Source organism: Mycobacterium neumannii, assembly GCF_002245615.1.
Classification (GTDB): domain Bacteria; phylum Actinomycetota; class Actinomycetes; order Mycobacteriales; family Mycobacteriaceae; genus Mycobacterium; species Mycobacterium neumannii_A.
On record NZ_NKCO01000010.1, the window covers coordinates 1 to 113,144 of the forward strand.

Here is a 113,144-nt window from a genome sequence, read left to right on the forward strand (position 1 = left end):
CTGGTGGTGCCACCGGTGGTGGGTCGACTGGTGGCGCCGCGATCGGCGACGCCGGCGGTGGCGGTGGCGGTGGCGGTGGCGGTGGCGTTGGCAGCCCGTACGGACCGCCCGCGCATATCGGATTCGCAGGCTGACTGATGCATGCGGGATCAGCCGGGCCAGTGGGGATTCCCCCTGTGGGTGGCGGAGCCGCAGGGCCCTGCGGAGCAGGCGCATACGGGCCGCCCTGGCACACCGCGTTCGCGGGCTGGGTTATGCATCTGGGATCGTCCGGCCCAGTCGGCGGCCCAGACGGCTGGAGGGGCACCGGCGCAATGGAGGTTCCGCCGGAGGCGGGCATCGCGATTGCCGGACCGGCCGCACCCGTCGCGGCCACGATCGCGAGAGCGCCGGCCAGAGCACCTTTCGTCAGAGCGTTGCGGACTGCAGAGGCTCTGATCCAACTCATCTCTCGCTCCTCTGCGCGGCTAAAAGGAGTGACATGACGGCCAACGTTATTGACGCACCGGCATATTCGCCCATGCCTGCCTCCTCGATGGATTGACCAGGTCGCACGCTAACTCATCGAACTAGCTTCGACAGCAAATCAGGCAAACTTGCTTTACGAGCTGCTGATCCCGCTACCGAGAGTGGGCCCGTGATCGGTCGGTGCAGGGCAACATAGCGTTTGGCGTGAGCCTTGCTGTTGAGCGCGAAATGGCATTCCGGCAGCGAAAGTGCGAGTGGACGCTTGCTGGAATGCAATTCGCGGATAAGGGGGCCGGTTAGGTGGCGCGGATCCGGATGGGTCCGCGCCACACCGCGTTCGGGTCGAGCACCTCACCTTTCTGGGTGATCTCAACGTCACCGTCGCGGGCAAGGTCGCGAGCGGTTTCGCGGGCGTCGTCCATCAGGTCGCGCCAGTCGTCACCACCGACAACGCGGGCCGCATCCGAGGGGCAGATCGTCTTGTCCGGGCCGCGTTCACGGGAGAGCTTCAGGATCGTCTCGCGCAGCCGCTGCCTGGCGTCGGTGCTCACCGGCCGAACCCTACGCGTTACGCGCCCGCGCAGACCCCGGAGTCGCGGATCACCCCTCCATAGACGTTGGCGGTCGCGATGTTGGCGTTGATCTGCCTAGACGGCATCCGCTTCTTGATCTTGTCGCTGATCTGAGTGAACTGGTACCACAACCGGTAGATCGAATCCCCGTGGAACAGCGGCGAATACTCGCTCTGGTCCGGGTAATTGATGATGAACAACGTGTGCGCGCGGGGGTCGAGGAACGCGGCCGACTGGTCGAGATTGGCGGCGACGGTGTCGCCCGCCTGGGTGACCCCGGGACGCGACCAGTCGTCGCCCTGGTCGGCGAGGAAGCGCTGAAATCCGAACACCTGGCTCATCAGCTGCTCGTACTGCGCGTTGATCCACTGACATGATTCGCGTTGCGCGGTGATCTGCTCGGGGGTGACGCGGATCTGCCACAGGTTGTACGGGAACACGGTGTAGTCGGGCTGCCAATCCGAGGGGTACGGAGTGAGGACCGGCAGTGTCGGGGCGGCGGGTTCGGCGCTTGCCGCCGGCGCGAACAACAGCAGGCCGGTCACCAGTGCGGCAAGCGCCCGAATCATGCTCAGTTACCGCCGAATTCGGGGCGCAGAATCGGTGCGAGCGCCGACAGCGGGATGTGGGCCTGCACGGTGCCGCCGTCCATCGCCCACTGCGGGAGCCCCGGGCTGAAGTTGATCGGTCGATCGCGGCCCACCGGGTAGTCAGGCATGAAGAGGATCAGCTCATCTGGAGTGAGCGCCCATGCTTTGTACGCACCGGAAAACACCTTGTCGGGGGTCCAGCGGTCCGGGGTGAACGGATAAGTGCCAGGTTGGTGCGGCGGGGGTGCGGCGTCGAGTGCGGCGACGATGAACGGCGCACCCAGGCGCGGGATCTCGCCCATGTGGTCGACACCCGATTTGAACAGGTCTCCCAGTTGCAGCCGCCGGCCATCGGCGAAGGTGAAGGTGCGGTAGGCGTCGCTGATGATCGGCGCGTTCGGATGTGAGAGGGCGTCGGTACCGACCGTCCCCGAGTACATCTCGTGAAAGACGATCGTCATCGCGCCGCCATGCTGGAAGATCTGGAAGTGCTCCTCGCCGAAGCTGTCGTGCGCCGTCATCCTCGCGGCGTTGCGCCAGTTGTTCATCAGGTTGGTCAGATACTCGCGGATCGTCGGGTTGTCCACGAGATCGCCGGGCAACGCCATCTTGATGTTGCGCGTCGCCTTGCGCTCCGAGACCACCGACGTGCTGCAGAACTGGCCGTCCCACTGACCGCCCAGCTCGCCGCAGAATGAGGGCGCCGACGCAGACGCGGCGGGCGCGACGGCCACCATCGCGGTCACCATGGCCACCGCTGCCAGTGCCGGGCTCAGCAATCGCATCTCACGTCTCCTCACGGTCTTACGGCAGTTCGACTTTGCTTGCCCGCCAACGTCCGTCGACGTTCTCCATCGTCATCTTGATGCGGCTTCGATCGATGCGTGGATCGGGCACGTTGGTGTTGGAGACGGACTGGTCGACGAACAGCAGCACGACCACCCTGTCCTTGGCGGCGGACTGGACCGCCGATTCGAGCACCACCCCGTGAGCAGATGCTTTGTTGTCGATCAGCAATTGGCGCAGCTGGCTGCTGGATTGTGAGTACATATCCTTGAACTCGCCGGTCGCCCCATCGAGCACCGCATCGAAGTTCTCGTCGACCTTCGCCGAATCGATGCTCGTCAAGACCTGTGCGTAGGTCACCGCTGCCGCCCGGGCCTGTTCGCCGGCCTGCGCGACCTGACGCTCCTGCCACAGTTGCCAACCGAGGAATCCGGTTGTCCCGAGCAGTGTCACGAACGCCAGGACCAGGGCCCCGCGCAGTGCCGGGCGGCGCCAGTTGCGTGCGGCGGTTTCGTCGTCGCCGGAGTCGTTGCCGGAGTCGTCGTCGGCACGGATCTCGTTAGTGTCATCGGCCGGGGCGGTTTCGGACTCCGCCGTCTGGTCCCCGGCGCCGGGCTTGTCGGTCTCGTGGTCTCGGTCGGTACTCACGGGCATCGTCATCTCCTCACGGATAGGCGTCGATCAGCGCGGCGGCTCGATGGGAAGCGTCGGGCCGCCGTAGGGCGTCGGAATCGTGTAGCGCCCCTTCGGGGTTGGGTCCATCTGTCGGCCGAGGTCGGCACCCGGGGGCGGCCCAGCGGTGTCGTCTCCGGCGGGTCGTGGCGCGTTCTTGGCCCCGCGCACCAGGACTCCGGGGTGGTCGTCGCGGCAGTAGGTGTACATGAACGGTTCGGGGTAGTCCGCGTTCGACGGGGGCAGCTTGGGCGTGCCGTAGTCGCAGGTGTAACGGGGATAGATCTCGGCGGTCCCCCACAATCCGCCGCTGTGCATCGCGGCGCCGAGCGCGTCGAGCACCGATGTGCGATGTTTCGGGAACAGCGCGTTCAGCGCCGGCACCCGCAGGTAGAGCAACCGGGACGTGGTGCTCAGATTGCCCAGCAACTGCACCATGGTGTCGGAGTTGTCGATGAACAGGTTGTCGACGTGGTTCAGGACGCCTGGCGTCTGGTCGGTGAGCCGGCGATAGCCGTCGCGCATCTTGTTGATGCCGACGAAGCTCTCGCTGAGATTGTCTGAGGCAACCTCGATTCCGGGGTTCTTGTCGGCGACGAGCGTGAACACCACCTGGCTGGTGCGCAACAGGGAACTCGTCTCGGGCAGGACCGAATCGAGGGTGGACAACAAGAAGGTGCCGCCGTCGACGATGTCGGCCAGTTTCTGCGGACCGGCTTCGCTGAGGCTCAGTTCTCTTCTGATGAGTTCGAGTTTCTCGGTGTCCGCCTGGGCCAGCGCGCCGTCGGCGTTGGCGAGCAGCTCGGCCAGGCTGACCGGAATCGTGGCCCTGCCCTGCCCGACCACTGCGCCGTCCGCAAGGAACGGACCCGTCTGCTCCTCGGGAACGAAGTCGATGTACTGCTCACCGGCCGGTGAGAGCCCCGAGACCCGCACGTCGGACGATTTCGGTATCTGCGTCGTCGAGTCGACGGTCACGACCGCGTTGACGCCGCTGGGTGTGAGGTCGAGCCTTTCGACCCGCCCGATCCGCACCCCCCGCAGCGTCACGTCCTGATTGGGCAACAACCCCGCGGACGCCGGCAGTTCGACGGTGAGCCGGTAAGTCGACGCGAGCGGATTCACCTGCAGCGCACCGAACAACAGATACGCGGTGGCCACCACGAGCGTCATGACCAATGCCAGCGCCGACAACCAGGCACGGCGGCGGTAGCCGAGCCGGACGAGACCGACGATGCGGTCGGCGGCCCCGGCGATCATCGTGGAGCCTCGGCGGGTAGCGGGGCAGGCGACGGCGGTGTCGCCTGGGGCGCGGCCGGCGGCGCTTGCCCAGGAGCGGCGGCCGGCGGCGCCTGCCCAGGAGCGGCGGCCGGCTGGGGTCCATGCTGGGGAGCCACGATGATCTCACCGGGTTCCGTCGGGCTGGGGATCACCGGGACCTGCGGCACCCCTGGCCCCCTGCCCACGATTCGTTCCTGCAGCCGGAACAACGTGTATTGCAGTGTGCCCACCAGCTGATGCCAGTCGTGGCGTTTGGGCCCGTGCAGGCCTGGGTCACCGGCGTATCCGATATCGGGGATGGACCCGAGGACCAACCGGTCGACGCTGGCGTCCAGCGCGATCGAGCTACTGGTCAACGTCTTGAGGAACGGCGGCATCAGCCGGTTGAGCGCGTAGAGGGTGGCACCGGGAGCCAGTGCGACGTCGTTCCACGCGCGCGCAACGGTATTGGCGTCCGCGATGACGCTGCGGCCGCTGGTATCGGTACCCGCAATCGACGGGAACTTACGCATCTGGTTCGAGACATCGCCGAGTTGTTGTACGAGATCGGCGATCTGGGTGGTGTGGGCCGCCAACGTGTCGGTGGCCGGGCGGGCTTCGGCCATCACGTCGGCGATCACCTGGTTCTTGGCGGCGATCGAGTTGGCCAACCGCGAGGTCTCGGTCATCGCGGTCGAAATCTCGTCCGAACGCGCGTTGAGCGTGCCGAGCGTGTCGTTGGTCTTGCGGATGAGGGCGCCGAACGCCTGGCCCTCGTCACCGGTCGCCTTGCCCAGGCCGTTGATGATGTTGGTGAAGTTCCGCACCGCACCGCCGTTGACCAGGATCGCGGCCGAACCCAACACCGATTCGACCGTCGCCGCGGCCGTCGTCGACTCCAGGGGGATGGTGTCCCCGTCCGTGAGCAGCGGCGTGCCGGGTTCGACGGGGCTCGGTGGCTTGATCGCCACAAACACGTCCCCAAGCGGTGTGGCAGAACGCAATTCAGCGGTGCTGCCCTGCGGCAATTGCACCCCGTCCATGATTCGCAACGTGGTGACCGCGGTGTAGTTGCGGGCCACCATCGACTCCATCTCACCGACATCGGCGCCGGCCAACTTGACCTTGGCGTTCGCCGGCAGGTTCAGTGCGTTGGAGAACACCGCGGTCACCCGGTATCCGCCTGAGCCCACACTGGGTGCCGGCAGCGGCAGACTCGCCAAACCTTCGGTGGCGCAGCCGGAGACGACAAGGCACGCGCTCGTGGCAAGGGCCGCTGCCAGGCGGCGGTTCCGGACGGCGCCCATCACTTCTGCCCCATCGCGGCAAGCCCGTCGAGCATGTACGTCAACCCGAAATCCGGCCCGAAGTCCTGTAATGTCCCCGTGCTGCAACCCAACTGGCGCAGGCCCATCATGTTGCAGACCTCCTTGATCAACTGGTTGTCGAACAAGACCTTGTCAGTGACCACCTTCACCCGCAGGGCGCCGTTCTTCTGGTCGGCGACGTTGTACAGGTTGTCCAGGGTCATCGGCGCGAGGTCGAGGAACTCCATCAGATCGCGTTCATGGTCAGTGGTGGCGTTCAACACAATGTCGCCGTTGGCGACGAGATCCTTGATGGATTCCCGGTGCTTTTCCAACACTTCGCCGGTGTTGGTCAGCACCTCGTTGATCTTCTTACCGGTGGTGCCACTGCCGAGATCCTCGTCGGCCAGGATCTGACTCAGGGCCCGCACGGAAGAACCGAACTCCCGCATCATCGAGTCGTTGCGCGCCGCCGCCTCCGACAACGAACTCACGTTGCGCACTATGGTGGTGAGCTGATCCTTCGTCACGGTGCCGCGATCGGCGCTGAGCCGCAACGCGTGCGACAACTCGCCCAGTGCGTCCTTCATCTGCTGGCCGTTGCCGTCGACGATCGCGGCGCTGGCGTCGACTACGTCGGCGATCGGGCCGTCACCCTTCCCATCACCACGCAGTGACAGCGCAAGCTTGTCGAGAACGTCGAGTACCCTGGCGAATTCAACCGGTGTGCGGGTGCGGTTCAAACCGATGGTGTCGTGATTCTGCAGGGTGGGGCCGTCGCGGTAGGGCGGCGTCAACTCGATCTGGCGATCGGTGAGGATCGAGTTCGAGATGGTGGCGGCCTGGACGTCCGCGGGCACTTTGACATCCTTGTCGACGGTGAAATCGACCTCGACGTAACCACCCTTCGTGGTGATCTTGGTGACCTTGCCCACCGGCATCCCGAGGACGGCGACCACATTGCCCTCGTAAAGCCCGGCGGCGCTGTCGAATTGGGCGGTGACGGTGATGGTATCGAGCTGATCCATGGCGAACTTGACCACGACGACGGCCGCGGCCAGGGCCACGACGAGGCCAACGGCGACGGCCGCGATGATCTTGGACCTGGTGCTTTTCACACTCGCTCCTCGGATACCTGGCTCATTTGCAGTCCTGGTAGTACTCGAGCATGCCGAACTGTTTGGCTCGGCCGCTGATAGCGCACATCCAGGAGTCGACCAGCAGGCCGCTGGAGGCGTTGAAATCGATCGCATTGCCGGTGCCGGTGATGTTGGTCATGTTGCGTAATGCGACCGCTCCGGACTGCAGAATGCTGCGCACCATGCCGTCGTTTCGGCCCAGCAGAGTGGAAAGCTCCTGAAGATTGTCGAGCAGCTCCTCGAGCTCGGGCCGATCGTCGATCACGATGCCGCTCAACGTCTGAACCAGATTTGTCAGCCCGTCCATCATCGCCTGGAACGTGGCACGCCGCGCGACGAACTCCCCCAGCAACGAGTTGCCCTGATCCATCAGGCTGCCGATAGTCGACTGCTGGCGCCGCAGCGTGGAGCTGACCAGCTCCGTCGTCTTGAGTAGCTCGCCCAACTGGTCTCGGCGTTTCGCGATGATCGTCGACAGCGTCTGAGTGTTCTCCAACGCCTGCGGAACCACAGGGGGCAGGGTCTCGAGCTGGCGGCCGAGAATAGCCAGGGTTTCGGCGAACGCATCGGAGTCGACCTGCTCGTAGGTGGTGGTGACGTCGGCCAGTGCCTCCTGCAGGTCGTAGGGCACCTCGGTGTGCGTCAGGTCGAATGTGTCGTCGGGCAACGAACCTGGGCCATCGGGATACAGCGCGAGGTACCGCGATCCCAGGATCGTCGTGATCTTGATCGAGGCGCGCGAGTCCTCGCCGAGTACGACATCGTTGCGCACCTTCAGGCCGGCCTCGACATGGTCGCCCTTGAGTTCCATGCTCGACACCTCGCCCACCGGGATGCCGGCCACGGTGATCGGATTGCCCGGTTGCAGCGCCGCGGCCTGCAGGAAGCGTGCGGTGTAGTGGCGGTAGCCGAAGTCGGCCACTCTCACCAGCATCAGCGCCGCGATGAGAACCGAAACCACCGCGACGGCAACGACTCCCAGCCAGATCTTGCTGTAGTTCTCCAGTGGGCGCCGCCTGCGACGGACGGCAGTTGTTCGATCAGCCATTGGCCATATTCCTGCACTTCGGGGTGTATCGGGCTTTGTTGCCGGGGGTGGCCGCGTCGACGACGATCGGGGTCACGTCGTTGAGACCGGGGAAGAACGCGGTGCCGTCGAGGTTGCACGCGTAGGCGCTGGCATAGGTGCCCTCGCCGGTGATGCGCGCGAATCCCTTCAGCATCAGGGGCAGATTGGCGCCGACGAACGCCAATTGCGGTTCGATTTTGACCATGTGCGCGGCGAAACCCGGTTCGCGCTCGACGAGTTCGTTCAGCGAGGGGTAGACCTCGTCGGAGATCGTCGACAGCTGACGCACCACTTTCGCGATCGAGCCCATCGAATCCACCAGCTGGGGCCGCCGCGCGTCGAAGGTCGAGACCACCGACCGCGCTTGGCCGATGATGTGGTCGAGGTCGTCGTTGTGTCGGGCGAGGTTGGCAACCACGACGTTGAGGTCGGTGATCACCCCCCCGAGCTCCTCGTCGCGACCGGCGAAAGCGTCGGTCAGCTGCGCCGTCTGGTCGATCAGCGCCGTTATCGACCCCTCGTCGCCCTGCAGCGACTGGATGACACCTTTGGTGAGATTGTCGGCATGCCGCGGGTCGAGCACGCTGAACAGCGGTTCGTACCCGTTGAGCAGCCGGCCCACGTCGAACGACGGATCGGTCTGTTCGACCGGGATGACACTGCCTGCCGGCAGCGGATCGGGCGACCCCAGGTTGCCCAGCGACAGGCCGAGATATCGCTGTCCGACGATGTTCTGGTAGGTCACCGAGGCGACGGTGGTGCCGAGCAGCTGCTGCTCGCGCTGCACGACGAACGACACCTTGGCGTGTTTGCCCTGCAGGTCAATGCTTTCCACCCGGCCCACCCGGACGCCGGCCATTCGGACGTCGTCACCCTCGCGCAGGCCGAAGACATCGGTGAACACGGCGGAGTAGGGCACCGTCGACCCGGCCACGTCCCGGCGCAGCGTGACATAGACCAGCCAGGTCAAGGTCAACGCCACCACCATGAACAGCGACAGCCCGACCAGTGCGGCGCGATACTTCATCGAGCTCCCCCGATCACGGCTTCGGCGGGCAGCGGCGGCGCCGGTGCGGATGCGGCCGGTGGCGGCGCCTGCGACCGGGGCGGATCACCGGGTTTGGGAGCAACCGGCGCCACAGGTGACTGGTTCGCCGGCGGTGGCGGTATCGGCACCAGCGCGTCGTTCGCCGTTCCCGGCACCGGTGGTGCGGGCGACATCCACGGCGGCAGTGGCGGATTCGGATCGGCCAGACTCGGATTCGGGTTCACCAGCGGCGGACCCACGGCGATCAGGTTCCCGTTCTCGCCGAGCACCGTGCCCGGCGGCGGCGCCAGATCCTTGGGCGGTTGATAGTTCTGCGGCAGCAGGACGTCGGGCAACTCCGGCCGGGTCACTACCAGGGGTGCGGTGTAACAGCTGGGACCCTTCAGTTCCCCGTATCTCGGGCAGTCTGCCCGGGTGTAGGTGTAGCTCGGGGTCAGCGAAAAGTTCATCCGCATGTTGCCGACATCGCGCTCGGGTCGCCAGACCTCTTCGAAGAACTTGTCGGACAAGCCATTCAGCTTGATGAAGGCCGGCAGCCAGTGATGAGAGGTGTCGGCCAGGATCCCCATCACCGGGGTCAGCTCCGTGGTGGTCGTGACCAGCCGGTCGGTGTGGTTGTTCAGAGCTGTGTGCGTGGTTCCCATGGTGTGCATTCCGCCACTGATGAGGGCGTCGAGTTGAGCACGCTGCTGCACCAGGGTCTGCATCGGTTCGACGGCCATGTGCAGCGCGTCGATCAGCTCGGGCGCGGTGGCCTGCAGTCCCCGCGTGGCATCGACGAGCGCCGAGACCGTGGTCGGTCCCGGATCGGTGGCCACGATCGCGTTGAGCTGATCGAGCAGCCGATTCAGTTGCGCGCCGCTGGTGAGCAGTTCGGTGCGGCGATCCTCGGTGGCCTCGTTCACCGCCGCCAGGACGCCCACCGTCTTGTCCTCGCGGCCACGCCCGGTGGCGGCCAGGATGTCACGCAACTTGCTGATCGTTGTCTGGAACAGCACGGTGGGCAGCTCGGTGTCTTCCGCTATGTGCGCCCCCGCACTGATCGGCGGTCCGGGGTTCGCACCGGGATCCACCAGCTGCACCGACGACACCGCGAACACGTTGCTGGGCACGACCCGCGCCGTGACATTGGCAGGTATGGAGCGGGCGTAGTGGGGATCGAGATTGATGTGGACGTAGTTCGGGTTTCCGTGCGCAGCCGGGGTGACACCGTCGACGGCTCCGACCAGCACCCCGTGGTACTTCACGTCTGAACGTTGCGGCAGTCCGTCGCCGACATTGACGAGATTCGCCACGACCCGCACGAACGGATCGAGGCGTCCTGTCGCCTTGACCAACAGGGTCACCGAAACCAACGCCAGCACAACGGCCACCGCGATGCCGGCTCCGATCAACTGGCGATCGGTGGGCCCCGGCCCGTCCAGATCAAAGGAATTCGCCACCTACCCCCCAAACCTCGCTCCGGAGTCGACGTTCCACAACGCCATGGTGAGAAGCATGTTGACGATGATCACCACGGTGATGCTGGCCCGCATGGCATGTCCTGCGGCAACCCCGACACCCTCGGGCCCGCCGCTGGCATAGAAGCCGTAGTAACACTGGATCGTCGTGGCGATCCACACGAAGATGATCGCTTTGAGTAGCGAATACAGGATGTCCTGACCCGACAGCATCAGCGTGAAGTAGTGCAGATAGGAGCCGGTCGATCCGCCGCTGATGACATACACGACGACCTGGGTGGTCAGGTAGCTGACCGCCAGGCAGACGACGTAGAGCGGGATGACCGCGACCACCGACGCCATCAGGCGGGTGGTGACGAGGTACGGGATGGGGCGGATCGCCAGCGAGTCGAGGGCGTCGATCTCTTCGGCGATACGCATCGAGCCCAGCTGCGCGGTGAACCGGCAGCCTGCCTGGGTGGCGAACGCCAGCGACAATGCGATCGGGGCGAGTTCGCGAGTGTTGACCAGTGAGGAGATGATTCCCGTCGCGGGCCCCAGCCCGAGCAGGTCGAGGAAGTTGTAGCCCTCGATGCCCACGAGTGCGCCGACCGTGACACCGAGGACGATCGCCACTCCGGCGGTTCCGCCGCCCACCACCAAAGAGCCGTTGCCCCAGGCGATATCGGATAGCAGGCGGACGAACTCCGAACGATAGTGCCGCAGCGCCAACGGGATCGCGGCAATGGCCCGGACGAAGAAGACCAGCATGTGGCCGAGCCGCCCGATCGGGGGGCCGACCTTGCCGAAGAAGCGGACGAAGGGCGCCAGCAGCGGAGGTACGAACGTCGACGCCATGTCACAAACCGACCCGGGGGAACAGCATGATGTAGAGCTGACTGATCGCGACGTTGACGACCATCAGAATCAGAATCGATTCGACGACGGCGGCGTTGACCGAGTTCGCGACGCCGGTGGGGCCGCCCTGTGTGGACAACCCCTTCTGGCAGGACACCACCGCGACGATGGCCCCGAAGATGACTGCCTTCACCATCGCCACGATCATGTCGCCGGTGGTCGTGAACGAGGCGAACGTGGCGACGAAGCTGCCGGGCGCGCCGTTCTGAAAGTAGACGTTGAACAGATAGCTGGCGAGGAATCCGACGAAGCACACCATTCCGGTGAGCGCCACGCCGATCATGATCGCCGCGACGAACCGCGGAACGACCAGGCGCCGGATCACCGACACGCCCATCACTTCCATCGCGTCGGTCTCCTCGCGCATCTTGCGCGAACCGAGGTCGGCGGTGATGGCCGAGCCGACGGCGGCCGCCATCAGAATCGCGGCGGTCAGGGATGCCGCCTGGCGGATCACAGCCAGGCCGCTGGCCGCTCCGGCAAGTGACGTGGCCCCGACCTGCCCGGCCAGAAGTGCGAACTGAATCGACAGAGTGACGCCGATGGGAAGGGCCACCAGGACCGTCGGCAAGACCGCGGTGCCCGCCATGAAGGCTGCCTGGCGGATGAACTCCCACCCCTGGAAACGTCCGGTGAACAGGTCGATGAACATGTACTGCACCGTGCGCACGCCGAGCACGAACTGATCCCCGGCCGTCGCGAGCGCGGCCAGGGGATGGCGTCTGACGTAGCCGCCGGCCCAGTTGCCGATGACTTCGATTCCGTCACCACGTGCCGTCATGCTGAATCGCCGTTCACTTAATGCTCAAACCCCCTGCCGGCAGCATTCACCATGCCTCGAGACTGCCGCAGCAAAATTCAGTATTTTCCGCTGGGTCCTCCATGGCTGTCGCGTCTGCTTACACGACGAGACCCGTGACCTCACACATGGCTCGATGAGGATGGACATTAACTTATGCCGCCCCGGGGTGGGTCCGGTACCGCACCTTTGCAGCGTCCGGGATGCTGACACGAGCGTGAGCTCGCGTTCATTTCGCGTTTGGCGGCTGGGCGTGGCCAGGCAGCGGCGGGAAACAGTCCTGGGGCGGGGTCGGCCAGGGCCGCAGGTAGTTGAGCGCCATCAGCGTGAGCTCGTCGATGAACCTGTCCCGGTCGATCGACGGCTGGTCGAGGTTGTAGCGAACACAGAGGTGCTCGACCATCCGCACCAGCATCCAGGCCGAGGCGTCCAACGATGCATCGGCCCTGACCTGCCGGTTGTTGATCGCAGATAAGCGATCGCCAGCTCACCGATGCGCTGCTCGAACGCGACCAGCTTGCTCTCGGTCCCCAACCGCGGCGTGTGTTCCATCACCGACGTTCAAGTGGTACCCGGCCGCACGTAGCGGGTGGTTACGCGACCGCGGGCACCTGCCGTCGCGGTTCTAGCGTTTCCGGGGACCTGGTGACTGGAACTGGAACACGTTCTAGTCTGATGGTCATGAGTGCTGACCTCTTGCGCCATCCCATCCACTCCGGGCATCTCACCGTCGGGGCACTGAAGCGGAACAAGGACAAGCCGGTGCTGTTCCTCGGGGACACCACGCTCACCGGTGGACAGCTTGCCGAGCGGATCAGCCAGTACATTCAGGCGTTCGAGGCGCTGGGCGCGGGTTCGGGAACGGCCACCGGCCTGCTGTCGCTGAACCGGCCGGAAGTGCTGATGATCATCGGCGCCGGGCAGACCCAGGGCTACCGCCGCACCGCACTACACCCTCTCGGCTCTCTGGACGACCACGCCTATGTGTTGAACGACGCGGGGGTCACGTCACTGATCATCGACCCGAACCCGATGTTCGTCGAGCGGGCGCAGGGACTGTTGGAGAAGGTGCCCGCGCTCAAGCAGGTGCTGACGATCGGTCCGGTGCCTGCCGAGTTGGAGGGCGTCGGCGTCGACCTGACCGCCGAGGCCGCCAAGTACTCGCCGCAGCCCTTGGTGGCGGCGGACCTGCCGCCCGATCACATCGGCGGCATGGCCTACACCGGCGGGACGACCGGTAAGCCCAAGGGCGTGATCGGCACCGTGCAGTCGATCACGACGATGACGACGATCCAGTTGGCCGAGTGGGAGTGGCCGGAACGCCCGAAGTTCTTGATGTGCACCCCGCTGTCGCATGCGGGTGCGGCGTTCTTCGTGCCGACGATCATCAAGGGCGGCGAGCTGGTCGTGCTGACCAAGTTCGACCCGGCCGAGGTGCTGCGGGTGATCGAGGAGCAGAAGATCACCGCGACGATGCTCGTGCCGTCGATGATCTATGCGTTGATGGACCACCCGGATTCGCGCACCCGCGACCTGTCGTCGCTGGAGACGGTGTACTACGGCGCCTCGGCGATGAACCCGGTGCGGCTGCGCGAGGCGATCGACCGGTTCGGCCCGATCTTCGCCCAGTATTACGGCCAGTCCGAGGCGCCGATGGTGATCACGTACCTGGCCAAGGGCGATCACGACGAGAAGCGGTTGACGTCCTGCGGGCGGCCGACGGTGTTCGCGCGGGTGGCGCTGTTGGACGGTGACGGTAACCCGGTGCCCCAGGGCGAGGTCGGCGAGATCTGCGTGTCCGGGCCGCTGGTGTCCGGTGGCTACTGGAACAAGCCGGAGGCGACGGCCGAGACGTTTCGCGACGGTTGGATGCACACGGGTGATCTGGCCCGCGAGGACGAGGACGGCTTCTACTACATCGTCGACCGGACCAAGGACATGATTGTGACCGGTGGGTTCAATGTGTTCCCCCGCGAGGTGGAAGATGTTGTGGCCGAGCACCCTTCGGTAGCCCAGGTTTGTGTGATCGGAACGCCCGACGAGAAGTGGGGCGAGGCGGTGACCGCGGTCGTCGTGCTGCGCCCCGACGCCGACCGCTCCGAGGTGGCCGTCGCGCAGATGACCTCCGAGATCCAGGCGGCGGTCAAGGAGCGCAAGGGATCGGTGCAGTCACCCAAGCAGGTGATCGTCGTGGACTCGGTGCCGGTGACCGCGCTGGGCAAGCCGGACAAGAAGGCCGTGCGCGCGCAGTTCTGGGAGGGCAGCGAACGCGCGGTCGGCTAGCTTTCCTGCTGCGAGCGACCCCTTTTGCACGCGGGTTCGCGGCGTGTCGGCGGGCAGACACGGTCGCTCGCGGGGGTTTGCTACGGAGTGACCACGAAATCTGCTCTGTCCCACACGGCTTCGATGCGCGCGGCGTTGGGGTCGTCGACGGCGCGCACCCACGCCTCGGCCTGTTCAGGTGACTTACCGAACTCGACGTGGCGGGCGATGAGGCGACGACGGCGAACGTCGGGCGGGGCGTCGACGAACCACACCTCGTCGAGCAGGGCGCGGACCGTCGGCCATGGGGGCTCGTCGTCGAGAAGGTAGTTGCCCTCCGTCACGATCAGGCGATGGTCGGGCATCACCGCGATGCTGCCGGCGATGGGCTGTTCGAGATCGCGGTGGAACGCCGGCGCGTAGACGGTCTCGTCGCCCTGGGCCCTGATGCGTTGCAACAGAGCGAGATACCCGTAGGCGTCGAACGTGTCGATGGCGCCTTTGCGGTCGAGGCGACCGAGCCGCTGCAGCTCGACGTCGGCGAGATGGTAGCCGTCCATCGGCACGTACGCCGCATCGTCGGCCGCGGTCGCGACCGCCTCGGCCAGTGTCGACTTGCCCGCGCCCGGCGCACCCGTGACGCCGAGAACGACGCGGGGCTGTCGGCGCCGCAGCGCGTCGAGGCGACTAGCCCAGGAGGGCATCGATTTCCGCGGCGAAGCGAGCAAGTCGCTCCTCTTCGCTCGGAATGCCCCGCTGCTCGTCGGCGGCGCGCTGCCAGCCCAGCCGCCACATCCGCGCGATCGCCCGATCCCCCAGTCCCGCGTACGGGTTGACGAGCGTGTGCGGGAATGCCTTGCGGCCTTCCCAATACGCTGTGACCAACCTGTGGGTCATACCTTCTAACTTTCCGTCGCGAGCTCGGCGAAAGCACTGCGACACGCCGCAGGAAAACGTAGATTACGCGTCCCGAAACTCCGGCGTGAGGCCCGCGTCGGCACAATGAACGCGTGAGCGACGTGCAGGCGACCGTCGACGCGGTGTGGCGCATGGAAGCGGCGAAAATCGTCGCGACTCTGACGCGCTCGGTCGGCGATGTCGGGGTCGCCGAAGACCTGGCCGCCGACGCGCTCGTCGACGCGCTCGAGCAGTGGCCGACGACGGGTGTACCGCGCAACGCCGGCGCATGGTTGACCACGGTTGCCAAACGCAAGGCCATCGACTTGTGGCGCCGTCAGGACAATCTCGACAGCAAATACGCCGCGATGGCTCGCGAGCTCGAAAGCCATGTCGAGGAATCGTGGGACCCCGACCGCATCGACGACGACGTGCTCCGGCTGATCTTCATCTCTGCGCATCCGGTGCTGCCGCGCGAAGGCCGTATCGCGTTGACATTGCGGGTCGTCGGCGGGCTTACGACAGAGGAGATCGCCCGCGCCTTCCTGACGTCCACCGCGACGGTCGCCGCGCGGATCACCCGCGCCAAGAAGGCCCTCGCGGCCGCGAACGTGCCGTTCGAGGTGCCGGACCGCTCGGAGTATCCGGAGCGGCTGTCGGCGGTGCTGAGCGTGATCTACCTGATCTACAACGAGGGTTATTCGGCGTCGTTCGGTCAGCGCTGGATCCGCGACGAGTTGTGCACCGAGGCGCTTCGCCTCGGCCGGGTGCTGGCCGCGCTGGTTCCCGACGAACCGGAAGTCCACGGCCTGGTGGCGCTGATGGAGCTGCAGTCGTCGCGCTTCGCCGCCCGCACCGACAGCGAGGGCAGACCGATCCTGCTGGAGGACCAGAACCGGGCGAAATGGGATCGAGCGCAGATCCAACGCGGGGTGGCCGCACTCGAGCGCGCCGCGAACACGTTGCGGCGCAAGGGCACTGGATGGGGCCCCTATACGCTGCAGGCGGCGATCGCCGAGTGCCATGTCACCGCGCCCACCGCCGCCGACACCGACTGGCACCGCATCGTCGCGCTGTACGACGGGTTGGCTCGCGCGGCGCCGTCGCCGGTCGTCGATTTGAACAGGGCGGTGGCGGTGGCGATGGCCGACGGCCCCGAGGCAGGGCTGGAGATCGTCGACTCGTTGACTGGGTTAGAGGGCTCGTATCTGTTGCCGAGCGTGCGCGGCGAACTGCTCGCCCGGCTGGGCCGCGGCGCAGAGGCCGCCGGCGAGTTCGACCGGGCGGCCGCCATGACCGACAACGAGCGGGAACGGGAAGTGCTGCGCGACAAGGCAAGTCGAGTTGGTCGGTAGCATCGGTGCCATGAGTGAGATCAACGCCGTCCTGTTCGACTTTTCGGGTACGTTGTTCCGACTCGAGGAGGACGAGAGCTGGTTTCACGGGATGGAGGTCGACGACCGCAAGGTCGACGGCCACGTCCAGGCCGAGTTGATGCGCCGGATGACCGCGCCGACGGGCGAGCACGTCGAGATGACTCCGGAGGCTCACCGCGTATGGGTGAACCGCGATCTGGCGCCGCATCTCCATCGCGAGGCGTATCTGCACGTGCTGCGCGAGTCCGGGTTGGCCGACGAGCACGCCGAGTCGCTGTACGGGCTGCTGATCGACCCGATGAACTGGACTCCGTATCCGGACACCGCCGAGGTGCTGCAGGGTTTGCATCGCAGGCACATCAGGACGGCGGTGGTGTCGAACATCGCCTTCGCCGTGCGACCGGCGTTCGTCTCCCTCGGTGCGGCCGAATTCGTCGACGAGTTCGTGTTGTCCTTCGAAGTCGGCGCGGTCAAACCCGACCCGGCGATCTTCGAGATCGCGCTGGACCGGCTGGGCGTGGAAGCCGTGTCCGCGTTGATGATCGGGGACAGCGACGAGGCCGACGGCGGCGCCCGCGCGGTGGGCTGCCGGTTCGCCCTTGTCGATCCGCTGCCGACCACCGAGCGCCCGGACGGTCTGCGAACAGCGCTGTCCGGCCACGGCGTCGCGATCTGAGCGATAGCCTCACGGCATGGGCGATCGGATGACGCCCCCGCGGTGGCTCAAATACGCCAACAAGTTGGTGATGGTGCTGCTGCGCCTCGGGCTGCCGATCTCGCGGCACGAGTCGCCCGTGGTGTTGACGGTGCCGGGCCGTAGGACGGGCAAGCCGCGGTCGACGCCGATCACGCCGATGTTCGTCGACGGCGCCCGCTACGTCATCAACGGCTACCCGGGCGGGGACTGGGTGCGCAACGCTCGTGCGGCGAACCATGTCACGCTGCGGCAGGGCCGGCGTTCGGAGCGGGTGCGCCTCGTCGAGCTGAGCCCTGACGAGGCGCGCCCGGTGCTGCGGCAGTTCCCGGCGCAGGTGCCCGTCGGTGTCGACCTGATGACGCGGGCGGGGGTTTTGGAGACCGGGACACCCGACGAGCTCGAGGGGATGGCGGGCCGCCTGCCGGTGTTCCGCGTCGATCCGATCACGTAGCGTTTGCGCCATGTCCGACATTCGCCTGCCGTGGTGGCTGAAGTACGTCAACAAGGTGATGATCGGCCTGCAGAAGCTCGGCATCCTCGGGGAGAAAGGACCCGTCGTGCTGTCCGTACCGGGACGCAAGACCGGCAAGATGCGGTCCACCCCGGTCACGCCGATGGAGGTCGACGGTCAGCGCTATGTGGTCGGCGGGGTACCCGGCTCCGACTGGGCCGCCAATGTCAGGGCGGCCGGTGAGGTCACGCTGCACATCGGCCGCCGCAGCGAACGTGTGCGGATGGTGGAGATGCCCGTCGACGAGGCGCGACCATTGTTGCGGGAGTTCCCGTCGAAGGTGCCCACCGGGGTGGACTTCATCAAGAGCGCCGGACTGGTCACCGGACCCAACCCCGACGAGTTCGAGGCGCTCGCCGGTCGCTGCCCGGTTTTCCGCATCGATAAGGTAACCCCGTGAGTGACAACCCCTTTGACCCGTCGTTGTGGCAGCCCATCGAGGGCTTCGAACTGACCGACATCACCTATCACCGCCACGTCGTCGACGGCGTTCCGCGGCCCACGGTGCGCGTCGCGTTCGACCGGCCCGAGGTGCGCAACGCGTTTCGGCCGCACACGGTCGACGAGCTGTACCGCGTCCTCGACCACGCGCGGATGTCATCGGACGTCGGTGTCGTGCTGCTGACCGGCAACGGGCCCTCGCCCAAGGACGGCGGCTGGGCGTTCTGCTCCGGCGGGGATCAGCGGATCCGCGGCCGCAGCGGGTACCAGTACGCGTCGGGCGAGACCGCCGAGACCGTCGACCCGGCGCGCGCCGGGCGCCTGCACATCCTGGAGGCGCAGCGGCTGATCCGGTTCATGCCCAAACCGGTGATCTGTCTGGTCAACGGGTGGGCCGCCGGCGGCGGACACAGTTTGCACGCGGTGTGTGACCTGACGCTGGCCAGCCGCGAGCACGCCCGGTTCAAGCAGACCGACGCCGACGTCGGCAGCTTCGACGGCGGATACGGCAGCGCATATCTGGCCAAACAGGTCGGCCAGAAGTTCGCCCGCGAGATCTTCTTCCTGGGCCGCCCCTACACCGCCGAGCAGATGCACGCGATGGGTGCGGTCAACGCCGTTGTCGACCACGCCGAACTGGAGACCGTCGCTCTGCAGTGGGCTTCGGAGATCAACGGCAAGTCACCGCAGGCGATCCGGATGCTCAAGTACGCGTTCAACCTCACCGACGACGGTCTGGTCGGTCAGCAGCTGTTCGCCGGTGAGGCAACACGATTGGCGTACATGACCGACGAAGCAGTCGAGGGCCGCGACGCGTTCCTGGAGAAGCGCGACCCCGACTGGAGCGGCTTCCCGCGCTACTTTTAGGCGGCGGTTTGGGTGCACTAGCAATCGCTGAGCGACTGGTAGCGCACCGGAATCGCTACTCAGGTGCGACGGCGCCCGGCACCCGGTAGGCCCACGACTTCTTCTGCCGCTCGGCCATCTTCTCCAGGCACTGGTGATGCTTGCGGGCGTGGTAGGCCAGCGGAAAGTACGTCAGCCGGTCGGGAAGTACGCGGTAGGCGATGCGGATGGCCTTGTAGATGCGGTTGAGCTGGCGCTCCTCTTCGGGGCTCCAACTCACGCCGAGCTTGGTGCGCAGACGCGGGTCGAGCAACCCGACGATCGACAGGTAATTGAAGCGGAATGCGGGCCGCAGCATGGCTTTGATCAGCGGATAGAACACCTTCGGCACCGACGGGGGCAGCTCCATCGTGCCGGTGATCAAGTCGTCCATCAGCTTGCGGGCCTGCGGCGTGGCCTCGAGTTTGTCGATCATCGACTCGAAGTAGTCGGTCATCTCCTGATCGGTCTCGGGATAGTCGCGCATCGGCACATGCAACAGGCGCGCCAGTCGGCGGTTGTCGCGCAGCAGTTGGGTCTTCTCGTCGTCGGTGAAGTCCCGCCCGATCAACAAGCGAGCACCGTGGACGTTGACGATGTAGCCGGTGCAGATGACCCACTGGTACGCCTCGGGATTCAGGGCGCTGATCTGTTTGCCGGTCGACGCGCTCTTCATCGTCATCGGCCGGTGCATGGCGCGGACCCGATTTCCTTCGGCCACGGCTTCGGTGCCGCCGTAGGTCCACCGCAGCACCGAGTCAATGGACCGGATCGCCCGTCCGCCCGGATCGCCGTGGAACGACGCGGAATAGCGGCCGGTGACCTCGGCGATGACGGGATGCATCGCCTGCATCATGAACGCCGCGCCCTCGAAGATCAGGAACGTCCAACGGCCCGTGTGCTCGGCGGTCAGCGAATCCGGCGGTACCAGTTCGATCGGTTCGTCGTCGACAGACAGATCGATGTCCGAAGTGGCGGTCATGGGCGGCGTCCACCTCCATTCCAGGTCGTTCGGCGAGGCTAATATGACCGACAGGTCGCATTCAAGTCGCATAAGGGGCGTCGGTGAGCACGGATAGGCGCAGGTCAGCGCGGAGAAAGACACCGCAGCAGCAGCGCTCTCGTGAGATGGTCGCAAAAATCGTCGAGACGACGGCCGGTCTGCTCCTCACCACCGATCCCACCCAGGTGACGACGAACCTGATCGCCGACCGGGCGGGCGTCAGTAAAGGATCGATCTACCAGTACTTCGCCGATAAGGACGAGATCCTCGAGGCGGCCATCGAGCATCTCGCCCTCTCGCAGGCCCCGGCCATCGAGGAACGCCTGCGGGCCGTGACGCTCGCCCAGCCCGCCGAGGCGATGGCGGCCTCCATCGACTTCCTCATCGACGTCACGATCGCCAACCGCGGCCTGCTTCGGTACCTCGCCGAACGTCCGGACCACGTGCGCGCTTTCGAGAGCATTTCGGGTTTGAATGCGACGCTCGTGGCGATGTCGACGCTGCACATGAACCACTACCGCGACCAGTATCGCAACGAGCTGAGCCCAAAAGCGTTGGCGTGGTTGTTCTTCAACATGGCGGTGGCGACGACCCTGCGGTACATCGAGTCCGACGACCCGATCCGCCTGGACGAACTGCGCGCGGGGCTGAAGTTCGCGTCGTCGGGTCTGCTGGCCGCCGGCCGCAACTGAGCGATTTGTGCACGTTCTGGAGCGGTGAGCGCGCGTTTTCGTGCACAAGCCGCTCGCCTAGACTCACCGCTCGTGAGCAAGAGCCCGTTGCGGCGGTTGGCCGACCAACTCGTCCTGACCACCATGCGCCCGCCCGTGGTCCCCGAGTTGCTGCAGTACCAGCCCGGCCGCGACATCGTTGACCTGCGGGGTAAGCGCATCCTGCTCACGGGCGCGTCATCGGGGATCGGCGAGGCGGCCGCGGAGAAGTTCGCCCGCCGCGGCGCCACCGTCGTGGTGGCGGCACGCCGACAGGAGCTGCTGGACGCGCTGGTCGACCGGATCGCCGACGACGGCGGGGACGCCAGGGCACACGCCTGCGACCTGTCGGATCTCGACGCGGTCGACGGGCTGGTTGAACGTATCGTCACTGAGCTCGGGGGCGTCGACATCCTGATCAACAATGCCGGCCGGTCGATCCGCAGACCGCTGGCCGAGTCGCTGGACCGTTGGCACGACGTCGAACGCACCATGGCGATCAACTACTACGGGCCGTTGCGACTGATCCGCGGCCTGGCGCCGGGCATGCGCGAGCGGCGCGACGGCCACATCATCAACGTGTCCACCTGGGGCGTGCTCAGCGAGTCGTCGCCGTTGTTCTCGGTGTACAACGCGTCGAAGGCGGCGCTGACCGCGGTGAGCCGAGTCATCGAAACCGAGTGGAGCGCTGACGGAGTGCACTCGACCACGCTGTTCTATCCGCTGGTGCGCACGCCCATGATCGCCCCCACTCGCGCCTACGACGGATTGCCGGGGCTGTCCTCCGACGAGGCCGCCGAGTGGATGGTCACGGCCGCCAAGACCCGGCCCGTGCGGATCGCGCCGCGGATGGCTGTCAGCGCCCAGGTGCTCAACAGCTTCGCACCCGCGGTCGTCGACGCCGTGATGAAACGGCAACGCCTACAACCGAACAAGTAAATGCCCCACCCCGACATCGCGACCGTCGCCGACATCGCACGCGTCTTCGGCGCCGAACGTCCGGACGCGGTCGCATTGATCGCCGGTGATCGCACCACGACGTTCGGCGACCTCGATACCCGGTCCAGCCGGGTAGCTCAGGCGCTGCGCGCCGCGGGTGTGGGGTTCGGCGACCGGGTCGCGTTCATCGAGAAGAACGGCATCGAGTTCTTCGAAGTCGCCTGTGCGCTGTCCAAACTCGGCGCGGTCGTGGTGCCGGTCAACTGGCGACTGGCACCACCCGAGATGCTGCACATCATCGACGACGCCGACGCAAAGGTGGTGATCGTCGGCGCCGACTTCTTCTGTCACGTCGAGGCGATCGAGGACCGGCTGACGGCACAGGTCGTCGCCGTCGGCGAGCACCCCCGGTGGCCGGAGTTCGATCGCTGGATGGGCGCCTATCCCGCCGACGACCCCTGCGTCGCAACGCAACCAGACGATGTCGCATTTCTGATGTACACCTCCGGCACCACCGGAGCGCCCAAGGGCGTGATGCTGACCAACGACAACTACTTCTGCAAGGCCACCGGGATCGCCGACAAATGGCGCTTCGACGCCGACAGTGTGAGCCTGGCCGTGATGCCGATGTTCCACATGGCGGGCTCCGGCTGGGCACTGGTGGGTCTCTGCGAGGGCGCGCGCACGGTCGTGCTGCGCGACCTCGACCCGACCGCCATCCTCGAAGCCGTTGCGCAGCACGGTATTACGAACATGCTGCTGGTGCCGGTGGTGATCCAGCGCCTACTGGAAACCCCGGGCGTCGAGCAGACGGACTTCTCGGCTCTGCGCGCCATCGTCTACGGCGCATCGCCGATCACCGACGACGTCCTGGTCCGGGCTCTCGAACGGTTCAACTGCGATCTGCTGCAGGTGTACGGGCAGACCGAAACCACCGGATCCATCACGCAACTCGACCGTCACGACCCCGAACTGCTGCGCTCCTGCGGTAAGCCGTTCGGGTGGGTCGAGGTGCGCATCGTCGACGACGCGGGCCGCGACGTCCCCACCGGGACTGTCGGCGAGCTGTGGACGCGCTCGCGCCAGAACATGCGCGGCTACTGGAACAACCCCGCTGCTACGGCCGCCACCGTCACCCCGGACGGCTGGTTGAAGACCGGCGACGCCGGTTACGTCGACGCCGAGGGTTATGTGTACCTGCACGACCGGGTCAAGGACATGATCGTGTCCGGCGGCGAGAACGTGTACCCGACCGAGATCGAGAACGTTCTGATGACCCATCCGGACGTCGCCGACGTCGCGGTGATCGGCGTTCCGGACCCGACGTGGGGTGAGGCGGTGAAGGCGGTCGTGGTGCCCGCGGCGGGCTGCTTCCCCGGCGAGGCAGACCTCATCGCGTACGCCCGCGAGCGGCTGGCCGGGTTCAAGCTACCCAAGTCGGTGTCGTTCGCAGAAGACCTGCCCCGCACCCCCAGCGGCAAGATCCTCAAGCGTGCGCTGCGGGAACCCTATTGGGAAGGTGTCGGGCGGCGGATCGGCTGAGCGTGATAGACACGATGTCATGGAGATTCTGGCCAGCCGGATGCTCATTCGGCCGGCGGATTATCAGCGTTCCCTGACGTTCTACCGCGATGAGTTGGGGCTGGCGATCGCCCGCGACTACGGTGCGGGCACGGTTTTCTACGCCGGCCAGTCGTTGATCGAACTCGCCGGCCACGGTGGCCCGCGGGCGGGCGGCACGATGTGGCTTCAGGTGCGCGACGTGTACGCCACCGAGAAGGAACTGTCGGGCCGGGGCGTACCGATCGCGCGGGAGGCACGTGAGGAACCGTGGGGCCTGCATGAGATGCACGTCGAGGATCCCGACGGCGTGCTGCTGATCTTCGTTCAGGTGCCCGAGACGCACCCGCTGCGCCGCGACACCCGGCGGTGACGCCCTAGAGTTCAGCGCGCGGGGGCCAGCGGCCAGCCGACCGAGGCCAACCGCGACGCAACCTGGTGCATCTCTTCGGGATTCGGCTCCTGCGCGGTGACCTGGTGGATCGCCGCGCGGATGTCGGCTTCGGTGACGATGTCCGAGTTCGCGCTCCTGAGCACCGCCTGCGCGGCGCTGACCACTTCGTCCTCGGCGAGCGAGCGCTTCAGCAGCGCGAGCAGCGGGAAGTAATCCGTGGGCGGCACGCCCTCCGGATACCCGCGGCGCAGCCAGTTGAGCACGCTGTCCAGCACGGTGCGGTTCTCGGTCATGGTGTGGCGCAACTCATTTCTGCGGCATGAAGGGGAACAGGTCGATCCCCGTGTGGTGGATGATCGTGCCCCTGGTGATCCACAGCACCGCGGTGACGATCACCCATCCGACGAACACGAACAAACCGATGCCGAGGTATTTGCGGACCCGGTTGGGTGCGGTCACGGTGCCGTCGGCCGACTCGTCCCCGGCGCCGCTCGAAAAGGCCATCAAGCCGGTGGCGAACAACGCGGGCAGTCCCGCGCCCAGGACGAGCCCGACCACCAGTACCTTCAGAATGCTCTCGAGATAGGTCATCGATGTTCCTCCGCTACACCGTCGCGGGCGGCCTGACGGTTTCGGGCATTGCTTCCTCGATGGCGGCCCGCAGTTCGGCGGGGACCACGGAGTTGGTCGCACCGTCCCACTCGGCGTTGACGTTGGTGTGGTCGACCTTCTGTTGCTGAGCGCGCCACCACATGTAGAACGACAGGCCCACCAATACCAGGAAGATGAACCCGTCGCCCGCGAGGCCCGATCCCGTGAGCGCCTCGACGCCATGGGCCAGCCAGAAGGACAGTGCGCCAACGAGTCCCGCAGCCGGCAGGGTGATCAGCCAGGCCACAGCCATCCGGCCCGCCACCGCCCAGCGGACTTCGGCGGCCGGCTTGCCGACGCCGCTGCCCAGGATCGAACCGGTGGCGACGTGGGTGGTGGACAACGCCATACCAGCGGCGCTCGAGCTGAGAATGATTGCGGCCGAGGAAGCTTCGGCAGCGAAGCCCTGCGGTGACTGGATCTCCACCAGACCCTTGCCCAGGGTGCGGATCACGCGCCAGCCACCGAGGTAGGTGCCGAGCCCGATCGCGACCGCACAGCTGAAGATGACCCAGAACGGCAGGCCGTTCTCCTTGACGTCGCCGCTCAGGTGCCCGGTGGTGATGAGCGCGAGCGCGATGACACCCATCGTCTTCTGCGCGTCGTTGGTGCCGTGCGACAGCGCGACCAGCGAGGCCGTCGCGACCTGGCCCCAGCGGAAGCCCTCCCGGCGGCGGCGCTCTGTCACCTTGCGGGTGATCCGGTACACCAGCCAGGTGCCGCAGGCGGCGACCAGGCACGCGATGAGCGGCGCGGCGATCGCGGGAATGAGCACCTTCTGGCTGATGCCGCTCCAGTTGACGCCTGCGGTGCCCATGGCGGCCAGGCCTGCGCCGATGAGCCCGCCGAACAGTGCGTGCGAGGAACTCGACGGGATGCCGAACAACCACGTCAGCAGGTTCCACAGGATGCCGCCGATCAACCCGGCGAAGATGATCGTCAGACCGGTCGACGCGTCGATCGACGGCAGCAGGGCGCCGGTCTGGCCGTCCTGGACGTTGAGCACCGAGGTGGTCACCGTGACCGCGACCTCGACCGACAGGAACGCGCCGACCAGGTTGAGAATGCCCGCCAACAGGACCGCGGTCTTGGGCTTGAGCGCACCGGTGGCGATCGATGTGGCCATCGCGTTGCCGGTGTCGTGGAAGCCGTTGGTGAAGTCGAAGGCCAGTGCGGTTGTGATCAACAGCACGAGGACGATCAACTCAGCGCTCACGGCGTTAATTCTGCGGCCATAGACTTCGTTTCACCTAATCTGCGACGCTCTTGGACCGGCGTGTCATCTGGCATTTCGCCTTCTCGGGCAATGTGTTCATCCATTGTTCACCCGCCGGCGGTCGAGCGTTTGCCGGCGACGCCGAACTCGTCTTGTTCGGTCGCGCACTAGCATCATCCAATCGGGAGTGGGTAGACCCGATGCGACACGCGGGAGGGCACAGTGACGAAGTTTCTGGCCAAAATTGTCGCGTGGATCACAGCGGGTTACCCCGAAGGGGTGCCCGGTCCGGACCGGGTGCCGTTGTTCTCGCTCCTGCGGCGGCGCCTCACCGAGGACGAGGTGCGAACCGTCGCCATGGAGCTCAAGCGGAACGGCGACTTCGACGACGCCGATATCGGAGTCCTCATCACCCAGATCACCGATGCGCTGCCGACGTCTGAGGATGTGGAGCGAGTTCGCCAACGGTTGGCGGTCCGCGGCTGGCCCCTCGATGATCCACGCGACGGGGAGGGTGACCCATAGCCGTCCTGCGCGCGGTCTCGGTCGGGTCCGGTGCCGCGGCGTTGTCATTGCTGCCCGTCGTGCACGACATGCTGGCCGGTCGTGCCACGGTGCTGCCGGTGCCTGCCGGGGATGATCGCGAATCATCTTTTCTGTCAGGGGCGTTGCGGTGCGGCGCGGAGATCGACGACGACGTGGCGGTGGTGGTGCCGACATCGGGCACCACCGGGACGCCCAAGGGTGCGATGCTGACCGCCGCCGCATTGACCGCCAGCGCCGAGGCGACACATCACCGGCTCGGCGGGCCGGGGCGCTGGCTGCTGGCTTTGGCAGCGCATCACATCGCGGGGCTTCAGGTGCTGGTCCGCAGCGTCGTTGCAGGTACCACACCGGTGGCCTTGGCGCCTACGTTCGATCCGGACGAATTGCCCTCTGCCGTCGACGCTTTGGGTCCAGGACGGCGTTACGCCTCGCTGGTGGCCGTGCAACTCGACAAAGCTCTGCGGGACGAGGGGGCGGCCGACGCATTGGCCACGCTGGACGCCGTCCTGATCGGCGGGGGGCCGATGCCGACTGGCCTGGCCGAACGTGCTGCCGCGGCGGGGATTTCGGTCGTCCGCACCTACGGGATGAGCGAGACCGCAGGCGGATGCGTGTACGACGGCGTGCCGTTGGACGGTGTGCGGGTTCGGATTCGCGACAGCGCGCGGCCGGCGACATCAGACGGGGGTCGGATTGTGTTGGGCGGCCGGACGCTTGCGAAGGGCTACCGCAACCCGGTGGACCCCGATCCCTTCGCCGATGCGGGTTGGTTCCGCACGGACGACGTGGGAGTCGTCGACCCCGAGGGCCGGTTGACGGTGCTCGGCCGGGTCGACGACGCGATCGGCAGCGGCGGATTGACGATCATGCCGCAGATCGTGGAGGCCGCCCTTGCAACCCACGAGGCGGTGGCCGAATGCGCGGTGTTCGGGGTGCCCGATGAGCGGCTGGGCCAGCGGGTGGCCGCGGCCGTCGTGCTCGCCGCCGGTCACGACGCCCCCACGCCCGCCGAGCTACGCGAGCACGTCACCGCGACCCTGGATGCCACCGCGGCACCGCGCGAGTTCCACATCGTGGACGAAATACCGCGGCGCGGCATCGGCAAAATCGACCGGCGCGCGCTGGCGGCCAGGTTCCCTGGTCAGATCACAGGCTTGAGCGGGTCGTGACCGAGCGTCATGAGCCTGTGCCGCCAGTTATCCTGACCGGCCGTGGGCTCGAGGTCGACGCCGCGTTCGGCGTGAACGCGGTCGACGACCTTGCGCATCACGCGCTCGTCCTCGTCGGTGAGGTCGACCGAGCGCTTCTGCAGGATCTCGAGCACGGCGCGGCCGGTCTCGGTGCCCGCCTGGTCGGGCATTTCTTCGGAGTCTTCGGCGGCGGACCGGGTGCGCAGCCAGTCCAGTAGTTCGCGGGACGTCATGTTGACCACGCGGTGAAATTCGTCCCACAGCGCGGCGTCGACCTCGACGTGGTGTGCCATTGCACTCACCTCCGCCCGTTCGGCTACCCGGCGACCGACGGGGTTAACCCATTGCGCGGTCGAGCATGATGGACCCATGCGTCGCGAAGTCAATACGGTCGACGAATTGCGGGCCATCGTCGGGCGACCGGACCACTACGTCGCCAACAAGGTCAGGGACCGCCTGTCGCCGGTACAGCGCGACTGGCTCGCCCACACGCCGCTGGCTTTCGTCGCGACGACAGATGCGCGGGGTCGCGTCGACGTGTCGCCCAAGGGCGATCCGCCCGGATTCGTGCACGTCATCGACGACACCACGATCGCGATACCGGAGCGGCCGGGCAACAAACGGGTCGACGGCTATCTCAACGTCCTGCAGAACCCGCATGTCGGTACCGTGTTCCTGATCCCCGGCCGCGGCGACACCCTGCGCATCAACGGGACCGCCAAGATCCTCTCGGACGCTGACTATTTCGACGCGCTGACGGTCAAGGACAAGCGTCCGATCCTCGCGCTGGAGGTTGCAGTCGAAGAGGTGTTCTTCCACTGCGCCAAGGCTTTTCTGCGTTCGGAGACCTGGGACCCGTCGACGTGGAACCCATCGGCGCTGCCGAGCGTCGCGCAGCTACTCAAGGCGATCCGGCCCGAATGGACCCAGGCCCAGCTCGACGAGTACTACAGCGAGGCCAACACCCGCACCCGGCTGTACTGATTTCGGTGTAGTCCGTCGCGGTGAACGCGACGAACTACACCGAAATCACTCAGAGCTGGGTGCTGCTGGCGAATAGGGTGACGGAATGCCGACCAGTCGCAAGGAGATCGTGGCGGTCGCCGTCGGTGTGTTGCTGGTGGTCACCGCGTTCGTGGTGCCGCGTCTCGACCTGGGGATCGTCACGCCACTGATCAATGCGACGCCAGGGCGCCTACGCCAGTTCGCCGACACCGCGCCGATCTTCGGATGGTGGAACGCACACGTCGGGTTGGGCACGGTCCCCGCGGTCGTGATCGGCGCCGCAGTGGTGTGGTGGGGGCCGAAGGTCGCGCAACGGCTGTCGTGGCGTGCGTTGCCCTGGGCTACATGGGCGACGGCGTGCGCATGGGCGTTCTCGCTGGCCATGATCGACGGGTGGCAGCGTGGTTTCGCGGGCAGGCTGGTCGCCCGCCACGAGTATCTGCGTCAGGTCCCGACCGTCACCGACATCCCGCATGCGCTGCGAACATTCTCCGACAGAATCCTTGATTACCAACCGGATTCGTGGATCACCCATGTGTCGGGCCATCCCCCTGGGGCTCTGCTCACCTTCGTCTGGCTCGACCGCGTCGGCCTCGGTGGCGGCGCGTGGGCCGGCCTGCTGTGCCTGCTGGTCGGATCCAGCGCGGCAGCCGCCATCCTCGTCGCAGTGCGGGCACTGTCGGGGGAAGCGACTGCGCGGCTGGCGGCCCCTTTCGTCGCCGTTGCGCCCACGGCGATCTGGATCGCGGTGTCGGCCGACGGCGACTTCGCGGGAGTCGCGGCGTGGGGTATCGCGCTGCTGGCGATCGCCGTCGGGGGCACCGCGAGATGGCCCGTCCTCGCCGCCGCAGGGGCCGGTCTGCTACTGGGCTGGGGCCTGTTCCTCAACTACGGCCTGGTTCTGATGGCGTTACCCGCGCTCGCGGTGCTGATGTGCGCGGCCGACTGGCGGGCCGCTGCCCGTGCCGCGGTACCGGCGGTCGGGGTCGTCCTCGCCGTGGTGGCGGCCTTCGCGGTGCTGGGGTTCTGGTGGTTCGACGGCTATCAGCTGGTGCAGGAACGCTATTGGCAGGGCATCGCCAATGACCGGCCGTTCCAGTACTGGGGGTGGGCGAACCTCGCCTCCGTCGTGTGCGCGATCGGCCTCGGCAGTGTGGCCGGTCTCGGCAGGGTGTTCGACATCGCGGCGATCCGGCGTCGGCCCGGCCTGCCCATGCTTCTTCTCGGCGCGCTGCTGGCGATCCTGTTCGCCGACCTGTCGATGCTGAGCAAGGCCGAGACCGAACGCATCTGGCTGCCGTTCACCGTCTGGCTGACCGCCGCCGGGGCACTGCTACCGCCGCGGTCGCATCGCAGGTGGCTCGCCGTCAACGTGGTGGGCGCCCTGCTGCTCAACCACTTCATTCTGACGAATTGGTAACGGTCGCGGGTCACCACGCACATCCGTAGGACATTGCCGGGACCCTGTAACCGTGCAACCCGGCGACCGGCCCCGGGTACAGCGGGTGATCCGCTGGCGTAGCCCGCTGCGCGGATTGTGGCTGACATCGGTGTTCGGCTCGGTGCTGCTGATCGGGCTGCCGGTGGTGATCCTCACCGGCCTGCTGTCCTACATCGCCTACGGGCCGCAGTTCGGTCAGGCCATACCGGGCGATGTGGGCTGGCTGAAGCTTCCGACGTTCGACTGGCCCACCGACCCGTCCTGGCTGTACCGGCTGACGCAGGGGTTGCACGTCGGGCTCGGCCTGGTGCTCGTGCCGGTGGTGCTCGCCAAGTTGTGGTCGGTGATTCCCCGGCTGTTCGCCTGGCCGCCTGCGCGTTCCATCGCCCAACTGGTGGAACGGATCTCGTTGCTGATGCTGGTCGGTGGGGCGCTGTTCGAGATCGTCACCGGCGTGCTGAACATCCAGTACGACTACATCTTCGGCTTCAGCTTCTACACCGCCCACTACTTCGGCGCCTGGGTGTTCATCGCCGGGTTCGTCGTGCACGTCGCCATCAAGTTCCCCCGCCTGCGGGAGGGTTTGCGGTCACGGTCGATGCGTTCCGTGCTGCGCACGTCGCGCGAGGACACCGTCGCCGACCCGTATGAGCCCGACGGGTTGGCTCCCGCCGATCCCGAGCCCCCCACGATGAGTCGCCGCGGCGCGCTCGCTCTGGTCGGTGGCGGGGCCGCGTTGCTCGCGGTTCTCACCGCCGGGCAGTCGATCGGCGGATGGACCAGGCACGCCGCTCTCCTCCTGCCCCGCGGCCGAACCCGCGGCGACGGCCCGAATGACTTCCAGGTCAACAGGACTGCCGCCGCGGCCCGGATCACACCGGAGATGACGGGCGAGCGCTGGCGACTCACCATGACCGGAGGGGCATCCCCGGTGGTGCTCGACCGCGCCGCGCTGACCGCGATGCCCCAGCACACCGCCCGCTTGCCGATCGCCTGTGTCGAAGGCTGGTCGACGACCGAGACGTGGACCGGCGTGCCGCTGCGGGATCTGGCCCGGTTGGCCGGTGTGCCCTCGCCGGTATCGGCGTTCGTCCGGTCCGTGGAGCGGCGCGGGGCTTTCAATCGCACGACGCTGCAACGCAATCAGCTTCTGCATCCCGACGCGCTGCTGGCGCTGAGGGTCAACGGCGTCGACCTGTCACCCGATCACGGTTTCCCGGCCCGCGTCATCGTGCCTGCGCTGCCGGGCGTGCACAACACCAAATGGGTGGGCTCGATCGACTTCCGGGCCGGTGATTGACGTGGGGCGATTCCGCGCCGTCTACGGATCACATCCGCTGCACCTGCTGACGCTGGTCGCCGGCTTCGCGCTATTCGGTTATGTGTTGGCCACTCTCACACCGCCGGCGTTGTGGAACACCCGCACGTGGTGGCAATCCATCGCGGTGTGGTTCGCCGCGGCGATCGTCGTCCATGATCTCGTGCTGTTTCCGCTCTACGCGCTGGTGGACCGGGTCCTGTTGTGGGGCACGCGAATTCCCCGGTTACGGGTTCCGCTACTGAACTATGTGCGGGTACCGGCGCTCGGCTCGGCGTTGACCCTGCTGTTGTTTCTGCCCGGCATCATCAAACAGGGGGCGCCGGTCGTGCTGGCCGCGACGGGACAGACCCAGGATCCGTACCTGGGCAGGTGGTTGCTCTTGACGTCCGCGATGTTCGGGATCAGCGCGGTGGTCTACGCCGTGCGGCTGGCGACGACCAGGACCTAAGCCAGCGTCAGGCTGGCGACCACCCGGTTGCCGATCGGATGGACGCGGGTCATCGCCAGGCCCGCGGTCTCGGCGACCTCGGCGGCGCAGTCGATGCCCACCGACGCCCACGGGAACCACGGCCCGACCACGCGCGACGACTCGAGCCGGACCCAGCGGTTGCGCACACCCTGTGTCAGAGCCTCGAACTCGGCGATGCACCGCCCGCCTCGGCGCAACAACTCCGCGGCCCTGTGCAGCATCCGGAACGGGTCGCCGCCGAGGCCGACGTTGCCGTCGGCCAGCAGCACGGTCTGCCACCGCCCGGTTGCGGGCAGCTGTCCGAACACGTCGCGGCGCAGCACGGGCGCACCGTTGCGCCGCGCGAGCCCGACCGCGGTCGCGGACTGGTCGACACCGAGCGCAGGTATGCCCCGGCGGATCAGCTCGATCACCAATCGTCCTGGACCGCAGCCCAAATCGATCGTCGGCCCTTCGCACAGCCCGACGACGGCGCGGTCGAAGCGGCAATCGGCGTGTGCGCCTCCGATCCAGCGATGCACAGGAAGGGCGCGAACCTGACCGTCGTCGCTTCGGATCCAGCACCGCTCCCCGTCGAGCGCGCAGTCGTAGAGGTTGCCCAGCATCAGGCGAGCACCGCCTCGGCGGCCTGGACGAACCGGCTGTCCGGCGCGCATCCCCGGCGCACCGCGTCGATGTCGGCGATGGTGTCGAAGTCGGCGAGCTCGTCGAGCAAACCGACGTCTATGCCTTTGCCGCGCAACGCCGCCAGGGTCAAAGCGCCGGTGTCGGACCGCGACATCGGCACGCTCCGCAGGCATTCGGCCATGGACGGGCGCGAGACACCCAACACCCACCACCCGCCGTCGGTGGCGGGTCCGAGGACCGCGTCGCTTCCTATCAGCGCTCGCCCGCATTCGACGAGTAGGCCGGCGGTGACCTGCGGGGTATCCATGCCGATCTGCAGTACCGGGTCGCCGGCGGAAGCGTCGGCGTGCGCGTTGGCCAGTCGCTGGGCGAAGTCCGCGCCGCGTTGGGGTATCACCGTGAATCCGTCTAAGCTGTGGGCGATTTCGTCACCTCGGCTCGCCTGCCTGAGATCGCCGGTCAGCGCGACGACCCTGCGTCCGACCGGCGCGGCGGTGACGGCATCGAGGGTGTCGAGCAGCGCGGCGGCGGCGAGGTCGGCCGCGGCGGCGTCGCCGATCGTCGCGGCGAGCCGGGTCTTCGCCAGACCGGCCACCGGCGCCTTGGCCACCACCAACACCGTCACCGCCAGCACCGTCACGAGATCACCCGCCAGAAGTCGAAGGCGGCCACAGCGCTACCCCGCACCGATCCGCTGACCTTGGACTTGCCGCCGGTGCGCGCGCGGTAGTCGACATCGCGCTCGACGACGCACCACCCGGCGGCCGCCGCCCGGACCAGCATTTCGAGGGGGTACCCGCAGCGGCGGTCGCGAACGTCGAGGTCGAGCAGAGCGTCGCGGCGGGTGACCCGCATCGGGGCGATGTCGTGTACCGCCAGGCCGTGGCGCTGCCGCAGCCGCCAGCACACCGCCGCGGTGCCGAGGCGGGCATGCCACGGCCACTTCAGCCCCGGCACCGGCCGGCGGCGCCCGATCGCCATGTCGGCCCCGCGGTGGAGGTCGTCGACCAGAGCGGGCAGGTCACGGGGATCCAGCGAACCGTCGGCGTCCAACACCGCCACGATGGGCGTCGTCGCCGCTACCACCCCGGCGTGCACTGCGGCGCCGTAACCGGGCCGCTTCTCAGGTACCACCAGCGCGCCATGCTCCCGGGCGACATCCGCGGTCGCATCGGTGCTGTTGTTGTCGACCACCAGCGGCCGGTATCCGTCCGGGATCGCCGCGAGCACGCCCGGCAGCGACTGCGCCTCGTTGAGACACGGCAGCACCACGGTCACCGAACAGTCGGGCATGGGTTCGAGGCTAACCAGCCCCTGACCGCGCCGACCAGTGGATCAATGACGGATCCGTGACATCGGCGCAGGTAGTCGCCGCACGGGACTACTCTCGGAAACTGTGACGCGGGTATTGATCGCCGACGACGACAGCGTCGTGCGTGATGTCGTGCGTCGGTATCTCGAGCGCGACGGCCTCGACGTCGCGATCGCCCACGACGGAGCCGAGGCCCTGCGGCTGCTCGGCTCCCAGCACATCGATGTCGCGGTCCTCGACGTGATGATGCCGGGCCCGGACGGGCTGACGCTGTGCCGCAACCTGCGCCAGCGCGGCGGATACACGATGCCGGTGATCCTGCTGACCGCACTCGGCGAGGAGGACGACCGCATCGCGGGCCTGGAGGCCGGCGCCGACGACTACCTGACCAAACCGTTCAGCCCGCGCGAACTGGCGCTGCGGGTGCGCTCGGTGCTGCGGCGCGCGCCCGCACCGACGGGCCGGCGGGCGCTGGACATCGCGGTCGGCGGCCTGACCGTGTCGACGGCCGCGCGCACCGTGACCGTCGACGGACAGCCGGTGTCGCTGACCAACCGCGAGTTCGACCTGCTGCTGTTCTTCCTCACCCACACCGACATCGTGTTCAGCCGCGAGGAACTGTTGAAACAGGTGTGGCACTGGGATTTCGGCGACCTGTCGACAGTGACCGTGCACGTCAAGCGGTTGCGGTCGAAGCTCGGTGAGCACCACAGGGTGCAGACGGTGTGGGGCCGCGGCTATCTGTGGAGCAGCGAGGCCCGCTCGCCGGAAGGGCAGAGCGCCTAGTGCCGTCCGACCTCTGGGAGATCATCGGGTTGGCGCTGGCATGTTCGGTTCCCGTGGTGCTCGCGGGCGCACTCGTGATCCGCCTGGCCCGGTCGTGGTCGCTGGCGGTGAGCATGGTGGCGCTGGTGCTCATCCCGGTGTTGGCGACGTTCACCGGTGTGCTCGGCGCCAGCCGCTTCATGATCACCGAAACCTTCGAGAAGACCGCGATCGTCCTGGTGATCGTCTCGGTGGTGACGATTCCCGCCGCGGTGATGCTCGCGCGCTATCAGGCCCGTCGCACGGTGTGGGAGCAGGAGATCCGCGAGTCCGAACGGGCCGCCGAACAGTCGCGCCGCAGGCTGGTCGCGTTCGTCAGCCACGATCTGCGGACCCCGCTGGCCGGGATACGGGCGGTGTCCGAGGCGATCGCCGACGGCGTGGTACCCGACGCCGAGGTCCGTGTACACGCCAAAACCATTGAGCAAGAGTCGGTTCGGCTTTCTGAGATGGTTGACGACCTGTTCGAGATGTCGAAGATCAACGCGGGTGCGGTCCAACCGGTGTTCGACAAGGTGGCGCTCGACGAGGTGGTCGACGATGTGCTCACCGCGCACCGGATCGCCGCCGAGCGCGCGGGAGTGGCGTTGACGGCCGAGCTGCCGGAGGCGCCGGTGCGGGTGCTGGGCAGCGACCGCGCGTTGGTGCGTGTGCTGTCCAACTTGGTGGCCAATGCGATCGCCCACACCCCGGAGGGGGGCCGGGTGTCGCTCTCGCTGGGCTCGGACGAGAACGGTGCGTGGGCGCGCGTCGACGACACCGGCGTCGGCATCGACGAGGCCGACCTGCCGCGGGTGTTCGACGTCGCCTACCGCGGGTCCAACGATCGCGTGCCGCGTGCTGATTCGTCGCTGCCCAGTGGGTCGGGGCTGGGGCTTGCGATCGCCGCGGGCCTGGTGCAGGCCCATCGCGGCACGTTGTCCGCCCGCAACCTGGGCACGGGCGCACGTTTCGAGGTGCGACTGCCGCTGGCGGCGGACTAATGCTGACCGTCGCTGGTCGTTGAGCAGCGCATTCCACGACCGTGGCTTCTCACTCGGCCGCTTGAGGCTTGTTCTTGAGTGATCACTCAAGTAACGTCGTTGACCTCATCCCCCCGAGGAGGTTCGCGATGACAGCACGAAGCGCCGACAAGGCGGTGCGCAAGTTCAAGGTCGAGCGGCAGCTGGGACGCGTCCTGATGAATCCGGTGGTCGCCGCGCTCGACCGCGTGGGCATCCGGTCGTCGTTGGTGGTCGACCTCGAGACGATCGGACGCAAGAGCGGGCAGCCGCGGCTCGTACCGCTGGCCGGCCGCGCCGACGACACCGGCGTATGGGTGATCTCGCAGCACGGTCGCCGCGCAGGCTGGGCCTATAACATCGCGGCGAACCCCAGAGTGCGCGTCCGCGTCAACGGCGAATGGCGCACGGGCACCGCGACGTTCGAGCCCGACGACGACGTGCGCGTCCGCGCCCGCACCTTCGGCGGCGCGGGCAAACTCGGCCAGTCGGCGACGGCGTTGACGATGCGAGCGATGGAAAGCGACCCGATCTCGGTGCGGATCACCTTCAACGACCGGTGAGTGCCTGCCAAGAGTGGGGCCGAATCCCTGACTACTCAATCTAGGTTAGGCTTCCCCAGTGACTCAGCGCCGCTCCGCTCGTGAGGAGGGGTCTCCGGAAGTCAGCTTCGTCCCACCGAATGGCCTGAGAGAACACATCAGGAACACCGCGATAAGCGTTGTCCCTCCGCTCATCGTTTACTACGCGCTCCGCGCGTTCGGCGTAACGGAATATTTGGCGCTCGTGGGCGCGATTGTCGTCGCTACGGTTCAAGGATCGGTTGCCGCACTACGTCGACGACGGTTCGAACCCCTGAGCGCAGTGGTCATCGTCGTAGCCGCCTGTTCCTTGACCCTTGCGTTCACCACGAAGAACCCCCGCATGGTCCAAGTCATGGAACTCGTGCCTATCGCTTTGTTCATCTGGGCTTTCTTCGCAAGTGGCCTGTTGCGCAAGCCGGCTTCTCTCAAGTTGGTCGATGCGATCGTGCCCAGCCTCGCAGACGGGGCGCTACCCCATCGCGGGTGGACACGGCGCGACATCGACGACTGGCACAGGCTGCACAGCAGGCTCTGCGTTCGGCTCGGATTTCTCTGCGGACTATTCCCTTTCGTCGCGATCTTCTGGATCTTTCGCCTTTCGGTCGACGTCTCGCAGATCCTCATCGTTTCAGTCGGCAACGCGGTTCTCATCCTCGCCATCTTCAGCGCTGTCATCTCGCTTCGCCGATTCGTGCAGCAACGCGGTTCGATCGCCGCTCAACCGTTGGGCGGGCCAACTCATGCCGACCCGGAGCAGGCCGTCTAGCTACAGCAATCCGAGCAGCTGCAGATCTGTGACGTACTTGACGATGACCGGCGCCGTAACGTGTGGAATCTCCCGATCATCGCTGTTTGCACCGATTTTGGCTTCATGAACTGCAGCGCGAAAGCGGTCGTTTGAGGCGAAGGAACCGCTTACCGGCTCAGCCGGCTGCAGGTTCTCGGAATCATGCAGGGCCATCTGCAGCAGCCCCATCACCGAGTGCTCGCGCACACGATCCGGCAGTGCGCGTAGGCCGGCCTCGAAGCGCTGCAACCATTCCGCGAAATCGTCGATGCGCTCGATGTGGTAACCGGCCTCGATCAACCAGTCCACATACTCGTCGAATCCGATCCCATCGTCGTGTGTGTTCATCACGTGGTATGTCTCGAACCCACTCAAGGATTTCTGTCCTACCTCAGCACCCAACGTGGTGATCGCCTCAGCAACGAACTCGACCGGCAGCCCATCAGCATGCGTGCGCTGACGATTGCCGTCGGCATCGAGGCGGAAGAACGATTTGGGAGCGACACCGGTAGCCATCAGGCTCAACACCATTCGGGTGACGAGATCGGATAAGTTCAGCTGGCCCGCATAGGTGGTGTCAGCCAATATCAAGCCGCAGCGGAAAACTGCGACCGGCAGCCTGCACAGGTCGTTGGCCTCGCGCAGCAACACCTCGGCTGCCCACTTGCTGTTGCCGTAACCGTTGACATTGCTGCCGTCGTTGATGCGAGTCGGACTGACCACCCGGATGTCGGCATCCTCGAGGAACGCGGATGGCTCGATCTGGTCGCCCACGTTGCCAGTCGACACATAGACATAGGATTTCAGTTTGGTGGTCAGCGCGAGCCGGATCAGCTCGGCGGTACCGACCACGTTGGGTCCGAAGAGCTGGTGGTACGGCAAGACGCCACTGACTTGGGCCGCCGAATCGACGATGAGATCGGCGGTATCCGCCAGCCGCTGCCAGCTTTCTGTGTCCAAGCCTAGATCGGCTTCTCCCTTGTCCCCGGCGATGACTTGTAGATGGTCAGCGGCCAATTCCTCAAAGTGCGCAAGCAATTCCGGATCCCCGCTGTCGAAGATCCCTTCCAGACGCCGCCGCGCTTCGTCATCGGAATCGGCCCGGACCAAGCAGATCAGATGCCCGTTGGTCAGTTCCATCCGCTCCAGCAATTCCAGGACTAGATAACGTCCGAGGAAGCCGGTGGCGCCGGTCAACAGGACCGTCCGCACCTCAGCGCTCGGACCGGGCAGTGTCCGTGCGGCCTCGAGCGTGGATGCGTCGATGAACTTGTCCAGCGTGAGGTCGGCGGCGTGCACCTCGGTGGCTTCCGAGCCATGGACTGCCACGAAGCGCGGGTCGGTGACGTGGCTGTCCAGCCGCGGCCCCAGCCCGGCGATGGTGGGTGCGTCGAACAGGGTGCGCACGCTCAGGTGGGTTTCCAGGGCGGTGTTGATCGCCGCGATCAGGCGCATCGCCGACAACGAGTCCCCACCCAGCTCGAAAAACGAGTCATCGACCCCGACCCGATCCACGCCCAGCACCCGGGCATAGATCTCGGCCAGCACTTCTTCAACAGCACTGCCCGGAGCGCGGTAAGGAGCATCCTGATACTCCGGTAACGGCAGAGCCCGGGTGTCGAGTTTGCCGTTGGCAGTCAACGGCAACGCATCGACCACCATCACCGCAGCCGGCACCATATACGCCGGTAACCGCTCACCCAGCACGGCGCGGACCGCGGCCGGCTCAGCGGTCCCGGTGATGTAGCCGACCAACCGCTTATCACCGGGGCGGTCCTCACGAGCGATCACCACCGCGGCCTCGACTCCCTCCACAGCCGCCAACGCCGCTTGGATCTCACCGAGCTCGATGCGATACCCACGGATCTTGACCTGCTCATCAGCACGACCCAGATACCGCAACTGCCCATCAGCATCCCAACGAACCAAATCCCCAGTGCGATACATCCGTTGCCCAGGGGCCCCGAACGGACACGACACAAACCGCGACGCGGTCAACCCCGCCCGACCCAAATACCCAACCCCGAGCCCATGACCGGCGGCATACAACTCACCAACCACCCCCACCGGCACCGGCCGCAACCACCCATCCAACACAAACAACGCAGCCCCGGGCACCGGCGCACCAATCGGCGGGGTCCCCGACCCCGCCACCAACGGCGCACTGACCGTCACACACATCGTCGTCTCAGTCGGGCCATACGCATTGGTCATCAACCGCCCCGGCGCCCACCGATCCACCAACTCGGCCGAACACGCCTCGGCAGCCACCACCAACGCCGCCGAACCCAACGCCTGCGAAGACAGCGCCGACAACGCCGAAGGGGTCTGGTGCAACACACTGACACCCTCGTCGAGCAGCAACGCCTGGAAATCCCCGGGCACCGAGGCCACCGACTCAGGCACCACCACCAACCGAGACCCGTGCAGCAACGCCCCCCAGATCTCTTCGACCGAGGCGTCAAAAGCATAGGAATACCACTGCGACCACACCTGACCCGGCCCCGAAGGCATCCCCACATGCAACGCTGCCAGCCACTGGGTCACGTTGTGGTGAGTGGTGGCCACTCCCTTGGGAACCCCGGTGGTGCCTGAGGTGTAGATGATGTGAGCGATATCGTCGCCGGCCGGCATCGGCAACGCCGTAACCGGTTGGGCGCCAACAGCTTCATCATCGACATCGATGACCGCCACCCCATAGCCGGCCAACCGCGACGCCAGCCCGGCGGTACTGAGCGCGGCCACCGGCGCGGCATCACCGATCATGAATTCGATCCGCGAATCGGGCACCACCGGGTCCATCGGCAGATACGCCGCCCCCGTCTTGAGCACCGCCAAAATCGCGATCACCGCCTCCGCCGACCGCGAAAACAGCACCGCCACACACTCACCCGGGCCCGCCCCATACCCAACCAACAGATGCGCCAACCGGTTAGCGCTGTCCTCAACCTCCCGATACGACCACAACCGACCCCCACAACTGAGCGCCACCGCATCAGGAGTACGACCAACCTGGGCGGCGAACAACTCCGGAATCGACACCGACCCCAACACCGGCGCCGTCAACACCGCACGATTACCGAACTCACCCAAACGCACACACTCAGCACCATCGAGCACATCAACACTCGACAACCGCCGCACCGGATCAGCAACCATCCCCACCAACACCCGCTGCAACCGACCCACCAACCCCGCGATCGTGGCGGTGTCGAACAGGTCGGTGCGGAACTCCACCGCCCCGACGATCCCGGCCGGCTCACCATCATCGCTCCAGCGTTCGCCCAGCGAAAAAGCCAGATCCATGCGGGCGCTTTGGGTTTGCAGCGACATCGGGGTGATCTGCACATCGCCCAGCGTCAGCATCGAGGCAGGGTCATCGCCCTGCCCCTGCCAGGTCAACCCCACCTGAACCAACGGGTGGTGACTCAACGACCGGATCGGGTTAAGCCGTTCCACCAGCAACTCAAAGGGCACGTCTTGATGCTCAAGACCCTCCAGGCTGCGCGCGCGCACCTGCTCGAGCAGATCACCAACGGTGGCCCGACCGTCGACCTGCACACGTAAGACCAAGGTGTTGACGAAAAAGCCCACCAACCGCTCCAGGGCCGGGTCGCTACGACCGGCGACCGCGAAACCCACTGCCACATCGGTGCTGGCGCTGAGCTTGTACAACAGCACCGCCAATGCGGCCTGAACCACCATGAAGCTGGTCGCGTTGTGCTCGCGGGCCACCGCCCGTACCCGCTGCTGCAGATCGGCCGGCCATTCCACGGCCACACTGGCCCCGCCGTGACCGGCGACATGCGGATAGGGCCGATCGGTGGGCAACACCAGCCGCTCCGGCATCCCCGCCAAAACCTGCTGCCAATAGGCCAACTGCACACCGATAGGACTTTCGGCGTCGTCGACATCACCGAACTGGGCCCGCTGCCACAACGCGTAATCGGCATACTGCACCGGCAACGCCGCCCAGCCAGGGGCGCGCCCCGCACACCGGCTGGTGTAAGCCTGCCCCAGATCAGCCACCAACGGAGTCAACGACCAGCCGTCCGCAGCGATATGGTGCACCACCGCCGCCAACACATGCTCATCCTCGGCCACACTGAAAAGTCGCGCCCGCAAAGGGATTTCATTCGCCAAATCAAACGTGTGACGCGCAACCACACCGATGGCCTCAACCAACTGATGCTGCGACCACCCCGTCGCGTCCACCACCTGCCAACCCAACTGCGCCCGCTGGGGGGGCAGCACCTGCTGATACGGCACACCATCGATATCGCCAAACACCGTGCGCAACGATTCGTGACGGTCCACCACATCGACCAACGCCGCACCCAACGCCGCGACATCAAGCCGACCATCCAGCCGCAACGCCACCGCCATGTTGTAAACCGGCGACGGACCCTGCAGCTGCTCAAGGAACCACAACCGGCCCTGACCAAACGACAACGGCACCACAGCAGGCCGCTCGCCAGCCACCAGCGGCGCCAACCCACGCCCATCCACACCAACACGGGGCCCCAGCCCGGCGATGGTGGGTGCGTCGAACAGGGTGCGCACGCTCAGGTGGGTTTCCAGGGCGGTGTTGATCGCCGCGATCAGGCGCATCGCCGACAACGAGTCCCCACCCAGCTCGAAAAACGAGTCATCGACCCCGACCCGATCCACGCCCAGCACCCGGGCATAGATCTCGGCCAGCACTTCTTCAACAGCACTGCCCGGAGCGCGGTAAGGAGCATCCTGATACTCCGGTAACGGCAGAGCCCGGGTGTCGAGTTTGCCGTTGGCAGTCAACGGCAACGCATCGACCACCATCACCGCAGCCGGCACCATATACGCCGGTAACCGCTCACCCAGCACGGCGCGGACCGCGGCCGGCTCAGCGGTCCCGGTGATGTAGCCGACCAACCGCTTATCACCGGGGCGGTCCTCACGAGCGATCACCACCGCGGCCTCGACTCCCTCCACAGCCGCCAACGCCGCTTGGATCTCACCGAGCTCGATGCGATACCCACGGATCTTGACCTGCTCATCAGCACGACCCAGATACCGCAACTGCCCATCAGCATCCCAACGAACCAAATCCCCAGTGCGATACATCCGTTGCCCAGGGGCCCCGAACGGACACGACACAAACCGCGACGCGGTCAACCCCGCCCGACCCAAATACCCAACCCCGAGCCCATGACCGGCGGCATACAACTCACCAACCACCCCCACCGGCACCGGCCGCAACCACCCATCCAACACAAACAACGCAGCCCCGGGCACCGGCGCACCAATCGGCGGGGTCCCCGACCCCGCCACCAACGGCGCACTGACCGTCACACACATCGTCGTCTCAGTCGGGCCATACGCATTGGTCATCAACCGCCCCGGCGCCCACCGATCCACCAACTCGGCCGAACACGCCTCGGCAGCCACCACCAACGCCGCCGAACCCAACGCCTGCGAAGACAGCGCCGACAACGCCGAAGGGGTCTGGTGCAACACACTGACACCCTCGTCGAGCAGCAACGCCTGGAAATCCCCGGGCACCGAGGCCACCGACTCAGGCACCACCACCAACCGAGACCCGTGCAGCAACGCCCCCCAGATCTCTTCGACCGAGGCGTCAAAAGCATAGGAATACCACTGCGACCACACCTGACCCGGCCCCGAAGGCATCCCCACATGCAACGCTGCCAGCCACTGGGTCACGTTGTGGTGAGTGGTGGCCACTCCCTTGGGAACCCCGGTGGTGCCTGAGGTGTAGATGATGTGAGCGATATCGTCGCCGGCCGGCATCGGCAACGCCGTAACCGGTTGGGCGCCAACAGCTTCATCATCGACATCGATGACCGCCACCCCATAGCCGGCCAACCGCGACGCCAGCCCGGCGGTACTGAGCGCGGCCACCGGCGCGGCATCACCGATCATGAATTCGATCCGCGAATCGGGCACCACCGGGTCCATCGGCAGATACGCCGCCCCCGTCTTGAGCACCGCCAAAATCGCGATCACCGCCTCCGCCGACCGCGAAAACAGCACCGCCACACACTCACCCGGGCCCGCCCCATACCCAACCAACAGATGCGCCAACCGGTTAGCGCTGTCCTCAACCTCCCGATACGACCACAACCGACCCCCACAACTGAGCGCCACCGCATCAGGAGTACGACCAACCTGGGCGGCGAACAACTCCGGAATCGACACCGACCCCAACACCGGCGCCGTCAACACCGCACGATTACCGAACTCACCCAAACGCACACACTCAGCACCATCGAGCACATCAACACTCGACAACCGCCGCACCGGATCAGCAACCATCCCCACCAACACCCGCTGCAACCGACCCACCAACCCCGCAACGGTTTCCGCCGTGAACAAGTCCATGTCGTATTGGATGCGCACACCCAGTTCGGTTCCCGGGGTGACTTGCACGGTCAGCGGGTAGTGGGTGGATTCGTGGGTGCTGACTCCGGTGACGGCCAAACCGTCGATCCCCGACAACGTCGCGGTGTCGACGGGGTAGTTCTCGTAGACGAACAAGGTGTCGAACAGTTGGTCGTGGCCGGTGAGACGGTGAATCTCGGGGAGCGCCACATGCTGGTGTTCGAGCGTGTTGTTGTGGGCAGCCTGCAATTGCTCGAGGAGTTCGGCGGTGGTGGTGGTCGCGCTCATGGTTGCGCGCACCGGAACCGTGTTGATCAACAGGCCGACAATGGATTCGGCGCCCGGCAGATCGGCGGGGCGCCCCGACACCGCGACGCCGAACACGACATCGTGCTGGGCCGTCAACGTTGTCAGCAGCTGGGCCCAGGCACCCTGCAGCACGGTGCTTATGGTCGTGTGGAGTGATCGGGCCAGCTCGGTTATGGAGCGGGTGGTTTCAGCCGACAACCGCATCGAGACCGCGTCGCGCGTACCGGGTGCTGAATTGTGTGGCGGTCCGACCAATGTCGGACCGTCCAAGCCGGCCAGCGCCTCACGCCAAGCCCCGTGCGCGGACTGCTGGTCACGGGCGGCCAGCCAGTAAACGAAGCTGCGATACGGCACCGGCGCGGGCAGTCGTTGCCCGTGGTAGTCGGCGAACAATTCGCTCAGCAAGATCGGCATCGACCAGCCGTCAAGGACGGTGTGGTGATTGGTGACCACCAGCCGATGCGCGTCTATCGCGCTGCGTATCAACGCGACCCGGAACGGTGGGCCGTCGAAGAGGTCGCACACCGCGACGCGTTCAGCGGCGCACACCTCCCGGATCTGCGCCTCAGAGCTGATCTGTTCGAACCGCCAACCCGCTGCGGGATCGGCGGGTATGACCTGCACGGGAGGATCGAACTCGGGGCAGAATCGGGACGTCAGGTTGGGGTGGCGGGCGATTACGGTGCGCACCGCCTCCCGCAGCCGGTCGATGTCGAGGCGCCCGTTCAGCGCGATGTCCAGTTGGACCGCGTACAACTCAACGCCGCTGGATTGCGTAGTGACGGAGTGGAAGAGCAGCCCCTGCTGTAGGGGGGTGAGCGGCAAAATGTCGGCGATGCGGTGGTGCCGCTGTAGTTGTTCGATCTGACGCTGGCTCAGCTGGGCCGGCAAGATGTCGGAGGGGGTCAATCCACCTCCGCCGTCGCGCACGTGGGCGCAGATGCCGGTCAGGGCGTCGAACCAGAGCCGGCCCAGCCGACTGACCTGTGCATGATCCAGCGCCGAGCGGGCCCACGTCCAGGTGGCGTGCAGGTGCGGCCCGGCGTCGGTGTCTACAGTGGCGGCGTTGAGCTCCACGGTATGGGTCAGCGGCATGGGTACCGCCGTGGCGGCTACGGTATGCGCCACACCGTCCTCACTGACGCGCCACAGGTCTTCGGTGGCGAAGGCGGCGGCCGCGCCGAGGCGGCCCAAGTAGTTGAACCCGATCGCCGGATCTGGCTGAGCCAACTCGACATCGGGGTTCAGATAGCGCAGCAGTCCATACGTCAAACCATCGGGCATAGCGCGCAGCTGTTCTTTGGCGTCCTTGATCACCGCTCCCAGCGCGGCGTCACCGACGATCACCTGCGCCCACGACAGCCCGCCCACCGAAAGCGACACCGGATACTTGGACGTGAACCATCCCACGGTGCGAGACAAATCCACATCGGAGCCCAGTTCCTCCGCGCGGCCGTGGCCCTCCACGTCGATGCCGATCGGCACCGTGTCCTCACCCAGGAATTCGACCACTGCCAGCGCGAAAGCGGTCAGCAAGATGTCGTGGATGCCGGCGTGAAACGCCGCGGGCACCTCACCGAGCAGCAGCTCAGTCGTGCTGGAGTCCAGCGACATTGACAGAGATCCGGCGTTGGCGAACGTGTCCGCGCCCGGGCGCACCGCCGGCAACACGGCCGGAGTGGCTGCAATTTGACGCCATGTCTGCGCGCGGTCCACGACTTGCGGGCGGCGCGCATACTCGGCCAGCAGTGCCGACCACCGGGCAAACGACATCCCCGTCACCGGTAGCGTGACGGGGTGACCGTTGTTGTGCTGGCCCCAGGCGATGTTGAGGTCCTCCAACAGAATTCGCCACGACACTCCGTCGACAGCCATGTGGTGGATGATCAACACCAACTGGCCCGTCGCGGTCACCCACAGCGCGCTGAGCATCATCCCGGCTGCCGGCTGAAGTCGTGACCGCGCGGCGACCAGGTCCGCATCGGAAAGCGCTTCCACCGACCGCAGACACTCGCGAACATCCACCGCGCCGGTCTCGGGCACGGTCAACGACCAGCCGCCCGCGCCGTCATCGGCGACGCGCAGCCGCAACATGGCATGCCGATCGAGGAGCGCCTGCAACAGCACCGCTACATCCGACTCAGACACACCGGCGGGGGCCTGCACCGCCATCGTCTGATTGAACTCATCGACCGGACCGTCCACGCTGGCCAGCCAGCCCATGATCGGCGTGGGTGTCACCGTCCCGACACCCTCGTCCGCCTCAGCCGGCTCACCTTCGCTGAAGCCGACCACTCGAGCCAGCCCGGCCACGGTTTGCTCTACGAAGATGTCACGGGGGCGACACACCAGGCCGGCCGCGCGGGCGCGGGCCACCACCTGCATCGACAGAATGCTGTCCCCGCCCAGTTCGAAGAACGAGTCGTCGACTCCGACCCGTTCCACCCCGAGCACCTGGGCGTAGATGCCGGCCAGGATGTCCTCGACGGCGCTCGCGGGGGCGCGGTACCCGCTGGCGGTGTACGCAGGTGCCGGCAGGGCCCGGATGTCGAGTTTCCCGTTGACCGTCATCGGCAGGGCTTCGAGGACCACCACCGCGGCCGGAACCATGTAGGCCGGCAATCGCCGAGCCACGGCCGAGCGGATCTGTCCCGAATCCACCGTGCCCGAGATTGTTTCGGTCACATAACCGATCAGGCGTTTGCCGCCCGGGCGGTCCTCGCGGGCGATGACCGCGGCCTGCTCGACCCCGTCCAGGGCGGTCAGCGCGGCCCGGATCTCGCCGAGTTCGATACGGTAACCCCGGACCTTGACCTGCTCATCAGCTCGGCCCAGATAAGCCAACTGTCCGTCGGGACCCCAACGCACCAGATCGCCCGTGCGATACATCCGTTGCCCAGGCGCCCCGAACGGACAGGCGACGAACCGTGACCCGGTCAACCCACCCCGGCGCACATAGCCGACCCCGACTCCGGCGCCGGCAACATACAACTCGCCGACCACCCCGACGGGCACCGGGCGTAGCCACCGATCGAGCACGAACAGTGCCGCTCCCGGCACCGGCGAACCGATCGGCACCACCCCGGCCCCCGGTCTCAGCGGGGCACTCATGGCGGCGTACACGGTCGTCTCGGTGGGGCCGTAGGCGTTCACCATCACTCGCTCGGGCGCCCACCGATCCACCAGCTCCTGCGGGCAGGCCTCACCTGCCACCACCAACGCCGCTGTCTCCAGGCCCTCGGCCGGCAGCATCCCTGCCGCGGACGGCGTCTGGCTGAGAACGCCGACCTGCTCCGTCACGAGCAATGAGTGGAAGTCCTCCGGTGAGCCCACCAACTCCTCGGGGATAACCACGAGGCGGCCGCCGTGCAGCAGGGCTCCGAAGACTTCCCACACCGAGACGTCGAAGCTGTAGGAATGCCACTGCGACCAAACCTTGCCCGCCGCAGCCAAATTCGGCTCCACGGCCTCGAGCAGTTGAGTGACGTTCCGGTGGGTGATGGCGACCCCTTTCGGCGTGCCCGTCGTGCCCGAGGTGTAGATCAGGTAGGCGACGTTGTCGGGAGCCGGTGTCGGCAAGTCCACGCTCGGATAGCCGTCGATGCGCGGGTCATTGACATCGAGAACCCGAAGATCGGTGTGGCCGTCCAACCGTTGGGCCAGGACTGCGGTGGTGAGCGCGGCCCTTGGTGCCGCGTCGGCGAGCATGAATTCGACCCGGGCATCGGGGTAGGCGGGATCGATGGGCAGGTAGGCCGCCCCGGTCTTGAGCACCGCCAGCATCGCCGTGATGGCCTCGGCCGAGCGGCCCATCAGCAGGGCCACAGTCTCTCCCGGGCCGACGCCGTAATCGGCCAGCACGCGGGCCAACCGGTTCGCCGACTCACTGAGTTGGCGGTACGTCATGGTGTGGCCGTCGCAGACCAGTGCCACCGCCTGCGGGGTTCGCGCGACTTGGGCGCAAAACATTTCCGGAATCGACACCGCTTCGGGTTGAGGGCGGGTCAGCACCGCGCGGTTGCCGAGCTGATCGAGGCGGGCGCGCTCGTCGGCGTCGAGCACATCGATCGACGACGACGCCCGCGCCGGTTCGGCGCTCATCGCCGCCAGCACCCGCATCAGCCGTCCGATCAGCGACTCGATGGTGGCGGTGTCGTAGACGTCGGTGCGGAATTCCACGGTTCCGCCGATGCCGGCACGCTCACCGTCGGGGCCGAAGCGTTCGGCCAACGAGAACATCAAATCCATTCGGGCGGTGCGGGTGTCGACCGGCAGCGTGCTGGCCCGCGCCTGGCCCAGACTCAGTTCGAGTGACGTGCCGTGGTCCAGCCCGGCGAAATTCTGCCAAGCCAACGCGACCTGCACGAGGGGGTGGTGCGTCAGGCTCCGAGCCGGGTTGACGCGCTCCACCAGCACCTCGAAGGGCACGTCTTGGTGCTCGTAGGCGGCCAGACTGCGTTGGCGCACCTGCGCCAGCAGCTGCGCGACGGTGGGATCGCCGCTCAGATCGACGCGCAGCACCAAGGTGTTGACGAAGAATCCGACCACCTCATCAAGCGCGCTGTCGGTGCGCCCGGCGATCGGGAATCCAATCGCCACATCGGTGCTCGCGCTCAGTTGTGACAGCAGCATCGCCAGGCCCGCCTGCACCACCATGAAGGTGGTGACGTTGTGCTCGCGAGCCACCCGGTCGATCTGCTGCTGCAGGTCGACCGGCCAGGCCACGGCCACGCTGGCACCTTTCTGATCGGCCACCGGCGGGTAGGGCCGGTCCGTGGGCAGCTGCAGACGTTCGGGCAGGTCGGCCAGAGTCTGCTTCCAGTAGGCCAGCTGTGCACTGATGCGGCTGTCCGGGTCGTCGAGATCACCCAGGATGGTCCGCTGCCACAGCGTGTAGTCGACGTACTGGACGGGTAACGGCGCCCAGTCGGGGACTCGGCCGGCGCACCGGCTCGCGTAGGCCACCCTCAGATCGGCCACCAGCGGGGCCAGCGACCAGCCGTCCGCGGCTATATGGTGCACCACCACGACCAGCACATGCTCATCGTCGCTGCGCCGAAACAGGTTGGCCCACAACGGGGTTTCGGTAGCCAAGTCGAATCTGCGGCGCACCGCGGCGTCGATGGCTTCCGCTAGCCGGCTCGATGACCATGCGGTGGCGTCGACGACGCGCCACCCCACATCGACGCGCTCAGCCGGCACCACCACCTGCTCGGGGATTCCCTGCGGCGCGACGAACAGGGTGCGCAGGCTCTCCTGGCGGCCCACCACATCGACCAGCGCCGCCCCCAGCGCCTGGGAATCCAGGTATCCGTCCAACCGCAACGCCGCGGGAATGTTGTAGACCGGCGACGGCCCCTGCAACTGGTCCAGGAACCACAATCTCTGCTGGGCATACGACAACGGCACCACGGCGGGCCGCTCACGGGCCACCAGCCGCGGCAGCTGACTCGAACCCACCCCGATACGCGGCGCCAGTTGGGCGACACTGGGTGAGTCGAACAGGGTGCGCACGCTGAGGTTGGTCTCCACGGCGGTGTTGATCGCCGCGATCAGGCGCATCGCCGACAGCGAGTCCCCACCCAGATCGAAAAACGAATCATCGGCCCCGACCCGATCCAGCCCCAGCACCCGGGCATAGATTCCGGCCAACATCTCTTCGATGGCGCCGGTCGGGGCGCGATACGGGCTCTCGTGATATTCCGGTTCCGGCAGCGAGCGGGTGTCGAGTTTGCCGTTGACCGTCACCGGCAACGTCTCGAGCACCACCACGGCGGCCGGCACCATATAGGCCGGTAACCGCCCACCCAGCGCGGCGCGTATGTGCACCGGATCCGTTGTGCCGGCGCGAGTCTCGGTGATGTAACCGACCAACCGCTTATCACCGAAACTGTCCTCACGCATCGACACCGCCGCGGCCTTGACCCCCTCGAGCGCGGCCAACGCCGCTTGGATCTCGCCAAGCTCGATGCGGTTGCCGCGGATCTTGACCTGCTCATCGGCACGCCCCAGATAGAGCAACTGCCCATCGGCACCCCAACGCACCAAATCCCCAGTGCGATACATCCTTTGCCCCGGCGCGCCGAACGGACAAGCCACAAACCGCGACGCGGTCAACGACGTCTGACGCAGATAGCCATGCGCCAGTGCGGGTCCGGACAGGTACAGTTCGCCGCCGACACCGACGGGGGCCGGGTTAAGCCCTGCGTCGAGCACGAAGGCACATACTCCTGGGATCGGAGCGCCGATGCTGACCGGCTGCCCCGCCGACAGCAGCGGACTACAAGTGGCCCAAATGGTCGATTCGGTGGGACCGTAAGCGTTTACCATCCGCCGACCCGGCGCGCACCGATCCACCAACTCCCGAGGGCAGGCCTCCCCCGCAGTGAGTAGCGCCTCCACTCCCCCCAGCCCGCCGTGATCCAGCGACGACAGCACCGTCGGGGTCAACACCGCCGCGCTGACTCCCTGCGTCTGCAGTAACGTGGTCAGCGCCTCCCCGGCGTAGACGTCCCGCGGCGCCACCACCAGCGCCGACCCTGACCCAGCCGCCCACAGCAACTCGAACACCGACGCATCGAAGATCGGCGAGGCGACCATCAGCATCCGCGCATCTGCACCCATTCCGAACGTCGCGCGTTGCGCCGTAGCCACTCCCAGCAATCCGGCGTGGCTTACCGCCACCCCCTTGGGGGCACCGGTCGACCCCGACGTGAAGATCACGTAGGCGGTGTCGTCCACCGTCAGCAATGCCGACCGATCGGCGTCAGTGATCGGATCGGCTGGGTGCTCCGAGACGTCGAGTCCGTCGATACGCAGCACCGGGCGGTTTGCGACACCCCTCAAAGTGCCCGTACCACATGTCAATACGCACATCACTGCCACTGCGTCCAGCACAGTCGCGACCCGGTCAACCGGGTGTGCGGGATTCACCGGCACATATATCCCGCCCGCCTTGACAACCGCCCACCACGCGACCACCAGCTCCACACAGCGATCGATCGCCACGCCCACTGCGCGCTCTGGACCCACCCCCGCCTCGATGAGCACCCGCGCCAACCGCGTCGACCACTCGTCAAGCTCGCGATACGACAAGGTTCGCGCGCCGTCGATGACCGCAGCCGCGTCCGGGTCGGCCGTCACCGCCGCGTCCAGCAACTGCGACGCCAGCCCTACCGGCGCAGCCACACCGCCTCCGGACCACTGTGCCAGCAAGAGGTCACGCTCACCGTCGTCCAACAGTGGCACGTCGCCGACCGTCACAGACGCATCCGCGACCAGAATGCGGTCAAGCAGAGACTCCAAACGGGCTATGTGCCTGTCGATCTCGGCGGTGGTGTACCGGTCCGGATTCCACGCGAACTGGATTCGCGGCGAGCCGCCGCCCAGCTGCGGATAGATGTTTATGGCGATGTCTTGGATGGGGAAGGTGGTCAACACGTTGACGACAGCTTCTGACGGCCCAAAGAAGATGGGCGTAGCGAAATCGAGTACATTGATCACTTGACCGAACTCGACATTCATATCGACGGGCGATGAATCGGCGACGAGGTCCGGCCAGCCCCGGAACTGTTGATGGCGCAAGGCGCCGATCACTGCTTTGGTGACCTGATCATTCAGCGCGCCAATGGTATCCGTGTCGTCGACGCGGATGATCAAAGGCACCAGATTCGACACCATCCCCGCGCACTTCTTCAGCGCCGCAGTGGTTCGCGCCGAAACGGGCAGCGACAGTGAGACATTCCGGCGGCCAGTTGTCTTAGCGATGAACACGGCCAGCGTCGCGACCACTGTCGCGGCGTCGAACTGGTCGTGACGGTTTTCCGCACTTCGGTCCCTACCAACCAAGTCGCGAACCAGCGGATGCCGTGGCGCTACCACCCTCCCCGTGCCCGCCAGATCGACGACTTCCAGCGGAGCGCGCACGACCGTTTTCCAGTACTCCGCATCGGCCTTACTGCGTGACGACTGTTGATACTTGCGATCTGCGTCGCGGATCAAGGCGAATTCGGAGAAATCCACTTCGGTGGCGCGGGGAATTGACCCGGAGTAGACGTCCGCGATGTGGCGAATCACATTGTTGGTGCCGAACCCGTCAACGAGCACGTGGTGAGTGCGCAGATAAAAGAACGACAGATTGTCGGTGATACGCAACAGCGCGAAGTGAGTGAGCCGGTCGCGGAGCAGGTCGATCGGTCGGCGGTAGTCCGCATCCATCCAGGCTCGAGCAGCGGCCTCTGGATCGCTTTCGGTGCGCAGATCAATGCAGTGCAGGGTCTGAGGAAACGAGCGGTCGACGGCGAAGACAGGTTCGCCGTCAACGAGCGATAGCCGTGCACAGGGTGTACCGAACCGCGCGGCTGCAGCTTCGCACCCAGCCATGAGCCTGTCCGCGTCGACGTTGTGATCGATGGCAAGAAACCCGGCGAAGTTGTAAGGGACTTCTGGCCGCAGCTGTTGAGCGGCCCATATAGACCGCTGAGCGGCGGTCAACGGTCCTAACGTGTCCGGCTGGCTACCGAAGGTGAGCATGAAGCGAAGGGCTCCTTATAGTCGACCGTCATACCGGCACGGCCGGATCATCTGTGAATTTGCTTGTCGCACGATGAGACAAAGACAACCACCGGCGCAGCTGGTCGTCATGGTCAGATGTTCCTTTTGGCAAATCAGTTGTGGAATCGAGGATTTGGTAGTGGAGAATTTCGTCTGATGACTTACGGCTGGCTGACTAGATAGCCGCCACGCCGAAAAAACTTGTCCGCCCTGCACTCGACCCCATCCGCGGATCGAACTCGAGTGATCACCAAGCCGTGGTTGTCACCCCGAAATGCACTGGGCCCGCATACCACGGCGCCACCTTCCTCCTGCACGATCACCCGGCCATTGGTGCCGCCGTAGCGGGCCTCCGAAATGTGTGCCTCGAGGACCTCGATCCGATCGCCTCTGTAGAAGGTGAACGCGCGAGGATAGGGGTCGGACAACGCGCGCACGAACCGCTCGACATCTTCGGCGGGCCAACTCCAGTCGATCAAACTGTCGCGTTCCGAACGCTTGTGGAAGTACGTCCGTGCGGCCTTGTCTTGCGGCCGCCAGACCGCCTTACCTGACTCCAGCAATTGCAGCGCTTCGGCCAGCGCACCGGGAATCAGATCGATACCTCGCAGCACCAAATCGGTGCCAGTATCGTTTGCGCCGATTGGCAGCGAATGCTGAACGAGAATATCCCCAGTGTCCAAGCCGTCGTCCATTCGGTGAACGCTCAAACCAAATTCGCGCTCGCCGCTGATCAAGGCCCATAGGACCGGGGAGAAGCCGGTGAACTTCGGCAGCAGCGAGTCGTGGAAGTTCAAAGTGCCGTGCGGCGGAATGCCATATAGCTCGGCGGGCATCTTGTTGTACCAACTGTTGACCACGATGACGTCGGGATTGAGGCGGCCGACCATATCGATGGTTTCGGAGTCGACCCGCTCCGTGAAATGCACTGGAATGGCATGTTGGCGCGCGAGGTCTTCGACCGGCGCTGACCAGATCGCCTTATAGGACTCTTCGCTCGGCGGATGAGTGACCGCGAGCAAAACTTCCTGATCCAGATCAATCAGCGCCTGCAGGGTCTTATACCCCCAGGTCTGGTACCCGAAGAACACGATGCGCACTACCCGAACCTCCCTAGCTCTGGGCTATGCCTTAGCCGCGCATCGCCCCCAAGGACCGGATCTTACGTTAGGCAAACCTAAGTTTCGACCCCAGGGGCGAAGCCGTCAGCAGATATGCCCATGCCATCTGCACTTGCCCCCGAAACGGAGGCGAAATCCCGCGGCGTCACATAGCGAATAGGAACGCGAGCGCCTGGTTGATCCCGACACTCGCGGTTCTCCAAAATCCCGCTGATCGCAGGTCGGTGGACTGCCGGTATTTGCGTTTGCAAGCTGCTATTCGGAGCCGGCTTTCCGGGAGATCAGCGCCGACATCGTCGTCAGTCGGGCAGCGAGTTGCTCAGCCGTTCGGTCGCGGCGACGTAGTCCTCGATGAACTCGCGCACCACCTCGCGCGCCGGTCTGACCTTGTTCATCAGCCCGACACCTTGTCCGACGAAGTACGTCGCCAGCGCCTGGGCGCCGGGATGCCCCTGGGCGGCCAGCACGTCGATGCGACGCACGACCGGCTCGGCGAGCATCGACTGCAGGGGAAGCGGCAGCGGCTTCTGGCCGCCTTCGTTCGGCAACCACGCCTGGGTCCAATCCGAAACCAGTTGGCGCGCAGGCTTTCCTGTCCTGCCCGCCGAACGGACGGTGTCGCGTGACGAGGCGGCCAGGAACTTCTCCTTGGTGTAGGGCGCGGTCTCCGCCTCTTCGGTCGTCAGCCAAACCGAACCGGTCCAGGCGCCGGCCGCGCCCATCGCCACCGTCGCGGCCATCTGCCTGCCCGTGACGATCCCGCCCGCGGCGAGGACCGGGATGTCGCTGCCGATCGCCGCCAGCGCCTCCAACACCTCGGGCACCAGCACCAGCGTCGTCACCTCACCGCAGTGCCCGCCGGCCTCGGTGCCCTGAGCGACGATCAGGTCGACCCCCGCCTGCGCCTGCTTGACGGCGTGCTCCTTGGCGCCGACCAGCGCGGCCACCGGCACGCCGTTCTCCTTGCCGGCCTTGATCATGTAGTCGGGCGGGACGCCCAGCGCGTTGGCGATCAACCGGATGGGGTGGTTCATCGCCACGTCCAGCAGGTCTTTGCCCGTGTTGCCCGAGAGGGCGGCGTTGCCGAACCGCGGCGCCTCCTCGGCCTCGATGTCGTGTGCGGCCAGCAGCTCGGTGACGAAGCCGCGGTATTCGTCGGGGATCCGGCCCGCGAGGTCGCTCATCGTCAGATCCTCGCCCTTGCCCTCGTAGCGGGCCGGGACGATCAGGTCGACGCCGTACGGTTTGCCGCCGACGTGGTCGTCGATCCAGGACAGCTCCTGGTCGAGCTGCTCGGGTGTGTACGCCGTCCCGCCCAGCACGCCGAAGCCGCCCGCGCTGGACACCGCGGCGACCACGTCGCGGCAGTGGCTGAACGCGAACAACGGGAAGTCGATGCCGAACTGCTCACAAATCGCTGGTTTCACCCGGCCAGTATGGCTACCCCGGGTCACCCCCGAGCCAGGAGCCGCCGGATCGCGTCGAGCATCTGCTTGCCGGCGAGCAGCTCGAGGTCGTTGTGCCCGGCACCGGGCACCAGCTCGTAGCTCTTCGGCTCGTTGGCCGCGTCGTAGAGCCGTCGGCTCATCGGCTCGGGCACGACGTCGTCGCGGTCCCCCGCGATCACCAGTAGCGGCGCGCGCACCGACGGGATCCGCTCCAGCGACGGATAGCGGTCCAGCAGCAGCCACCGCACCGGCAGCCACGGATAGTGCACCGCCCCGACGTCGGGTAGCGAGGTGAACGGTGAACGGAGCATCAACGCATTCGGCGGTCGTTCGACGGAGAGGCCGACAGCGACTGCGGCGCCTAGGGATTCGCCGAAGTAGGCGATCTCGTTCACCCCGTCCTGTGCGGCCAGCCACGACTGCGCCGCCCGCGCGTCAGCGGCCAGACCGTCCTCCGACGGGCGGCCCGGATTGCCTCCGAAACCGCGGTAGTCCACCAGCAGCGCCGAGGAGCCCATCCGGTTGAGCGCCACCGCCAGCGCCGCGCGCATCGACCGGTCTCCACCGTTGCCTGGCAGCACCAGCACGGCGGGCCCGTCCCCCTCGACCGGGAAATACCATGCGTCCAAACGGATTCCGTCGTCTGTTTCGATCACCACGTCTTGTCCGTTGCGCGCCACCGTGGCGGCGGACGGCACGGGGCCCGGCGACGGGAAGTAGACCAACCGCCTCTGCTGAGACCACAGCAGACCCATCAGACCGGACGCCACGAGCGTGACGATAACGACAACGCGGACGGTGCGACGCATCAGGTCCGCAACGGTGCGAACGCGAACTCGCGCAACCCGTCGAGCGGGTCCACCGCCGCGGAGAATCCGAGCGCCTCGGCGGCGCGCGCGGGGTCGGCGACGATATGACGGACGTCTCCGCTGCGGTACTGGCCGGTGACCACCGGCGGCGCGTCGCCGCGGGTCTCGCACAGCGCGGCGGCCACCTCGAGGATCGAGATCGGTCGTCCCGAGCACACGTTGAACGCCTCGAATCCTGTGCGATCGGACTCCACGGCCGCGACGTTGGCCGCCGCCACGTCGTCGACGTGTACGAAGTCACGCATCTGCCCACCGTCCTCGAAAACGCGTGGCACATCGCCGGATTCGAGCTCGGAGCGGAAGATCGCGGCCACGCCGGAATACGGGGTGTCGCGGGGCATGTAGGGGCCGTAGACGTTGTGGTAGCGCAGCGCGGTGACCGCGCCCCCGACGGCCTCCGCCCACGCGAGCGCGTAGTGCTCCTGCGCCGTTTTGCTGGCGGCGTACAGGCTGCGGGGCCGCAGCGGCGCGTCCTCGCCCACCAGTCGCCACTTGACGATCTCGCCGCACAGGGGGCACCGGTGCTCGAAAACACCGGCGTCGAGGTCGGCGCGCGTGCGCGGATCGGGGTCGACCGGTCCGTGCTCGGCGCAGTCGTAACGGCCCTGCCCGTAGACCACCATCGACGACGCCAGCACCAGCCGTTGGCAGCCCGCCGCGAACATCTCGGCCAGCACCACCGCCGTCCCGTAGTCGTTGTGCGAGCCGTACGAGGGCGCGTCGGCGGCGTTGACACCCGCACCGACCACGGCCGCCTGATGACACACCACGTCGACGTCCGTCATCAGCGGTGCCAGCGCGGCCGAGTCGCGGACGTCGACCACCCGGCAGTCCGGCGGTGGCTCGGTCCCCGGCCCGTGCGCGGCGGTCAGCATCGCATCGATGGCGATCACGTCGTGTCCCGCGTCGCGTAGCGCCTCGTGGATCCGGGCCCCGATGAATCCGGCCGCGCCGGTCAGCAGGACTCTCACGGGAGTTCGAACGGAAGTCGGACACCCTCGTGCGCCAGGCAGTGCGTACAGGAATTCACCTCGGCCGTGTTTGCAGTGTTCTCGATGGCGTCGTGTACGAGCTTCTTGAACGGCACCAGGTTGCGTTGGAACTCGGCGAACACGTCGACGGTGCGCACGGCCGTACCGCTGTCGATGCCGGCATCCAGATCTGTCACCAAGGCGATTGGCGCATAACACATCTCGAGTTCGCGGGCCAACACCGCCTCGGGGTAGCCGGTCATGTTGACCAGGGTGAAGCCCTGATTGGCGAACCAGCGACTCTCTGCGCGGGTGGAGAACCGCGGGCCCTGCACCACCACCATGGTTGCCCCGTCGACGACGCCGGGCAGGTTGGTGGCCGCCGCGCGCAGGCTCGGGCAATACGGGTCGGCGAACGCGACGTGAATGCCGCCGGAGTCGAAGTAGGTGTCGGCGCGTCCGCGGGTGCGATCGACGAGCTGGTCGGGTACCACCATGGCCCCGGGCCCGAGGGCGGGGGTGAGGCTGCCGACCGCGCACGGCGCGAATATGCGTCGCACCCCGAGGGCGCGCAGCGCCCACATATTGGCCCGGTACGGCACCGTGTGCGGGGAGAACTCATGGTCGGCGCCGTGGCGCGGCAGGAACGCCACCTCGTGCGCGCCGACGGCGCCGACGGTGATCGGGGCGCTCGGCGCGCCGTAGGGGGTCTCGACGGTGACGCTGCGGGCGTCGGCCCCGAAGAAGCTGTAGAAACCGCTCCCGCCGATGACTCCCAGCACGACTACGCGGGCGGTTGGTCGTCGGTCTCGTCGAGCTGTTGCGACGCGCGCCGCACGGTGTCGCGGATCTCGAACGCGTCGGTGGCGAAACCGCCGATCGCATTGGCGACGTCCTTGACCGCGGTGGTGACGATCGACACCACCTCGCCGACGGTCGATACGCCGGAGTCGAAGATCTCCTGCACGGCGTCCTTGCGGATCTCCGCCTTGCTGAGTCGGTCCTCCATGCGCTCAGTCTGCCACGGCCTGGCGCCGTGCGAGACTGGCGCTCGTGGCGACATTCGCGCAATGGGTCGAGGGCGCTCGGCCGCGCACGCTGCCCAACGCGATCGCGCCCGTGATCGCGGGCACCGGTGCGGCGGCGTGGCTGCAGGCCGCCTGCTGGTGGAAAGCGCTGCTCGCACTCGCGGTCGCCGTCGCGATGATCGTCGGAGTCAACTACGCCAACGACTACTCCGACGGCATCCGTGGCACCGACGACGTCCGCGCGGGCCCGCTGCGGCTCGTCGGTTCCAAGATCGCCACGCCTCGGGCGGTGTTGACCGCCGCGGTGGTGAGCCTGGCTGTCGCGGCGATCGCGGGCCTGGTGCTGGCGGCGGTGAGCGCGCCGTGGCTGCTCGCGGTCGGCGCGGTGTGCATCGCCGGGGCGTGGTTGTACACCGGCGGGTCGAAGCCGTACGGCTACCTCGGACTCGGCGAGGTCGCGGTGTTCGTGTTCTTCGGGTTGGTCGCCGTGCTGGGCACCCAGTACACCCAGGCGCTGCGGATCGACTGGGTGGGCGCCGCGATCGCGGTGGCGATGGGGTCCATGTCGTCGGCGGTGTTGGTGGCCAACAACCTGCGCGACATCCCGACCGACAAGGAGTCGGGGAAGATCACGCTGGCCGTGCGACTGGGCGACGCGCGGACCCGGCTGCTGTATCAGCTGCTGCTGGTGGTGGCATTCGCGTTGACGTTGGTGCTGATGCTTGCGACACCGTGGGCGGCGGTCGGCCTGGTGGCCATGCCGCTCGCGGTGCGCGCGGCGGCACCGGTGCGTCGAGGCCGCGGCGGTAAGGACTTGATTCCGGTTCTGCGCAACACCGGGTTGACGATGCTGGTGTGGGCGGTCGCGCTGGCGCTCGCGCTGGCATTCGGGTGATCTCACGCCGCGCGAGCGTGCGTGAAATGTCGGGATTTCGCGACGTGTCGTGTGCCAACACGCACGCTCGCGCTGAAGATGACTAGGTGACGTCGGTCGGGGCGTCGGCCACCTTCACCAGGGTCACCTCCGGCTTGGCGGGTACCGCATCGGCGAGGAACCACCGGAACGCCAGGTTGCCGCGCGGATAGTCCACGGTGGTAATGGAATTCGGGTGCGCGGTCATACCGCGGGAAATGACGGCGGTGATCGAGCCGTCGGAGTTGGGCACCGCGCTGTAGCCGTTGATCGACGTCCTGGCGTCGGTCACACCCGCCATGAACTGGTTCCACACCACGAGGTTCCAGAACCGGCAGGCCGGCGGCCGGTGGGTGACGACGAGCGCCTCGTCGTCTTCGAGCACGAAGCTGCCGTAGGAGTAGCACGCGTCGCGCGCCGACCAGCCGAAGTTCGCGTCGGGCACCTGGTACGGGTCGGCGAATTCGTTTGCGGCCTGGGCGATCTCGTGACCGAGCGTGTGGGCATTGTCGACTCGCACACCGACCGCCAGCGGCAGGATCGCGAACATCGTGCGCAGCCATGCCGCGCTGGCCTGCAGCGCCGCTGCGGTCTCGGCGTCGCCGTGCCGGATCGGGTCGGGCTCGTCGAGCGCCTCGATATGCCAGGACACCGGGCGCCCCGTCAGCGGGTCGGCCTGGTAGTCGCGGGTCACCAGCACCACACCGCCGTCGGTCGGGCCGTATTCGAAGGAGAAGTTGCCGTCGGCATCAAACTCGAGGTCGTCATCGCGGACCAGCGCGACGATCCGATCCGACCACGCGCCGGGGGACGGCTCGTTGTAGGCGGTCACCGAAAAGTAGACGCTGTCGCCCCTGTTACCGCTGATGCGGTAGCGGCGCTTCGGGTCGACCGGGCACATGAAGTAGAAGGCGTCGGTGTTGTCCCCGCCCCAGCGCCGGTCGCGACGGAACGGGGTGTTGAGCTCGACCCACACGGGCCGGCTCGGCTCGGCGAAGAGATATGTGTCGAACGCGACGCCGAGCGTGGTGGCCAGCATGCGGTAGCCGTCGGCAATGTGACGGTCGTCGGAGACGGCGCGGTCCCCTTCGAGGAAGCTGCGGTCGAGGCCGCCGAGGGTGTCGAGCAGTTCTCGCCACGCTCTCGCCGATTCGTGCGTCATGCGCTGATTCCTCTCGTGATGAAAGTGGCGGTCCGGTCCACCCATGCGTCGTCGAGTCGATCTGCGCGGGTGATCAGGCACAGAAACGTCATGCCCGCCATGGCCTCGACGACGTCGGCGGCCGACACCTCCGGCCGTACCTCGCCGCGGGCCGCGGCCGCGTCGAGCCGTTCGGTCAACCCGCGCGAGAGCACGTGCGAGAAGCGCTCCAGCAGCGCGGCGTGCAGCGCGGGATCGGCAGCCATCTCCGCAACCAGGCCAGGCAGCGCGGCGCGCGCGGCAGGAGTGGTCAGCACGCCGACCGTGCGGCTGAGCATCTCGCGGATGTCGCCGGCCAGCGACCCGGTGTCGGGGAGCTCGGTCGCCGTGCCGAGCGGGAACACCGCCTCGTGCACAAGATGCGCCTTGCCCGGCCAGCGGCGGTAGATGGCAGGCTTGCTCGTGCCCGCGCGACGGGCGATCGCGTCGACAGTGAGGTCCGCGTAACCGGTGGATCCCAGCAGGTCGACCGTCGCGCTGAGCACCGCGTCGTCGATGCGCTTGTCGCGGGGTCGGCCGATTTCCGTCGTCATTACGACACTGACAGTAACATAACTTGCTGTGACCGACATCTCACCAGCGCCGCCCGTCGTCCTCGACGACCTCGCCGAGCCGCGCTTCCCCGTGGAGATCCAGCCGATTCGCGACATGATGGCGGCGATGGCGCCCGAGTGTCCGCTCGACGCCGACGCCCTGCACGCCAAGGCCAGCGCGGAGACCGGGCTCGACGACTTCGGCCCCGACGATTACCGCGACCGCCTCGACGTGTATCTGGCTGCGTTGCAGGAGATTCCGGGACTGAGCGACGCCGGAGTGGTGAACTTCCACGCCCAGCTGGTCCAGTTGCTGAAGAACCGCCTGCTGCTCACCGACCTACTGGCCAGGCATCCCGAGATCCACGACATCGAACTGGCGCCGCCGGTCGTCATCGCCGGGCTGCCACGCACCGGCACCACCCACCTGCACAACCTGCTGGCCGCGGGTCCGACCTTTCGCACCCTTCCGTACTGGGAGAGCAACGAACCGTTCCCGCTGCCATCAGAGGCCGGCGTCGAACCGGATCCCCGGCGCACCCGGATGGATGCGGCGGTGGAGTTCATGAACGCGGTGATGCCGCACTTCGCGCTCATGCACGAGATGACGACCGACCACGTGCACGAGGAGATCCAGCTGCTGGCCAACGACGTCAGCTCGATGCTTTTCGAGACGCTGGCGCATGTGCCGCGGTGGCGCGACTACTACCTCTCACACGACCAGACGCCCCACTACGAGCACCTGGCGCTGCAGTTGAAGGCGCTGCAGTTCCTGCGCGGGGGCAGACGGTGGCTGCTCAAATCCCCGCAGCACCTCGAGCAGTTGCCCGTGCTCAACCGGGTCTTTCCCGGTGTGGTGGTGATCACGACCCACCGCGATCCGGTCCCCGTGGTGCTGTCGATGCTCGCGATGTTGACCTACTCCGCGCGCATGCACTGCGCACCGGTTCCGGTCCAGGACATCGCCGCATGCTGGATCGACCGTCTCGAGCTCATGCTGGCCGCATTGATCCGCGATCGCGACGTCATCGGGGGCGAACGCTCGATCGATGTCAGGTTCGACGACTTCATGGCCGACGAAATGGGCACCGCCGCAGCGATTTACGTACTTGCCGACGAGGTTATGAGCGCGGACGCCCGCGACGCCATGGCCGAGTATCTCGCGGGACACCAGCGGGGCCGGCTCGGGCGGGTGGCGACGTCGCCGGAGATGTTCGGACTCGACCCGAACGAATTGCATGCCCGCTTCGCCCCGTACGTCGAACGCTTTTTGGCCTAGCCCTCGCTCGGTCGTCGCGGCTGTTCGCCCGATCAGCGGTGTGTGAATACCCTGGCCCGGGTATCCGCATCCGGCAGCCGGAGACGAGAGGCATCCATGACCGCAGCACGAACTCAACTCGACCAGCGCGACCTCGCCGAAGCGCGACGCGTCGTCGCCGCGGTCTCTGACGCATTCTCGGCCAAGGTCGTCGGCCAGGAGAACCTGCGCGAGTCGTTGCTGATCGGCCTGCTCGCGGGCGGTCACATCCTCATCGAGAGCGTTCCGGGGCTGGCCAAGACGACGGCTGCGCGCGTGATCGCCGAAGCCATCGACGGCGGGTTCCGGCGCATCCAGTGCACGCCCGACTTGCTGCCCAGCGACATCATCGGCACCCAGATCTACGAGTCCGCGACCAACTCGTTCGTCACCCAACTCGGGCCGGTGCACACCAACATCGTGCTGCTCGACGAGATCAACCGGTCGAGCGCCAAGACGCAGAGCGCGATGCTCGAGGCAATGGAGGAGCGTCAGACCACGATCGCGGGCACCGAGTATGCGATTCCCGAGCCGTTCCTGGTGATCGCGACGCAGAACCCCGTCGACCAGGAGGGCACCTATCCGCTGTCGGAAGCCCAGACCGACCGGTTCATGCTCAAGGACGTCGTGCACTACCCCACCCCCGAGCAAGAGGTGGAGATGATGTCCCGGATGGATGCGGGGCTCTACGACAAAGAGCACCGCAGCAGGCCGGTCGCGGGCCTCGACGACATCCGCCGGCTGCGCGCGGTCGTGCGCCACGTCCACATGGACCGCGCGCTGATGCACTACGCCAGCCAACTGGTCACCGTCACCCGTGAACCCGAGCAGTATCTGCCGCGCCAACTGGCCCGGTTGATCGAGTACGGCGCCAGCCCTCGCGCCACCATCGCCTTCTGCAACGCCGCCAGGGCGCTGGCCCTGCTGTCCGGCCGCGGGCATGTCATCCCCGGCGACGTCGCCAAGCTCGCCCACCGGGTGCTGCGGCACCGGCTCATCCTCGGTTTCGAGGCTGCCAGCGCGAAGGTCACCCCCGAAATGATCATCGACGCTGTGCTGCAAGCGGTTCGAGTGCCGTAGGGCCGGTATGGGCAGACACCTCACCACGGCGAGGACACACTTCGGCACCGACACCCGCGGCATGCTCGAAGGCGGTCGCTACGCGCTGTTGCACACCCGCAGCCTGGAATTCGACGATCTGCGGCCCTACGTACCCGGCGACGACGTCCGCGACATCGACTGGAAGGCCTCGGCGCGTTCGGGTCATGTGCTGATCAAGCGGTTCGTCTCCGAGAAGCACCACAAACTGCTGCTCGTCGCGGACGCCGGTCGCAACATGGCGGCCCTCACCCCGAGCGGCGAGTTGAAACGCGATGTGGCCGTGAACGTCCTGGGTGCATTCGGGCTCATCACGCTCGGGCGGTCCGACCAGATCGGCATGGTGTTCGGCGATACCCGCGGTTGCGTCAACATCCGGCAGCGCCGCGGCGAAACCCACATCGAAAGCCTGCTGCACAGGTACTACGGTCACGCGTCGCTCGGGACCGGTCGCAGTGACATCGTCTGCCAACTCGATTACGTGGCAACGCATTACCGCCACCCGATGCTGGTCGTAGTGGTCTCCGACGAGCCGGAGGTCGACGACCGGCTGACCGAAGCCGTCACCCGGCTGACCGCCCGCCACGACGTGTTGTGGGTGACGGTCTCCGACATGCCCGCCATCGGCGCCAAGGACGACCGGGCCGGATTCGACGTGTCGACCGGCCGGTTCGTGCTCGACACCGCCACGCTGGGTCCGCGGGTGGTCGCGGCGTACCGCAAGGCCGAGCAGGCGCGGGCGCAGCGACTCGACGAGTTCATGACCGCCCGGGCCGTCCCGCATACCAGGATCAGCGGCAGCGGTGAGATCCGCACCCGGCTCGTCGCGCTGACCGAGGTGTTCGCCCGTGCCGGATGACTTGTTGCGGTTCGTCGGTGGGCCGATGCCGTACTCGTCGGGGTGGCTGTGGCTCGGGCTGCTGATCGTGCTATTGGTAATCGCCTGGTACATCTGTGTTTTCGTATGGACACTGCCGGCGGAGCAGCTCCGGCGTCTTCCCGTGGTGCGTTCCCTGCATGCCCGGCTGCTGCGCCGCCGCTTCGCGCGCTGCGTGCAGCGCATTGCGGCCAGGCACCGCGACGGCGAGCTCACCGATGCCGAGGCAGGCGCCGCGATCAGCCGTACTCTGCGCAGTTTCCTGCACCAGGTGACCGGAACGCGGGCCCAGTACATGCAGCTCGACGACATCGCATCCGGTGAGCTGGCGCCCGCCGCGTCGACGCTCGCCGCACTCGACGACGCGCAGTTCAACACGGCCTCACCGGTTCGGGTCGGCGAGGTCGGCGCGACGACCGAGGAGTTGATCCGCTCGTGGCCCTGACCTGGTGGCCGATCGCAGTCATTGGATTCGCCTGTCTGGCAGGCGCTGTCGCGATCGCAGTCTTCGTGCCGACCAAGCAGTTGCAGCGACAGTTGCGGCCGTTGGCGAACACCGCCCGTCTCACCCGTCTGCCGGAATACGCGCGGGTGGCGCGGGCGCGAACGGTGTCGATGGTCGTCACGATCGCGCTGCTGGGCTTGTTGTTCGGCGCAGCCGTGGTGGCCAGCGCCCGACCCAGCGGGTTGTGGTGGTCACTCCAGACGTCCGAGGTGCCCGAGGACGTCATGTTGTGTGTCGCCGAACCGGTCTACGATCCCAGCACCGGCGCGTTCCTGTCCTATTTCGCGCAGCGCACTGGAGCGTTCGGCACGCAGCGGATCGGGTTGACCTCCGTCAACCGCCGGGTGATCCCGCTGACCCGCGATTACCAGTTCGCGGTCGAAAGGCTCGGGGAGGCAGCCGGTCTCGCCGGCCTGCCCGACGATTCGGCGCTCACGCCCGCCCAGCGCAACAGCCTCGCGTCGTTCGCCACGCCCGTGACATACGTGGACTACGCGACGAGCGTCGCCGACGTCCTCGCGCTGTGCGCCGCGGGCTTCCCCTCCCACGAGCCCCCCGGTGAGCGCCGCCGTTCGATCATCTACCTGGGGCCCGGCGAACTACGCGCCCCTGACGAGACCCGCCCGTCGCTCTGCACCGACCAGCAGGTCGCCGAGTTGGTGCAGGAGCGCGGAATCCAGGTCAACGCGCTGGTGTCGTCACCGGGTCCGGTGCGATCCGTCGTATCGGCCACGAGCGGGCGATACGCACCGATCGGACCCGACCTGACGGGTCAACTGGACGGGATCCGCGCGCATCCGCCCGAGGCCGACCGGGCCGCCACCCTCGCAGGATTCCGCGGTGACACCCCGACCGTCCCGTTGGCGATCGCGGTCGCGGTGTCGGCGCTGCTGTGCCTGTCGCTGGCGGTGCTACGACGATGACGTTCTCCCCTGTCGTACCGCCGGTACTGCTGATCGCGGTCGCTGTCGCCGCGATCGTGCTGCGGCTGACCACCATGCGCCAGCTGGCGCGCAGCGCCGGCCAACGATGGACCACCGTGTGGCGGTGGTCGGCGCTGACGCTCGCCGTGGTGCTGATGCTGATCGCCGCGGCCAGACCGGCTGTCGGCGGTGACGCCGAGCAATCGGTCACGACCGGCTCGGACGGCGACACGACGGCCAACGTGTTCCTGATCGTCGACACCTCCGCCGAATCGGCGATCGCCGAGATCCGCGACGACGTCGCCGCGCTCATCGCCCACTACCCGCAAGCACGGTTTGCACTCATCACGTTCGCCGCGCGTTCCTCGGTGGAATGGCCGCTGTCCGAAGACAACTGGAGCCTCAAGCCGGTGGTCGCGGCGGTGGCCCCCGACACCGCCGGGGCCGAGGTGAACGCGGCCGCGGCCGCGAATGTCCTGCGTTACCAGTTGATCGCGGCGGGCCAACGCAGCCCGGACGCACCGAACCTGGTGTTCTACTTCGGGTCCGGGGCGCCCGGGTCGCAGGCCCCGCAGGGCGAGTTCGATCCGGTGCCCGGGTCGGTGGACGGCGGTGCGGTGTTCGGTTACGGGGCGACCCGCGACACGTCGCGTCTGCGGGCCATCGCGGATCAACTCGGCGTGCCGTTCGTGGCACGGGACACCGCGCAGGCGGTCACCGAGGCTGCGCCCGATGTCGACGGTGTGTCGGCGGCGCAGGCCGGCGCCACCGCCTCCGATCGAACCGATTTGTACTGGTTCTTCACCATGGTGGCAGCGGTGCTGTTGCTGTTCGAGATCTACCTCACGCTGCGCGAGTTCCGCACCAGTCGCGCGGCTCGGCGGGACGAGGTGGTCTGATGCGTCCTTCCCGGTTGCGGCTGCGCTGCCGGTTGCTGCTGTTCTCGGCCCCCGTCGTGATCGTGGCGCTGGCGATCGCGCTCAAGCTCATCTCCGCTGTGGTGGCGGGTGAGTCCGCGGTGTCGAACTTCGCCGACCGCGACGCCGATGCACTGCGCGGCGACGTCGCGGTGATGGGTCTGCTCAACATCGTCGAACCCGCGAAGGCGCCGTTCGCGGCGGGGACTCTCGCGGTCCTCGACGACCGCCTCGCCGACGCCGACAATCACTTCTCCGAAGCGCTGAGCCGCACCGCGCCGGATCGGTCATGTCCCGTACTGGTCAACCTGGAACTCGTGCGCGAACGCCAGGGCGACATCGACGCGTGGGAGAACCGGCCCGACGCGGCGCGCGACCGGTACCTCAGCGCGCTGGACCTCGTCGAGAACGCACCCGACGGCTGCTTCGAAGGCAACACCGACCCCGATCCCGAGCGGCGCGCCGTACGCAACGACGCCGCACCGCGGCTGCAGGCCAAGCTGGCCGGTCTGACCGCTGCGCCTCCGCCTCCGCCGGCGCTGGCGCCGCCCCCACCACCGGCGGCGCCGGCCCCCGCCCCGGTGGCACCCGACGCCGACACACCCCGGGACGCGTTGCGGCTGGATCCCGGTTCCGGGGATCCACTGGACAAGCTGCAGCAGGTGCTGCAGGACGCTGCGGGTTAGCCGGTGCTGGTTCCGGTCCAGTACTCCGCGAAGCGGCCGTCTTCGATGCGCAGGATGTCGTTACCGGTGAACCGCTTCGGTCCGTCCTGGGCCGCGCCGGTGCCGATCCACCTGGCCGCCAGCATGTCGCCGTCGACGAACGGCTCGACTTCGATCACGAACTTCAGGTCGCTGAGCATCTGATGGGTCTCCCCGACGACCGCCTGCAGATCGGCAGGCCCTCGGACCTCCCGGCCCGGCCAATGTCCTACGAATCCTTCGGTGACCAGCTCAGCCGCAACGGGATTTCCCGCCCACAATTCGTCTATCCATCGTGTGTATAGCTCTTTAGGCGAAATCATGTTGGTGTCTTACCCGGCCTGGGGCGAGAAACGCAATCTACCGACGAGTACGACATGGGCAAATGGGCGGCAATTGGGGGAACGTCACATCAGCCCAGCGTGTCGAGCAATCGATCGAGGTCGTTCTCGTCGTCGTAGAGGTGGATCCGACGCGGTCGGCCCCGAACGCCTCACGCACCGCGGTGGCGATCATCCTCGGGACTGGGGTCTTCGCCCCGCAGCCTGGCCTGGAGTTGCTCCCGGTCGCGGCGCCTGCGTTCGTCGAAGGCGGCGATGCTCTCGGTGGCGCGGCGACGAAGGGGGGCGAACAGCCAGATGCCCAGCGGCAGTGCGATCACCAAGGCGAAGAGCAACGCGACGATGAGCGGGAATTCGCGCAGTCCGAGCAGATGTCCGGCGCCGAGAATCGCTGCCGCGACCGCCGCGACGAGCAGAAGCCGTGCCAGCACATAGGCCAGCACGTCCACCACGAGGCGAGTTCCCTGGCGACCGTCGGACACGAACCGAGCCTACCGATGGCGCGTATATTCGAACCAAGGAGGTTTTGTTCTCGTGGCGTATCTGCTCCTGATTCTCGTGGTGTGCACGCTGGCGTATGTCGGCTGGCGGCTGACCCGAGTGTCTTCGAGCCGTCCGCGCACCCGGGTGATCGGGCCGGACGACGATCCTGAATTCCTGCGTCGGCTCGGCCAGGAGGACAACCCGAGACCGTGACCGCGCGGTCTAGCGTCGGGCGCCGCGGAATCCGGCCGCGACTTCGGCGGCGAGCTCCAGCAACGCGGCCCTTGTTTCCGGCTTGAGCCGGTCGAGGCTGATCTCGGCGCCTTCCTCGAGGTGCGGATCGAACGGCACCTCGACCACGGCCCGGCACCGTCGGCTGAAGTGGTCGACGACCTTGTTCATGTCGACCTTGCCTGAGCGTGGGCGCACCGCGTTGATCACCGCGATCGAGTTGCGCACCATGTCCTGATGCCCGTGGGCGTCCAGCCAGTCCAGCGTCGCCGACGCGCTGCGGGCCCCGTCGACCGAACCGGAACTGATCACCACCAGCGTGTCGGCCTTGGCCAGCACCGCCGCCATGGCCGAGTGCATCAGCCCCGTGCCGCAGTCGGTGAGCACCAGGCTGTAGAAGCGCTCAAGCACCTCGAGGGTGCGGCTGTAGTCGTCGGAGCTGAACGCCTCCGACACCGCGGGGTCGCTTTCGGAGGCGAGCACCTCCAGCCGGCTCGGGCCCTGTGAGGTGTAGGCGCGCACGTCGCTGTAGGAATTGATGCCCTGTGCGTCGCGCAGGAGGTGCCGCACCGTGGCCGGGCTCTCCAGCGGCACCTTCTCGCCCAGGGTGCCGCGGTCGGGGTTCGCGTCGACGGCGATGACGCGGTCGCCGCGAAGCGACGCCAGAGTCGCGCCCAGCGTCGCGGTGATCGTCGTCTTGCCGACCCCGCCCTTCAGCGACAGCACCGCGATGCGGTGGCACCCGCGCAACGGGCGCTGAATCTCGGCGGTGAGGGCCTGTCGGCGTCGCGCCTTCGGCCCGTCACCGAGGTTGATCAACCGAAATGATGCGTAATACACCCACCTGCGCCAGCCCTCGGCAGGCGCGCGTTTGGGTTGTCCGAGCAGCGCGACCGTCGAGAGGTCGAGGTACGGCGTCGGGTCGGTCTCGACGGCATTCGGAGGTGGGGAGACGACCGGAATGCCGTGCGGCGGCGTGGTTGCGGTTTCGGGCGGCGGATCGGCCGCGGGATCGCTGAACCGGCTCTGTGCGCGGAATCCCCCTGGCGCATAGGCGTTTTCAGGCACTATGGCGGGAGAAGCCACGTCCTTGCCGACACCATCCTGGGCGTGGTGCACCGGTTGTTCAGACACGTCGACGACCCCCCAAGGCTAAGCAAGATTTCGTCGCCGATCTTAGCCAAGTACCGACTCAGCCGACGCCGGCGTAGGAGTGCAGGCCGACGGTGACCAGGTTGATGAAAAAGAGGTTGAACACCATCGCGACGAAGCCGGCGACGTTGATCCACGCGGCCTTCTTGTCGCGCCACCCAGCCGTGGAGCGGGCGTGCAGGTACGCGGCGTAGATGACCCACGCGATGAACGACACGGTCTCCTTGGGGTCCCAGCCCCAGTAACGGCCCCATGCCTCTTCGGCCCAGATCGCGCCGAAGATGACGCCGAACCCGAACACCGGGAACGCGAAGATCGTGGTGCGGTAGGCGATCCGGTCCAAGGTCTGCGCGTCGGGGAGCCTGTCCAGCGCGCGGGTGAGAATGCCGTCGCCCGAGCGGCGCTCGGGGTCGGCGAACCGAGACATCTTCAGCAAGAACAGGATGCTGGCCACGCCCGCGACCAGGAACACTCCCGACCCGAGGCTGACCACCGAAACATGGATGGGCAGCCAGTACGACTGCAACGCGGGCATCACCGGCGCGGCGTTGGTGTACAGCCAGCGGCCCGAGACGGTCAGCAGGATCAGCACCGGAAGGAGCACGAACACCCACAGCGTCCGGTACTGGCGGCGACGCAGCACCACCGCGGCGGCGACCAGCCCGCAGAAGCAGGTCAGGTTGATGAACTCGTACATGTTGCCCCACGGCACCCGCGAGGTGGCCGCACCGCGCAGCACGATGCAGGCAAGCAGCAGGCCGATGCCGAGGTAGGTCAGCGCGAGACCCGCACCGCCGATCCGTTCGTCGAGCGGGCGGCGGCGGGTGTCGGTGACGACGCCCGGTGCGGTGCTGTCGGCGCCCACCCCACCGGCTGACGCGGCTCCCCGCCCCGATGTCGCCGCCGCTCCCACGAGCTCCCGGGCATCGGCCTTGCGGCTGCGGCTGTAGGCCAACTCGATCGCGAGCAGCAGCAGCGCACCGACCAGGACCAGCACCGATGAGGTGAACGCCCAGTCCGAGTAGCGGGCCAAACCGACGTCGATCTGCTCGGGGTTCATGTGACCTTCTCTCCTGCGGCGTGCGCCGGCCTCGCGTCGGGAAGGAGGCGCTGCGTCAACCGCTCGAACTCCTCGCCCCACCCGGAGTTGTCGGTGCGCGCCAGCCCGCCCAGCTCGACGGTTACGGTACCCGGCCCGGCGGGGCTGATCCGAATCCAGATCCTGCGCCGGCGCACCACCAGCGACACCAACAGCCCCGCCATCATGGTCATCGCGAACACCAGCACCCATACCTGCGCCGGATCGTGAGAGACCTGGACGTTGATGAACGGGACGGCGCCGTCGAAGCGCACCACGGTGCCGTCGTCGAGCCGCGTCGATTCGCCCGCGCCGAGGTTGACCCGCGCCTTCTTGGTCAACCGGCCCTGCTCGATCAGGCGGGCGTCGAGGGTGAACAGCGACTGCGGGCGTCCGCTGTCCAGGCCGGTGTCGCCGCGGTAGACGTCGATCGCGACGGCGGGGTCGTTGAGCGCCGGGAAGCTCGAGGACAGCAGCGTGCCGTGCAGCTGTTCGGTGGGGGCGAACAGGCCCTGGATCGCGAGCTGGTTCTTGCGACGTTCGTCGGCGTCCGGATAGGTGCCCGCGGGCGGGTCGAACCGCATGGCGCCCGACGACAGGAAGGTGATCTGGTCGTCGGGGCGCCACTGCAGTGTCTGCGTGCGCGTCTGCCCGTCGGGGTAGGTCACGGTGAAGGTGGGGGCGTAACCGTGGCCCTGCAGGTAGACCCGGTCACCGCCGACCCGCAGCGGGTGGTTGACCTTCAGGTGGTAGGGCCGCCAGGTGCCCGACTCCAGGTCGGTGCCCGCCTGGTACTCGATGTCGGCGGCGAACGACGTGGCCTGTCCCGTCGGCAGATAGTCGGCGTCGAAGTCGTTGACCCGCAGACAGATCGGGTACAACGAGGTGCCGTCGACGGTGTTTCCGGCGCGGAACGAGTCGAACGCCGCCGGTGAGGCCGAGCAGAACCCCGGGCCGCCGTCGGCGATGACGATGACGTTGCCCTCGTAGCCGAACAGCTTCCCCGCCGCCACCGCCACGAGAAGGCCGAGCAGCGAGAAGTGAAACACGATGTTGCCGAACTCGCGCAGATAGCCCTTCTCCGCGGAGATTTCGACGGTTCCGTCGTCTTCACGGGGGACCTTGCGCCATCCGCGCAGCCGCTCGTTCACCCTGGCCGCCAGGTCATCCGCCTCACCGGACACCTCGGCGGTGTGGTGTTTGGGCAGCCGCCCCAGGTTGCGCGGAGCGGGAACGGGGTTGGCCCGCATACTGCGGAAGTGTTCGATCAGCCGTGGGGTGAGGCAACCCACCAGCGAGATGAACAGCAGCACATAGATTGCGGTGAACCAGAAGCTGGAGAACACGTCGAACGCCTGCAGCCGGTCGAGCCACGGCCCGATGGTCGGGTGCTCGGCGATGTACTGGTCGACCTTGGACTCGTTGAGGCTGCGCTGCGGCAGCAGGGCGCCCGGGATCGCGGCGAGGGCCAGTAGGAACAGCAACACCAGCGCGGTGCCCATCGACGTCAGGGTCCGCCAGGTGTTACGTACCAGCGCAAACACTTTCGTCATATCGGTAGCGTCACATCACTGACGAAGGCGTCCCGCACCCAGGACACGAAGTCTCCCCACAGCCCCGTCACCAGCGCGACGCCGACCAGGATCAGCAGCACACCGCCGAAGATCTGGATCGTGCGGGTGTTTCTGCGCAACCACGCCAGACCCTGCACTGCCCGCGCCGAGCCGAACGCCAACAGCACGAACGGGATTCCCAGGCCGAGGCAGTAGGCGATGACGAGCGCGACGCCGCGGGCGACGTTGGCGCCGTCGGTGGCCGAGGCGACCGCGATCACGCCGGTCAGGGTAGGGCCGAGGCACGGTGTCCAGCCCAGGGCGAAGACCGCGCCGAGCAACGGGGCGCCACCCAGCGTGGAGATCTGCCGCGGCGTGAAGCGGGCCTCCCGCTGTAACGCGGGGATGAATCCGACGAAGGCCAGCCCCATCACGATCGTGACCACACCGCCGATACGTTGCAGGAGAAGCTGGTTGGTGATCAAGGACGTCGTCATCCCGAGCACGGCAACCGTGCCGAGTACGAACACCACCGTGAAACCGGCGACGAACAATGCGGCCGCGCCGGCGACCCGCAGCCGGGTGGTTCTCGCCGAAACCGACGTTTTGGCGGGTTCTTCCCCCGTATTTCCGCCAGAACGTCGGTCCCGGCGAACCAATACGGGGGTTTGCCCGGGGGCAGCAGCGTCCTCGACGTCGACAACCGCGGCCAGGTACGAGAGGTAACCGGGCACCAGCGGCACCACGCACGGCGACGCGAACGACACCAGCCCGGCGAGCGCGCTGACCAGGAGAGCCAACAGAACCGGACCACCGGCGATCAGCTGGTCCACCTGGTCGAGACTCATGTGCCGGCCTTCTCAGGCTCGGCGGTCCCGTCCTTCTCGCGCGCAAGGCGTTCCACCACCGGCTGGAGGTCTTCGGCCAGCAGCTCACGCAGGAAGACCGCGGCGACGCGGTGCTCGCGATCCAGGACGACCGTCGAGGGGATCACCGTCGTGGGATAGCGGCCCCCGAACGCGATCATGGTCCGCATCGGCGGGTCATAGATCGACGGGAACGTGATATCGCGGTCGACGATGAAGTCGCGCGCCGCGATTCGGTTGTTGTCCCGGACATCGATGCCGAGGAATTGCACGCCCAGGTCCTTGGTGGCGTCGTAAACCTGTTGCAGCTCGGTGATCTCGGTTCGGCACGGACCACACCACTGGCCCCACACGTTGAGCACCACCACCTTGCCCGCGAAATCGTCGAGGGAGATGGTCTTGTCGGGGTCCATCAGATCGGGACCGCGAAGCGGGCCGGGGCGGCCGCGATCCTGCGGGGGGTCGTAGAAGATGTCGGTCTGGCCGCCGGGGGCGACGAACTCGAAGGTGCCGCCCTGCGCGACGGCGTCGTCACCGGTGGAGCAGCCCGCCAGCGCGACACATCCCGCGCAGGCTGCGATGACCGCCTGCGCGAAGAGCCGACGGCTGAGCACCACCCACCGACTCACTGCCCGGCCAACTCCGCGTAACCCCAGCCGACGTAGGTGTCCCCGTGGAAGTAGAACGACGTCACCGACGCCAGGTTGCAAAGCCGCCGGGTCGGGAAGTGGTGCAGCGGTTGACCGGTCATCGACCGGCGCAGCGTTTCCACAGGCAGTTGATGGCTGACGCACACCGCCTCGTGGCCGGCCGCCTTGGCCCGGGCACGATGCACGGCAGCGGTCATCCGCTCGGCGATCTCGTGGTACGGCTCCCCCCACGACGGGATGCGCGGGTTGCGCAGGTGCCACCAGTTGCGCGGGTCGCGCAGCGCGCCGTCGCCCGGCGATACCCGTTGTCCCTGGAAGATGTTCAGCGATTCGATGAGCTCGTCATCGGTGTCGACGGACAGTCCCAGACCCGCCGCGATCGGGGCCGCGGTCTCCTGCGCCCGCTCCAGCGGTGAGGCGACCACGTACACGACGTCGCGCATCGCGAGCCAGTCCGCCACGGCCTGGGCCTGCGCTCGACCCCTCTCGGAGAGGTGGTAGTCGGGAAGTCGACCGTAGAGGATCTTGTCGGGGTTGTGCACTTCACCGTGGCGCATGACGTGCACCACTGTCTTCACGGCCTCGGCGGCCCCGGACGGCTTGTCGGTCATGCCGGTTTGACCGCCTCGGCGGCGGCGCGCGCCGCGCCGGGCAGCGCGGCGGCGATTCGGTCGAATGCCTCGTCATCCAAAGCCGTTGACACGAACCACGTCTCGAAAGCACTCGGCGGCGCATACACACCGGCGTCCAGCAGCGCATGGAAGAAGGCTGGGAACCGCCACGTCTCCGAGGCCCGCGCCGAGGCGAAGTCGGTGACGGGCTGGTCGGTGAAGAACACGCTGAACATGTTTCCGGCCCGCGAAACCGTATGCGCCACACCGGCTTCGGTCAACTCCTGCTCGAGCAGCGCCGTGAGGCGCTCAGCGTTGGCGTCGAGTGTGGCGTACACCGAGTCGTCGGCTGCGCGCAGTGTCGCCAGACCGGCCGCCATCGCGACGGGGTTCCCGGACAAGGTGCCGGCCTGATACACCGGCCCCAGCGGGGCCAGCCGCTCCATCACCTCGGCGCGGCCGCCGAACGCCGCCGCGGGCAGCCCGCCACTCATCACCTTGCCGAAGGTGAACAGGTCCGCGTCGACGGGATCGAGGCCGTACCAACCGGACCGGCTGACCCGGAAGCCGGTCATCACCTCGTCGACGATCAGCAGGGCGCCGTGGTCGGCCGTGATGCGGCGCAGCGCGGCGTTGAAACCGTCCTGCGGGGCCACCGTGCCCATGTTGCCCGGACTGGCTTCGGTGATCACGCAGGCGATCTCGTCGCCGAACCGAGCGAAGACCTCGTCGACGGCGGCCACGTTGTTGTAGGGCAGCACGATCGTGTCGGCTGCGGCGGCGCCCGTCACACCCGGCGAGGACGGCAGCCCAAGCGTGGCGACACCGGAGCCGGCGTCGGCGAGCAGCGCGTCGCTGTGGCCGTGGTAGCAGCCGGAGAACTTCACGATCTTGGCCCGACCGGTGTAGCCGCGCGCCAGCCGGATCGCACTCATCGTGGACTCGGTGCCGGAGTTCACCAGCCGCAGCCGCTCGACCGGCGCGACCCGGCCGATGATCTCGGCGGCCAATTCCGACTCCGAGGGGGTCGGCGCACCAAAGGACAGGCCGTCGGTCACGACCCGCTGCACCGCGGCGACCACGTCCGGATGCGCATGGCCGAGGATCATCGGGCCCCACGAGCAGACCAGGTCGACGTAGCGGTTGCCGTCGGCGTCGGTCAGCCAGTAACCGTTGGCCGAGGTGATGAACCGAGGGGTGCCGCCGACCGAGGTGAACGCCCGCACGGGTGAGTTCACCCCGCCCGGGATGACGGCCGACGCCTCGGCGAACAACCGCGCCGACACCTCGGTGGTGATCTGGTCAGCACGCATGGCCACCAGTGTCCCAGCCGGGTGCAAACCGTCAACTACAGGGTGTAGTGGGCGCGCGCTTGAGGCGCGGGCGGCTTCCGACTTGGATGGGGGCCATGCAGCTTCCGCAGTGGCTCGCCCGGTTCAACCGCCGGGTCACCAATCCGATCCAGCGGTTGTGGGCGGGGTGGGCTCCGTCGATGGGCATCCTCGAGCACACCGGGCGCAAATCGGGTAGGCCGTACCGGACCCCGCTGACGGTGTTCCCGACCGCTGACGGGGTGGCCGTTCTGCTCACCTACGGCCCGGACCGGGACTGGTTGAAGAACATCACCGCAGCGGGCGGTGGGCGGATGAGAAGGTATGGCCGGACGTTCGGCGTCCGTGACCCCCGGGTGGTGACGAAAGCCGAGGCGGCGCCGTCGGTCACCGGGTGGATGCGGCCCCTGTTCGGGCTGCTGCCGTTCGACCAGGCCGTCTTGCTGACGCGGGTTTAATCGCGCGGTGACAGGCGGGCCCGGATCGGGCCCTTGGCGATGCTGGTGAACGGCACGTCGCACTCGAATGTGCTGTCCAGCGATTCGATCCGGGCGGCCCGCACGATCGTGGCCAGCGCCAGTGTCGTCTCCAGCCGTGCGAAGTGTTCGCCGATGCACGGGCGCCCGCCGGCGAGGAACGGCAGGAACTGCCAGCGCTCGCGGTTCGCGGTGTTCTCGGGGCTGAACCGCTCGGGATCGAAGACCATCGGGTCGGGCCAGAGGGCTGGATCGTGATGCAGTCCGTAGAGCCCGAGCGCCACGAGGGTGCCTGCTTCGACGCGATAACCATCGACCGCGATGTCGCGGGTGGCCAGCCGGGCCACCCCGGCCGCCGGTGGGCACAGCCGGATCGCCTCGTGCAAGACCTGCACGGTGTACGTCAGCCGGGGCACGTCGTCGGGGGTCAGCTCCCGCTCGCCGATGGCTGCGGCCTCCGCGGCGACGCGGTCCTGGATGTCGGGATGACGCCCCAGCGCCCACAGCGAGAAGGTGAGCGCAGTCGAGGTCGTGTCGTGCCCGGCAAGCATGAAGATCAGCAGGTCGTTGGAGATGTCGTCGTCTGAGAGCGGCATCCCGGTCTCGGGATCCCTGGCCGCCATCAGCGCCCGCACGAGCGGGGCGTCGCGCGTCGGGTCGTCGCGACATGCGCGCACCATCTCGTCGGTGATCTCCCTCATCTCGGCGACCGCGCGGCGCGCCCGGCGCCGAGCAGGCGTGGGCAGCCAGCGCGGCGCCCGCACCGGCCGCAGTGCGCGGTCGGCGGTGTAGGAGGACGCGACGTGCATGCAGCGGGCGATCGTGTCGGCGCGCTCGTTGAGGTCGACACCCAGGACCGAATGTCCCAACGACTGCATCGCGACGCGGCGGCACTCGACGTCGAGGTCGAGCTCACCGCCATCGGGCCAGCGGTCGACGAATGCCTGGGCGGCCGCGGACATGTAGCCGCCGAAATTGCGGACGTTCTGCTTGGTGAACACCGGCTGCAGAGCCCGTTTGCGCGGCCGCCACAGCTCGTTGGGCAGCACGAACAGGCTGTCGCCTGCCATGTTGCGGACTTCGTCGTGGTAGATGCATCGCTCAGACGAGCCATCGGGGCGCCCGAGTATGTCGCGCATACCGGCGGGCGACATGACGGCGACGATCGGTTGATACAGCCACTTCGGCGCGACCTGTATGCGCGTGATCGGTCCGCCGGCGTCGCGGATGACGTCCTGGCCGGTGTCGAGCCTGCGGAGAAGTCGGACCAACCGCCAGATCGGCAGCGGGTTCTTCGGCACCAGCGGCAACGCCGAGACGTCGAGCGTGGTGGTCATGTGCAGATCATCGCCCAGGTCGCGGCGGCTCGGCACCGGTACGCGATATTCACGCCGACCAGGTGAGCGGTGCGCCTTCACCTTTCGTCATCACCGTCCCGGGCATGACCCGGATGCGGTACGGCGCCAACCGCAGCGCGGCGAACTGCTCGGAGGTCGGCCCGTCCTGCCACACCGGGATGATCCGAGGGTCGTAGCCCACCGGTGCAGGGGCGGTGGCGAACTTCTCCCACACCGCGGCCCTGGTTTCGTCGTCGACGTACCACTCGACCAGACACTCCGCGCTGCACGTGTCGTGATTGGTGGTCCAGTAACTCACCGAGACCTCCGGGTGCACCGCGAGGTGGTTCTTCTTCACCGGAGAGGGCACGGTGGCGATCCAGCCGAGGAGATCCGTCCCGTCCCACTCCCAGAACGGATGCAGGATGCGAGTGCGCGGCCGGCCGTTCGCGTCGACAGTGGCGACCGAGGCCCACACAATCGAGTGGGCCATGTCGATGAACGCCGGCGCGATCTGCTCCAGAGAGGTCACGGTTGCCTAGCGTAGGCACGCGACCGCTCGGACAATCAGGTGCCGCTGCCCTCGGATGCTTCGCTGCCCGCAGATTCCTTGCTGAACTTCGGGTTTCCGTCATCGTCGAGCCAGTCGTTCACCGCGGTACCCGCGACGGCGCCACCGCTGCCCGGCATCTTCGTGGTCGGCCTCTCTTCTTCGTAGGCCTTGTGCATCTCTTTGGCCTTTTCCCGATGCTCGTCGGTCACTTCGGGTTTCTCGGTGGGCGGCGGCGTTTCCTGCTCGCTGGTGACCTGGTGGTGTTCGTCGGTCTCCGGTTCGGCTTTGCGCTGCTCCTCGATGAACCCTTCGTTCTCCTGGCCTTGTTCGCTGGTCATGGACCATGACTGCCCGGAGAGCCGAAATACGAAACGCAGTTCGCCTAACCGGTGGGCACGGTTCGCAAAGCGGTGGGCAGGCTGGGAAGGAAGTGTTTGCGAGCGAAAGCGCGGATGTCGTCGGCGGACTCCAGAGGCTGGGAGCTGGGCAGCAGCAACACCATCACCGCATACCGCAGGATCGTGTCGGCCAATTCCTCGACGGCCTCCTCGCCGATCCGCTCGGCGAATCCAGCGGGGAAGATCACCCGCAACGCTGCGGCCATCCGGATGATCGCGGCGTCGTAGTGCGTGCGGGCCAGTTCGAGCAGCAGCGCGGGATCGTCGGTCAGTATCCGGTACAGCACGCGGTGGCGACGGAACTTCAGGATCGACAGGGTGAACGCCTCGACGTAATAGTTCGATAGCGGCCCAACCCGTTTGACCTCTTCGGCGATGTCGGCGAACAGCGCGATGTTCTCGCGTTCGATCACCGCGGCCACGAGCTCGTCGCGGTTGGCGAACCGCCGGTAGATCGTGGTCCGGCTGACGCCTGCGCGGCGGGCGACGTCGTCGAGTGCGACCCGCCGGAAGCCGTGCCGCTCGAACTCGATGACGGCGGCGTCCAGGATGGCTTCCGTCGCGGGCGACGAATCAGGCCCCGTCGCGGACGACGAATCAAGCCCCCTCGCGGGCGACGAATCAGGCCCCGTCGCGGGCGACGAATCAGGCCCGTTGGCCGGGTCAGGCCCCGGCATAACCCTTTTGGGCGTAGCTGTTGTAGCGCCAACTCATGGGCAGACGATCCCACACCCAGTTGACCGGGCGCGACCGCCACAGCGCCGCGAACCGTTGGTAGCGGCGCTCCTGGCGTTCACTCCACGGCAGTTGCAGCAGCTCGCGCGCGCGGGGCGGCAGGCCGCCGGTGGTCAGGAACGCCGCGAGCGGATTGAACACCGGCGCGATCGGCTTCCACGCCCACGCGGGGACACCCTTGGGGCGCGGGAAACCCTTCGTGACGTAGCCGACGCCGTAGACCGCGGTCTTGTGTGCGACGACGATCTCGTCGAGCATGCGGTCCCAGTACCGTTCGAACTCGTCGTAGGTGGGGGGCATCGGCCGGTCGCTCACACCGTAGCGGCGGTACCACGTCTTTGACTCGAGGTAGATCTGCTCCTTCTCCTCGCGGCTCAGCCGCTTGACGAAGGTGTCGGCGAAGTACAGCACCTGTTCGACGAACGTCGCGTGCGCCCAGAAGTAGGTCTCCGGATCCAGGGCGTGGTACCGGGCGCCGTCGGGCATCTTGCCCTTGATGTCGGTGTGGAAGTCGCGCACCTGGGCGCCCGGGTGGTCCTCATCGGAGCCGTAGACCGTGTTGAAGATCGGCGGCAGCGAGCGCTTGACCCGCGCGGCGGTGTCGTCGAAGAACACCGAGTGGTCGAGCACGCCCTGGCCGAGTTCGGCCAGCATGTTCTGCAGCACCGCGGGGCGCGGCCCGATCAGGTACATCCGGTTGTCCCCGAAGTAGCGCCACACCAGCGACTGCGGGCCCAGCGGCAGCGCATCGCTGACGGGCCTGTCTGTCTCCACCAATTCGGTCATGTGACACAGTGTTACAAATTTTGCACTTTGTACCAAGCGGCTGTGAGCGGCCTCTCACTTCCCGCGAGCGACCTGTTTTGCACGGGATCGCTCGGCGTGTCACCGGGCAAACGCGGTCACTCGCGGGGCGAAGGAGCAGCGCGCCGATCGCGGCGCCAATGCGCGATGGCCAGCACCACGAACACTCCGGCGACCGCGGCCAGCAGCAGCGCAAGCCCCACCATCGGCGCGCTGTACTCGACCGAGGTGGTCTGCGGTTCGCCTTCGAGCACCGGCGGAACCGCGACCGTCGTCGGGGCCGCAAGCCAGCTCAGCACGCTGCCCACCGCGGCGGCGACGGCCAGCACCAGCTCGAGCGCTGCGCGGACCGTCATGCCGGCGGAATGCGCTCTTCGACGAGCTGGGTCAACGTCTGCCGCAGCGTTTGATGCTTACGGGCCCAAGCCTGCGCGGTGCGGTCATTGGTCATCTTCAGCCCGATACCGGTGCGGCCGCGCGGCACACCGGTGAGCTCGCCCAGCGCCCGCGCCGACTGCCATTTCGGCGACTCGGAACCGGTGGCCTCGGGATAGACGCGGACGATCTCGTCGGTACTGATGCGCTCGGTGCCCTGCCGCAGCGTCTCGGGTGTCAACTCGACCGAGGTGTGGATACGGGCGGCCTTGACCTGTATCGCGAGGAAGCCGCTGACGAGCACCAAAAACATCCCGGGAACCACCCACTGGAACCCGTAGCCGGCTGACGCCTGGATCAGTCCCATCGCGATCGCCGCACCGGGGCCGGCGGCCAACCACCACCAACTGGCGCCCTGCTCGTAGAACAAAACCTGCGGCGCGGTCTGCTTGTCGGTCACGTCGCTTCCTCTTGCGCGTTCGCGCTGGGCCGGGTGATCAGGACGGCGCCCGCGAGCAGGGGCAGCACCGCGAGCACCGTCACGATGTGCACGACGCCGCGCATCGCGAGCAGCACCACGAACACGACGACGGTCAGCGCCAACGCGACGCCGGCGCGGCGGAACCGGACATCGCCCGCGCGGCTGCGGCCCGCGAGGAACGCCATTCCCGCGCCGGCGACGGCGGTGAGGACCCCCGCGCCGCGAAACAGCGGCGGCAGATTGACCGAGGCGGCGATGAGCCCGCCCAGCATCAACATCACCGCGGCGACGACCCAGCACCAGAAGGCGGCGGTGACGACGCGGGCTCGCGGCGCAGGAGCGGTCATGGTCGGGTCAGCCTATCGGGTCACCGCGTGAAGTAGTCGTTGGCGTCTTTACGGTGCAGCAGGTACACACCGCCCACGATCAGCACCGAGCCGAGGATGGCGGTGACGGCGTAGGCGAGCGCGGCCGCCGGCGGCCGCTCCTCGCCGAACAGGCTGCTCACGGCGTACACGACCGCCGCGATACCTGCGCCGGTCAGCACGGTGCGGGCCCACCGGTAACCCTGGCGCATCAGGAATTGAAACGTCAGCGCCACGGCGCCGAGGATCACGATGAACACCGCCGAGAGGGCCAGCACCGGTGCGGGCAGGCCGTCGGCGCGTTCGCTGACCAGCAGGTCGCCGACCTGGCCGACGACCATCAGGACGACCGCGACCACCCAGAGCCAGAAGCCGGTGTCGACGTCGTCCGGGCGGCCACCCGACTCGGGCTGCTGGCCGGCCTCATCCGGTCGGCCCTGCGGTTCGGGATTCACGCCAGCCAACCGGCGACGTCGGCCGCCCAGTACGTCAGGACGATGTCTGCCCCGGCCCGCCGGATGCTGGTCAGCGTCTCCAGAGCCACCGTCTGCAAATCGATCCAGCCGTTGGCGGCTGCGGCGCTGATCATCGAGTACTCACCGGAGACCTGGTAGGCGGCCACGGGCACCGGTGACAGGTCGGCGGCCGCGCGCACCACGTCGAGGTAGCCCATCGCGGGCTTGACCATGACTATGTCGGCGCCTTCGTCGATGTCGAGTTCCACCTCGTGCAACGCCTCGCGCGCGTTGCCCGGATTCTGTTGGTACGTGCGACGATCGCCGCGCAGGCTCGATCCCACCGCTTCCCGGAACGGCCCGTAGAAACCCGAGGCGAACTTCGCGGCGTACGCCAGGATGACGGTGTCGGTGTACCCTGCGGCGTCCAGCCCGTCGCGGATCGCAGCGACCTGGCCGTCCATCATTCCGCTCGGCCCGACCACGTGTGCCCCTGAATCCGCTTGCGCCACAGCGAGTTCCACGTAGCGCTTGTTGGTCAGGTCATTATCGACCCTGCCCGACGCGTCCACGATTCCGCAGTGGCCGTGGTCGGTGAACTCGTCAAGGCAGGTGTCGGCCATCAGCACGGTGTCGTCGCCGAGGTCGCTGGCCAGGTCGCGCAGGGCGACGTTGAGGATACCGTCTTCGGCGACGCCGACGGAGCCGGTGGGATCCTTGTCCGCGTCGCGCGGCACGCCGAACAGCATCAGGCCACCCACACCGGCGGCGACCGCGTCGGCGGCGGCGCGGCGCAGCGAGTCGCGGGTGTGTTGGACGACGCCGGGCATCGACGAGATCCGACGTGGCTCGTCGATACCGTCGGCGACGAACATCGGCAGCACGAGTTGCCGTGGCTCCAAGGTGGTTTCGGCGACGAGTCGCCGCAGCGCCGGAGTCGTGCGCAGCCTGCGGGGGCGATGCCTAGGAAAGCCCATGCAAACCCACCTTCGGTGTTGCGGTCAGCGGCGGCGGCTCTTCTTACGCGGCGGCGGCAGTGCGCCCTCGGCCCGCAGCCGGGCGGCGTGCTCGGCGAGCGCCTCCACCAGCGGTCCGACCGCGGCCACCTCGGGCTGCACATCGACGCGCAGACCGAATTCCGCTGCGGTCTCGGCAGTCTTGGGCCCGATGCACGCGACGATGGTGCGCGCGTGCGGCTTGCCCGCGATACCGACCAGGTTGCGCACCGTGGAGCTCGAGGTGAAGCAGACCGCGTCGAAGCCACCGGTCTTGATCATCTCGCGGGTGTGCGCAGGCGGCGGCGCGGCGCGCACCGTGCGGTACGCCGTGACGTCCTCGATCTCCCAGCCGCGCTCACGCAGACCCTCGGCCAGCGTCTCGGTGGCGATGTCGGCGCGCGGCAGCAGCACGCGGTTCACCGGGTCGAAAACGTCGTCGTACGGCGGGAATTCGTCGAGCAGGCCGAGCGACGATTGCTCACCCGCCGGAACCAGCTCGGGATTGATGCCGAACGCCCGCACCCGGTCGGCTGTGGCCTGGCCGACGCAGGCGATCCTCACACCCGAGAACGCCCGGGCGTCGAGACCGAACTCGTTGAACTTCTCCCACACCGCACGCACCGCGTTGGTGGAGGTGAACACCACCCACTGGAACCGGCCATCGACCAGTCCCTTGACCGCGCGCTCCATCTGAGCGGGGCTGCGCGGCGGCTCGACGGCGATGGTGGGGACCTCGATCGGCAGCGCGCCGTGGCCCACCAACTTCTCGCTCATCTCACCGGCCTGGTCCTTGGTGCGGGGCACCAGCACGGTCCAGCCGTACAGGGCGCGGCTCTCCCACCAGTTCAGCTTGGTGCGGTTGGCCACGGTCTTGCCGATGGTCACCACGAGCGGTCCGGCCAACGGACCGGCCGGCTCGGAGCCCGCCAGGGTGGCCTTGTCCAGCAGCCCGGCCAGCGTCGTCTCGACCGAACGCTGCTGGCAGGTGGTGCCGTTGGCGGTGACCACCAGTGGCGTGGTGTCGGTCAGCCCGTATTCGATCAGCGTGCGCGCCGCATCGGGCAGATGCGACGCCGTCGCGTGCAGGATGAGCGGGCCGGGCGCGGCGGCCAATGCGGCCCAGTCGACGTCGGGGTCGCGGACGTCGGCGACGGTGTGCGCCGATCCCAGCGGCAGGCCGGCGTAGGTGGGCACCGCGGTGGTGTCCGGCAGGCCCGGCACGATCTCGAAGTTCAGGTGCGACTTCGCCAACGCCGACACCTCGGTGATCACGGCGTCCACCGACAGCGGATCGCCCGCCACCAGCCGGACCACGTCGACCCCGGTGCGGGCCTCGGTGATCAGCGTCTTGGCCACCTCGGCCGGATCGCCGACGGCCGACCGGATATCCGGTCCGCCCGGCAGGGTCGGTGCTTCCTTACCCGAGGTTTCGCCGTTGTCGGCGGCCTCAGCCGGCTCGGGCCCCGACGGGGGCGGCAGTTGGCAACCCACCAGGGCCAGTACCGCTTCGGGCACCTCGGGATCGGTGAACACCAAGGCAGCGTTGGCGAGCACCGTGTGGGCCCGCGTCGTCAGCAGTCCCGGGTCGCCAGGACCCGAGCCGACGAACGTGATGCGGCCCGGCTTCGGCTTGCGCCCCCGCCCGCTGGTCTGGCCTGTCATCTCAGTCACTCCGCTCTACAGCTCAGTTGGCGTCCGCCATGAGTTCGCGCGCCCCGAGGTCGAACAGCTCCTCGGCCACCGAGAGCCCCAGCTCCCGGGCCCGGTCAGTCGTGCCGACGCCGGACGCGCGGATCACGTCGGATCCGTCCAGTGCCGCCACGCAGCCGCGCAGCGACACCTCTTCGAAGACGTTGCCGTCCTCATCGATGGACTCGACCACCTCAGCGATCGCGCCCACCGGTGCGTGACAACCCGCCTCCAGTCGGGCGAGCAGGGCCCGTTCAGCGGTGACCGCGGCGCGTGTGTCGGCGTCGTCCAACTCCGCCAGCAGCGCAGCGAGCTCGGTGTCGCCTGCGCGGCACTCGACCGCGAGCGCACCTTGAGCCGGCGCTGGCAACATCTGCACCGGCTCGAGAGTCTCGGTGACATCGGCCAGTCGCCCGATGCGGGCCAGTCCCGCCCGTGCGACTACGATGCCGTCGAGATCACCGTTGCTAACCCTGTTCAACCTGGTATCCAGGTTGCCTCTTAGGGGGCGGATTTCCAAACCGAGACCCAGTGCTCTAAGCTGTGCCGCCCTGCGCGGGCTCGATGTGCCGATCAAAGAACCCGGCGGCAACTCCCCGAGCACCAGCCCATCGCGTGCCACCAGGGCGTCCCTGGGGTCTTCGCGGGGGGGACTCGCGGCGATGACGAAGCGGGCGTCAGCCGCGGTAGGCAGATCCTTGAAGGAGTGCACGGCGGCGTCCACCCGGCCGTCGTGGATGGCTTCGCGCAGGGCCGCGGTGAACACGCCAACGCCGATCTCGGCGATCGGGCCCTGGTTGCGGTCGCCCTCGGTGGAGATGGGGACGAGCTCGGCCGCGTGTCCGTTCGCGATGAGCGCGTCTCGGACCGTACCGGCCTGAGTGGTCGCCAGGAGACTGGCGCGAGTGCCTATCCGAATTACAGTCAAGCGTTACTCGGCCTTATCGAGATCTGGTGCGATCAAAGGCAATTCGGGCCCGGCGACGGCGTCGACGGCCTGCTGGTCGAGCTCGAAGAGCTCACGCAGCGCCTCGGCGTAGCTGTCTCCGCCCGGCGCACTCGCCAGCTGCTTAACGCGCACGGTCGGCGCGTGCAGGAGTTTGTCGACGACCCGTCGCACCGTCTTGGCGACCTCGTCGCGGTGGATGGCATCCAGGCCCGGCAGGCGGTGGTCCAGCCTCAGCAGCTCGGCCTCGACCACGTCGGCGGCGCGCTGACGCAGCGCGGTGACGGTCGGGGTGACCTCGGCCATCCGCTGACCGGCCAGGTAGTTGGCGACCTCGGCGGCGACGATCGCGCGGGCGGCTTCGGCGTCGGACGCCGCGGCGCGGGCCGCCGGTTCGCGCTGGATGCGCTCCATGTCGACGACGTAGACGCCGGGCAGGCCGGCCACGGCGGGGTCGACGTCACGGGGCATGCCGAGATCGCAGATGACCAGCTGCTTGGGCTCTTGGCCGTGCGCGAGGCCGCGGTGCACGTCGGCCAGTGAGACCACCGGGCGCACCGCCCCGGTGCAGCAGACCACCACATCGGCATCGGTCAGCAGCGGCGGCAGGTGATCGAACGGGAAGGCGTGCGCGTCGACGCCCAGTTCCCGGACGTTGGCGGCGAGCCGTTTGGCCCGCGGCTGGCTGCGGTTCACGACGTGGATGCGGTCGACGCCCGCGCGGGTCAGGTGTTTGGCGGCCAGCGAGCCCATCGAACCCGCCCCGATGACCACCGCGGTGCGGCCGGCCAGCGAGCCGAGCTTGGATTCGGCGGTGCACAGCGCGACGGACACCACCGACGCGCCCGCGGCGTCGATGCCGGTCTCGGTATGCACCCGCTTGCCGACGGCCAGCGCGCGCTGCGAGAGCTCGTGCAGGGTGCGTCCGACGGTGTGGTTGGCCTCGGCGGCGGCGTACGCGCGGCGCACCTGGCCGAGCACCTGCTGTTCTCCGACGACGGCGGAATCCAGGCCCGAGGCCACCGCGAACAGGTGCTCGACGGCCGCTTCGGCGTACCGCACATACGCGTATTTGGTCAGGTCGTTGAGGCTCATGCCGGAGTGCTCGGAAAGCACCTGGCCAATCACCGACAGCCCGCCGTGAAACGCGTCGACGACGGCGTAGATCTCCACGCGATTGCAGGTCGACAGCACCATGGCCTCGGTGACGAGGGAGGACTGCAGCACCTGGTCGACGATCTTGGCCTGATCGGACTCGTCGGTGCTCAGCTGCTCGAGCACCGACACCGGCGCACTGCGGTGCGAAACCCCGAAAAGCAACACGCTCACGGCTTCATCACCACGTCATCCAAGGTAGTCGTTGAACAGTTAGCTCACCAAATTCCCCACCATTATCGCCGAAATTGCGTTCCAGCAGCCAAATCACGAGTGGAGGCCTGCTGGAACGCAATTTCGCGCAGAAACGGACGGTCACTTCGCCAGGTCGGCCCGAAGGCGGGGCTCGTCGATCTCCCAGTAGCTGTGCTCGCTGCCGTCGAGCAGAACGACCGGAAGCCGGTCGCCGTATTCCGCGCGCAGCCCGGAATGACCCGCGGCCGCCGCGGCGTCGACATCGGTGACGGCCAGCGTGAAGCCCAGCTCGTCGGCCAGCGCCGCGAGCCGGGCCGCCGCCGCGGTGCAGATCGTGCAACCGTCGCGCGTCAGCAACTCCACCTGGTGCTCCACCTCGCCAGTATCTCCACCTCCGTGACTTAGGGTTGATCCGTGTCTCGAAATGGCGACCGCGAAGCTGCTGAACAGCAACTTGCGGGTGAGGCGAGCGCAGAGGCGGCCGTCACCGACCTCATGGCCGAGGCTGCCACGGCGCCACCCGCACCGCCCCCGGACCTGACCGCGGCGGCATTCTTCGACGTCGACAACACCCTCGTGCACGGCTCGTCGCTGCTGCACTTCGCCCGCGGCCTGGCCGCGCGCAAGTACTTCACCTACGGCGACGTCGCACGGTTCGTCTACGCGCAGGCGAAGTTCCAGCTGACCGGCCGCGAGAACAGCGAGGATGTGGCCGCAGGCCGGCGCAAGGCGCTGGCCTTCATCGAGGGCCGCTCGACGGCCGAACTGATGGCGGTCGGCGAGGAGATCTACGACGAGATCATCGCCGACAAGATCTGGCCGGGCACGCGCGCGCTCGCGCAGATGCATCTCGACGCCGGACAGCAGGTGTGGCTGGTCACCGCGACCCCGTACGAGCTGGCCGCGACCATCGCCAAGCGGCTGGGCCTGACCGGGGCGCTGGGAACGGTCGCCGAGTCCATCGACGGGGTGTTTACCGGGCGCCTGGTCGGCGACATCCTGCACGGCACTGGCAAGGCGCACGCGGTGCGCTCGCTGGCCATCCGCGAGGGCCTCAACCTGCGCCGCTGCACGGCCTACTCGGACAGCTTCAACGACGTGCCGATGCTCTCGCTGGTGGGTACGGCGGTGGCGATCAACCCCGACGCCGATCTGCGCGACCTGGCCCGTGAGCGGGGGTGGGAGATCCGCGATTTCCGCACCGCCCGCAAGGCCGCGCGCATCGGTGTGCCGTCGGCGCTGGCGCTCGGCGCGGCCGGAGGAGCGCTGGCGGCGGTGGTCTCCCGCCGCCAGGAGGGCCGCTGACGGGCCGCTCTGGTCGCGGCGGTGGCCGAGACCCGCTGATAGGCTCGCGCCGCTGACTCCGACGAGGAGAGACGGCAGCGCGCGCACCCGAGGAGCAGTTCAGGTATGGCAATCGCAGAGAACATCATCGGAACGCACTACCGGTATCCCGATTACTTCGAGGTCGGCCGGGAGAAGATCCGTGAGTTCGCACAGGCGGTCAAGGACGAGCATCCCGCGCACTTCACCGAAGAAGCCGCCGCCGAGTACGGCTACGACTCGCTGATCGCGCCGCTGACCTTCCTCGCCGTCGCCGGTCGCCGCGTTCAACTGGAGATCTTCAACCAGTTCGACGTGCCGATCAACATGGAACGGGTCCTGCACCGCGACCAGAAGATCACCTTCCACCGCCCGATCCTGGCCGGCGACAAGCTGTTCTTCGACTCCTACCTCGATTCGGTCACCGAATCGCATGGCGCCATCGTCACCGAGGTGCGCGGCGAGGTGACCGACGCCGACGGCAACCCCATCCTGACGAGCGTCGTCACGGTCATGGGCGAGGCGCAGTCGGACACCGAAGCCGACGAGGTGAGCCAGCGCATCGCGGCCGCACGCGACGAGGCAATCGCGAAAATGATTGCCAAGCAAAGTAATTCGTAGAGCTAGCGGCTTTTCGCGCGCTCAGCCGAAGAACGTGTTCCGACGCTGGGTGAGCAGTTGGTACAGCGTCTGCTGGATGGTCTCGCGCACCTGGTCGGTGAGTTCGAAGGTGACCATCGGATCGTCGGCGGCCGACTCATCGTAGTCCGCTGTCTCGATCGGTTCGCCGAACTGGATGTGCCATTTCGACGGCAGCGGCACCATGCCCGCCGGACCCGCCAGCGGGAAGAACGGGGTGATCGGGAAGTACGGCAGGCCGAGCAACCGGGCCAGCAGCTTGACGTCGGCGATCATCGGATAGATCTCCTCGGATCCGACGATCGAGCACGGCACGATGGGCGCCTTGGTGCGCAGCGCCGCCGAGACGAAACCGCCGCGACCGAATCGCTGCAGCTTGTAGCGGTCTTTGAAGTGCTTGCCCAGGCCCTTGTAGCCCTCGGGGAACACCGCGGTCAGCTCACCCGCGGCCAGCAGCCGATGCGCATCGGCGGTGCAGGCCATGGTGTGGCCGGCCTTGCGTGCGGCCTGACCGACCACCGGCAGGTCGAACACCATGTCGGCGGCGAGCAGGCGCAGGTCGCGCTGGGCCGGGTGGTGGTCGTGCACCGCCACCGACGTCATCAGCCCGTCGAACGGCAGCACGCCGGCGTGGTTGGCGACCACGAGCGCGGCGCCAGTTTCGGGCAGATGCTCGATCCCGCTGACCTCGACGCGGAACCACGACTTGAAAAAGACTCTCAGCAAAGGCAAAAAGATTGCGTTGTTGAGGTGGGCGTCGAACCCGAACTCGTCGACGGTGTATTCACCCGTCATCCGCTTGCGCACGAACTCGCCGACCGAGGCGATCTGCTTGGCCAGTTCGGTGGGCGTCTCGTCCACCGGAGGTGCGCCCGCGACGCCTCCGCGGTGCTCGTCGATCTCGCGGACGACGGCGGCGATCTCCTCGGCGGAGGCCCCGCCTACCGGATCCGACAGCTGCGAGGGATGTCGGCGCGAGCCCTGCGCTCGTGCGGCATTACGCCGCTGAGCCGCTGCACGGCCCGAATTGCCATGCAGCGGAATGACTTTCGCCTTGGACTCGCCCGCCACGGTCGTTTCCTTCTCCCCACCCGATAGATTGATGCGCCTAGCGCCCCCACCGTTGCGCCGCGGCAACGGCGCGACTCTCCATTGAGCGTACCCACCGCGGGTCGACGATCGGAGTCAATCCGCGACCTCGGACGTAATCGTCGAAGGCCTCCACCGTCGTCCACTTCGGGTTATAGCCGAGATCGTTGCGCATCCGCGATGTGTCCATCACTCTGCCATAACTGAGGTAGTTCAGCTGCTCACGATCGAGTTCAGTGTAACGAGTCGCGCGCCTCAGCGAATCCACCGCCGCCAGCGCCGATCGCGGCACGGGCAACGCGATCCGGCCGGCCCTCCGGATCGCCTGGCTCATCATCACGATCCCGGACGCGCCGACGTTGTAGGTGCCCGCCTTGCCCGCCATCGTCGCGCGCTCTAGCGCCCCGAGCGCATCCTGCTCGTGCAGCAGCTGGAGCCGGGCGTCGTGTCCGATGACCGTCGGCACCACGGGGCCGGCGAGGTACCGCGACAGCGCGGTGTCCATGCCCGGCCCGATCATGTTGGCCAACCGCAGGATGGTCACCGCGATGTCGGGCCGACGACGCCCCAGCCCTCGCGCATAGCCCTCGATGTCGATGCTGTCGCGGGCGAAGCCCTCCCCCGGTGGCCGTCGCGCGCTGGTGTCCTCGGTGAACATCACCGGGTCGCGTGAGGTCGAGCCGTACACCTCCGACGTGGACTTGAGCACCACGCGCTGCACCGACGGTGCCTTCTGGCAGGCCGCGAACAGCTGGATCGCGCCCATCACGTTGAGTTCCTTGAGCGTCGCGCGGCCCCCGGAGCGAGGTGCGTAGGACGCCGCCGCGGCATGCACCACGGTGTCGACGTCACCGTTGCGGATGACCTTCGCGATGAAGGGATTGCGGATGTCGGCGCGGACGAACTCCGCGCGGCCCATCCGCCGCAGAAGGTCCTTGCTCGGAGTGATCGCGTCGACGGCGATCACATGGTTGATCAACGGGTTCTGCGCCAACCTGGCCGTCAGGTAGCCGCCGAGGAACCGGCACGCCCCGGTGACCAGCACGACCTTCGGATACTGCACGGCGTCGCGCGGGTCAGCTCCGTTGACGTCTCCGTTGGCACGACCCTCGGAATCCATGTCCGGTCAGCCTAGCGACGGCGGGCGGCGATTACTTGCCGAGTTTTCTGCGTTGGACCCGGGTGCGACGAAGCAGCTTGCGGTGCTTCTTCTTCGACATGCGCTTGCGCCGCTTCTTGATGACTGAACCCATGAACTCCGCTACCTACGCCTTACCTGCCCGATGAGCATCGTTGACTGACCCGGCCACTTTACCGGGCTGTGCAGGTAACCGCGAAACGCGCCCAACGCCGGCGACGGTCACGCCGGGGAACGCGGAGGAGATCAGCCTGCGTCGAAGTACGAGCTCTCCAACATGTCGTGAACAGCCTTCGCATGCACGCGGAACGAGCGGCCGACCCGGACGGCAGGCAGCTCGCCGTTGTGCACCAGCCGGTACACCGTCATCTTGCTGACCCGCATCAGGCTCGCCACCTCGGCGACGGTGAGGAATTGCGCCCGTGGCTGTTGACCGTCGGATCCGGAGTCCCGAGCCGACTTCCCACTGGCCGAATCCCGCGAGGATGGCCCGTTCATAGACGTCATCGCAACCCAATCATTCAGGCACGGGCAGTTCCAGCGGCTTCCCCACCGCTGGCACCAACCCGTGCTTACACGAGGAGAATAGCGTGGCAGATGGTGTTACTGCGACGGGTGTGGGTAATTCAAAGAATTACTCAGATGTAATTCCGAGCTGCTCAGAGCGCTTTTTCGCGGCCTCGACCGCCCTGGCAACGGCCGCCCGCAGGCCGCCCCTCTCGAGTTCGCGCAGACCGGCCGCGGTGGTGCCGCCCGGCGAGGTGACCGTCGCGCGCAGTTGAGCGGGCGTGGTGTCCATTCCGGCACCCGACGGGCCGCCGGCGGCACCGCCCGCGGAGGCGGCCCGGTCGAGGCGATCCAGCAACATCGCGGCCGAACCCGCCATGGTCTGTGCGACGAGGTCGGTGGCCGCCGATCGCGACAGTCCGGCGTCGACGCCGGCGTCGACGAGCGCCTCGACCATCAGGAAGAAATAGGCCGGCCCCGACCCGGAGATCGCGGTGACCGCGTCGAGTTGGGACTCGGGGACCGTGAGCACCCCGCCGACCGCGTCGAAGATCGCCGAGACCTCCTTCATCTGTTCGGGGGTGGCGAAGCGACCGGCCGACAGCGCGCTGACTCCCCCGCCGACGACCATCGGTGCGTTGGGCATGACGCGGATCACCGGCGCGCCGGCGGGCAGCTTGTTCTCGTAGTACTCGGTGGTGACGCCGGCCGCGACCGTCACGAAAACCTGTTCGGCCGTGTCACTTTCGGCATTGGTCGCCGCATCGACAATCTCGTCGACGAGCCCGGCCACGTCGGCCGGTTTGACGGCCACGATCACATAGCTCGCGTGGTCCACCGCGTTGGCCACCGTCGTCACCAGCACCGAATAGGTGTCGGCCAGGTACTGAGCCCGGTCCGAATCCTTCTCCGCCACCACCAGGTCCTTGACCTGCCGCCCGGCCCGCAGCAGCCCGGACAGCAGTGCCTCACCGATACTTCCACCGCCGACGATCGCGATTCTGGCCATGCCGGAAGCATGGCAGACGGTCGGGCACCGCGTGTGCGGCCACCCGCCGCGGCTTGCCGCCTATCCCTGCGGAACCATCGCGAGTTGGCGGGTCTGCACGACGATGTGGCCCTCGCAGTCGACGACGATGTGGTCCTCGTCGAACCAGTCCTGGCCGATCTGCACGGTCGTGCAGAGCACGCGCAACCACCCGTCGGCCGGCCGGCTGCGCAGGTACGCCGTCAGCTGGACGGTGGGCGCCCAACCGAACCGGTTGACGCCGAACGTCACAGGAGCCGACACGTCGCCGCACAGCAGCGCGAAAAGCACGTCCGGGGCGACGCCCTTGGGTCGCACCCAGTACTCGATCACCGGCGGGCCGCCGTCGGACCGCGGTTCCATCGTGGTCAGCGAGGGCCGGATGTCGCAGCCGCGCGCGAGGTGCACGATGTCGGCCATCGGGTGGCCCTCACCGATGGGCTCGAGTCCGGGCGGCGGATCCGGTTGCATCAACGGGATCACGGGATTGACCGAGAGCAGCGGCGCCACATGATGTTCCGGCTCGCCGAGCGTGATCGCGGCCCGCACAGCGGTATGGTCACCCTGGTTGAGTTCGACGTCGATCAGGCTGACGCGACGCCCGCGTTTGCGCACGGTCGTGACCACCTGCATCGGGCCCGGGTCGGGCGCCCACAGGAAGTTTCCCGACACCGCGATCGGTTCCACGCCACCGCTCGCCTGATCCGCCGAGTCGTCTCCTGCGCTGCGCGCGTGGGCCGATCGTTGCAGCCCCCTGGAATGCTCCGTCCGCGCGGCGTTCGCGCACAGCGCGAGCATCGCTCCGCCGTGCACCTTCGGCCCGATCGTCCAATGTTCGTTCAGCTCACCGTGATACACGCCGTCACCGGCGTGGGTGAGCGCCATGGCGTCGGTGAACAGGGTGGAGCCGGCCATCTGGTGAATCCTTCTGGAAACGAGTTCGGAACGAGGTCAGGGGGTGTCAGCGCAGCAGGTGCCTGCGGGCGAACTGCAACGACTCGACCAGCAGCGCTTCGCGTTCGGCGGCGGTGCGCGCACCCGATGTGGTCACCTCAAGGATCACATGGCCGTTGAAGTCGCTTGCGGCCAGCATCTCGCACACCTCCACCGTCGGCTGAGTGCCGCGGCCGGGCACCAGATGCTCGTCGGTCGAGGCGCCGCTGCCGTCGCACAGGTGCAGGTGCACCAACCCCTCGCCCATGCGGCGCGCCATCTCGAGTGCGTCGGAGCCGGCGGTCGCGGTGTGCGACAGGTCGAGCGTGTAGTGGGCGTGGTCGCCGTCGAGCGGATCGTAGGACGGCGCGAACGCCGAGATGCCCGGGCCGGGCCTGCCGCCGCGTTTGCGCATGCGCTCGATCGAGGTCTGACCCGCGCCGAAGAAGCGGTCGGCACGAAACGGGAACATGTTCTCGACGGCGACCATCACCTCGCTGGACTCCTCAAGCTCGGCCACCTGCTCGGAGAAGCCTTCGGCGTAGCGGCGCTGCCACCGGAAAGGCGGATGCACGACGACGGTCTGGGCGCCCAGTTGCTCGGCGGCGCGCACGCTGCGTTCGAGTTTCGGGATCGGGTTCGCACCCCACACCCGCTGGGAGATCAACAGGCACGGCGCGTGCACCGAGAGCACGGGCATTTCGTAACGCTTCGACAGCTGCTCGATGGCGTCGACATCTTGGCTCACCGTCTCCGCCCACACCATGAGCTCGACCCCGTCGTAGCCGAGCTTGGCTGCGTATTCGAAGGCCGCCTCGGTTCTCAGCGGGTAGACCGAGGCCGTCGACAGACCGACCTTAATGGCTGGACGCACGGGTGATTGGGCGCCTCAAGCCGCCTGCATCAATGCCAGCGGCCCGAATGTCACCATCGCGCCGACCGCGACGGCGATCAGTGTGCTGCCGATGTCCTCGGTCTTGCGGACCACGCGCACGCCGACCACCAGGCCAAGGATCACCAGCACGCCCAGTACCAGCGCGACGATGCTGTTCCACTTCCACAGCTGGTCGAAGGCGATGAACAGCCCGGCGCCGAACGCGACCGCGACCACGCACTGCCCGACGACCATCGCCCCGCGCAGGATCGACGACATCGCACCCGAACGCGGTGCGTCCTCCTCGTCGAGGTCGACGTCGGCCGGGCTCAGGTCGTCGTCCGGCCGGGCGACATCGTCGTCGACGTCGGGACCGCCGAACAGGGCGTCGTCGGGAGAACGCAGGTAGGACGGCCTGTCGTCGCGCTCATCGTCTTGCTTGGGCTCGGTCACGGCGACCGCCGCGTCGGCGGCCTCGTCCTCGTCGGCGTCCGGATCGGCCCAGTCGACGGGGTCCGGGCTCATCTCCTCGGCGCCGACCTGGGCATCGCCGGGTTCTGCCGGTGCACTGCGACCGAGCATGCCGAAGCGTCGGCGCGCGAAGGCCGAGCGCCGCGGCGGGGCGAAGAAGTCGAGGTCCTCGTCGGCGTCGCGCTGCTCGATGTGGGTCTGGTAGTCGGAGACGGCATCGGCGTAGTCGGTGTCCTCGTCCGCACCGGCCGCGTCGCCAGCCTCGTCCTCGACGGCCTCGACCTCGGAAGTTTCGGTGTCGGAGGCCTCGAGAGGCTCGTCTTCGGGAACCTCGAGGGCTTCCTCCTCGACCGTCTCCTCGGTGTGGTCGACGGCGCCGTTGGCGGCAGCGGCCTCGGCAGTCTCGGCGGGGGCGGCCTCAGCGGTGTCGGTGGCGGGTTCGGCGTCCGCGGCCTCGGAGGGCGCGACGGGCTCGGTTTCGGCGGGGGCCTCGACCGTCGCGGCGGCCGAACGCCCCGTGGCGGGTGCGTCGTCGTCACGGATGATCGGGATCTCACCGGTCAGTTCGGCGACGGTCACGGAGTCGGCGCCGCGGCGACGACGGCGCCGCCCGCCGACCGGCGGGGCACCGATCGTGCCGTTGCGCGCCAGCAACTCCGCGACCGAGATGGGACGCGTGTTGCTGTGGTCGTCTTCTGATCCTGTCATCGTGTGTTGCCTTCGGGCCTCGTCATCTATCGTCCAGCATTACGCACAAACGTCTGTACTGAGGCCGGATTGTGGGTACCGCCGGCGAGACCGCTGCCATCGGCTTCGCTGTCGAGTCTCCGCAGAATCAGCCCCTCCCGCAACGCCCAGGGGCAGATGTCGACGCTCTCGACACCGAGGGCATTCATGCTCGCCTCGGCGACCAACGCTCCGGCCACGATCTGTGGCGCCCGATCGGCACTCACCCCTTCCAGTTCGGCACGGTCAGCCGCGGTCATCCTAGAGATGAAATTTATGAGCTGCCTTAAGCCGGTGGCGGTCAGCGTCCGTTTGACCCGCGGGCCGGCCCCCGAGGGCGCCGCGCCGGTCAGCCTGGCCAGCGACCGGAACGTCTTCGACGATGCGACCGCCAGGTCGGGAGCGCCGGCCTTGAGCATCTCGGCGCCGGCGTCGGCCAGCTCGGTGGCCAGCCAGTCGCGCAGCATCGCCACCCGCCGCCTGCCCGGCGGATCGTCGGGGAGCCACTCGCGGGTGAGCCGGCCCGCCCCGAGCGGAAGCGACAGCGCAACCTCCGGCTCCTCGTCGACGCCGTTGGACAGTTCGAGCGAGCCGCCGCCGATGTCGATGTTGATGATCCGTCCGGCGCTCCAGCCGTACCACCGTCGCACCGCAAGAAACGTCAGCCGCGACTCGTCGACGCCTGCGAGCACGCGCAGCGCCACCCCCGTCTCGGCGAGAATCCGTGCGAGCAGTTCTTCGGAGTTCTTCGCGTCGCGCACCGCGGACGTGGCGAACGCCATCAGCTCCGCACAGCCGGAACTCGTGGCGATCTTGGCGAATTCGTCGATGGTGCCGATCAGCTTGTCGGCGCCTCTGCGGGTGATCTTGCCGTCACTGTCGATGGCCTCGGCGAGGCGCAGCGAGGCCTTGGTCGAACTCATCGGCGTCGGGTGCCCACCGCGTCGCGCGTCCACCACGAGAAGGTGAACGGTATTGCTGCCCACGTCGAGCACGCCTAATCGCACTCATCCAACTTAATGGGTCTACCGTTGAGAATTGTGACTGCACCGCACCCCGGAGAGGTCGAACTCGATTTCGCCCGTGAGTGGGTCGAGTTCTACGACCCCGACAATCCCGAGCACTTGATCGCCGCCGATCTGACGTGGTTGCTCTCGCGGTGGACCTGCGTGTTCGGTACCCCGGCGTGCCAGGGCACGGTGGAGGGACGCCCGGATGACGGGTGTTGTTCGCACGGGGCGTTCATGTCCGACGACGACGACATCGCGCGCCTCGACGACGCGGTGAAGACGCTGACCGACGAGGATTGGCAGTTCCGCGAGAAGGGGCTCGGCAAAAAGGGCTACCTCGAGATGGACGAGTACGACGACAAGCCCAACCTGCGCACCCGGAAGCACAAGGGCGCCTGCATCTTCCTCAACCGGCCCGGTTTCGCGGGCGGTATCGGATGCGCACTGCACAGCAAGGCGCTCAAGCTCGGCGTCGAACCGCTGACCATGAAACCCGACGTGTGCTGGCAGCTGCCGATCCGTCGCACGCAGGAGTGGGTGGAACGACCCGACGGGACCGAGATCCTCAAGACGTGGATCACCGAGTACGACCGTCGCGGCTGGGGTGAAGGCGGTGCCGACCTGCACTGGTACTGCACCGGCGATCCGAACGCGCACGTCGGCAGCAGGCAGGTGTGGGAGTCCTACGGCCCCGAGCTGACCGAACTGCTCGGCGAGAAGGCGTACGCGGAGCTCGCGGCGATGTGCAAGCGGCGCAGCGGATTAGGGCTCATCGCCGTGCACCCCGCCACCCGCCTGGCCGGATGACCGAATCCTTGGGCGCCGCATCGCTGTTCCTGTTCCGGCTGATCCCGCCGCGACCGGATTTCGCCCAGACCATGACGCCCGCCGAGGAGCAGGCGATGGCGGCGCATCAGGAGTACTGGGAGCAACTGTTGGCGCAGGGCCGCGTCGTCGTCTACGGCCCGGTCGCCGATCCCGAAGGCGTTTGGGGGCTGGGCGTGCTGCGTGCCGACGATCGCGCCGAGGTGCTCGCGATCGCCCAGCGTGACCCGTCGGTCACAGCCGGTGTCAACACGTTCGACCTCCTCGAGATCATGGGCGGCACTACCGGTTAGACCGGCGTCAGCCCTCGAGTTTGTAGCCCAGGCCGCGGACGGTGACCAGATGTACCGGATTGGCCGGATCGGCCTCGATCTTGGACCGCAACCGCTTCACATGGACGTCAAGGGTTTTGGTGTCGCCGACGTAATCGGCACCCCACACGCGGTCGATGAGCTGGCCGCGGGTCAATACCCGGCCGCTGTTGCGCATCAGGTACTCGAGCAGGTCGAACTCCTTGAGCGGCATCGTGACCGGCTGTCCGTTCACCGAGACCACATGGCGCTCGACGTCCATTCGGACGGGCCCGGCCTCGAGCACGCCGTCACCGATCCCGGGGTCGTCGTTCTCGGCGCCGCGCCGCAACACCGCGCGGATACGAGCGATCAGCTCGCGGGCTGAGTATGGCTTGGTGACGTAGTCGTCGGCGCCGAGTTCGAGCCCGACGACCTTGTCGATCTCGCTGTCGCGGGCCGTCACCATGATGACTGGAACGCTTGAGCGCGAACGCAATTGACGACACACATCCGTACCGCTCATGCCGGGAAGCATCAGGTCGAGCAGCACGATGTCGGCGCCGGAGCGCTCGAACTCGGCCAAGGCCGCGGGCCCGTCGGTGACGACGGTGGCCTCGAAGCCCTCTTTGCGAAGAAGAAAGGCCAGGGGATCAGCCAAGGACTCCTCGTCCTCCACGATCAGCACACTGGTCATTGGTTTCGCTGGTCCTCTCGTTCGTCCGATTCGTGATCGGGATAGGCCGGAATCGACAGGGTGAACGTCGATCCCGTTCCCGGCTGACTCCACAGCCGGATGCTTCCGTTGTGGTTGGCCGCCACGTGCTTGACGATGGCCAACCCGAGCCCGGTGCCGCCGGTGGCCCGGGACCGCGCCTTGTCGACGCGGAAGAATCGCTCGAAGACCCGCTCCTGGTCCTCGCGGGCGATGCCGATACCGCGGTCGGTGACGGCGATCTCGATGTTGTCCCCGCGCCGCCTGCGGCTGATCGACACCGACGACCCGTGCGGTGAGTACGCGATCGCGTTGGAGACCAGGTTCGCGATCGCGGTGACCAGCAGGGCTTGGTCTCCGAGGGCGCGGAAACCGGTCGGCGCGTCGGTGGTGATCTTGATGTCTGCGTTGTCGGCGGGCACCTTGTGCCGCGACAGCGCTTCGGACACCACGGTGTCGACGTCGACGGCCGCGAGGTCGGGCAGGCGCTCGGCGCCCTGCAGCCGCGACAGCTCGATCAGCTCGCCGATCATGTTGGCCAGCCGGTTGGACTCGGCGACCATCCGCTCGGCGAATCGGCGCACGGTCTCGGGGTCGTCGGCCGATGCGAGCAGCGCCTCGGCCAGCAGCCCCATCGCCCCGACCGGCGTTTTGAGCTCGTGGCTGACGTTGGCGACGAAGTCCCTGCGGGTGGCCTCCATGCGGGCGTATTCGGAGTGGTCGTCGACGTAGACGACGGCGAAGCGGCGGTCCTGGTCGGTCAGCAGCTGAACGTGTCCGCGCACCGACAGGCCGGACCGGCCGGGGTTGACGCGCTTGTGTGCCCTGAGGTCGACGTCGCCGGGCTGGCCGGTGGCCAGTGTGCGCTCGGCGGCCCGCCAGGCCCGCTCGTCGAGCAGCCGGTCGCGAACCAGTCCCAGCTCGCGGGCCCGGTCATTGGCGTAGACGACGTCACGGAAGTGGTCGACCACCACGATTCCCGTGGGCGCCCGCGATGCGATGTGGGAGAGCATCTGTGAAACCGTGACCCCGCTCTGCGCGGTGGTGCGACGCTGTCTGCGATCGGTGAGGCGGGGGCTCAAACGCGCCCCGAGCGCGATACCGGCTCCCAGAGCGAGCAGTGCGACCACCGCTGCCAGCAGCAGTGCCCAAACGACACTCACGCCGAAATCGTACGCACCCGGTGAACGTCATCCCAGCAGCGTGCGGCCAAAACGGGACAACTCACATACCGAAACACCGAAATTCGGGCTCCGGACCCCCGCTGTTCACCGTCCGTTCGCCTGGGACGGCTGACGGACTACTTGGCGCCCTGTGCGGCGACGGCTGCCGCGCCGGCGGCGGCGGCCTCGGGATCCAGATAGGTGCCGCCGATGACCTTCGGTTTGAGGTCGGAGTCCAGGTCGTAGCGCAGCGGGATGCCGGTCGGGATGTTGAGGTTGACGACGTCCTCGTCGGACATCCCGTCGAGGTGCTTGACCAGGGCGCGCAGCGAGTTGCCGTGCGCGGCGATCAGCACGGTCTTACCCGCGCGCAGGTCGGGCTCGATGGTCTCGGTGTAGTACGGCACGAACCGCTCGACGACGTCCTTGAGGCATTCGGTGCGCGGCGGACCGCCGGGCAGGTCGGCGTAGCGGGGGTCCCCGTCCTCGCTGTAGGTGCTGCCCGGCTCGATCGGCGGCGGCGGGGTGTCGTAGCTGCGCCGCCACGCCATGAACTGCTCGTCTCCGTAGCGCTCCTTGGTCTCGGCCTTGTCCAGGCCCTGCAGCGCGCCGTAGTGGCGCTCGTTGAGCCGCCAATCGCGGTGCACCGGAATCCAGTGCCGGTCGGCCTTGTCCAGGGCCAGATTCGCGGTGGTGATCGCGCGGCGCAGCAGCGAGGTGTAGACCACGTCGGGCTGGCGATCGAGTTCTGAGATCAGCTCGCCCGCGCGTACCGCTTCTGCGCGGCCCTTCTCGGTGAGGTCGACGTCGACCCAGCCGGTGAACAGGTTCTTCTCGTTCCAGTCGCTCTGGCCGTGGCGGAGCAGGATCAGCGTGCAGTCACCCCGGGAATCAGACATGCCACAATCCTCTCACGGCAGACGGATCGCCCACCCCCCGCACCGAGACCGACGAAATGGTGGAATTCGGTTGAAAAAACCCGCCAAAACGTCGATCTGGGCGAAGGGTCAGTCGTCCTCGTCGTCGATCAGGTGGGCGAACGCCTGCAGGTTCTTCAGCGACTCGCCGCGCGACACCCGCCATTCCCACTCTTTCTGGATCGACGAGCGAAATCCCAACTCCAACAAGGTGTTGAAGTCGTTGTCGACGGCTTCGAGCACCTGACCGAGGATCCGGTCGACCTCGTCGGAGGTCACCGATTCGAGCGACATCCGCCCGACGAGGTAGATGTCGCCGACGTTGTCGAGCGTGTACGCGACCCCGTAGAGGCGGCGGTTGCGCTTGAGCAGGAACCGGTAGACGCCCTCGTGGTTCTCGTCGGGTTTGCGGCAGACGAACGCCTCGATGCGTACCGAGTGCTCACCGATCGACAGGATCGTGTTGGTCTTGAGCCGTCGCTCGCCGGGCAGTTCGACGATGATGCCGGCCAACCCGCCGCGCGCACCTTCGTGATACGTGCAGACCAGGCCGTTCTCCTTGCACGCCTCTTCGATGATCTTCGCCGCGTTGGTCATGCCCGCACCCCCCGCCGCCGCGAGAACCGCCGACCCGTACGGCGCGCGCCGTCACGCACCTGATGACGTGCCCGGTAGTCGGCGATGGCGCGGCCGTAACTGGCCAACAGCGCGTCGACGGTGCGGGCCCACGAGAACGTCGCGGCGTGGGCCGCGGCCGCGGGCCTCAGAGCGTCGGCGCGGCCCAGCACATCGCCGATGGCGTGCGCCCAGTCGCCGTCGTCGTGCCCGTCGACCAGTGTCCCGGTGACACCGTCGCGCACCGCGACCGGCAATCCGCCGACCGCAGCGGCCACCACCGGCGTCCCGCATGCCTGAGCTTCGACCGCGACCAGGCCGAAGGACTCCGAATAGCTGGGTACGGCCACCAGGTCGGCGGCCCGGTACACGTTGACCAGCTGGTCGCGCGACTGGGGCGGCAGGAACGTCACCCGGTCCGAGATACCCAGATCGTTGGCCAGTCGAATCAGCCCGTCGGGGGCCTGTAGTCCGGAGCCGGAGGGGCCGCCGGCTACCAGCACGCGAACGCCCGGCAGTTTGGCCGCGGCGCGCAGTGCGACGTCGGGCGCCTTCAGCGGCTGGATGCGCCCGACGAACGCGACCACCTGCTCGTCGGTGTCGAGTCCCAGCGCGGCACGCGCGGCGTTGCGGTCGCCGGGTGTGAACGTCCCGAGGTCGACGCCGGGGTGCACCACGTCGATCCTCGTCGGATCGGCGTTGTGCACCGAAACCAGTTGCTGCGCTTCATGTTCGGTGTTGACGATCAACCGGTCGGCCTCGTCGACGACCTGCTGCTCCCCGACCGCGCGCAGCGGCGGTTCGGGTGAGTCACCCTCGGCCAGGGCGGCGTTCTTGACCGCGGCCAGCGTGTGCGCGGTGTGTACGAGCGGCACCGCCCAGCGGTCGCGCGCCAGCCAGCCGACCTGACCGGACAGCCAATAGTGCGAATGCACGATGTCGTAGTAACCGGGTTCGTGCGTCGCCTCCGCGCGCAGCACCCCCGCGGTGAACGCGCACAACTGGGTGGGCAGGTCGTACTTGTCGAGCCCCTCGAACGGGCCTGCGACCACGTTGCGCACCAGCACACCGGGCGCGACCCGCACAGTGGGTTGGTCGGCCGACGAGGTCGCCCGCGTGAAGATCTCCACTTCGACCCCGCGGCGAGCCATCTGCAGCGCGCTCTGGAGCACGTAGACGTTCATCCCGCCCGCGTCGCCGGTGCCGGGCTGGGCCAACGGCGACGTGTGCACCGACAGCACGGCGACGCGCCTGGGGACCGGAAGTCCGGCGGCATCAGAACGGGAAGGATCCGTTGCTAGGCGCACACAGACATGTCTACACCGTCGGCCCGAAGCGCCCCGTTACGCAGGGACCTCGGGCCTGGCTTCGGGCACGCGCGGTTGCGCGCGACGCATGGCACCGATCGGGTCGGCGTACAACCCGCCCAACGACACCACGCCCGCGCCGGCCTCCTGAACCCGGTTGCCGAACACGGTGAGCCGGATCTCGCGGGCGGGCATCACCGATCGCTGCGCGAACGCGGCCTCCACGGTGGCCATGCCCTCGGGGTACTCGGTGAACGCCTGACCGCCGACGACGAGGTCGTCGGGGTTGAGCATGTCGCGCAGCAGGGCGACGGCCTCGCCCAACACTCGCGCGCGCTCGGCCAGCAGTTCCTGCGCCGGTTGGCTGCCCTGGCGCGCGGTCTTGAGCAGCGCCTGCATCGTCGAGCCCGGTCCCTCGAGCGGGATGATGCGTGCCTTGCGAGCGGCGATCAGCACCGCTTCGTCACTGACGGTCGACTCCAATTGGCCGGTGCCGCCGAGCAATTCGGAGTGTGCGGGCAGCGCGGCGATGGTGCCCGGACCGCTGGCCGGGGAGTGCACGCGCCCGCCGATGGACAGCGCATACCCGACGGTCTCGCGGGCATAGACGTACAGGCTCGTGCCCGCGGGGGCGAACAGCGTTTCCGGCCATGCGGTCGACGGTTGCCTGCGCGCCCCCAGCAGGAGTTCGGCGCCCGCCATCGCGTCGACGTGGGAGGCGACCGACACCGGCAGTCCGATCGCCTCGGCGAGCACCGGCCCGACCGGTGAGTCCCACCATCCGAGCCGCGGGTGGTCCAGGTATCCCGTCGTACTGTCGACGACACCGCCGGCGGCCACCCCGACCCACAACGGGCGTCGGCGGTGCCAGCGGTTCAGGTAGCGGCGGGCGCTGCCGGCCAGCGACGTCAGCGCCGCGGCCTGCGGGCCCCGCGGGGTTGACGTCTCCACCACGTCGAGGGTGCGGCCGAACAGGTCGGTGGCGACGATGCTGGTGGTCTTCGCACCGATGTGGACGCCGAGCGTGAGGAAGGGCTCGTGGTTCACCTCGACAGGCACTCGGGGCCTGCCGATCGCGCCGGAGGCCGCGAGATCGGCGCGCTCCCGCAGCACACCGGCCTCCAGCAGCGCGGTGACCTGGCGGTTGACGGTCGCGATGCTCAGCCCGGTGACCCGCGCGATCGCGTCACGGGCGATGGGTCCGCGCAGGCGGGCCGCACTGAACACCGAGGCGGCGGCCGCGTCGGCGATCTTCAGTGACGGCGCGACGATCCGCGTGCGGGCGTGGCGGTGCCGACCGGTCACGGGTGTCAGCGTCTGCTTGGGGCGCTGCGCGCTGCGCACGGGGTTGTTCGCGGGGAGGGTGGTGACGGGAGTGCTCATCTGCTTGTCCTTGGGGAGAATTCGGCCGGCGGCGGTGTTCGGGCCACACCCGGCGATTCAGAAGGACAGCGATGTCGTCTTCGAAACAGTCAGGCGCGGCGAGGCGTGCGACAACAACAACACGCACGCCGCATACAGGCCTGACTGGACAACACGAGGTGAACTTAGCACGCCAACTAAGGTTGGGCAGATGACGACTTTCCAGGCCGACGGTCGTGTCGCGGTGGTCACCGGCGCAAGCGCCGGGATCGGTGAAGCGACCGCGAGAACCCTTGCAGCACAAGGCTTTCATGTCGTCTGCGTGGCCCGGCGCGAGGAGCCACTCAAGGCCCTGGCCGACGAAATCGGCGGCACCGCGATTGTGGCGGACGTCACATCCCTCGAGGCGGTATCGGCGCTGGCGGCTGCACTGGACCGGGTGGATGTGCTGGTCAACAACGCCGGCGGGGCGCGCGGGCTCGATCCGGTCGCCGAGGCCGATGTCGAGCACTGGCGCTGGATGTGGGAGGTCAATGTGCTCGGCACGCTGCTGGTGACCCGCGCGCTGCTGCCGAAGCTGATCGCGTCGGGCGACGGGCTGATCGTCACGATCACCTCGATCGCGGCGGTGGAGATCTACGACAACGGCGGCGGCTACACCTCTGCCAAACACGCGCAGGGCGTGCTGCACCGCACGCTGCGCAGCGAGTTGCTCGGAAAACCGGTGCGACTCACCGAAGTTGCGCCCGGCATGGTGAAGACGGATTTCTCGCTCAACCGGTTCGAGGGCGACGAAGACCGCGCCGCGAAGGTGTACGAAGGCGTCACTCCACTGGTGGCCGAAGACATCGCCGAGATCATCGGCTTCGTCGCCAGCCGGCCGTCGCACGTCGATCTCGATCTGATCGTGGTCCGGCCGCGCGATCAGGTCAGCGGGTCCAGCGGATCGCGGTTCAACCGAAGGCTCTGAAGATCTCTACGTTCGCGTCGATCATTGAGCCGCGGGACGTTATCTTCCACTCGAAATCAATTCAACTGGACAGGGTGGGATGACATGAAGAAGGCAATCGCGGTCGCTGCACTGGCGTTCGCGGGCTTGATGGGCGCAGCGGGAACGGCCCATGCCGTTGATTACCTGGAGACGGACGCGAACGGGCAGCCGTGGTTCTGGGCCACCGAGGCCGAATGCCAGTCGGACGCCCCCATCGTCTGGAACGATCCGAACTTCGACCGGGCCTACCCGTATTGGTTCTGCGCCCCGGGCGACGGCGGCTGGTATCTGTTCAGCACCGACGGTCAATAGACGGGTCAGCCGCCGGGCGTGCTGACATTGTGAACGTCACCCGCCCGGACGGCCGCTCACCGGCTCGGGTGCTCCCGACGGCGTCGCGGGGGCGGTGCTCGGCATGTCCGGGGCGTTCGCGTCCGACAGCGCCGACATCGATTTCCACTCCTCCCACGGCACGGCCCAATCCCAGATGTCGCCGTCGGCGTAGGACAACTGGATGCGCGTGCCGGTGACTTCGACGGGATCGCCGTAGATCGCGCTGTTGAAGTACTGCTGGGCGTCGGACTCCGACAGGTTGATACAGCCGTTGGTGACGTTGGAGTTGCCCTGCGAACCCAGGCTGGCCGGGTTGGCGTGGATGAACTCGCCGTTGTTGGAGATCCGCACGGCGAACCGTTCGCGGACGTTGGCGTAACCGGCCGCCGGGTTGGTCATGTAGAAGTCTTCGTACTTCTCGGTCACGACGTGGATGCCGCTGCGGGTGACGTTGCGGTCCAGGTCGCCTTCGCCGTAGCTACAGGGGAAGTCCATGATCACCGCGCCCGCCCCGTCGAGCACCTGGATGCGGTGCGACGACGCCTCGGCCCTGACCACCTGGCGGCGGCCGATCTCGAAGTGCAGCGAGATGTCCTGCGCGCCGTAGGCGCCGTCGCCGAACGGCACCCCGTAGAGCTTCGCGTCGACGTTCACCTTGGTGCCCGCCGGGTAGTACTCGCGGGTGCGGTAGTGCACGCGCGACCCGCCGACCTCGTCGGGCAGCCACGCCCAGCTGCCTTCCACCTGCGGATCGGTGGTGACCTTGAGCGCTTTCTCGACGGCGGCCTTGTCGCTGATCGGTCCGTCGAACTGGATGATGACCGGCGCCGCCACCCCGACGACCTGACCGTCGCCCAGCTGGAAGCGGCCGCTCACCTGGGTGCTGGGGCTGATCGTAGAGAACGAGCCCTCGACGGGCGCCGCCTTGCCGTCGCGGCCGACGACCGAGCCTTTCCATGTGTACTGCACGCCGTAGCCGAGCGGTTCGGTGATCGTGAACTCGGTGCGGTCGCGGTTGAGCGCACCGGCGACGACCTTCCCGTCGGGGTTGGTCAACGAGACCCGCTGAAACCAACCGTCGGCGACCTGGACACCGACGGGCGCGGTCGGCGGGACGTCGGTCGCGGCGTTTGCCGGCGTGAAGTCCAGCGAGGGGGCTCCGGACGCTTCACCGTCCTGCGACGCCGCAGACCCGTCGTCCTTGGAGCCGCACGCGGCCAGCACGCCCGGCGCGACGACGCCGACCGCCAGTGCGGCCAGGGCGCGCCGCCGGTTGAACCCCGGCGGTAGGGGTTCTGCTGTACTCACGTGGATCGAGCGTACCTACAGCGAGCACCCGATCAGGACAGGCTCGGCTGTGAGCTCGATCCCGAATTTCGTTCGGACGCCGTCACGTACCGTCCTGGCCAGCGCGATCACGTCGGCGGTGGTGGCGCCGCCACGGTTGGTCAGCGCCAGCGCATGCTTGGTCGACAGCCGGGCGGCGGCGCCTTCGCCCGGATGGCCTTTGCCGAAGCCGGCCTGCTCGACCAGCCACCCCGCGGCCAGTTTGACCCCGTCGGGGGCCGGATAGTTGGGCACCGGCCCGTCGACCGAGACGCTGAGCCGATCGAACTCCGCGGTCGTGATGACGGGGTTGGTGAAGAACGAGCCCACGCTCCAGGTGTCGTGATCGTCGGCGTCGAGCACCATGCCCTTGCTCGCCCGCAGTGCCAGCACCGCCTCGCGCACCTCGAGCGGATCGGCGCGTGCGCCCTGTTCGGCGCCCAGCGCGGTGGCCAGTTCGCGGTAGCGCAGCGGCGCGCTGCGTCCGGCCGGGTCCAGCGCGAACTCCACCTCGAGCACGATCGCGTCGTGCGCGTATTTGAGGACGCTGGTGCGGTAGCCGAACCGCAGCGCGTCGGGTTGGACCCAGCCGTCTTCGCCGGTGCGACGGTCCAGCAGGCGCACCCGTCGGATGGTGTCGGCCACCTCGGCGCCGTACGCGCCGACGTTCTGTACCGGTGTGGCCCCGGCCGACCCCGGTATCCCCGACAGGCACTCCAGGCCACCCAGACCGTGCGCCAGCGACGTGACCACGACGTCGTCCCACACCGCACCGGCCTCGGCGCGCAGGACTTCACCGTCGACGGTGATCTCGGTGTTGGCGAGATGGATCACCGACAGGTCGGTCAGCTCGTCGGACAACACGACATTGGAGCCACCCGCCAGAACGAGCGCGTCGTCGCCGGGGCCGAGCGTTCGGACCACGTCGATGACCTTCTGCGTGGTGTCGCACGTGATCAGCCGTCGCGCGACGGGTCCCACCCGCAGCGTGGTCAGCGGCGCAAGCGGCACCCGCTCCTCGACGGAGGCACCCCCTAGTTGCGAACCGACCACGGGCGGTAACGGTAGCCTGACCAGCTATGCCGCGCTCATTCGACATGGCCGCCGAGTACGGGGGAACCGTCGAGCAGGTCCACCGGGCGTTCGGCGACGAGCGGTACTGGCTCGCGCGGCTGACCGATTCCGGCGCCGACATGTACTCGCTGGACTCGATGGTCATCGACGATCGGGGCGGCATCGATGTCGTCACGACGCAGACGCTGCGCGCCGACCGGCTGCCCGGTGTGGTGACCCAGTTCCACCGCGGAGACCTGAGCTTTGTGCGCGAGGAGGCGTGGAGCCCGGTGCTCGACGGGAAGGCCACCGCGACGGTCAAGGGGTCGATCCCCGGGGCGCCGGCAAGTTTGGCGGGCACTGCGGTCCTGAGCCCGGCGGACAGCGGCTCGCGGCTGGAGTTCACCGTCGAGGTCGAGGTGCGAGTTCCGTTGGTGGGCGGCAAGATCGAAAACTTCATCGGCGGCCAGCTCGTCGACCTGCTCATCGCCGAACAGCGCTTTACGACGCTGTGGATCGCCGAAAACGCTTGAGGCGCAACCTCAAGAGGTGGTGCCGCCGAGGGCGGTGACGCAGAACCGCCGGCGGCCATACACTTGGGCCATGAGCGGGCCAATCGGTCAGCTGACACGCGGCACCACCGGCTACAACCGGCTGCGCCGCAGTGACCGCTGGCTCGTGCACGCGCCGCGGGTCCGCGCCGCCCTGGCGGCTGCCGAGGATCCGCTGGTCATCGATCTCGGTTACGGCGCGCTGCCGGTGACGACGCTGGAGCTCGCCGCCCGGCTGCGGATGGTGCGCAACGATATTCGCGTCGTGGGCCTGGAGATCGATCCCGACCGCGTGCAGGCAGCGCAGGCCGCGGGGTCCTCTGCTGTGCAGTTCGGCCTCGGTGGTTTCGAATTGGCGGGGATGCGGCCCGTCCTGGTGCGGGCGTTCAACGTGTTGCGGCAGTACCCGGTCGAATCGGTTCACCAGGCGTGGTCGACGATGCAGCGACAGTTGGCGCCCGGTGGCCTCATCGTCGACGGCACCTGCGACGAGGTCGGCCGAAGAGCCTGTTGGATCCTGCTGGACGCCGACGGGCCGCTGAGCCTGACGCTGGCCTGCGACCCGTTCGCGATCGAACGGCCGTCCGACCTGGCCGAGCGGCTGCCGAAGGCACTGATCCACCACAACGTCGACGGCCAGCCCGTGCACTCATTGCTGACCGCCGCCGACCGTGCGTGGGCCAGCGTCGCCGGCCACGGGGTGTTCGGTCCGCGAGTCCGCTGGCGTGCGATGCTGGAGTTGTTGTGCGACAACGGTTTTCCTGTCGTACCTGCGCGACGCCGGATGCGTGACGGAGTGCTCACCGTGCCCTGGCCGACCGTCGCGCCGACCTGAAGCCCGGGGCCGTAACCGCTGACGCGATTTGTGCGCGTTGAAGAGCGGTGAGCGCAACCAAACGCACACGAATCGCAGCGCCGTAGGCTGGGCCGTATGCGGATTGCCCTCGCGCAGATCCTCAGCGGCACCGACCCGTCGGCGAACCTGGCGGTCGTGGAGGACTACACGCGCCGCGCCGCGGACGCAGGCGCGCGCATGGTGCTGTTTCCTGAGGCGACGATGTGCCGGTTCGGGGTGCCGCTCGCCCCGGTCGCCGAACCGCTCGACGGGCCGTGGGCCTCGGCCGTGCGGGCCATCGCCGAGCGGGCGGGCATCGTCGTCGTGGCGGGAATGTTCGTGCCTTCCGGTGACGGGCGCGTTCTCAACACGCTGATCGCCGCCGGCGCCGGCATCGACGCGCACTACGAGAAGATCCACCTCTACGACGCGTTCGGGTTCAAGGAGTCCAAGACGGTCGCGCCCGGCCAGGAGCCGGTCCTGATCGAGGTCGACGGCGTGGGAGTCGGGCTGACGCTGTGCTACGACATCCGGTTCCCCGAGCTCTACGTCGAGCTGGCCGAACGTGGTGCGCAGCTGATCACCGTGCACGCCTCGTGGGGCAGCGGAACGGGCAAACTCGACCAGTGGACGTTGCTGGCGAGGGCCCGCGCGATCGACACGACCGGCTTCGTCGCCGCCGTCGACCAGGGCTGTCCCGAACCCGACGTCGCCGCGCTCGGCCCGACCGGTGTGGGTGGCAGCCTGGTGGCGTCCCCGACCGGTGACGTGCTGGTCAGCGCCGGTGACGACCCGCAGTTGCTGGTGACCGACATCGACCTGGAGGACGGCCGCAAGGTACGCGAGACGGTCGCGGTTCTGCGCAACCGCGCGGACTTCGCTCGTCGCGGTAAGGCAGAATCGCGCTCGTGACTGACCCGTGGGCCCGCCCGAACCAGCCGTCGCCGCAGCAGGGCCAGGTCCCCCCACCCCAGCAGGACCAGACGCCTCCGCCGCCGCAGGGGCCGCCACCGCAGGGCCCGCCGCCGGGACCCCAGGGACCGAATGAACCGGGCCGGAGCGAGCCGCCGCGCTCTGAGTCGAGACTCAGGAGCCTGTTGCGCGATCCCCTGTCGATCGTGCTGGTGGTCGTCATCGTGGTGGCCCTGGTGCTGGCGGGCGTGCTGGCCGGAGAACTGTACGCACGCAACCGCGCGAACGACGTCGTCGCGGGCGTCACGTCATGCGTCGTCGAAGACGAGGCCAGCGCATCGTTCGGCGTCATGCCGCCGTTCCTGATCCAGCACATGTCCGGCCACTACACGAACATCTACATCGAGACCGCTGGCAATCAGATCCGCGACGCCAAGGGTATGAAGGTCGAGTTGACCATCGAGGACGTCCGCCTCGAGGACACGGCCACCTCGGGCGGCACGGTCGGCTCGCTCGTCGCGGACATCAACTGGTCGTCGGAGGGCATTCGGCAGACCATCTCCGATTCGATCCCACTCATCGGCGCATTCGTCAGCGGGGTCACGACCAACCCGTCCGACGACACGATCGAGTTGGAAGGTGCGCTCGGCTCGATCAGGGCGCGGCCGACGGTCGCCGACGGCGGAATCTCGCTGCAGGTGATCGAGCTGACCGGCCTCGGCTTCACGCTGCCGCGCGAAGCCGTGCAGCCGGCGTTGGACGCGTTCACCTCCGAGCTGACGAAGAACTACCCGATGAACATCAAAGCCGATTCCGTGGAGGTCACCGATGACGGCGTGGTGAGCCGGTTCTCGACCCGCAACGCCGACATCCCGAAGGGTCAGCAGGATCCGTGCTTCGCCGAGCTGTGACCCTCAGTCGGTGACACCGGTCCAGCGGAAGCTGTTGACGTACTTGCCCATATCGATCGCCAGCTGCAGGTTCGCACCCGATGGATGCCCGGTGCCGAAGTCGGGGGTGAATTCGCGGTAGGGGCCGATGGCCGAGGCCACCAGCGCGACATCGTTTTTGATCGCGACCATCACGATCAGCCGAAGCCGGGTGAAGCTACCGCTGGCGTCCTGCGGATAATCGTCGGCGACGACGCCGTAGCCGGGTTCGTAGCCGACCATCGCGTTGGGGATCTCGTATTCCGTTGTGGCGTCGGGGTAGTACTCCTCGATCAGGTCCTGGGCGACCTGCTTGGCGGTCCGGTTTTCGGCGGGCAGACCGAACAGCTCGAGCATGCCGGTGTCGCCGCCGGTGAAGTCGAGTTCGACCCCATCGGGAAGCAGGGTGGCCTCGTACGCGCTGCCGGGCCCCGGGTATTGGACGGAGAACGTCCCGTCGGCGGCATAGAAACGCGGGTTGGATTCGATGGGCTCGCCGATCGGTGGGCGTCCACAATCGGGCGGGCACACGATCTTCGGGATGTCGGGGGTGGTGAGCACGGCCGCCACCACACCGGCCATCACCGCGATGGCGGCGCCCGCACCCAGCGTCGCAAGCACCCGCGCGCGGCCCATGCCTTCCTCGATGCTCCGCACCGGTAGCTTCGGAGCCAGGGCCCGCTGTCCACTGCGCAGCGCAGCCAGTGCGACCGCGGCGATCACGACATGGACGATCAGGTGCACAATGTGCGGTACCGGGGCGTACTCGGTGACACCCATGACCATGTAGAGCACCAGCGTCACAACCACACTCGCGACGATCATCCTCCGCCGGCCCGCCCACAGCGCGATGCCGACGAGTCCGCCGAGCGTGAGCGCGGTCAGCGGCAGGGTCAACCCCTGGATACCGGCCTGCACCAGAAGCGCGCTGACCCACAGGTCTTCGGCCCTGACGCCGGTCGCGAACTGTGGGGCCAATCTGACCAAAGTCGCTGCCGACGTGAACACCACGGCGCTCAACGCGCCGACCGCGTAGCCGTCGAGCGGCAGTCGAGGCAGCCCGCGGCGCAACCGCAGCACTGCCGGCGGGATCAGCATCACGAGCGCACCGCCGACCGGTATCGCGGTGCCTACCAACAGCTTTTCGCGATCGAGCTCGCCGCCGCTGAGCGCGACATCGTGAGACTCGGCCACGATGTTGCCGGTTGTCAACGCCCACGCGGCGCCGAGTGCCGCAGCCAGCGCAGCGGTCAGCACCAACTGCCGTGCCGGGACGTCGTGACCTGCCTGATGCAGATAGACGACGAACACCAGCGCCACACCGACCGCTCCGATCGCGATCAGCGGCGCCTGCCAACGCAGCACCGCGAACCCGACCAGCATCACCGCAAGCGCTGCCAGCGCCAGCCCGAACGTCGTCCTCGACGAAGGCGCCACATGTGGAAACAGGGTGCTCGTCAAAGGATTTCGCCACCGACGGCGGCGGCGTGGTGACGCTTCGGTCAACGCGACGTCTTCTGCAGGTCGAGAATGTTGCGGGCGAGGTTCTCGGTGTTCGGGGTGCCGAGGCCCGTCACCAGGTCGTACCCCGGTGACGCCAGATCGACGGCATTGCCGCCCTTGGTCACATCCCGGAAGCCGGGCAGACGCGACCCGGAGGCCACCTGGTACAACACCGGATTGACGTTTCCGACCTGCCGTCCACCGTTGGCCAGCAGGTACTGGTTCATCAGCACGGTGAGTGCCGCCCAGATCGGCGCCGATTGCGACGTACCGCCGCCGACCACCTCGCGCCGGCCGAAGATGAACCGCACACCGGTGAACGGATCGGCGACCGCGGAGACGTCGGGGAGCAGACGGCGGCGCTCGGTGTCACGCTCGACATCCAGTTTGTCCTGCCACGCCGGACGGGCGAACAGCTTCGCCACCCCGCCGCTACTGCCCTGCGACAGCGGGGAATCCACCCACGCGTGTTCGGCCAGCCACTGCCCGCGCGTACCGGTCGACAACGTGGTGCCTCCGACCGACGTCATCGTGGGAAGTGATGCGACCGCATCAACACCGATGTCGTCGGGGCCCGGCGGAGCCGACCATCGGTCTCCGCCTTTGCACTCCAGGCCCGCGGTGTCCCCGCTGGCGTCGAACGCCGTGGTGCCGCGCCGCTGGGCGGCCGTCAACGCCGCCTCGACCGGAGCCAGATCCGCCGCGGTGACGAACGCCTCGCATCCCCATCCGATCGACAGGCTCCACACCGCTCCGGGGTAGTCGCGGTCGACCTGTTCGAACAGCCTCCCGAGCTTTTCGTATGTACCGTCGCCCTCCACCGTCGGCCTGGCGTTGACCACGACAAGCCGTGCATCGGGTGCAATGGCGTGTGCCACTTGCAGATCCATCGCCGTCTCACCGTGCACCTCGGACGGTTTCCCGCCGACGATCTCGGGTGTGAACCGGGGTAGTCCGGAGCTGTCGGCGAACAGGTCGAGGTCGTCTTGTTCGACGCTGTCGAACGCGAAGATGACGATCGTCGCGCCCTCACCCGTGAAACCGGCGTCCGCCAACGGCGTCGCGTTGTACGCCGACAACAGTCCGTCGGGCGTCAGCCCGCCCTTGGGTACGTCAAGGGGGACGAAGTCGGGCCGCTTCATGCGGTACGGGGTGTAGCTCATCACCCGCCCGACCGCGGTGACGTCGCCGCGTACCTGCGGCGGTATCGCCGGCTGTTCGGGCGAGGCGTAGAACTCCTCCCCTTTGGCAGACCGGTAGTCGCGCACCGGAATCCCGAATGCCCGCGCGAGATCCCCGGCAGCGCCCTCGACGATCGCCCAACCGTCGCCGGGCCGCCAGCGCACCCAGAGGTCGCGGTCGCCCGCCCAGCCCATCAAGGCGGCCGGACGTTGCGGTACGCCGAGCGTGACAGTGACTTGCGCGTCCGCCGAACGTGACGGGCCCAGGTCGGTCGAGCTCGCCAGCAGTGCCGCATAGGGACCGGTGATCACCGCCGGGGTGCGTGATGCACACGCACCCGACGCTGCGATCAGCAGCGCGGCGGTGAGGAGGGCCCAGGGCCGGTGGACCCCGCGCCTACTGGCCGTGAGGACCGCGGTGTCGACCGGGCGTCGGACCGGGAGCCGGTGGCGCATGAACGGTGGGCGAGAACGGGTTCGGCTGATTGGGATCGATGCGCGGTGCCTTCTCCGTCGGCGTGGCGGGCGGAGGCGGCGCCGTAGTGGTGGTTGTGGTCGTCGTCGTGGTGGTCGACGTCTCCGGTGCCTCTTCCTCTTGTGAGGCGCAGCCGGCGGTGAACGCGCCCGTCGCCAGCACCGCGGTCACCCCCGCTCCGGCCAGCGCTCGGCGAAGCAAACCGCTTTGAGTCATCATGATCAGGTCCTATCCACGGTTTCCCGTGCGCAGAGTGCGGTGGTTCCAGCCGTCGGGGGCGGACGTCACTATACGGCAAATATCGGTGACCAATGTAAATTACTGGCGGCGGTCAGGTTTCGGAAAAGCCCTCGAGTACCGCCCTGGTCCCCGACAGCCCCAACCGGGTGGCGCCTGCGTTCAGCATCGCAATCGCGTCATCGGCGGTCCGGATACCGCCACTGGCTTTGACCTGCGGACCCACCGTCGCCATCAGTTCCACTGCACGTAGCGACGCCCCGC

General features: G+C 67.5%; 116 protein-coding genes (1 of these 116 running past the window's edge). 40 read left to right on the top strand and 76 right to left on the bottom strand.

What is annotated here, in order from left to right:
* Positions 1-764 precede the first annotated feature (764 nt).
* The 13 genes from CEX88_RS13365 to CEX88_RS26340 all read right to left on the bottom strand — a co-directional run bounded on the left by CEX88_RS13365 (position 765) and on the right by CEX88_RS26340 (position 12,500).
* Positions 765-1,019, bottom strand: coding sequence for a DUF3253 domain-containing protein (locus tag CEX88_RS13365; RefSeq protein WP_064398137.1), 255 nt, complete (start codon positions 1,017-1,019; stop codon positions 765-767).
* A 17-nt stretch (positions 1,020-1,036) separates the two neighbouring features.
* Entirely contained in the window at positions 1,037-1,609 is a 573-nt protein-coding gene (locus tag CEX88_RS13370) for a hypothetical protein (protein WP_094293856.1), read from the bottom strand.
* A gap of 2 nt (positions 1,610-1,611) precedes the next feature.
* On the bottom strand, positions 1,612-2,415 hold the full coding sequence (locus tag CEX88_RS13375) for a mannan-binding protein (protein ID WP_094293857.1): 804 nt from the start codon (positions 2,413-2,415) through the stop codon (positions 1,612-1,614).
* Positions 2,416-2,434: 19 nt separating this feature from the next.
* A complete protein-coding gene (locus CEX88_RS13380; RefSeq protein WP_420799218.1) occupies positions 2,435-3,076 on the bottom strand; it encodes a YfgM family protein in 642 nt (213 codons plus the stop codon).
* 21 nt (positions 3,077-3,097) lie between these two features.
* On the bottom strand, positions 3,098-4,348 hold the full coding sequence (locus CEX88_RS13385) for an MlaD family protein (RefSeq protein ID WP_094293858.1): 1,251 nt from the start codon (positions 4,346-4,348) through the stop codon (positions 3,098-3,100).
* On the bottom strand, positions 4,345-5,655 hold the full coding sequence (locus CEX88_RS13390; RefSeq protein ID WP_094293859.1) for an MCE family protein: 1,311 nt from the start codon (positions 5,653-5,655) through the stop codon (positions 4,345-4,347). The genes CEX88_RS13385 and CEX88_RS13390 overlap by 4 nt, the downstream gene beginning before the upstream one ends.
* Complete coding sequence (locus CEX88_RS13395; RefSeq protein ID WP_094293860.1) at positions 5,655-6,773, bottom strand: MCE family protein; 1,119 nt, start codon at positions 6,771-6,773, stop codon at positions 5,655-5,657. Before CEX88_RS13395 ends, CEX88_RS13390 begins: the two co-directional genes overlap by 1 nt.
* A gap of 22 nt (positions 6,774-6,795) precedes the next feature.
* On the bottom strand, positions 6,796-7,842 hold the full coding sequence (locus tag CEX88_RS13400) for an MCE family protein (RefSeq protein ID WP_094293861.1): 1,047 nt from the start codon (positions 7,840-7,842) through the stop codon (positions 6,796-6,798).
* Entirely contained in the window at positions 7,835-8,890 is a 1,056-nt protein-coding gene (locus CEX88_RS13405; protein ID WP_094293862.1) for an MCE family protein, read from the bottom strand. Before CEX88_RS13405 ends, CEX88_RS13400 begins: the two co-directional genes overlap by 8 nt.
* Positions 8,887-10,353: an MlaD family protein gene (locus tag CEX88_RS13410; RefSeq protein WP_094293863.1), complete on the bottom strand. Its 1,467-nt coding sequence runs from the start codon at positions 10,351-10,353 to the stop codon at positions 8,887-8,889. The genes CEX88_RS13405 and CEX88_RS13410 overlap by 4 nt, the downstream gene beginning before the upstream one ends.
* A complete protein-coding gene (locus tag CEX88_RS13415; RefSeq protein ID WP_064398118.1) occupies positions 10,354-11,208 on the bottom strand; it encodes an MlaE family ABC transporter permease in 855 nt (284 codons plus the stop codon).
* Position 11,209: 1 nt separating this feature from the next.
* Complete coding sequence (locus CEX88_RS13420; protein WP_094293864.1) at positions 11,210-12,049, bottom strand: MlaE family ABC transporter permease; 840 nt, start codon at positions 12,047-12,049, stop codon at positions 11,210-11,212.
* 247 nt (positions 12,050-12,296) lie between these two features.
* The gene (locus tag CEX88_RS26340) at positions 12,297-12,500 is read right to left on the bottom strand and encodes a hypothetical protein (protein WP_238382064.1); all 204 of its coding nucleotides are present in this window, start codon (positions 12,498-12,500) and stop codon (positions 12,297-12,299) included.
* A 248-nt stretch (positions 12,501-12,748) separates the two neighbouring features.
* On the opposite strand from CEX88_RS26340, the gene fadD8 reads away from it, so the two are divergent.
* Positions 12,749-14,350, top strand: coding sequence for a fatty-acid--CoA ligase FadD8 (gene fadD8, locus CEX88_RS13430; protein WP_094293970.1), 1,602 nt, complete (start codon positions 12,749-12,751; stop codon positions 14,348-14,350).
* An 80-nt stretch (positions 14,351-14,430) separates the two neighbouring features.
* Here the strand turns inward: fadD8 and CEX88_RS13435 are convergent, their stop codons facing one another.
* Entirely contained in the window at positions 14,431-15,033 is a 603-nt protein-coding gene (locus CEX88_RS13435; RefSeq protein WP_094293865.1) for a nucleoside/nucleotide kinase family protein, read from the bottom strand.
* On the bottom strand, positions 15,017-15,226 hold the full coding sequence (locus tag CEX88_RS13440; protein ID WP_064398109.1) for a hypothetical protein: 210 nt from the start codon (positions 15,224-15,226) through the stop codon (positions 15,017-15,019). The genes CEX88_RS13435 and CEX88_RS13440 overlap by 17 nt, the downstream gene beginning before the upstream one ends.
* A gap of 152 nt (positions 15,227-15,378) precedes the next feature.
* Here CEX88_RS13440 and CEX88_RS13445 point away from each other — a divergent pair, with 152 nt between their 5' ends.
* Genes CEX88_RS13445 through CEX88_RS13465 form a run of 5 tightly spaced genes read left to right on the top strand, consistent with a single transcriptional unit; the run spans position 15,379 to position 19,118 of the window.
* Positions 15,379-16,581: an RNA polymerase sigma factor gene (locus CEX88_RS13445; RefSeq protein ID WP_094293971.1), complete on the top strand. Its 1,203-nt coding sequence runs from the start codon at positions 15,379-15,381 to the stop codon at positions 16,579-16,581.
* Positions 16,582-16,591: 10 nt separating this feature from the next.
* Complete coding sequence (locus CEX88_RS13450) at positions 16,592-17,278, top strand: HAD family hydrolase (RefSeq protein ID WP_094293866.1); 687 nt, start codon at positions 16,592-16,594, stop codon at positions 17,276-17,278.
* Between the two features lie 16 nt (positions 17,279-17,294).
* A complete protein-coding gene (locus CEX88_RS13455) occupies positions 17,295-17,750 on the top strand; it encodes a nitroreductase/quinone reductase family protein (RefSeq protein ID WP_094293867.1) in 456 nt (151 codons plus the stop codon).
* Positions 17,751-17,760: 10 nt separating this feature from the next.
* Positions 17,761-18,210 carry a nitroreductase family deazaflavin-dependent oxidoreductase gene (locus tag CEX88_RS13460; protein ID WP_094293868.1) on the top strand — a complete coding sequence of 150 codons (450 nt, stop codon included), beginning with the start codon at positions 17,761-17,763 and terminating at the stop codon, positions 18,208-18,210.
* Positions 18,207-19,118, top strand: coding sequence for a 1,4-dihydroxy-2-naphthoyl-CoA synthase (locus tag CEX88_RS13465; RefSeq protein WP_094293869.1), 912 nt, complete (start codon positions 18,207-18,209; stop codon positions 19,116-19,118). The genes CEX88_RS13460 and CEX88_RS13465 overlap by 4 nt, the downstream gene beginning before the upstream one ends.
* Positions 19,119-19,173: 55 nt before the next feature.
* Here CEX88_RS13465 and CEX88_RS13470 read toward each other — a convergent pair whose 3' ends face one another.
* Positions 19,174-20,118, bottom strand: coding sequence for an oxygenase MpaB family protein (locus CEX88_RS13470; RefSeq protein WP_094293870.1), 945 nt, complete (start codon positions 20,116-20,118; stop codon positions 19,174-19,176).
* Between the two features lie 146 nt (positions 20,119-20,264).
* Here CEX88_RS13470 and CEX88_RS13475 point away from each other — a divergent pair, with 146 nt between their 5' ends.
* From CEX88_RS13475 to CEX88_RS13490, 4 genes are all read left to right on the top strand, one after another.
* Positions 20,265-20,831, top strand: a complete 567-nt coding sequence (locus CEX88_RS13475) for a TetR/AcrR family transcriptional regulator (RefSeq protein WP_094293871.1) — start codon at positions 20,265-20,267, stop codon at positions 20,829-20,831.
* A 72-nt stretch (positions 20,832-20,903) separates the two neighbouring features.
* A complete protein-coding gene (locus CEX88_RS13480) occupies positions 20,904-21,788 on the top strand; it encodes an SDR family oxidoreductase (RefSeq protein ID WP_094293872.1) in 885 nt (294 codons plus the stop codon).
* On the top strand, positions 21,789-23,330 hold the full coding sequence (locus CEX88_RS13485) for a long-chain-fatty-acid--CoA ligase (RefSeq protein ID WP_094293873.1): 1,542 nt from the start codon (positions 21,789-21,791) through the stop codon (positions 23,328-23,330). It begins immediately after the preceding gene.
* Positions 23,331-23,349: 19 nt separating this feature from the next.
* Positions 23,350-23,721 (top strand): VOC family protein, encoded by a 372-nt coding sequence (locus tag CEX88_RS13490; RefSeq protein WP_066842113.1) that lies wholly within the window; start codon positions 23,350-23,352, stop codon positions 23,719-23,721.
* Between the two features lie 11 nt (positions 23,722-23,732).
* Here CEX88_RS13490 and CEX88_RS13495 read toward each other — a convergent pair whose 3' ends face one another.
* Genes CEX88_RS13495 through CEX88_RS13505 form a run of 3 tightly spaced genes read right to left on the bottom strand, consistent with a single transcriptional unit; the run spans position 23,733 to position 25,609 of the window.
* Positions 23,733-24,035 carry a DUF3349 domain-containing protein gene (locus tag CEX88_RS13495; protein WP_064399847.1) on the bottom strand — a complete coding sequence of 101 codons (303 nt, stop codon included), beginning with the start codon at positions 24,033-24,035 and terminating at the stop codon, positions 23,733-23,735.
* A gap of 13 nt (positions 24,036-24,048) precedes the next feature.
* Positions 24,049-24,333, bottom strand: coding sequence for a hypothetical protein (locus tag CEX88_RS13500; RefSeq protein WP_068200579.1), 285 nt, complete (start codon positions 24,331-24,333; stop codon positions 24,049-24,051).
* A gap of 13 nt (positions 24,334-24,346) precedes the next feature.
* The gene (locus CEX88_RS13505; RefSeq protein WP_094293874.1) at positions 24,347-25,609 is read right to left on the bottom strand and encodes an inorganic phosphate transporter; all 1,263 of its coding nucleotides are present in this window, start codon (positions 25,607-25,609) and stop codon (positions 24,347-24,349) included.
* A 222-nt stretch (positions 25,610-25,831) separates the two neighbouring features.
* Between CEX88_RS13505 and CEX88_RS13510 the strand changes: the two genes are divergently transcribed.
* Positions 25,832-26,134 (top strand): DUF3349 domain-containing protein, encoded by a 303-nt coding sequence (locus tag CEX88_RS13510; RefSeq protein WP_064399641.1) that lies wholly within the window; start codon positions 25,832-25,834, stop codon positions 26,132-26,134.
* Between the two features lie 47 nt (positions 26,135-26,181).
* On the top strand, positions 26,182-27,324 hold the full coding sequence (gene menE, locus CEX88_RS13515) for an o-succinylbenzoate--CoA ligase (protein WP_274381114.1): 1,143 nt from the start codon (positions 26,182-26,184) through the stop codon (positions 27,322-27,324).
* Here the strand turns inward: menE and CEX88_RS13520 are convergent.
* Positions 27,297-27,638: a DUF3140 domain-containing protein gene (locus CEX88_RS13520; protein ID WP_094293876.1), complete on the bottom strand. Its 342-nt coding sequence runs from the start codon at positions 27,636-27,638 to the stop codon at positions 27,297-27,299. The two genes, menE and CEX88_RS13520, sit on opposite strands and share 28 nt — an antisense overlap.
* 76 nt (positions 27,639-27,714) lie before the next feature.
* Here CEX88_RS13520 and CEX88_RS13525 point away from each other — a divergent pair, with 76 nt between their 5' ends.
* From CEX88_RS13525 to CEX88_RS13540, 4 genes are all read left to right on the top strand, one after another.
* Positions 27,715-28,329 (top strand): pyridoxamine 5'-phosphate oxidase family protein, encoded by a 615-nt coding sequence (locus CEX88_RS13525; protein ID WP_094293877.1) that lies wholly within the window; start codon positions 27,715-27,717, stop codon positions 28,327-28,329.
* 85 nt (positions 28,330-28,414) lie between these two features.
* Positions 28,415-29,770 carry a hypothetical protein gene (locus CEX88_RS13530; RefSeq protein WP_094293878.1) on the top strand — a complete coding sequence of 452 codons (1,356 nt, stop codon included), beginning with the start codon at positions 28,415-28,417 and terminating at the stop codon, positions 29,768-29,770.
* 52 nt (positions 29,771-29,822) lie between these two features.
* Positions 29,823-31,091 (top strand): molybdopterin-dependent oxidoreductase, encoded by a 1,269-nt coding sequence (locus CEX88_RS13535; RefSeq protein ID WP_094293879.1) that lies wholly within the window; start codon positions 29,823-29,825, stop codon positions 31,089-31,091.
* Complete coding sequence (locus CEX88_RS13540) at positions 31,084-31,560, top strand: hypothetical protein (RefSeq protein ID WP_238382065.1); 477 nt, start codon at positions 31,084-31,086, stop codon at positions 31,558-31,560. The genes CEX88_RS13535 and CEX88_RS13540 overlap by 8 nt, the downstream gene beginning before the upstream one ends.
* Here CEX88_RS13540 and CEX88_RS13545 read toward each other — a convergent pair.
* The 3 genes from CEX88_RS13545 to CEX88_RS13555 are packed head-to-tail and all read right to left on the bottom strand — an operon-like array spanning position 31,557 to position 33,501.
* The gene (locus tag CEX88_RS13545) at positions 31,557-32,186 is read right to left on the bottom strand and encodes a methyltransferase domain-containing protein (protein ID WP_094293881.1); all 630 of its coding nucleotides are present in this window, start codon (positions 32,184-32,186) and stop codon (positions 31,557-31,559) included. The two genes, CEX88_RS13540 and CEX88_RS13545, sit on opposite strands and share 4 nt — an antisense overlap.
* Entirely contained in the window at positions 32,186-32,848 is a 663-nt protein-coding gene (locus tag CEX88_RS13550; protein ID WP_202931491.1) for a TIGR04282 family arsenosugar biosynthesis glycosyltransferase, read from the bottom strand. The genes CEX88_RS13545 and CEX88_RS13550 overlap by 1 nt, the downstream gene beginning before the upstream one ends.
* Complete coding sequence (locus CEX88_RS13555; RefSeq protein WP_094293882.1) at positions 32,845-33,501, bottom strand: glycosyltransferase family 2 protein; 657 nt, start codon at positions 33,499-33,501, stop codon at positions 32,845-32,847. The genes CEX88_RS13550 and CEX88_RS13555 overlap by 4 nt, the downstream gene beginning before the upstream one ends.
* 103 nt (positions 33,502-33,604) lie before the next feature.
* Between CEX88_RS13555 and CEX88_RS13560 the strand changes: the two genes are divergently transcribed.
* From CEX88_RS13560 to CEX88_RS13575, 4 genes are all read left to right on the top strand, one after another.
* Positions 33,605-34,306, top strand: coding sequence for a response regulator transcription factor (locus CEX88_RS13560; RefSeq protein WP_094293883.1), 702 nt, complete (start codon positions 33,605-33,607; stop codon positions 34,304-34,306).
* Entirely contained in the window at positions 34,306-35,328 is a 1,023-nt protein-coding gene (locus CEX88_RS13565) for a sensor histidine kinase (RefSeq protein WP_066842135.1), read from the top strand. Before CEX88_RS13560 ends, CEX88_RS13565 begins: the two co-directional genes overlap by 1 nt.
* Before the next feature lie 128 nt (positions 35,329-35,456).
* Positions 35,457-35,909, top strand: a complete 453-nt coding sequence (locus CEX88_RS13570) for a nitroreductase family deazaflavin-dependent oxidoreductase (RefSeq protein ID WP_094293884.1) — start codon at positions 35,457-35,459, stop codon at positions 35,907-35,909.
* A 58-nt stretch (positions 35,910-35,967) separates the two neighbouring features.
* On the top strand, positions 35,968-36,696 hold the full coding sequence (locus tag CEX88_RS13575; RefSeq protein WP_238382066.1) for a VC0807 family protein: 729 nt from the start codon (positions 35,968-35,970) through the stop codon (positions 36,694-36,696).
* On the opposite strand, the gene CEX88_RS13580 is transcribed toward CEX88_RS13575, so the two are convergent.
* From CEX88_RS13580 to CEX88_RS13610, 7 genes are all read right to left on the bottom strand, one after another.
* On the bottom strand, positions 36,697-51,939 hold the full coding sequence (locus CEX88_RS13580) for a non-ribosomal peptide synthetase (protein ID WP_094293885.1): 15,243 nt from the start codon (positions 51,937-51,939) through the stop codon (positions 36,697-36,699).
* Between the two features lie 182 nt (positions 51,940-52,121).
* Positions 52,122-53,060: a methionyl-tRNA formyltransferase gene (locus tag CEX88_RS13585; RefSeq protein WP_094293886.1), complete on the bottom strand. Its 939-nt coding sequence runs from the start codon at positions 53,058-53,060 to the stop codon at positions 52,122-52,124.
* Between the two features lie 320 nt (positions 53,061-53,380).
* Positions 53,381-54,508, bottom strand: coding sequence for an NAD(P)H-dependent flavin oxidoreductase (locus CEX88_RS13590; RefSeq protein ID WP_094293887.1), 1,128 nt, complete (start codon positions 54,506-54,508; stop codon positions 53,381-53,383).
* A 23-nt stretch (positions 54,509-54,531) separates the two neighbouring features.
* On the bottom strand, positions 54,532-55,338 hold the full coding sequence (locus CEX88_RS13595; protein WP_094293888.1) for an alpha/beta hydrolase: 807 nt from the start codon (positions 55,336-55,338) through the stop codon (positions 54,532-54,534).
* Positions 55,338-56,369 carry an NAD-dependent epimerase/dehydratase family protein gene (locus CEX88_RS13600; RefSeq protein ID WP_094293889.1) on the bottom strand — a complete coding sequence of 344 codons (1,032 nt, stop codon included), beginning with the start codon at positions 56,367-56,369 and terminating at the stop codon, positions 55,338-55,340. The genes CEX88_RS13595 and CEX88_RS13600 overlap by 1 nt, the downstream gene beginning before the upstream one ends.
* Positions 56,366-57,151, bottom strand: coding sequence for an S-methyl-5'-thioadenosine phosphorylase (locus CEX88_RS13605; protein ID WP_066842142.1), 786 nt, complete (start codon positions 57,149-57,151; stop codon positions 56,366-56,368). The genes CEX88_RS13600 and CEX88_RS13605 overlap by 4 nt, the downstream gene beginning before the upstream one ends.
* A gap of 2 nt (positions 57,152-57,153) precedes the next feature.
* Positions 57,154-57,378, bottom strand: coding sequence for a hypothetical protein (locus CEX88_RS13610; RefSeq protein ID WP_066842144.1), 225 nt, complete (start codon positions 57,376-57,378; stop codon positions 57,154-57,156).
* 44 nt (positions 57,379-57,422) lie between these two features.
* On the opposite strand from CEX88_RS13610, the gene CEX88_RS13615 reads away from it, so the two are divergent.
* Positions 57,423-58,292 (top strand): 1,4-dihydroxy-2-naphthoate polyprenyltransferase, encoded by an 870-nt coding sequence (locus tag CEX88_RS13615; protein WP_094293890.1) that lies wholly within the window; start codon positions 57,423-57,425, stop codon positions 58,290-58,292.
* Positions 58,293-58,374: 82 nt separating this feature from the next.
* Here the strand turns inward: CEX88_RS13615 and CEX88_RS13620 are convergent, their stop codons facing one another.
* Together CEX88_RS13620 and CEX88_RS13625 are read right to left on the bottom strand one after the other, a co-directional pair.
* Positions 58,375-59,472 (bottom strand): DUF1214 domain-containing protein, encoded by a 1,098-nt coding sequence (locus CEX88_RS13620; protein WP_094293891.1) that lies wholly within the window; start codon positions 59,470-59,472, stop codon positions 58,375-58,377.
* The gene (locus CEX88_RS13625) at positions 59,469-60,044 is read right to left on the bottom strand and encodes a TetR/AcrR family transcriptional regulator (RefSeq protein ID WP_064427088.1); all 576 of its coding nucleotides are present in this window, start codon (positions 60,042-60,044) and stop codon (positions 59,469-59,471) included. The genes CEX88_RS13620 and CEX88_RS13625 overlap by 4 nt, the downstream gene beginning before the upstream one ends.
* A gap of 115 nt (positions 60,045-60,159) precedes the next feature.
* On the opposite strand from CEX88_RS13625, the gene CEX88_RS13630 reads away from it, so the two are divergent.
* The 7 genes from CEX88_RS13630 (at position 60,160) to CEX88_RS13660 (ending at position 66,347) form a co-directional block, all read left to right on the top strand.
* Positions 60,160-61,323 (top strand): sulfotransferase family protein, encoded by a 1,164-nt coding sequence (locus CEX88_RS13630; protein WP_094293974.1) that lies wholly within the window; start codon positions 60,160-60,162, stop codon positions 61,321-61,323.
* Positions 61,324-61,419: 96 nt separating this feature from the next.
* The gene (locus CEX88_RS13635; protein ID WP_094293892.1) at positions 61,420-62,421 is read left to right on the top strand and encodes an AAA family ATPase; all 1,002 of its coding nucleotides are present in this window, start codon (positions 61,420-61,422) and stop codon (positions 62,419-62,421) included.
* Between the two features lie 7 nt (positions 62,422-62,428).
* The gene (locus tag CEX88_RS13640) at positions 62,429-63,298 is read left to right on the top strand and encodes a DUF58 domain-containing protein (protein ID WP_094293893.1); all 870 of its coding nucleotides are present in this window, start codon (positions 62,429-62,431) and stop codon (positions 63,296-63,298) included.
* A complete protein-coding gene (locus CEX88_RS13645) occupies positions 63,288-63,761 on the top strand; it encodes a hypothetical protein (RefSeq protein ID WP_094293894.1) in 474 nt (157 codons plus the stop codon). Before CEX88_RS13640 ends, CEX88_RS13645 begins: the two co-directional genes overlap by 11 nt.
* Entirely contained in the window at positions 63,752-64,744 is a 993-nt protein-coding gene (locus tag CEX88_RS13650) for a hypothetical protein (protein ID WP_094293895.1), read from the top strand. Before CEX88_RS13645 ends, CEX88_RS13650 begins: the two co-directional genes overlap by 10 nt.
* A complete protein-coding gene (locus tag CEX88_RS13655; RefSeq protein WP_066842155.1) occupies positions 64,741-65,643 on the top strand; it encodes a vWA domain-containing protein in 903 nt (300 codons plus the stop codon). Before CEX88_RS13650 ends, CEX88_RS13655 begins: the two co-directional genes overlap by 4 nt.
* A complete protein-coding gene (locus CEX88_RS13660; protein ID WP_066842157.1) occupies positions 65,643-66,347 on the top strand; it encodes a hypothetical protein in 705 nt (234 codons plus the stop codon). Before CEX88_RS13655 ends, CEX88_RS13660 begins: the two co-directional genes overlap by 1 nt.
* On the opposite strand, the gene CEX88_RS13665 is transcribed toward CEX88_RS13660, so the two are convergent.
* Together CEX88_RS13665 and CEX88_RS13670 are read right to left on the bottom strand one after the other, a co-directional pair.
* The gene (locus CEX88_RS13665; protein WP_066842159.1) at positions 66,344-66,688 is read right to left on the bottom strand and encodes an ester cyclase; all 345 of its coding nucleotides are present in this window, start codon (positions 66,686-66,688) and stop codon (positions 66,344-66,346) included. The two genes, CEX88_RS13660 and CEX88_RS13665, sit on opposite strands and share 4 nt — an antisense overlap.
* 170 nt (positions 66,689-66,858) lie before the next feature.
* Positions 66,859-67,188, bottom strand: coding sequence for a DUF4229 domain-containing protein (locus CEX88_RS13670; RefSeq protein WP_066842161.1), 330 nt, complete (start codon positions 67,186-67,188; stop codon positions 66,859-66,861).
* A gap of 52 nt (positions 67,189-67,240) precedes the next feature.
* Between CEX88_RS13670 and CEX88_RS26065 the strand changes: the two genes are divergently transcribed.
* Positions 67,241-67,402 carry a hypothetical protein gene (locus CEX88_RS26065; RefSeq protein WP_094287833.1) on the top strand — a complete coding sequence of 54 codons (162 nt, stop codon included), beginning with the start codon at positions 67,241-67,243 and terminating at the stop codon, positions 67,400-67,402.
* A gap of 9 nt (positions 67,403-67,411) precedes the next feature.
* Here CEX88_RS26065 and CEX88_RS13680 read toward each other — a convergent pair whose 3' ends face one another.
* The 7 genes from CEX88_RS13680 to hemL all read right to left on the bottom strand — a co-directional run bounded on the left by CEX88_RS13680 (position 67,412) and on the right by hemL (position 74,643).
* Complete coding sequence (locus CEX88_RS13680; protein ID WP_369829773.1) at positions 67,412-68,506, bottom strand: MinD/ParA family ATP-binding protein; 1,095 nt, start codon at positions 68,504-68,506, stop codon at positions 67,412-67,414.
* Positions 68,507-68,612: 106 nt separating this feature from the next.
* The gene (gene ccsB / locus CEX88_RS13685) at positions 68,613-69,632 is read right to left on the bottom strand and encodes a c-type cytochrome biogenesis protein CcsB (RefSeq protein WP_066842162.1); all 1,020 of its coding nucleotides are present in this window, start codon (positions 69,630-69,632) and stop codon (positions 68,613-68,615) included.
* Positions 69,629-71,203 (bottom strand): cytochrome c biogenesis protein ResB, encoded by a 1,575-nt coding sequence (resB, locus tag CEX88_RS13690; RefSeq protein WP_066842163.1) that lies wholly within the window; start codon positions 71,201-71,203, stop codon positions 69,629-69,631. Before resB ends, ccsB begins: the two co-directional genes overlap by 4 nt.
* Positions 71,200-72,051: a cytochrome c biogenesis CcdA family protein gene (locus CEX88_RS13695; RefSeq protein WP_066842164.1), complete on the bottom strand. Its 852-nt coding sequence runs from the start codon at positions 72,049-72,051 to the stop codon at positions 71,200-71,202. The genes resB and CEX88_RS13695 overlap by 4 nt, the downstream gene beginning before the upstream one ends.
* On the bottom strand, positions 72,048-72,650 hold the full coding sequence (locus CEX88_RS13700) for a TlpA disulfide reductase family protein (RefSeq protein WP_094293976.1): 603 nt from the start codon (positions 72,648-72,650) through the stop codon (positions 72,048-72,050). The genes CEX88_RS13695 and CEX88_RS13700 overlap by 4 nt, the downstream gene beginning before the upstream one ends.
* Positions 72,651-72,694: 44 nt before the next feature.
* The gene (locus tag CEX88_RS13705) at positions 72,695-73,330 is read right to left on the bottom strand and encodes a histidine phosphatase family protein (protein WP_094293896.1); all 636 of its coding nucleotides are present in this window, start codon (positions 73,328-73,330) and stop codon (positions 72,695-72,697) included.
* Positions 73,327-74,643, bottom strand: a complete 1,317-nt coding sequence (gene hemL / locus CEX88_RS13710; RefSeq protein ID WP_094293977.1) for a glutamate-1-semialdehyde 2,1-aminomutase — start codon at positions 74,641-74,643, stop codon at positions 73,327-73,329. The genes CEX88_RS13705 and hemL overlap by 4 nt, the downstream gene beginning before the upstream one ends.
* 95 nt (positions 74,644-74,738) lie before the next feature.
* Here hemL and CEX88_RS13715 point away from each other — a divergent pair, with 95 nt between their 5' ends.
* The gene (locus CEX88_RS13715) at positions 74,739-75,119 is read left to right on the top strand and encodes a nitroreductase family deazaflavin-dependent oxidoreductase (protein WP_066842172.1); all 381 of its coding nucleotides are present in this window, start codon (positions 74,739-74,741) and stop codon (positions 75,117-75,119) included.
* On the opposite strand, the gene CEX88_RS13720 is transcribed toward CEX88_RS13715, so the two are convergent.
* From CEX88_RS13720 to CEX88_RS13785, 14 genes are all read right to left on the bottom strand, one after another.
* Positions 75,116-76,474, bottom strand: a complete 1,359-nt coding sequence (locus tag CEX88_RS13720; protein ID WP_066842267.1) for a cytochrome P450 — start codon at positions 76,472-76,474, stop codon at positions 75,116-75,118. The two genes, CEX88_RS13715 and CEX88_RS13720, sit on opposite strands and share 4 nt — an antisense overlap.
* A gap of 49 nt (positions 76,475-76,523) precedes the next feature.
* A complete protein-coding gene (locus CEX88_RS13725; protein WP_094293897.1) occupies positions 76,524-77,006 on the bottom strand; it encodes a pyridoxamine 5'-phosphate oxidase family protein in 483 nt (160 codons plus the stop codon).
* Positions 77,007-77,041: 35 nt separating this feature from the next.
* Positions 77,042-77,365, bottom strand: coding sequence for a hypothetical protein (locus tag CEX88_RS13730; RefSeq protein WP_064419912.1), 324 nt, complete (start codon positions 77,363-77,365; stop codon positions 77,042-77,044).
* A 44-nt stretch (positions 77,366-77,409) separates the two neighbouring features.
* Complete coding sequence (locus tag CEX88_RS13735) at positions 77,410-78,102, bottom strand: TetR/AcrR family transcriptional regulator (RefSeq protein WP_094293898.1); 693 nt, start codon at positions 78,100-78,102, stop codon at positions 77,410-77,412.
* The gene (locus CEX88_RS13740) at positions 78,089-78,946 is read right to left on the bottom strand and encodes an oxygenase MpaB family protein (protein WP_094293899.1); all 858 of its coding nucleotides are present in this window, start codon (positions 78,944-78,946) and stop codon (positions 78,089-78,091) included. The genes CEX88_RS13735 and CEX88_RS13740 overlap by 14 nt, the downstream gene beginning before the upstream one ends.
* A 116-nt stretch (positions 78,947-79,062) precedes the next feature.
* A complete protein-coding gene (locus tag CEX88_RS13745) occupies positions 79,063-79,320 on the bottom strand; it encodes a hypothetical protein (RefSeq protein WP_068200551.1) in 258 nt (85 codons plus the stop codon).
* Positions 79,317-79,799 (bottom strand): DUF3093 family protein, encoded by a 483-nt coding sequence (locus CEX88_RS13750; RefSeq protein ID WP_064419914.1) that lies wholly within the window; start codon positions 79,797-79,799, stop codon positions 79,317-79,319. The genes CEX88_RS13745 and CEX88_RS13750 overlap by 4 nt, the downstream gene beginning before the upstream one ends.
* On the bottom strand, positions 79,796-80,167 hold the full coding sequence (locus tag CEX88_RS13755) for a hypothetical protein (RefSeq protein ID WP_064419915.1): 372 nt from the start codon (positions 80,165-80,167) through the stop codon (positions 79,796-79,798). The genes CEX88_RS13750 and CEX88_RS13755 overlap by 4 nt, the downstream gene beginning before the upstream one ends.
* A 20-nt stretch (positions 80,168-80,187) precedes the next feature.
* Entirely contained in the window at positions 80,188-80,640 is a 453-nt protein-coding gene (locus CEX88_RS13760; protein WP_094293900.1) for a hypothetical protein, read from the bottom strand.
* A complete protein-coding gene (hemB, locus tag CEX88_RS13765) occupies positions 80,637-81,617 on the bottom strand; it encodes a porphobilinogen synthase (protein WP_094293901.1) in 981 nt (326 codons plus the stop codon). The genes CEX88_RS13760 and hemB overlap by 4 nt, the downstream gene beginning before the upstream one ends.
* A gap of 24 nt (positions 81,618-81,641) precedes the next feature.
* Positions 81,642-83,300, bottom strand: a complete 1,659-nt coding sequence (locus tag CEX88_RS13770) for a bifunctional uroporphyrinogen-III C-methyltransferase/uroporphyrinogen-III synthase (protein ID WP_094293902.1) — start codon at positions 83,298-83,300, stop codon at positions 81,642-81,644.
* Between the two features lie 22 nt (positions 83,301-83,322).
* On the bottom strand, positions 83,323-84,255 hold the full coding sequence (hemC, locus tag CEX88_RS13775) for a hydroxymethylbilane synthase (protein ID WP_064399682.1): 933 nt from the start codon (positions 84,253-84,255) through the stop codon (positions 83,323-83,325).
* Between the two features lie 3 nt (positions 84,256-84,258).
* Positions 84,259-85,602, bottom strand: a complete 1,344-nt coding sequence (locus CEX88_RS13780) for a glutamyl-tRNA reductase (RefSeq protein WP_068200538.1) — start codon at positions 85,600-85,602, stop codon at positions 84,259-84,261.
* A 141-nt stretch (positions 85,603-85,743) separates the two neighbouring features.
* On the bottom strand, positions 85,744-85,998 hold the full coding sequence (locus CEX88_RS13785) for a glutaredoxin family protein (RefSeq protein WP_068200536.1): 255 nt from the start codon (positions 85,996-85,998) through the stop codon (positions 85,744-85,746).
* Positions 85,999-86,118: 120 nt separating this feature from the next.
* Between CEX88_RS13785 and CEX88_RS13790 the strand changes: the two genes are divergently transcribed.
* Positions 86,119-86,928 carry an HAD family hydrolase gene (locus CEX88_RS13790; protein WP_231984700.1) on the top strand — a complete coding sequence of 270 codons (810 nt, stop codon included), beginning with the start codon at positions 86,119-86,121 and terminating at the stop codon, positions 86,926-86,928.
* 105 nt (positions 86,929-87,033) lie between these two features.
* On the top strand, positions 87,034-87,567 hold the full coding sequence (locus CEX88_RS13795; protein ID WP_064425337.1) for an FAS1-like dehydratase domain-containing protein: 534 nt from the start codon (positions 87,034-87,036) through the stop codon (positions 87,565-87,567).
* A 21-nt stretch (positions 87,568-87,588) separates the two neighbouring features.
* Here CEX88_RS13795 and CEX88_RS13800 read toward each other — a convergent pair whose 3' ends face one another.
* The 9 genes from CEX88_RS13800 to CEX88_RS13840 all read right to left on the bottom strand — a co-directional run bounded on the left by CEX88_RS13800 (position 87,589) and on the right by CEX88_RS13840 (position 95,357).
* Positions 87,589-88,656 (bottom strand): lysophospholipid acyltransferase family protein, encoded by a 1,068-nt coding sequence (locus CEX88_RS13800; RefSeq protein WP_094293903.1) that lies wholly within the window; start codon positions 88,654-88,656, stop codon positions 87,589-87,591.
* Positions 88,657-88,693: 37 nt separating this feature from the next.
* On the bottom strand, positions 88,694-89,794 hold the full coding sequence (locus CEX88_RS13805) for an SDR family oxidoreductase (RefSeq protein WP_064399688.1): 1,101 nt from the start codon (positions 89,792-89,794) through the stop codon (positions 88,694-88,696).
* A gap of 31 nt (positions 89,795-89,825) precedes the next feature.
* Positions 89,826-89,927, bottom strand: a complete 102-nt coding sequence (locus CEX88_RS13810) for a 30S ribosomal protein bS22 (protein WP_003402602.1) — start codon at positions 89,925-89,927, stop codon at positions 89,826-89,828.
* A 131-nt stretch (positions 89,928-90,058) separates the two neighbouring features.
* On the bottom strand, positions 90,059-90,319 hold the full coding sequence (locus CEX88_RS13815) for a helix-turn-helix domain-containing protein (RefSeq protein ID WP_064351303.1): 261 nt from the start codon (positions 90,317-90,319) through the stop codon (positions 90,059-90,061).
* Between the two features lie 127 nt (positions 90,320-90,446).
* Positions 90,447-91,328 (bottom strand): pyrroline-5-carboxylate reductase, encoded by an 882-nt coding sequence (gene proC, locus CEX88_RS13820; RefSeq protein WP_094293904.1) that lies wholly within the window; start codon positions 91,326-91,328, stop codon positions 90,447-90,449.
* Positions 91,329-91,388: 60 nt separating this feature from the next.
* Complete coding sequence (locus CEX88_RS13825) at positions 91,389-92,261, bottom strand: thioesterase family protein (RefSeq protein WP_094293905.1); 873 nt, start codon at positions 92,259-92,261, stop codon at positions 91,389-91,391.
* Between the two features lie 46 nt (positions 92,262-92,307).
* Complete coding sequence (locus CEX88_RS13830; protein ID WP_094293906.1) at positions 92,308-93,153, bottom strand: sugar phosphate isomerase/epimerase family protein; 846 nt, start codon at positions 93,151-93,153, stop codon at positions 92,308-92,310.
* 15 nt (positions 93,154-93,168) lie between these two features.
* Positions 93,169-94,332, bottom strand: a complete 1,164-nt coding sequence (locus CEX88_RS13835) for a hypothetical protein (RefSeq protein ID WP_094293907.1) — start codon at positions 94,330-94,332, stop codon at positions 93,169-93,171.
* Positions 94,333-94,358: 26 nt separating this feature from the next.
* The gene (locus CEX88_RS13840) at positions 94,359-95,357 is read right to left on the bottom strand and encodes a Ppx/GppA family phosphatase (RefSeq protein WP_064399693.1); all 999 of its coding nucleotides are present in this window, start codon (positions 95,355-95,357) and stop codon (positions 94,359-94,361) included.
* 12 nt (positions 95,358-95,369) lie between these two features.
* Here CEX88_RS13840 and CEX88_RS13845 point away from each other — a divergent pair, with 12 nt between their 5' ends.
* Both CEX88_RS13845 and CEX88_RS13850 read left to right on the top strand, forming a co-directional pair.
* Positions 95,370-96,167, top strand: coding sequence for a DUF3109 family protein (locus CEX88_RS13845; RefSeq protein WP_202931492.1), 798 nt, complete (start codon positions 95,370-95,372; stop codon positions 96,165-96,167).
* Entirely contained in the window at positions 96,164-96,478 is a 315-nt protein-coding gene (locus CEX88_RS13850) for a YciI family protein (protein ID WP_202931493.1), read from the top strand. The genes CEX88_RS13845 and CEX88_RS13850 overlap by 4 nt, the downstream gene beginning before the upstream one ends.
* Before the next feature lie 7 nt (positions 96,479-96,485).
* On the opposite strand, the gene regX is transcribed toward CEX88_RS13850, so the two are convergent.
* The 6 genes from regX to CEX88_RS13880 all read right to left on the bottom strand — a co-directional run bounded on the left by regX (position 96,486) and on the right by CEX88_RS13880 (position 102,575).
* The gene (regX, locus tag CEX88_RS13855) at positions 96,486-97,172 is read right to left on the bottom strand and encodes a two-component sensory transduction protein RegX (RefSeq protein WP_064419926.1); all 687 of its coding nucleotides are present in this window, start codon (positions 97,170-97,172) and stop codon (positions 96,486-96,488) included.
* Entirely contained in the window at positions 97,169-98,353 is a 1,185-nt protein-coding gene (locus CEX88_RS13860; protein ID WP_094293909.1) for a sensor histidine kinase, read from the bottom strand. The genes regX and CEX88_RS13860 overlap by 4 nt, the downstream gene beginning before the upstream one ends.
* Before the next feature lie 137 nt (positions 98,354-98,490).
* Positions 98,491-99,252 carry a phosphoglyceromutase gene (locus CEX88_RS13865; protein ID WP_094293910.1) on the bottom strand — a complete coding sequence of 254 codons (762 nt, stop codon included), beginning with the start codon at positions 99,250-99,252 and terminating at the stop codon, positions 98,491-98,493.
* Positions 99,253-99,360: 108 nt separating this feature from the next.
* A complete protein-coding gene (locus CEX88_RS13870; RefSeq protein ID WP_064425348.1) occupies positions 99,361-99,867 on the bottom strand; it encodes a type III secretion system chaperone family protein in 507 nt (168 codons plus the stop codon).
* Positions 99,864-101,192 carry a D-inositol-3-phosphate glycosyltransferase gene (mshA, locus tag CEX88_RS13875; RefSeq protein WP_094293911.1) on the bottom strand — a complete coding sequence of 443 codons (1,329 nt, stop codon included), beginning with the start codon at positions 101,190-101,192 and terminating at the stop codon, positions 99,864-99,866. The genes CEX88_RS13870 and mshA overlap by 4 nt, the downstream gene beginning before the upstream one ends.
* Positions 101,193-101,228: 36 nt before the next feature.
* Entirely contained in the window at positions 101,229-102,575 is a 1,347-nt protein-coding gene (locus tag CEX88_RS13880) for an ROK family transcriptional regulator (protein WP_094293912.1), read from the bottom strand.
* 190 nt (positions 102,576-102,765) lie between these two features.
* On the opposite strand from CEX88_RS13880, the gene CEX88_RS13885 reads away from it, so the two are divergent.
* Together CEX88_RS13885 and CEX88_RS13890 are read left to right on the top strand one after the other, a co-directional pair.
* A complete protein-coding gene (locus CEX88_RS13885; protein ID WP_094293913.1) occupies positions 102,766-103,524 on the top strand; it encodes an SDR family oxidoreductase in 759 nt (252 codons plus the stop codon).
* Positions 103,525-103,608: 84 nt separating this feature from the next.
* Positions 103,609-103,857 (top strand): hypothetical protein, encoded by a 249-nt coding sequence (locus CEX88_RS13890; protein WP_068200513.1) that lies wholly within the window; start codon positions 103,609-103,611, stop codon positions 103,855-103,857.
* A 36-nt stretch (positions 103,858-103,893) separates the two neighbouring features.
* Here the strand turns inward: CEX88_RS13890 and CEX88_RS13895 are convergent, their stop codons facing one another.
* Together CEX88_RS13895 and CEX88_RS13900 are read right to left on the bottom strand one after the other, a co-directional pair.
* Entirely contained in the window at positions 103,894-105,186 is a 1,293-nt protein-coding gene (locus CEX88_RS13895) for a L,D-transpeptidase (protein WP_094293914.1), read from the bottom strand.
* Positions 105,187-105,201: 15 nt separating this feature from the next.
* The gene (locus tag CEX88_RS13900) at positions 105,202-106,257 is read right to left on the bottom strand and encodes a UDP-N-acetylmuramate dehydrogenase (protein WP_094293915.1); all 1,056 of its coding nucleotides are present in this window, start codon (positions 106,255-106,257) and stop codon (positions 105,202-105,204) included.
* A 26-nt stretch (positions 106,258-106,283) separates the two neighbouring features.
* Here CEX88_RS13900 and CEX88_RS13905 point away from each other — a divergent pair, with 26 nt between their 5' ends.
* The 4 genes from CEX88_RS13905 to CEX88_RS13920 all read left to right on the top strand — a co-directional run bounded on the left by CEX88_RS13905 (position 106,284) and on the right by CEX88_RS13920 (position 109,466).
* A complete protein-coding gene (locus CEX88_RS13905; protein WP_094293916.1) occupies positions 106,284-106,790 on the top strand; it encodes a DUF2505 domain-containing protein in 507 nt (168 codons plus the stop codon).
* Between the two features lie 70 nt (positions 106,791-106,860).
* On the top strand, positions 106,861-107,643 hold the full coding sequence (locus CEX88_RS13910) for a class I SAM-dependent methyltransferase (protein ID WP_202931494.1): 783 nt from the start codon (positions 106,861-106,863) through the stop codon (positions 107,641-107,643).
* Between the two features lie 96 nt (positions 107,644-107,739).
* The gene (locus CEX88_RS13915) at positions 107,740-108,555 is read left to right on the top strand and encodes a carbon-nitrogen hydrolase family protein (protein ID WP_094293917.1); all 816 of its coding nucleotides are present in this window, start codon (positions 107,740-107,742) and stop codon (positions 108,553-108,555) included.
* Entirely contained in the window at positions 108,552-109,466 is a 915-nt protein-coding gene (locus CEX88_RS13920; protein ID WP_094293918.1) for an LmeA family phospholipid-binding protein, read from the top strand. The genes CEX88_RS13915 and CEX88_RS13920 overlap by 4 nt, the downstream gene beginning before the upstream one ends.
* A 3-nt stretch (positions 109,467-109,469) precedes the next feature.
* Here the strand turns inward: CEX88_RS13920 and CEX88_RS13925 are convergent, their stop codons facing one another.
* The 4 genes from CEX88_RS13925 to deoC form a co-directional block, all read right to left on the bottom strand.
* Positions 109,470-110,921, bottom strand: a complete 1,452-nt coding sequence (locus CEX88_RS13925) for a zinc ribbon domain-containing protein (RefSeq protein ID WP_238382067.1) — start codon at positions 110,919-110,921, stop codon at positions 109,470-109,472.
* A gap of 65 nt (positions 110,922-110,986) precedes the next feature.
* Entirely contained in the window at positions 110,987-112,624 is a 1,638-nt protein-coding gene (locus tag CEX88_RS13930) for a S53 family peptidase (protein WP_420799219.1), read from the bottom strand.
* A complete protein-coding gene (locus CEX88_RS13935; protein ID WP_369829772.1) occupies positions 112,566-112,862 on the bottom strand; it encodes a hypothetical protein in 297 nt (98 codons plus the stop codon). Before CEX88_RS13935 ends, CEX88_RS13930 begins: the two co-directional genes overlap by 59 nt.
* Before the next feature lie 112 nt (positions 112,863-112,974).
* Positions 112,975-113,144 carry the final stretch of a deoxyribose-phosphate aldolase gene (deoC, locus tag CEX88_RS13940; RefSeq protein WP_094293920.1) on the bottom strand. 511 nt of this gene lie beyond the right edge of the window, so the window shows 170 of its 681 coding nt (coding positions 512-681); the start codon falls outside the window, past its right edge; it ends in the stop codon at positions 112,975-112,977.

Bases quoted from the DNA above. Each gene is read 5' to 3' on its own strand.
- CEX88_RS13885 (WP_094293913.1), top strand. From the start codon at position 102,766: ATGACGACTTTCCAGGCCGACGGTCGTGTCGCGGTGGTCACCGGCGCA.
- CEX88_RS13730 (WP_064419912.1), bottom strand. From the start codon at position 77,365: ATGACCAGCGAACAAGGCCAGGAGAACGAAGGGTTCATCGAGGAGCAG.
- CEX88_RS13935 (WP_369829772.1), bottom strand. From the start codon at position 112,862: ATGATGACTCAAAGCGGTTTGCTTCGCCGAGCGCTGGCCGGAGCGGGG.
- CEX88_RS13630 (WP_094293974.1), top strand. From the start codon at position 60,160: ATGATGGCGGCGATGGCGCCCGAGTGTCCGCTCGACGCCGACGCCCTG.
- CEX88_RS13370 (WP_094293856.1), bottom strand. From the start codon at position 1,609: ATGATTCGGGCGCTTGCCGCACTGGTGACCGGCCTGCTGTTGTTCGCG.
- CEX88_RS13850 (WP_202931493.1), top strand. From the start codon at position 96,164: ATGACCGAATCCTTGGGCGCCGCATCGCTGTTCCTGTTCCGGCTGATC.
- CEX88_RS13835 (WP_094293907.1), bottom strand. From the start codon at position 94,332: ATGACAGGATCAGAAGACGACCACAGCAACACGCGTCCCATCTCGGTC.
- CEX88_RS13810 (WP_003402602.1), bottom strand. From the start codon at position 89,927: ATGGGTTCAGTCATCAAGAAGCGGCGCAAGCGCATGTCGAAGAAGAAG.
- CEX88_RS13890 (WP_068200513.1), top strand. From the start codon at position 103,609: ATGAAGAAGGCAATCGCGGTCGCTGCACTGGCGTTCGCGGGCTTGATG.
- CEX88_RS13375 (WP_094293857.1), bottom strand. From the start codon at position 2,415: ATGCGATTGCTGAGCCCGGCACTGGCAGCGGTGGCCATGGTGACCGCG.
- CEX88_RS13595 (WP_094293888.1), bottom strand. From the start codon at position 55,338: ATGCGTCGCACCGTCCGCGTTGTCGTTATCGTCACGCTCGTGGCGTCC.
- CEX88_RS13930 (WP_420799219.1), bottom strand. From the start codon at position 112,624: ATGCGCCACCGGCTCCCGGTCCGACGCCCGGTCGACACCGCGGTCCTC.
- CEX88_RS13620 (WP_094293891.1), bottom strand. From the start codon at position 59,472: ATGACGCACGAATCGGCGAGAGCGTGGCGAGAACTGCTCGACACCCTC.
- CEX88_RS13485 (WP_094293873.1), top strand. From the start codon at position 21,789: ATGCCCCACCCCGACATCGCGACCGTCGCCGACATCGCACGCGTCTTC.
- CEX88_RS13415 (WP_064398118.1), bottom strand. From the start codon at position 11,208: ATGGCGTCGACGTTCGTACCTCCGCTGCTGGCGCCCTTCGTCCGCTTC.
- CEX88_RS13525 (WP_094293877.1), top strand. From the start codon at position 27,715: ATGCGTCGCGAAGTCAATACGGTCGACGAATTGCGGGCCATCGTCGGG.
- CEX88_RS13735 (WP_094293898.1), bottom strand. From the start codon at position 78,102: ATGCCGGGGCCTGACCCGGCCAACGGGCCTGATTCGTCGCCCGCGACG.
- resB (WP_066842163.1), bottom strand. From the start codon at position 71,203: ATGACGAAAGTGTTTGCGCTGGTACGTAACACCTGGCGGACCCTGACG.
- CEX88_RS13745 (WP_068200551.1), bottom strand. From the start codon at position 79,320: ATGACGGTCCGCGCAGCGCTCGAGCTGGTGCTGGCCGTCGCCGCCGCG.
- CEX88_RS13545 (WP_094293881.1), bottom strand. From the start codon at position 32,186: ATGCTGGGCAACCTCTACGACTGCGCGCTCGACGGGGAGCGGTGCTGG.
- CEX88_RS13500 (WP_068200579.1), bottom strand. From the start codon at position 24,333: ATGACCTATCTCGAGAGCATTCTGAAGGTACTGGTGGTCGGGCTCGTC.
- CEX88_RS13580 (WP_094293885.1), bottom strand. From the start codon at position 51,939: ATGCTCACCTTCGGTAGCCAGCCGGACACGTTAGGACCGTTGACCGCC.
- CEX88_RS13530 (WP_094293878.1), top strand. From the start codon at position 28,415: ATGCCGACCAGTCGCAAGGAGATCGTGGCGGTCGCCGTCGGTGTGTTG.
- CEX88_RS13740 (WP_094293899.1), bottom strand. From the start codon at position 78,946: ATGACCGAATTGGTGGAGACAGACAGGCCCGTCAGCGATGCGCTGCCG.
- CEX88_RS13905 (WP_094293916.1), top strand. From the start codon at position 106,284: ATGCCGCGCTCATTCGACATGGCCGCCGAGTACGGGGGAACCGTCGAG.
- CEX88_RS13555 (WP_094293882.1), bottom strand. From the start codon at position 33,501: ATGCCCGACTGTTCGGTGACCGTGGTGCTGCCGTGTCTCAACGAGGCG.
- CEX88_RS13460 (WP_094293868.1), top strand. From the start codon at position 17,761: ATGTCCGACATTCGCCTGCCGTGGTGGCTGAAGTACGTCAACAAGGTG.
- CEX88_RS13380 (WP_420799218.1), bottom strand. From the start codon at position 3,076: ATGACGATGCCCGTGAGTACCGACCGAGACCACGAGACCGACAAGCCC.
- CEX88_RS13475 (WP_094293871.1), top strand. From the start codon at position 20,265: ATGGTCGCAAAAATCGTCGAGACGACGGCCGGTCTGCTCCTCACCACC.
- CEX88_RS13435 (WP_094293865.1), bottom strand. From the start codon at position 15,033: ATGCCCTCCTGGGCTAGTCGCCTCGACGCGCTGCGGCGCCGACAGCCC.
- CEX88_RS13570 (WP_094293884.1), top strand. From the start codon at position 35,457: ATGACAGCACGAAGCGCCGACAAGGCGGTGCGCAAGTTCAAGGTCGAG.
- CEX88_RS13405 (WP_094293862.1), bottom strand. From the start codon at position 8,890: ATGAAGTATCGCGCCGCACTGGTCGGGCTGTCGCTGTTCATGGTGGTG.
- regX (WP_064419926.1), bottom strand. From the start codon at position 97,172: ATGACCAGTGTGCTGATCGTGGAGGACGAGGAGTCCTTGGCTGATCCC.
- CEX88_RS13470 (WP_094293870.1), bottom strand. From the start codon at position 20,118: ATGACCGCCACTTCGGACATCGATCTGTCTGTCGACGACGAACCGATC.
- CEX88_RS13490 (WP_066842113.1), top strand. From the start codon at position 23,350: ATGGAGATTCTGGCCAGCCGGATGCTCATTCGGCCGGCGGATTATCAG.
- CEX88_RS13385 (WP_094293858.1), bottom strand. From the start codon at position 4,348: ATGATCGCCGGGGCCGCCGACCGCATCGTCGGTCTCGTCCGGCTCGGC.
- CEX88_RS13880 (WP_094293912.1), bottom strand. From the start codon at position 102,575: ATGAGCACTCCCGTCACCACCCTCCCCGCGAACAACCCCGTGCGCAGC.
- CEX88_RS13790 (WP_231984700.1), top strand. From the start codon at position 86,119: ATGGCCGAGGCTGCCACGGCGCCACCCGCACCGCCCCCGGACCTGACC.
- CEX88_RS13635 (WP_094293892.1), top strand. From the start codon at position 61,420: ATGACCGCAGCACGAACTCAACTCGACCAGCGCGACCTCGCCGAAGCG.
- CEX88_RS13910 (WP_202931494.1), top strand. From the start codon at position 106,861: ATGAGCGGGCCAATCGGTCAGCTGACACGCGGCACCACCGGCTACAAC.
- CEX88_RS13770 (WP_094293902.1), bottom strand. From the start codon at position 83,300: ATGACAGGCCAGACCAGCGGGCGGGGGCGCAAGCCGAAGCCGGGCCGC.
- CEX88_RS13715 (WP_066842172.1), top strand. From the start codon at position 74,739: ATGCAGCTTCCGCAGTGGCTCGCCCGGTTCAACCGCCGGGTCACCAAT.
- proC (WP_094293904.1), bottom strand. From the start codon at position 91,328: ATGGCCAGAATCGCGATCGTCGGCGGTGGAAGTATCGGTGAGGCACTG.
- CEX88_RS13450 (WP_094293866.1), top strand. From the start codon at position 16,592: ATGAGTGAGATCAACGCCGTCCTGTTCGACTTTTCGGGTACGTTGTTC.
- CEX88_RS13865 (WP_094293910.1), bottom strand. From the start codon at position 99,252: ATGTCTGATTCCCGGGGTGACTGCACGCTGATCCTGCTCCGCCACGGC.
- CEX88_RS13420 (WP_094293864.1), bottom strand. From the start codon at position 12,049: ATGACGGCACGTGGTGACGGAATCGAAGTCATCGGCAACTGGGCCGGC.
- CEX88_RS13445 (WP_094293971.1), top strand. From the start codon at position 15,379: ATGGAAGCGGCGAAAATCGTCGCGACTCTGACGCGCTCGGTCGGCGAT.
- CEX88_RS13625 (WP_064427088.1), bottom strand. From the start codon at position 60,044: ATGACGACGGAAATCGGCCGACCCCGCGACAAGCGCATCGACGACGCG.
- ccsB (WP_066842162.1), bottom strand. From the start codon at position 69,632: ATGAACCCCGAGCAGATCGACGTCGGTTTGGCCCGCTACTCGGACTGG.
- CEX88_RS13660 (WP_066842157.1), top strand. From the start codon at position 65,643: ATGCGTCCTTCCCGGTTGCGGCTGCGCTGCCGGTTGCTGCTGTTCTCG.
- CEX88_RS13520 (WP_094293876.1), bottom strand. From the start codon at position 27,638: ATGGCACACCACGTCGAGGTCGACGCCGCGCTGTGGGACGAATTTCAC.
- CEX88_RS13870 (WP_064425348.1), bottom strand. From the start codon at position 99,867: ATGACCAACGCGGCGAAGATCATCGAAGAGGCGTGCAAGGAGAACGGC.
- CEX88_RS13640 (WP_094293893.1), top strand. From the start codon at position 62,429: ATGGGCAGACACCTCACCACGGCGAGGACACACTTCGGCACCGACACC.
- CEX88_RS13915 (WP_094293917.1), top strand. From the start codon at position 107,740: ATGCGGATTGCCCTCGCGCAGATCCTCAGCGGCACCGACCCGTCGGCG.
- CEX88_RS13720 (WP_066842267.1), bottom strand. From the start codon at position 76,474: ATGACCACCACGCTCGACGTCTCGGCGTTGCCGCTGGTGCCGAAGAAC.
- CEX88_RS13695 (WP_066842164.1), bottom strand. From the start codon at position 72,051: ATGAGTCTCGACCAGGTGGACCAGCTGATCGCCGGTGGTCCGGTTCTG.
- CEX88_RS13665 (WP_066842159.1), bottom strand. From the start codon at position 66,688: ATGATTTCGCCTAAAGAGCTATACACACGATGGATAGACGAATTGTGG.
- CEX88_RS13845 (WP_202931492.1), top strand. From the start codon at position 95,370: ATGGGTCTACCGTTGAGAATTGTGACTGCACCGCACCCCGGAGAGGTC.
- hemB (WP_094293901.1), bottom strand. From the start codon at position 81,617: ATGGGCTTTCCTAGGCATCGCCCCCGCAGGCTGCGCACGACTCCGGCG.
- CEX88_RS13390 (WP_094293859.1), bottom strand. From the start codon at position 5,655: ATGGGCGCCGTCCGGAACCGCCGCCTGGCAGCGGCCCTTGCCACGAGC.
- CEX88_RS13825 (WP_094293905.1), bottom strand. From the start codon at position 92,261: ATGGCCGGCTCCACCCTGTTCACCGACGCCATGGCGCTCACCCACGCC.
- CEX88_RS13795 (WP_064425337.1), top strand. From the start codon at position 87,034: ATGGCAATCGCAGAGAACATCATCGGAACGCACTACCGGTATCCCGAT.
- CEX88_RS13705 (WP_094293896.1), bottom strand. From the start codon at position 73,330: ATGACCGACAAGCCGTCCGGGGCCGCCGAGGCCGTGAAGACAGTGGTG.
- fadD8 (WP_094293970.1), top strand. From the start codon at position 12,749: ATGAGTGCTGACCTCTTGCGCCATCCCATCCACTCCGGGCATCTCACC.
- CEX88_RS13805 (WP_064399688.1), bottom strand. From the start codon at position 89,794: ATGGATTCCGAGGGTCGTGCCAACGGAGACGTCAACGGAGCTGACCCG.
- CEX88_RS13400 (WP_094293861.1), bottom strand. From the start codon at position 7,842: ATGGCTGATCGAACAACTGCCGTCCGTCGCAGGCGGCGCCCACTGGAG.
- CEX88_RS13655 (WP_066842155.1), top strand. From the start codon at position 64,741: ATGACGTTCTCCCCTGTCGTACCGCCGGTACTGCTGATCGCGGTCGCT.
- CEX88_RS13610 (WP_066842144.1), bottom strand. From the start codon at position 57,378: ATGGAGGACCGACTCAGCAAGGCGGAGATCCGCAAGGACGCCGTGCAG.
- CEX88_RS13815 (WP_064351303.1), bottom strand. From the start codon at position 90,319: ATGACGTCTATGAACGGGCCATCCTCGCGGGATTCGGCCAGTGGGAAG.
- CEX88_RS13755 (WP_064419915.1), bottom strand. From the start codon at position 80,167: ATGACCGCTCCTGCGCCGCGAGCCCGCGTCGTCACCGCCGCCTTCTGG.
- CEX88_RS13495 (WP_064399847.1), bottom strand. From the start codon at position 24,035: ATGACCGAGAACCGCACCGTGCTGGACAGCGTGCTCAACTGGCTGCGC.
- CEX88_RS13455 (WP_094293867.1), top strand. From the start codon at position 17,295: ATGGGCGATCGGATGACGCCCCCGCGGTGGCTCAAATACGCCAACAAG.
- hemL (WP_094293977.1), bottom strand. From the start codon at position 74,643: ATGCGTGCTGACCAGATCACCACCGAGGTGTCGGCGCGGTTGTTCGCC.
- CEX88_RS13440 (WP_064398109.1), bottom strand. From the start codon at position 15,226: ATGACCCACAGGTTGGTCACAGCGTATTGGGAAGGCCGCAAGGCATTC.